Here is a 115,343-nt window from a genome sequence, read left to right on the forward strand (position 1 = left end):
TATCAGTGATTTTTATGGCGTGGATCCCCGTCACGGATCGAGCGGGGACTTTGTCGAGTTCATTCACAAAGCAAGGCAGCTGGGTATCAAAGTGATTATCGACCTCGTGGTTAATCATACATCCGATGAGCATTTATGGTTTCAGGATGCGAGATCCTCCAAGGATAGTCCCAAGCGTGACTGGTACGTATGGTCAGACAAGCGCCCGAAAAACTGGAACAAGGGTATGGTTTTTCCCGGCGTGCAAAAGGCCACCTGGACTTTGGACGAAAAAACCAACAGCTATTATTTTCACCGTTTCTACGAGTTCCAGCCTGATCTGAACACAGAAAATCCGGAGGTACGTGCCGAGATTGCGCGCATTATGGGATACTGGCTCGAACTCGGCATTGCAGGATTTCGCGTTGATGCGGTGCCTTTCATTCTGGAGTCGCAGTCGCCAGATGAAAAAACGCCTGTTATGCACTTCGAGTATCTCCAGGCGATGCGCCAGTTCTTGCAGTGGCGGCGCGGAGATGCTGTCCTGCTGGGAGAGGCCAATGTAAAGCCTGACGAGAGCAAGCAGTACTTTGGCGACGAGGGCGACGGAATCCACCTGATGTTCAATTTTTTTGTAAACCAATATACCTTCCTCGCGCTTGCTACCTCAGATACCGGTCCGCTGATCAAAGCATTGGAAGCAACCCGGGAAATTCCGGAAAGAAGTCAATGGGCACATTTCCTGCGAAATCACGACGAGCTGGATCTGGGAAGACTGACGGAGGAAGAACGTGCGACGGTTTTCGCCCGTTTTGGCCCGGGCAAAGAAATGCAACTGTACGATCGCGGGATCCGTAGGCGACTTTCGCCAATGCTCGGTAACCGGCAGCAAACCGAGCTGGCTTACAGCCTGATGTTTTCTCTCCCGGGAACTCCCGTGATCCGGTACGGAGATGAGATTGGAATGGGTGAAAACCTCGACCTGCCCGAGCGCGCAGCTGTGAGAACGCCAATGCAGTGGTCTGCGGAGAAACATGCCGGGTTTTCAAAGGCTGAAAAGCTCGTCAATCCGGTGGTTAGCGACGGCTATTACTCTTACGAACACACCAACGTAGAGCGACAGCGCCGCGACCCGGGCTCGCTGCTGAATTGGATGACGACATTGATCCGCCTGCGCAAAGAATGCCCCGAGATCGGCTTCGGAACTTGGGAGATCCTCGACACGGGCCACAAGGAGATACTCGGTATGAAATATACCTGGCGATCAAAAGTGCTTTTGGTCTGGCATAATTTTCACGCACAATCTTTGGAGCTGGTCGTGCCGGAGAAGCAAGCTGGTACAGGCAGGCTTGTTGATTTAATGCAAAATATTGAGAGTAAGCTGGATAGTAATGGTAATCACACCATTACGCTGGAAGCTTACGGGTATCGGTGGTTCCGGGCATTTACCGGATAATAAGTTTGTGGGAGGTTGGATCAATAGAATCTGATTTCCAATCTATTTTATTGATAAAGCAGCTGCTGAAAACGCTGGAAACCCGGTTTCAGGCATTTTCAGCAGCTTATACAACTCTCCGCAACAATTATGAATACCACTGATGTGATCCCTCTGGTCGCCAATCCGACCATTGAGGGCTATGAGCAAAATGCGCGGAAGTTACTGGCATCTTACCATCAACTGGATGATGAATCGATCAAGTATGTACAGAAGTACCACCCGAATGCGCATCAATTTAATGAAATCAATAGTCCGCTAGTCGAATTTACCCTTAAAGATGCGGAGCTGACGATTGCACGCGCGCACGGCTTTGCAGATTGTAGCTTCTTTAAGGAGCACATCATCCAAATCTGCGACGAAAGCTCGCTCACCTGTCGCTTTGAGCAAGCTGCCGACGCGATCGTAAATGGTGATCTGAACACGCTCATACGGCTGGTTTGCGACGATCCTGAATTGGTCCGCACCCGATCCACGCGCACTCACCATGCACTGCTGCTGCATTACCTGGCTGCTAACGGGGTCGAACAGTTCCGGCAAAAATCCGCACCGAATGCAACTGCTTTGGCCGAAATACTCCTTGAAGCAGGCAGTGAGGCCGACGCTCCGGCGGAAGTTTACGGGAGTAGCTGGCACACCACCCTCGACTTGCTCGTGTCCAGCGTACATCCTGCGCGTGCGGGGGTACAAGCTGCATTGATAGAGAAATTAGTTGACTATGGCGCTGCTGTAAACGGCTGCCGAAATGACTGCTCTCCCTTGCTTACTGCCATTTCTTTTCATTACCCGGCAGCTGCTGAAACGCTGGTCGGCCGGGGCGCACGTGTAGATACCATCGTTGCTGCTGCTGCAATGGGGCGGCTTGATCACCTATCGGAACTCTTGAAAAAGCAGGGAGAAGTAAAATCCAGGATGTCCATTGTGCGGGTACCCTGGGCCGATTGCAGCGGTAACCCTGATAAGCAGCTCGAACTGGCACTGGTGTGGGCTGCTATGCACAACAAGGCTGCGGTTGTGGAATTCCTGCTGGATTACGGCGTAAGCGCGGCTGCGACCGACTTCCGGCAATGGACTGCGCTGCATTGGGCTGCTTACTATGGGTATCCTGAGAGCTTTGAGATTTTGCTGAACAGGAAAGCGCCGCTCGAAGCCAGGAACGAGTTTGGCGGCACTGTGCTGGATCAGACGCTCTGGGCGACCGTTCACGAGGGGGTTGCCCCGCATCATTTATCTATTATCGAAAAATTAATCAGAGCAGGTGCGAGATTACATCCATGGTGGCTTTTCGCAAGTTTGACGCCGCCGCTTGATCACCGCATTGCAAAGCTGCTCGGCAACTATTTGTCGGCCTGAGTAACATTTCTCTGAATGTGAAATTTGTATTAAGTCGAGCTATGGATGCCTGAGAAGTCCTATATTGCCTTGTAAAAGGCTTTTCTCGACGTTATTTATTCAAAACACATGCTTTCTTCACTCGTCCGATTGGCGGGATTTTCGTGCCTGCTCGCATTCTTTTTCGGCTCAACTCCTGCCGCTATTGCCCAGCATACATTGGAATTTGTACAGGATGGAGTCAATAACAGCTACAACCCGCCTGTTCCGAAAGGTCCTACTTCCATTCCGCAAACGCTGTCATTTTTCTTGAACAGAAACGGCAATTCCGACGATGGGATTTACTTTCAGAAGCCGGCTAATGAGCTTACGCTGACGTTCAGTTTCGACGACCAGACTTACATCAATGTGCCTCAGCACGTCACCGGGCTCACCTTTGGCGCTGCATCAGGGGCCAGCAGCACACACATCAGGCAGGTACCGGTGGTAAACAGCAACTATTACTTCAGGGACACAACCCGCTCCATCTTCACTGCGCACCCGAACGGACCCGTAGGTCGGGGCGTGAATCTTTATGTCAATCCTGGTGTGCAAATATTTCTTTCAGCCAAACCTCTGATCACAGCCAAGTCGCCGCGCACGGATACAAGCAGATATTACTATGGAAAACTGCGCCTGCAGTTCAGCAGACCGGTGAGTAACCCGGTGCTTTCCATTGCCGGATTAGGCGCGACAACCAATTTCAGCAATCAGCGGCTGGGATTTGCAACAGAGCTTGAACTGCTCACACCTGATTTGACCGTGACCAAGATCTCGGGAAACAGGGAAATGGTCATTGACGATTCCAAAACCAAGATCCTGCACGATAAAAGCCCGATCACCGGCAACTGTGGTGGGGGAGCGGCCTGCGGCAGCGTACTTATAAAAGGATCCAATATCACCACCCTGATCTTTGGCGTCTATCTCCGGGCCGACGGGGGGCCGGGGGTATGGGGAACTGAGAAGGTGACCAACTCAGGCGATATGTGGCATATTACAGTTTCTCTTCCAGAACAGTAGCCTGCTCCCATTCGCTGCGGATTTTTGAGCGGTGCATTTCTCCCCATTTAACAAGTTCGGCGAGTACAGGTTGAAGTGTGTCGCTGTAAGGCGTGAGTTCGTACTCGATCACCACCGTCGGCTCGGTATATACGGTCCTTTTTACAAAACCATTCAATTCAAGTTCTTTGAGTTCATTAGAAAGTACTCTTGCCGAAATGCCGGTGATTGTTCTTTGAAGATCATTGAAGCGCTTATTGCCTTCTGTAAGGGCAATAATCACGTGCAGCTTCCACTTCCCGCCGATCACGTAAAGCGCGTCGCCGAGCGCGTTCAGCTTTCCGGTGCATTCAACTTTGGAAATCCGTTGTATCAATTTTGTTTCCATTTCTGCTAATCCACTAACCTTTGGTATACTACTTACATTTGGTTAGTAAAGGTAGCTATTTTTGTGCAAAACAAAATCACTTATGAAAACGAAGAAAATTATCACGATTGTTGTTACCGCACTCGCCGCCCTGATGGTTGTATTCAGCGGAATTATGAAGCTTACCGGCTCAAAAGAAGTATTAGATACGCTGGCCAAATTCGGGGTAGCGGATTATTACATTGCATTGGGTATGATGGAGCTTGTCTTCACAGCATTGTTCATTTACCCAAAAACCATGAAGATCGGCTTCATTTTGCTTACCTGTTACTTTGCGGGCGCGCTAGCTACCGAACTCTCGCACGGCACGCCATTCAATGCAGTCACTCCAATGGTACTGATTTGGGTATCAGCTTTTTTGAGGGACAAGTCTATATTCCTGCCGGCAGAAACAAAGCCTCTTATTTAGCAATAGACAGCGGTATTTACCGCGGTAAACGTGCGAAAATCCTGCTTATGGAAGTTGTTCGCCCTCGATTGAGGGAGAATAACTTCCAGTATTGAAGTTAACTTCTGCATCAAACTGTTAATATGTTGCCGGCTTCGCATTCAGCCTGGTGGCGCATTGGCCAAGTGATTCAATCTCCCAAAAAGAAACAACCCGGGCAAGCTTCTTCCCACTCGGGTGCAAACAGGAAGTGGTAGTTGACAGCCTGTCAGCCTCTCTTGAACAAGCCCGAAAGTGCGACCATGTTCTCTGTACTTTCAAATACTCAATCCTTAATTACCAACTCTGCAGCAACTGCCCTCACGCAGCCCACATCTGGTGAAGCAATGCGGTTAGCTCTTAATCTTTCCTCTGTAATTGAAGCTCCGTATGTAGGTTATATATTGCACAATGCATTGATTTTGAGTGGGATAATTGATTTTTAATACTGTTTTTTTTCATGAGGTTTTTACACTACGCTTCAAGTTCTATTACATATCTGCCAAGTACCTCTTAAAAAATCGCCCGGTGAATTGGTCTGTCAGGCACAGTTTACCGCACCTGAATCCCTGCCTTAGATGTGCCCGATTACGGAGGTAACGTATAGTAACGTGATTGAAAACGTATACAGCCAGCCTGGCACTTGTGCTTCTTTCTGGTACGATCTTTTTTGTATCAAAGTCAAATTATCACATTCATTAACAAACTATTCACTAAATATTAATTGTCATGAAAGCATTAAAAATGAACATATTAGGATTAGCTCTGTTTGGAACAACAGTTGCTTTTGCGCAAACAACTCCTGCAACGTCGACTACTTCGCCACAAACAGGTTCAGGTGCAGCAGGATCAAGTACACAACCCAGAACTGTTCCGGGAAGCACCGTACAGCCAGGCACATTGCCAGGTTCGTCGCAGCCGGGAAGTACCACCCAGTCGACAGGTACAGTACCCGGCAGCACTACCCAACCAGCCGGAACAAATCCACAGCGTACAACAATGCCGAGCAGCACCACGCCAGGTACAACACAGTCAACCGATAATGTACCGCGTACGACAACAGATCCTACCGGCGTTCCGGGAACAAGACCGTCAACAATGCCGGGCAGCACTACGCAGCCATCGAGCACCTTGCCAGGCAGCGCTACTCAGCCTTCAAGCACCTTGCCAGGCAGCGCTACTCAGCCATCAAGCACTATTCCCGGCAGCACTACTACTCCTGGAACCAATAATGTACCCCGTACCAACATCCCAGGCAGCACTACGTCGCCTTCGACCGTACCAGGTAGCACAACATCACCTTCGTCAACAGTGCCAGGAAGTACTACCACACCTTCGACTATCCCCGGTGGTGGCGGTACAGGCAGCTCTGTTCCAAGATAATCACGATAAATGTTAACATTAAAAACGGCCAGTCTGAACCTTCATGCTGGCCGCTTTTATCTTAACCTTACCGTTTCACACACTGCACACACATTGATCAAAATAATTGATAACCAAAATCTCGAAAGTTATGCCAAGTGTTAAAAATCAGGACAGTTCAGGTAAATTGGAAAAGGGTGTTATCCTGTCCGTTTCAGATGTGGAGGATGAAAATGACGCCATCCTGGCGGTAGAGAATTATCTGCGCGAGAAGCAAACGGAGCAATTTGAACTGGCAGTACCCGAAAGAAGTGAAAACGGAACGTACGAGATACGTCTGGGATAGTGTCAATTGAAATCGGGGGAAGTGGTGTTCTTCTGCGCTAACATCTGCTGAAATTCGCCGGCTGGCCTAAACCATCGGCCGGTTACAGGATTCCCGATCGCCACTGCAATCTCGTTTGATATTTCGACCAGTACTTTTCGGCTTTTTAGCAAATCCCAGCTGTCAACCTCGCAGATCTGCATACACCTGAATAAGAACCGGCCGAGCAGGGGAGTACCGGAAGGTTCGCCGCCCTCTCTGCCTGATAGTAGTACAGCCTTTCCGCCAAACGAATAGTTGACCCCTTTTACATTCAATTCAAGTTCCGCGGTGAGGTATAACTGCTCATGAATATAGATATGAACAGCTTTGATCGTGCCTATTCCCATAGGTGACAGGGTTGGTTAAGGAAGTTTTCTGCAACAAAAGTATGCCGGTTGATCCTGGTTCACAATTTGTTAATGAACGAGATGGGTTTCCCCCACCATTACGCAGTGTGCATACGTTTTACGTAAAAGGAGGTATAATCTTCTGTTTTACCTGAAATCGCTGTTACTTTTTTCGGAGCTACAATCTGCGGATAAATTCTCCACCAGAGGGGTCTTCTTTTGCCAGGTATTTACATGGAGCAATCCATGAACTGCAACCAAGTGCGTCGCTGAAAGGTCGGTTGGCTTGATTTTTTTCCTTAGTTGCGGAAGTCGAAAAGCCTCAATTCAAATCAATTAAGGAAATTATGGTGAAGATACTAAATACAATCCTGCTGTTCCTGCTTGTTCATGTCGGCCTCACTGCCCAGCCTACCACCCAGGCACAGGCAGCTTCCGCTGAAAAGAAAAAGATCGTTTTCATTACTGGTCCGGACAGCCACGGCAAGGGTGAGCACGAGCACAATGGAGGCGCCACACTTCTTGCAAAAGCTATCAACGACAGCCTTCCGCAGGCCACTGCCATCATTGCCAGGAACGGGTGGCCTTCTGATCCCGGCATTTTAGAAGACGCAGATGCGATCGTGATCTATTCCGATGGAGGCGATGCCAATCACATGGCGTATCTCCACGCCGAGCAGGTTAACAGGCTGACGAGCAAGGGTGTTGGTCTCGTATTCCTGCATTTCTCACTGGAGGTTCCAAAAGGCGCACCCGGAGATCAGTTCAGGAAGTGGATAGGAGGCTATTTTGAGACAAACTGGTCCGTTAATCCTGTCTGGGAAGCTGCATTCGCAAGCTATCCCGATCATCCTGTTGCAAATGGCGTGAAGCCATTTTCTATTGTGGACGAATGGTATTACCACATGCGTTTTGCGGAGGATACGAAAAACATCACGCCAATTTTGAAGGCGCTTCCGCCTGAGTCTACATTGAAACAGCCAGACGGTACGCACTCCAACAATAAATATGTCCGCGAAGCTGTATTGGAGCGAAAAGAAATGCAGACACTCGCATGGGCATTCAACAGACCCGACGGCGGCCGCGGATTTGGTTTCACAGGCGGACACATGCATAAAAATTGGCAAAATGATAACTTCCGTAAGCTGGTACTGAATGCAATTGCCTGGTCTGCCAAAATGGAGGTACCCGCCAATGGGATTCCTTCTGCAACTCCCACAGATATAGAGCTGAATGCATTAACAAAGCGGATCGAGTAACATCCGGCTTTTCGACATTCCTGACTCATTTTCAATCCAAATTTTCGTGAATTGACAAGAAAACTTGCTTCTTAATTTTAAGCAACTTTACTTTGTCTATCAGTTTAGTAGATTAATGTCAACCACCGGCATTTTCTGCGCAGTAGTTTATTGTTAATCCGGCCTCACTCCGGCCGGGCATTGTTCACATACCTACAAAAACATCATGAAAATTTTACAATCAGTTCTGCTGGCAGGTGGTTTGCTGGCAGCAGGCGGGCAGGTTTTGGCTCAGCAGTCTTCGAATGAAGTGGTAATTACCGGAGTCCGGTTTGCGTACCCGCTTGTCGAGAAATGGATCGGCGACTACAAGGCGGTCAATCCGCAGGCAAATATCCGCATTGAATCCAGGACGGTCACTGATCCTGAGAAATACGATCTTCTGATTGAAGCTTATGACCTGGGTAAAGCTGCCGAAGACCGGGAATATGTTTCGCTCGGCCGCTACGCATTGTTGCCCGTTGCCAATGCAAAGTCTGCTTTTGCAAAGGAATTTGCTGATAAGGGACTGACAGAAAAGACCTACAAGCAGGTATTCTTTCATGATATCTATGCTGAAAAAGACAAGTCGCTTCCCAACTACACGATCTACACGCGATTGCAAAAAGCTGGGGCGCCTCTCACTTTCGCAAAATACTTTGGCTATGAGCAGCAGCAGATTAAAGGCAAAAGCATAGCCGGCGCGGATGAACATCTGATTAAAGCACTCCTGAAAGATGATACCGGTATCAGCTATACCACAGTAGGACTGGCATTTGATGCACAAACAGGCAAACCCCTCGAAGGTTTAACGATTATCCCTGTCGACCTGGACGGGAATGGGAAAGTATCCAAAGAAGAAAAAGGGCTTGATAACCGTGATGCGGTGATCGCCTCCCTGGAAAACCAGAAAGTCAAAAATGTACCGAGCGAGTACATTCATTTCTCCATAGACAAAAGAAACAGCAATCCTGAGGCCAAAAAGTTCCTGCTTTGGGTAGCTGAGAACGCGGAAAAGGACCTGCACCAATTCGGGTATCTGAAAGGCGAAAGTGGCCGACTGCTCAGTGAAAAAGTGAAGCTGGAAAGCTTGCTTAGAAAATAGTCTTCCCTAAACTGTCATTTCGATATGTACTACAAACTTTTTAAGTCACTCCTGGTGGCAGGCTTCCTGCTGGCCACAGGTTTTGCTTTTGGCCAAAAAAAGCCGAATATAATTGTTATTCTCGCCGACGATCTGGGGTATGCGGACCTGGGCTGCTACGGAAGCGAGATCCCGACACCTAACCTGGATAAGCTGGCGCAGAATGGTGTAAGATTGACAAGCTTCTATAACACAGCGCGTTGCTGCCCCACCAGAGCGGCCCTGCTAACCGGCGTGTACAGCCACCAGGCAGGAATCGGTCACATGATGGACGATAAAGGCGCAGATCATCCCGCTTACCGCGGCCAGCTGAATGATAAGTCGGTTACCATTGCCGAGGTAATGAAAAGTGCAGGCTACTTCACCGCCATGACAGGCAAGTGGCACGTGGGTCAGCCACACGGTACTGTGCCCTGGAAACGCGGATTCGACAAGTCACTGAATGCGCCCGCGGGCGGCTTTTACTACGGCGACGGCAAGAATGCGAAAATATTCCTGAACGGAGAAGAGCTGGCCAACGATTCGGATCAACTACCTGCCAACTGGTATACTACTGATTTGTGGACAGACTTCGGATTGCGCTTTATTGACAATGCATTGGAAGAAAAAAAGCCTTTTCTGCTCTACCTGGCACACAATGCACCCCATTTTCCATTACAGGCACCGGAAGAAGATATCGCGAAGTTCAGGGGAAAATACCTGAAAGGCTGGGAGAAGCTGCGGCAGGAGCGCTACGAAAAGCAGATCCGGCTCGGTCTCATGGATCCTTCCTGGAAATTGCCACCTGCGAACCCGAACATTCCGCGGTGGGAAAGCCTGAGCGACGCGGATAAGAAGCGTTACGACGATATGATGGCGATTTACGCAGCAGTTATCTACCGGCTGGACAAAAGCATTGGCCACCTGGTTGCGGGCTTGAAGAAGCGTGGCGTGTTTGACGATACGGTAATCCTGTTTGTTTCGGATAATGGAGGCAATGCGGAGCCGGGTATGGAGGGCAGGTATGAGGGCGAAAAGCCCGGTGATTCACAGTCGACCGTGTTCCTGGGACAAGGATGGGCGGAGGCGGCTTGTACACCATTCTGGGCTTACAAGCATCACACCCACGAAGGCGGTATTTCCTCGCCGGGCATTATCTCGTGGCCGGCAGGTATTCCCGCTTCGCGCAACGGGAAGTTTGAAAAACAGCCTGCGCATATCATTGATATCATGGCGACATTGGTGGACCTGGGCGGGGCGACTTATCCGGCGGAGTTCAATGGGAAGAAAATCCTGCCGCTGGAAGGCGCAAGCTTGAAGCCTGCATTTACAGGCAAGCCGATCAACCGAAAAAAACCGATCTTCTGGGAGCACGAAGGTAACAGAGCGATCCGCGATGGTAAATGGAAGCTGGTTGCTGAAAAAACTGAAAAGTGGCAGTTGTATGATGTGGAGAAAGACCGCTCGGAGTTATATGATCAATTTGAAAAACAGCCTGAGACAGCTAAAAAGCTGGTCGCTAAATACGAAGAATGGTACAAGCGCGTAGGTGCAGAGGATTATGACAAGACATTCAAATGGTTTTATGACTACAATCGGGCGAAGCAGCAGGCAGTAACCGGAAATTGATGATCAATCCGTACCGTGGAGTTGCTCTGATCACCAGAAAGATCCGGGAGTTTACGAATCTTGCCAAAAACAGCAACTTCGCGATCACAATCGGCGAGCTTTCGGCTTTACTGAAAAAAGGGTACGAACCAGCGGCCGTACTTAATAACTAAGATTGGAATGGATAATTATCATTCGGCGTCACCAGGCAAGTAGCTGCTCGCTGACGCCGAATTTTTTTTTGTCTTTTTGAATGCGCATTTGGATATTCAGTTTCTTTATTTCATCTTTGTCTATCGAATTAGTAGATTTATAAAGAAGGAAGGGAGAGGTTAGGCTCTAAGATCTTCTGGCAACCTATGACTTTTTAAGGTGCCCCAACCTAATTCTATTGATAAATCTAAAATCCAGCCACCGGATTACGAGTGTATTGAATTGATTGAGTACAGGCTGCGCCGGTTTGCGCTGCTTCATCAATGATGTTTGCCTGTAATCATGTATTTGGCTGAGACTAAAACCAAATTAAAGCATTTGAAAGTATGAAAATCTATTGTGACAATGCCGCTACCACAGCGCTTGATCCCGAGGTAATCGACGCAATCATTCCGTACCTATCCGAGAACTACGGGAATCCATCTTCCACGCATTGGGCGGGCACAAAAGCCAAAGAAGGCGTCGACAGTGCACGCAGGACCGTGGCGGCGCTGCTCGGCGCTTCGCCTGCTGAGATCTACTTCACGTCGGGTGCAACCGAAGCGAATAACCTGGCACTGACCGGGACGATCCGCGCCTATGAAATCAGTCACGTAATTACCAGCAAAATAGAGCATAAGGCAGTTTTACAAACACTTGCCTGGCACGAGAAGGAGGGAGATATCGAGATCAGCTTTGTTCGTCTCGACGAGCGTGGCAATGTCGATCTGTATCATCTGGAAAACCTGCTGCGTGCCAACCCACGGACATTGATCAGCTTGATGCATGCCAACAATGAAATTGGCAACCTGACCGATATCCACGCGATCAGCATTCTTGCTCAACGTTATCATGCTGTATTCCACACCGACACCACTCAGACAATCGGCAAAATCCGGTTTGATCTGAGCCGCGAAAAGATCGATTTTCTCGTGGGTTCGGCGCATAAGTTTCACGGGCCAAAAGGCGCCGGATTTATTTATATCAACAAAAAACACAAGATAGCACCATTGATCCTGGGCGGCGGACAGGAGCGTGGCCAGCGCGGTGGTACCGAGAATGTGATCGGCATCGTAGGATTGGCGCGTGCGCTGGAAGTAGCTTACCGTGACCTGGATGAAAATCAGCAGCTCGTCGGTAAACTGAAACAGTACCTCATTTCAAAGCTCGCGATCAGCGGGATAGAAGGTATCTGTTACAATGGAGACAGCAAGTCGATTGAAAACAGCATTCCCAATGTACTAAATGCTTCATTCCCCTGTTTGCCTGCCGGCAGCATTGTAGAAAAGCTGAATGAGGCGGGCATTGCTGCTTCGGGCGGAAGTGCCTGTTCAAGCCAGGGTACTTCGCACGTGATCGCCGCGCTGCCTTGTCAGAAAAACAAGGAGAATGTGCGCTTCTCATTCAGTAAGCTCAACACCTTCGCCGAAGTGGATTACATCGTACAGGTTTTAACCGGCATTTACGAAGCGGCACCCGCATTTCACAAGGAATCCAGATTAGCCATCATCTAAATAAAAATCCAAATGAACGATACTTTTCTTTTAAGGATTAACTACCGCAATGCAGCGAGCTTGCACAAAATTACGTCAACAGTAGAATCGGTTGAAGGCGCGAAAATCAAGAGGCTGAAATTCCGGAGCAAGGGAAAGAGCTTTGTTGGTATTATCGCATTTGAAGTAGCAAGGCTCATCGACTTTGAGCGGATTATTATGCTCATCCGCCGCAATGGGGATATATCAGAGGTAGAAAGAGTATCCGATCTGACGCTTTGTGGTTGATATCAGAAAGTAATACCGAACTGAAAACCGGCTGTTAACGAAAACGGGTGACCATTTCCGAAACGAAAAGGCAGAGGTACCGCTACAAAATAGCCACTGTGTTTATTTTTCTTGACAATCTTATTCAAAACCGGCGTAAATCCGTACCTGCCCGAAGTTTCAAACGCGGCGCGGCCAGCAAAGGTCAGTCCCGGAGCAAGTGTTACCAGGACGCCCGGGTGAAAAAGGAAGTTGGCCATTCTGCTCGTCCCGTTTTCCGCGCGTACAAGCGGTACAAATTCCGCTGAAAAGCCGATGCGCGGACTTTTCCAAATGTTAATGCCCGTAGGCAGTCCAACCACATAGTAGTCTTTAAAGTTGGTAACCGTACCTTCTTCACTGAATGTGACAATCGGGTGCAGGATACCTACATAGCCCGCGATCCTCGGGTAAGTAACCGGCGGTGGTGTTTGGGGGAATGCGGCTGTAACAGCAGAGAGAACAGTAAACAGAAGTAAAAAGAGTCTCGGGAGTGACATTGGCTTTTTAAATTTTTAGACATTGATAAATATGTCTGCAATACTAAAAAGGCGCTGGCGGGAAAGATAGGACGTTTTTAACCTTTTGTATTTCCTTTACTTTTTAGCAAGAATTTCTTGTAAGCAGAGGGTGTTTTTCCGGTATGTTGTTTAAAAATCCGGTTGAAGTGGCTCTGATCGGAGAAGCCGGTCAGGTATGCAATCTCGGCCAGGCTGTTTTCAGAAGAAGCCAGGTACTCGATCGCTTTTTCAATACGCATTTTTCGGATGTAGTCGCCAAAAGACAGATTATCAAAGTAGCGTGAAAATTCCCTTGACAAGTAGGCGGGGTTTACATCCAGCTCTTCCGAAGCCGCTTTGAGCGTGAGATTCAAATTGGTATCCAGGTGATCCTGAATGAGGCTTTTCAGCTCTTTGGTCCACGCCGGTGTCTTGCCTTTCTTCTGGTCTTTATTTTCGAGGTAAGTATGATAGATTTGAAGTAAAAGGTGCTCGGCAGGACTTTGAGCGTGCTTTTCCTTTTGCAAATGGCTGGCCCAGCTGTACAATGCATCGTAGATAAACGTGGCTTTTTCCAGCAGCTCATGATCATCCGGTGTGTTATAAGCGAGTCCGGCAGATATCGCCCAAAGCCCGGAAGATTGCGGTGACTGGGTATGATCGTCAGTATCCGCACCGCGTACGATCGCCGCCATGCGCGCAAGTGCGGGATCTTTCAGTTGGTACTTTTTGATGAAATAATCAAAAGTACATTGGTCTTCATAATGCGTAAATTCCACACCTGCCACGTCAAACGGAGTCGCAGAAAGCGCTTCTGCCATTCTGATCACCTCATTTTCCGGTACATATATGATTTCAGCTTCGGGATCAATAAACCGTTTGATCAGCCACGGGCAGGCGAGGCGATCGATTTTGGGCTTTTCTCTGGTGATCCATTTCATTTAAGCTGCGTTCGTAGCGAGTACTTTGGGTTTTCGGTATTGGTGCAAATTAATCAGTAACACACTTCCAAGGATCACGACCAGGCCTGCAATCTGCATTAAACTAATGCTTTCTTTCGCGAAAAATATCCCTAGCAGAACAGCTACTACGGGATTCACGTATGCATAAGTGCTCACTTTGGTAGCGGGCTGCACTTTCAGCAGCCAAACATAGGCACTATAACCTGCAATTGAACCAAAAATAATCAGGTAAATCAAAGCGCCCCAGGCGCTTGCAGGTACTGTGGCGGGGTTGAAACCTTCAAGTTCTCCCGACAGGAAAATACCAGGTGTGAATGCAATGCCTGCCGCAAACATCTGCCAGGTTGAATTGACCGTCGCCGACGTAGAGCCCGAGTTGTATTTGGAATACAAAGATCCGCCAGCCCAGGCCATTGAACCGAGTACTACCAGGAACATCGCAAAGAGATCCCGTGAACTGTTGAGAGAGCTCATCGACGCCATTATTTTTTCGCTGAAAAGCAGGATAACACCCGCGAAGCCAATCAGTAGTCCAACTATGGTCGCTTTGTTGCTGAAATTCTGCGCCCATTTCGGCTGGTCCAGCAGGACAAACCAGAGTGGGGCAGAGGATACCATAATAGCTACCATGGCGCTGGGGAGGAACTGTTCCACCCATATCACGATCCCATTCCCGACGAAAAGCAGCAGTAAGCCGGTTACAATGGCGGGCTTGATTGCCTTGCGGGAAAACACCTTATCTCCCTGCACAATGCTCCACGTGAGCATAATCAACCCGGCTGCTACGAAGCGCACTGCTCCCAAAAAGAATGGCGGCAAGCCTGCAAGTGCCTTTTGAATAAAGAAATAGGTGGAGCCCCATACAATGTAAACTGTTGCATAAGCCAGTACAACCAGGGCGGTTGATGGAGTTCTGTCTGCCGTTTTCATGCGATTTTATTTTTCAGGAATGACTAATAGTTGTTCTTCTTTGACGGTTTCCAGGACGATCGTAGTGCGCGTTGAAATGATCTTCGGAATCTTGCTAAACGAGTTGCGCATCAGCTCCATCAGCGAAGCCGAGTCGAAAGTACGTACCTTGACGAGGTAGCAGTCATCGCCGGCAATGTGATGCACTTCCTGTACTTCCGGTATTTTGGCCAGTTCTTTGGCGGTCGCATTACTGCCCATTCCCTCTGCCGACTTGATGGAGATAAACGCGAGCAGGGTCTGGCGGAGTGCGGCGGGATCAATGCGGGTAGTGTATTGCCGGATCACGTTCCTTTGTTCCAGTTTCTTCACCCTCTCCAAAACCGCAGAAGGCGCCATTTCCAGCTCACGTGCCAGATCTGCATTGGTGATCCGCGCATTCTCCTGCATGAGGCGTAGTATATGCAGGTCCGTCTTGTCCAGTACCAATTCAATGTTGCTCATTCTGCAATATTACTATTTTTCTGAATAATATTCGAAATAGTACTTATTAAAAGGAATATCATACTGTTCCGATATGTGTTAAGCGATCTTGGTTTAGATCAGGATGAAGCTGTCGAAAGTTATTCAGCGCAGCAGACATGTTCCTGGCTTTCAATTTGGATGTGTCAGATACTTTGATTCTGAGAAGTACTTGCTAAGAACTTGAACAAACCAGCCGGAGAATAAATGCACGATTGCCGAAGAATAATCGCGACAGTGCCGGAGTTGAACGCGAAAACCGGAAGAGCCTAAATTGCTGGAAAACGTAACTTAAAAACAACTCATGAACGCAAGGTTTTTTACTTTGAAGAAGACGGCCACAGCGCTTTGCCTATTTCTGTCGATTTTTCTAATGGCATTTTCCTGCGACGACCACGTGGTGCCTGAGGAGCCTTCGGAACAGCCGGTGACGGCATTCAGTTCGGCAAGCGCGAGTCTAGCCTTTAATGTTGTCATTTATAACTACACATTTGGATCGCTGGGTACGGTACCTGTGGTGGAGCATGGAATTGTCAGGGTCAATGCAGACCTCACCAGTGCAGGTCTCCTTCCTACTGTGAATGACAAGAAAATAATGATGAGTGACGCTGCCGCCGTCAAAATTTTTGGTGTATTTGAAATCGTTACTCCTGAGCTAAAAAAAATCTTCTACAGGCCTTACGCTATCCTTGAGAATGGAAACGTAATTTATGGTAATGTAAATTCGATTATCTGCAATCCGTAAGTTGTATTTGGTACTGGACTAAGCCACGCCTCTCTGTGTGGCTTATTTTTTTTTGATTCACTACTTACTAAATTACGCCATGCTCATTCATGGCGATACGATTAGGCTCCTGAGAATCCCATTCTCTTTTTTTCTACTTCCGCTGTTTCTTTTTGCGTACAGTCAGGCCGAAACGGTTGTACACCACCAGGCTTTGCTTAGTTTGCTGGTCATTCACTTGCTGGTATATCCCGCCAGCAATGGTTACAATAGCTATATTGACAAAGATGAGGAAAGTGTCGGAGGCCTCGAAAAACCTCCGCTTCCTACCTCTGAGCTGTTCTATCTGACTGTTTTAATGGATTTAGTCGCGATCCTGATCGCCTTCTTTTCTATTAATGCATTTTTTGCTGGCTGTCTCCTGCTGTACATTGCAGCTTCCCGGGCGTACAGCTCACCTTTGATCAGGCTTAAAAAATATCCCATTGCCGGCTTTCTTACCGTGGTGTTTTTTCAGGGTGCATTTACCTACTACATGTCCATTGCCGGTATCTCCGGAAATGCTCTGGAACTGACGCGGGAAAACTGCTTTGTACTCCTAGGCTGCTCGTTCCAGATCGCCGGCGCTTATCCCCTGACGCAGATTTACCAGCATCAGCAAGACCTGAAAGACGGGGTAGTTACATTGAGCTACAAGCTCGGATACATAGGTACGTTCGCGTTTACAGCGGTGATGTTCCTGCTCTGTAACCTTTTTTATTACCTGTATTTTACAGCGCTGGAACTTGGAATGATTTTTTTCATGATACAGGTGTTTTTCGCCCCCATCGTAATCTACTTCGCGACCTGGTTTTACAAGGTGAAAAATGACCGTAGCCAGGCCAATTTCAGTAATACAATGCGTATGAACTGGATCGCGGCGATATGTATGAATAGTTGTTTCATCGTTTTAATTATCATTAACAGAATTCCCTTGAGTTATCTATCAGCAATTGAGACAGCCGTTCCCGATCATCGTTACTCCCAGGAAACCCTCACATCATTTTATTCCAGGTCAACCAATGATCTGACCGTCAAGCGCAAAATCAGGATTGTAGCCGGTAAAACCGGGATTGAGACGAGATACTCTGTCATTGGTGACTTTAACAAAGAGCCGGCAGAATTTGAATTCTTTAACAAAACCTGGGATTTGCTGCCCGAGCCCGGGCTTAGTCAGCGTATGCAGCTGTACCAGCAGCACGCCACCAGGCTTTCCAGAAAAGCCATTGATAAGATCAGGAATTTCGATACCATCAAGCCGAATATCACGCATTTGATTACGGTGACCTGCACCGGCCTTTTCGCCCCGGGACTTGACGTAGAGTTGGTGCGTGAGCTGGATCTGAATCCTTCGATACAGCGCAGCAGCGTCAATTTCATGGGCTGTAACGCAGCGATCATTGCATTGAAAAACGCCGATGCAATCTGCAAAAGCAACCCGGAAGCAACGGTACTTGTGGTTTGCACGGAACTGTGCACGATCCACTTTCAGAAACAATACAATGAAGATTATCTGCTGTCAAATTTGCTTTTCGGCGATGGCGCAGTAGCTGCGCTGGTTACCTCGCAGCCTTCCGGTGATTATGCGCACCAGGTGGAAATCGAGTCCTTCAATTCGATGATCCTGCACAATGGTTATGCAGATATGGCGTGGCGGCTGTCGGAAACCGGTTTTATTATGAACCTGACTTCCTATGTGCCCGACCTGATTAGTAAAAACATCAAGCCGATGCTGCAATCCATTGGTTTGAAAGTGGATAATTTCCAGCATTGGGCGGTACATCCCGGCGGGAAACGCATTGTGGACGATTTTGCGATTGCACTTGAACTCGACAAATGCCTGCTTGCCCCCACTTACGAGGTTTTGCGGGACTACGGGAATATGTCCTCACCAACGGTACTTTTTGTATTAAAGTCAGTTCTGGAAAAAGCCAGGCCGGAACATCAGGGTGACCGGATTTTCGCCGCCGCATTCGGTCCTGGCCTGAGCATTGAAACCATGCAGCTGCGGTATGTTTAGGTCACGAAGCCAGCGCAAGGAGCTGCTTGATGCGGATGATATCCCGCCCGCCGACCTTTTCCGTAACCTCAAAGAACTTGACTTTATAAATCACTGGCTTGGCGGGTACGATATTTCGTTTTCAGCATTAAAAAAGGTTTTGAAAAAAGACCGCGCGTATAAGCTCGCCGATATCGGCTGCGGGGGAGGGGATACCTTGAAGAGAATAGCGGCGTGGAACAAAAAAGCCGGTTATCAGCTGGAACTTTGCGGCATAGATATCAAGCCTGTCTGCATTGATTATGCGAAGCAAAATATCAGTAATCTGAACATAGACCTGATCTGCGACGATTACCGCAACCTGTTCAATCATATCGAAAGAGCGGATATCATTCACGCCTGCTTATTCTGTCACCACCTTACCAATAGTGAACTGGCGGACCTGGTGGCATTTGCATTGAAGCACAAGGTTATTTTGATTATCAACGACCTGGAAAGAAACGCATTAGCGCATTATTCGATCCGGTTGCTGACGCAGCTTTTTTCAAAATCCTACCTGGTGAAAAACGATGCGCCACTCTCGGTATTGCGAGGTTTCAAACGACGGGAATGGGTTTCCATTATCCGGGAAGCTGGCGCAGAGAACTATTCTGTGCGTAACAAATGGGCGTTTCGGCACGAGGTGACTGTTTATGGAAACACAGACTAAGCAATACGACTGCGCCATTATTGGCGGCGGGCTTTCGGGCCTGTGCCTTGCGATCCAACTGGCTGAGCAGGACCGGTCTGTTATTGTTTTTGAAAAAAGTCGCTACCCGTTCCATAAGGTTTGTGGCGAGTACATCTCCATGGAAAGCTACGGGTTCCTGCGCAAGCTGGGTTTCCCGTTTGAAAAGACTGATATCCCGATGATCAGCAAACTCGGGATCAGCTCGGAAAGCGGGTTTATGCTGAATCACGATCTGAAATCCGGAGGTTTCGGGATCAGCCGCTTTACGCTGGATCACGAGCTGAGCCTTGTGGCAAGGCAGCTCGGCGTAGTAATCCAGGAAGAATGCCGGGTAAATGACGTAAAGCAAGCCGGGCAGGCGTTTTTCCTGCAAACTACACAAGGTACCTTCAAGGCAAAAGTAGTTTGCGGCAGTTATGGAAAATATGCGCCTCAGTACATCAATGAGCCGAAAAGCGGAAATGCCAACAACTATATCGGAGTCAAGTACCACATCAAAACTGACTTCCCGGCCGACCGCATTGAGCTGCACAACTTCAAAGACGGTTACTGCGGAATCTCCAAGGTGGAAGGCGACAAATACTGTCTCTGCTACCTGACAACTTCCAAAAATCTGCACGCGAATGGGAAGGATATCAGACAAATGGAAGAAAATGTCCTTTTCAAAAATCCTTTTTTAAAAAGATATTTTCTCAACTCAGAGTTTCTGTACAAACAGCCGCTGGTAATCAGCAATGTCCATTTCAAGAAAAAGCAGACTGTTTCGAATGGGATTCTCCTGCTTGGCGATGCGGCGGGCACTATTACACCCCTTTGCGGCAATGGAATGAGCATGGGAATGCGGGCTTCTAAATTGCTGGCGGTCGAAATCTTCAAATATTTCCGCGAGCAGCAGTCACCCGAAGAGCTGGCCGCTAACTATCGGCGGGAATGGGACCGTGCATTCAAAAACCGCATTACAGCTGGCTATTACCTGCAAAATCTTTTTGGCAGAAGCATTACAACTGACCTGGCATTGCGTTTTCTGAGCAATGCGCCCGCATTGACCGACAAGCTTATCGGTTTAACTCACGGGCCAGCGTTTTAGAGGGTGCCGCCGAAAGCTTTCTTTCCAGTAATTTTTCAAATACAAAAACATTCAGGATCAGCATCAACATGCCGTAAAAAAGATCCTCAGCAGGTATGGTAAGGAATCGCGCGCCGATGTTCTCCGCGTCGTTGTACCATACAACAGGTTCGGTCAGTCCGGTACCTGTCAATATCCCGTTCACGATCACGAACGGGATGATCAGAAACATGTGCGAGTAATAGAACATACTCAGCCAGCGCGGCTTTTCTAAAAACGCCAGGAACAGCAGGAATGCAGCCAGCAGGATGGAAGTTGAAAAGGTGTAGGCGCGATCATGGAACAAAACAGCTGAGACCAATGCCAGGCTGATGAAAAACAATGTAATAAACCTCTCTGCCGGAACCTTGAAGCTTTCTCTGTGAAATTTCCTGAAAGAGTAATAGGAAAAAACACAGGCATACGGAATGCAGATAAAGAAGAGGATTTCTTCAATGGGAAGACCAACCAGGTAAATGCCTGTCAGGTATTTCGGTGTAAACCCCCAGACACCGGCCTGCGTAAAGAAGCTGTCCCAGATAACGAACGGGACAGCGCACATCAAAAGGGACGGCCAAAGGATATTCCAATGTTTGTGTAAGCCTATTTTGGGATGAAAAGAAGCCAGCAGCGGCACCGAAATGGAGGCGAGGTCGACCACCAGGTACAGGTAATTCATTTGGCAAGTGTTTTTTTGGCTTCGCGGAAATATTTGAGAGGTACCCACAGCATTCCAAAGCACTCACCTTCATGTTTGCCCAAATGCTTGTGATGCATCTTGTGGGCTCGCCTGATCGCCCGGAGATAAACCGAATCGGTATTCCGGAAAACTTTAAAGCGCTGGTGGATAAATACATCATGCACCAGAAAGTAGGTAAATCCGTACAACGTAATACCCAGTCCTATCCAGAAAAGGTAATTGAAACCCTGGTTCAGGCCAATTGCGAGACAGGTAATGCCCGGCGTAGCGAAAATCACAAAGAAGTAATCATTCTTTTCAAAGAAATCACCGTCGTCGCGCTGGTGATGATCGTGGTGCAGGAACCATAGGAATCCATGCATTAAGTACTTGTGCGCCAGCCAAGCGACACATTCCATGCCTATAAAAGCGGCGGCTACTATCAGCGAATTTGAGATCCAGATTGGCATATTTGTGTTGAGCTACCCGGGTCTGCCGGATTAGATTTTAAGTTTGATTTGTTCAACAACCGGAACGAGGCAGATCTTGAACCATTCGGTATAATTATCCGGATTTTGCGCCAGATCTGCTTGCAGTTCGCTCATTGCAATGTATTTGTATTCACTTACCTCATTGGTATTAATCAGGGGTTCTTCATCGGATACACCCCAGAAAACATGGTCCAGCTCGTTTTCAGTCAGTCCGTTTTCCAGCTGAACGCGGTATTGAAAAGTATAGAGAAAATTAAGATCGGCTGAAATGCCCATTTCCTCCCGCAATCGGCGGGAAGCAGCCCGGTTTGCAGATTCTTCCGGAAATGGGTGACTGCAGCAGGTATTTGACCACAATCCTTCCGAATGGTATTTGCCGAATGCGCGCCGCTGCAGCAACATTTCGCCTTTTGTATTAAATATAAAAACCGAAAAAGCGCGGTGCAGCATTCCTTTCTGGTGAGCTTCCAGCTTCGGCATCAGGCCAATTTCAACATCTTCTTCGTTGACCAGTATTACTTGATCTTCCATATTAAGTGGGTTATCAGGGTTTAGCGCAGTTTGTATGCTAAGGTTACAACGTCATAACAGGTCAAACTGGTGCCTTACCAGGGATCGAAACATCAATCCAAGTTTATCATAATCGGGAATCCGAATCCTGGCATTCATCACCTTTTCCGGCGGTGTAGCCTTGATCCGTAAAAACAGTTTTTTGTAATAATAGTAAGCCAGATACACCCCGCGGCGCGCTCCTCCCGGCAACCTTTTAATGCCGATCAGCGCCTCATCGAAATCCTGCTGTATTTCCTGCTGGATAATTTCTTTGTCCACGTGCGAAAAGTGATCAAAGTTAACTCCCGGGAAATAGGTGCGCCCCAAATCCTGGTAGTCCGCTTTCAGGTCCCGCAAAAAGTTAACCTTCTGAAAAGCAGCGCCGAGCTTCATTGCATAAGGTTTAAGCTCGTTGAAACTTTCTTTGTTCCCTTCTGTGAAAACGCGCAGGCACATCAGTCCGACCACCTCTGCCGAGCCGAGTACGTATTCATGAAATGTATCGCGCGTGTGATCTTTCTTTTGAAGGTCCATTTCCATGCTTTTAAGAAAAGTATCGATCAGCTCCCATTCGATCTGATAATTGTTGACTACATGCTGAAAGCTGTTCAGAATGGGGTTTATGCTGATTTTCTTTTCAATCGCATCCACAGTGGCCTTCCTGATTTCTGCCATCATGGCTTCCTTATCGTAGTCGTGGAAGCTGTCAACAATCTCGTCTGCGAGCCTTACAAAGCCGTAGATAGCGTAAATAGGAGCGCGGAGTGCGGGTTTGAGAAAATAGATTCCCAGTGAAAAGGAAGTACTGTATAGTTGGGTCGTCTTTTTGCTGCACGATGCCGATAGGTTGTCATAGAGCATTTTCATGGTGCGATTCAGTTAAGGGATTTGAGTAGTTCAGCAGCGGCAATCTGGCCGGAAATGATCGAAGGAGGTACTCCCGGCCCGGGAACAGTAAGCTGGCCTGCATAATAGAGGTTTGTTACTTTCGTACTTCTCATTTTTGGTTTGAAAATGGCGGTTTGCATCAGGGTATTGGCGAGTCCGTATGCATTGCCTTTGTAGGCGTTGTAGTCGCTTTTAAAGTCGGAGACAGAATAGCTTTTTTTAACAATAATATGGTCCCTGATCGCAACGCCGGCAAACTTTTCAAGCCTGTCCATTAGCAAGTTAAAATAACTTTCCCTCACTTCCTCGGGATCTGTCAGCCCAGTTGCAATAGGCATTAAAACGAATATGTTCTCTTTTCCTTCGGGTGCCACAGTAGGGTCTGTTCGGGAGGGGCAACAAACGTAGAACAGCGGATTCGAAGGCCACTTTTTGTCTGCATATATCTCAACAGCGTGTTGCTCGAAATCTTCATCGAAAAACAGGTTATGGTGTCTCAAACGGCCAATTTTCCGGTCTACGCCGAGATAGAACAGCAGGCAGGAGGGAGCGAATGTGCGGCTTTCCCAGTAGGAATCGGAGTACATTCTGTGCTGTGGCGCCAGCAGGGTCGACTCGATGTGCTGATAATCGGCGCTTCCTATTACACCGTCCACATTCCTGATAATTCCATTGGAACGGATCTGGCGAATGCGGTCGTCGGATATTTCCAGCTTTTCCACTGTTTGGCCCGTGCGAAATGAAACGCCGACACTTTCCGCCACTTTTCCAAAAGCCTCGGCCACCTTCGCAAAGCCGCCGATCGGATAGTATGTACCCTGTTTAAGACCTGAGAAATTCATCAGACTGTACAATGCAGGCGTATCCTTAGGCATTGCACCCAAAAACAAAACAGGGAACTCGATCAGCGCGAGCAATCTTGGGTCGCGGAAATACTGTCTTGCATGATCTGAGAAAGACTTGAACAGCTGGATCTTCAATGCTTTTTTCAGTAGCGAAAAGCTGAAAAACTCGGTAACTGAATGGCCGGGTTTGTAAACCATATCAAGCATTCCGACCTGGTACTTGAATTCCCCCTCGGCTATGAACTTTCGCAGTTTGGTAGCACTGCCGGTTTCTATGCTTTCGAAGAGCTCGCATATCTCATCGAAGTTTTCAGGAATATCCAAAACCTCACCCCCTCCGAAAATAACTGCAAACCCGGGATCAAGCTTTTTGAGCTCGTAAAAGTCCGCGGCTGATTTGCCGAATTGTTCGAAAAAACGCTCGTACACATCGGGCATCCAGTACCAGCTCGGGCCCATATCAAACACAAAGCCTTCTTCGGTGAAGCTGCGGGCGCGCCCGCCGATCGTTTCATTTTTTTCAAACACAGTCACTTTTGCGCCGTCTTTGGCCAAAACAGCCGCAGCGGCGAGGCCTGAGAAGCCCGAGCCGATCACCGCGATCTCGTGTGCGTGTCCATTCTTTTTAGGATCTGTGTTTTGCATCGTTGTTTATTATGTCAATCAATTTATCGATAGAGGCGATCTGTGTCACCGGGTATTTTGAAATGGCGTTCTGGATCCCCGGACTTCCGCCCGAAATGCAGATCCTGCAGGATTTGAAGTCGGAAGTAAGCTTTTCCACCAAGCCGGGAAGCTTTTCCTGGAATTGGTTATTAACTACAAATGAATAAATGTGTGTAGGCTGGCATTGTTGCACCACCTTGCTGAGGTCGTTGTAGGGTACCCGCGCACCCAGATATACTACGTTCTGGCCCGATTCCCGGATCAAATAATGGGCAAAAAGTAAACCTATCTCGTGATCTTCCTCCTCATTCAGAAACAGCAGCCATTTTTGGGCGGACTGTGCTGGTAGTGGCAGGGCGTTGATGGCGGCAAAAAGCTTCTGCCGGATCAGGTTTGACAAAAAGTGCTCCTGCGAGGGCAGCATATCATCTTTAATCCACATTAGCCCGGTGCGGACCAACAGCGGATATATCACCTTTTCGTATGTTTTTCGCATTCCCAGACTTTTCAGGGCCTGGTTAAAGGTTTCCTCAAAAAGGGCACCATCGAATGTCGATGCAGCAACGAGTGCCTGGTTTACGATCGCCTCAATCTGGGCATCTGCATGGGCAGAATCTGAAATGATCCGTTCAATTTCTTCGGCGATTTGCGTCTTGCTGAGCTGACTGATTTTGGAAATCTTCATTCCCTGGCCCAGCAGCGTGCACACGTTCAAAAGCTTTTTAAGCTGATCGTCATCGTAATACCTGATATTGGACTCGGTCCTTTCCGGCGAAAATAAGCCGTACCGCTGCTCCCATATCCGTATTGTGTGCGCTTTCATGCTGCTAATGCGTTCGAGGTCCTTGATAGAATACGATGACATTTTGTTTAACTTTTTTCAAAAATAGTTAAACAAAAACTTTTTCGTGATTTTTTCTAAAAAATAAGTGCCAGGATTTTATTGATATTAAAAATATCTTATATTTGATTTCTTAAATATCAACACTTATGAGAGCTCAGGAAATCTTTTGGTCGGCAAACATCAAGTTCTTACGTCTTCGTCAAAAACTCAGCCAGGAAGCGTTGGCTGAAAAGTTGGGTATCAGCAGAGTAAAATTGAATGCACACGAAAGTGGCAGAACTGCGAATCCCACCATCGATGACCTGATCAATTTTTCAGAATTTTTTAGAATGAGCATTGACAGTATCCTGAAAATGGACCTGGCCAGGTTATCGGAAAAGAAGCTGAAAGATCTGGAAGAAGGAAGCGAGCTGTTTATGAAAGGCGACCAGATCCGGGTACTGGCTATTACAGTAGATAAGGAAGAGCAGGAGAATATCGAGTATGTTCCGGTTCACGCCAAGGCTGGATACCGTTCTGGTTACAGCGATCCCGAGTTCCTGGCGACCTTGCCAAGATTTAACCTCCCGACTGTTCCCAAGAATGGTACGTTCCGGATGTTTCCTACGGTTGGGGATTCCATGCTGCCTGTACCGGAAGGAGCGGATATTATCACCAAGTATGTGCAGGACTGGACCACCGTAAAGCCTGAAACACCCTGCATTGTTATTTTAAGAGGTGACCAGGATTTTGTTTTCAAACAGGTTACTATCAATCCAGACGGTACTGTGCTGCTTCAATCTTTCAACAAACAATATTTCGCTTACACGGTACCGATTACCGATGTGATCGAACTTTGGGAATATTACAGCTTCCACAGCAAGGAACTGCCCGAACCGCAGTCGGATATGCAACAGCTCATGCGGATGTTGCAGGAAATGCAGAACGAGATCAAGGAGATCAAAGGCAGGACGGCATACAAATAATTGTATGAGAAAGCAGTTTCGGGGTGGTATATCTGTCTGGTGAATAGAAACGTTATCCCGGTATAGTTCAATTATCAAAAGGTAATTAAGAACGTGTTGTGAACGCATATCAGACGCTTTCAAGCTCATTTTAGAACAAATACCATCTACATGAGTTAATTTTTGTAGAATAAATGCAAGTTTAGCTGAGAAATAAATATGAGCTGTTCGCAATTTAGTTTTGGATCTATATACGTACTATATTGAGATAGTACAATTAATTGAATTTTGAGACCCCCGGAAATCGGAGAGTTACCCCAAAGTTCACTGCCGTGGTCACAAAAAGGATTACAGATCTTTAGAGGCGACATAATTTCGTCGAGTAATTAAAAAACTCGACTCAACATGTTCTCCAAACGTCTACTTCTCTCTCTTCTTGCCGCACTTGCATTAAATATAAGTCAAGCCAAGGCACAAAGTCCGACCGCTGCCGCTCACCGGTTTAACATCTTCGTTTTAGGAGACCTTACACTCTCGCCAAATGAAACGGAAGGGCCGATCGCGGTAGGAGGGAATTTAATTTCCAACCAATATCAGATCAGTTTCAACAAAGCCCATGGCGCATTCTTCGTTGATGGCGTTTCGATCGGGCTTGCAGTTCGGGGCGGTGTGAGGCTTAATAGCGGAACACTTCAGATCAATGGACAGAATTACCTGAAAATTGGTAATGGAACACCAAACAGCGGGTCGCTTAACAACCTGAAAGTTTGGTATAAGGACCGCAACAATGCAGAATCTACCATTCGCATCACGGATATCAATGGCGGCTGGGACAGCCAGCCCAACATGCAGCTGAATGCGAACGTGAACGATTTCAAGGCCGGAAAAAAAGTCGGTGAGGATTATAACCCGATTTTTGAAAACGTATTTGGAACAGAGAATGGAAAAATTGACATCGACGGTGCATTTACTACTCTGATCAAAAAATCAGGTCGTTTAAAAGAGCTGGCTGATAACCTTCCCATTCTGAACCAGAATGGCGGCGTGATCAGCGGCGCAGAAATGGGCCCTTACAATGATCCGTCTAAATTTGATCAAAACCCTAAAATCCGCGTAAACCCGAATGCGCTGAATGTGCTAACCGTCTCAGCAGCCGTTTGGAACAGCATCAATAACATTAATTTCGAAAACATTCCATCTGGTCCGCAGTTGGGTACCACCGATGAGCAGTATGCAGCGAATGGTGGCAAGTTCGGGTTGATCATCAATATCGTGGATTTCCCTACTTACTGCGCGAGCAGAGGCGGAAACAGCAGCATTAAATTTCCGAACGTAGGCGGATTGTCAGATCCACAGGGCAGTTATGTGATCTACAACTTCCCTGATGCAACGAAGACGCTTACAGTGACCGGCAGTGTAATTCACGGTACGATTTTCGCACCGCAGGCTGAGCTTACAAAAGGGAATAACGGTAACATCAACGGGCAGATCATCGCGAAAACTTTCGCTCACAATGGCGATGAGATCCATTTCTGGCCTTTTATTCCTACAATACCTGAGCCGGCGGTGAAAACGATCTCTGTTGAAGCAACTACGAAATGCTTCCAGAATGCACCTTACCTGGATTACACAGTTACACCTTCGAACTTTGATGCATCGGGCAAAACAGCCAAGATCGAGTGGATCAACAGCGAAGGTAAGATTGTGCAGGAAGACAGCGACAAGCCTTTGAGTGGCAGCATCCTGTTCCCCGGTGCGGCAGTTGACTTGGAAGGAAATGGAATTGCATGGCCAGGTTGGACAAGAAATGGTGAGAAATGGGAGGAAGTAGACGATCGTTTCGGATCAATGCGCAATGAAGGTTCGAAAATTCGTGTGACGGTTGATCCATGGACTGAGATCAGCATTAACTATCCTTCGTCGGTGGGTGCTTGCTACACCAGCCCTCCTCCAAGCACTACATTGCCTGTTAAGCTGGCGAGCTTCACTGCTGAGAACAAGGATTGCAACAATCAACTGAAATGGGTCGTATCGGAAGCATCTGATTTCTCTCACTTCGTAGTTCAGCGCTCAACAGATGCAAGAAATTTCAGTTCACTGGCGCGCATTGATTATAACCCGAACAAAAGTGAATACAGCTTTTCTGATTCACCTTATTCGAGCGAAACTGCGCCAGCAAAATATTATTACTATCGTTTGCAACAAGTGGATACCGATGAATCGTTTGAATATAGTGCGATCAGAAGTGTCGATTGCGGAACTTGCGACGCGAGGCTTGCAGTAAGCTTTTTCCCGAATCCAACTCAGGATGAAGTAAATGTAAAAAGCTTCTCTGCGGTGAAAAAACTGGAAATCGTGAGCTTGTCGGGTAAGTCGGTTTATACGGCAGCCCCGGCATCGAACCAGACAGAATTCAAAGTGAATGTTCAGAATCTTGCTCAGGGAATTTATATTGTGAATGTCGTGAATGCGGAAGGCAGACACACCACAAAGATCTTGAAGAAGTAAGAATTAGATTTTATAGCGTTATGTGAAACTTAAAAGTGCCCGCGTTTGCGGGCACTTTTTTTTGTTTGTTCAGACCAGCTTGCGGCCCTTCCACTGGTACTCTGGCTTCTGCGCGGCCAAGCCGAAAAAGCAGACGTAAAAAGGATAGATCAGCTGCGTCAATGGAATGAAGGCGATTGAGCGCGGCTGGCGCAGGAACTTCAATACGCTGCCCAGGAAAATAAGTTCAGGCACATTTTTCAAAGCCGCCAATGCAAGAAAGCTGCTTGTTGATATGGTGCCTGCTAACCAGAGCCCTGTTGCCAGGATAATGGAGAGGTTGGACAAAAAGACATAAATGGCGAGAATGAGCGGGGTTTTGGATTGATAGTGTTTCCATTTGCTCGCCCACCGTTTTCTCTGACGAAAGAAATCTGACCATCTCTTGTGCGGGGCAGTGGTAACGATCGCTTCGGGGTCTTTCAGGAAACGGACTGAGCCCGGAAATTGCGCGGCGATCTTGTGCATTAAAAATTCGTCGTCGCCCGAGGCAATGTGACGCACTCCTTCGTATCCGTTTACATCAAAAAACGCCTGTTTTTCGTACGCCAAATTGGCGCCGTTGCACATGGAAGGATATCCCGCCTCAATCGCACTTGCGCCGCTGCCGATCAGACTGGAAAATTCGACGATCTGCAAATGGTCCGCCAGGGTTTCGGGCCCGTGGAATGTAACAGGCGAGCTGATCAGCTTTGCATTGGTTAACGCGTAACAGGCAGCAATTGTACGTAGCCAGTTGGGACCAACCCGGCAGTCACCGTCGGTAGTGACGATCAGTTTTCCAATTGCAATGCCCATTGCCGTTTCGATCGCGCGTTTTTTGGGTGAAGTTGTCGCGGTGTCCGGCAGATCAATCAGCTGGATGTTGCAGTCATTTTTTGTGGCAAAATCACGAACAAGCGTGGCGGTCTGGTCAGTTGAATTGTCGTTCATAACCAAGACCTCAAACTGTGACAAGGCGAAAGTCTGTCGGGCAAGATCCCCCAGGAGAGACATTATGTTGTCAGCTTCGTTCCTAACAGGAATAATGACGGATATAGTGGGTAAAGTACCTGGAAGCTGACTTTTCGGTTGTTTGATTTTTGACCAAAAAATCAACAGCAAAACAGTAAAAACAGCGTAACTGCTGGTAAAAAGCCATATCAACGGAATGAGCCAGGATAGCAGATATTGTTCGATCATAAGTCGCAAGGTTTAAGCGCTCTGCCTCCATTTGTACTTCCAAATCAGATAAATGCCGATCAGGATCGGTCCGAGTACATTGACGATCCAGACCATGAATGTTGCCGCGATGATCTTTTCCGGCGGCGGGTTGTAAGATGCAAATACAACCAATGCAGTAAATTCCCGCAGACCCAAATCTCCCAGTACATTGATGGCAGGAATGAGCGTCTTAGCCAAAAAGATCAACGAAACACAGGCAGTCAGGTCGGACAATGCTACGGAAAGGTCGAACAGCGATAGCGCGAGTACAAACTGGCTCAGAAAAACACAGTAGCGCAGTGTACCGTACAAAGAGGCCCAGAGCAATTCGGACGCTGAATAAGCTCCTATGATCCTGAGATACGAATGTATTTTTTGGAAAAAAGGTCTGGCAGGGTGCCAGTCGGTAAGCTGTTTTCTGAACCAGACTAACAGAATGCTCAAAATGAAAATTGTCACAATGAGCCCGGTTACCATCGTCTTGGTAGGCTGCGGAATGAGCAGCTGATCTTTCAACAGAAACCAGCCCACAGCGCCTGCTGCCACGGACACACTGAACTGGATTCCATTCGAAACCAATGCAGCGCCGATAGCTTCCAGCCGCTTATCCGATTTCAGTGACGCAATCCTGCCGATAGTATCTCCCAGCTGAGCCGGCGCTGCAACTCCTACTGCGAGCCCGGTAAGTGTGCCGCGAAAGGCTTCGCGGAACGTAATTGGAAGTACTTTCTGCGCCAGCGTGCGCCATTTTAAACTTTCCAACGCCCAGTTGACAGGTACCAGGACCAGTATCAATGCAATCAAGCCCAGATTGGAGGTATTCCACGCATTACTTAGCACCTGACCCACGTCCCCGGCGCCTTTTTGCTCATTTTGGAAGGTCTTGTATATGTAGCTCAGGATGAGAAAAGTCACGATCAGCTTGACGCCCCAGAGGAGGTTTAAGCGGCTGGTTCTTTCTTTGGGAGGGGAGAGTTCGTTATCTTGCACCATGATAAAATTGCAGCAGCCCGAAGCTCCCGAGAAGATAATAATTGGTGTGGATCCCGGTACTCAGGTAATGGGTTACGGTGTGATTTCTGTCAAAAATCAGCAGATTACCCTCGTTCAGTACGGTGTGATTCATTTGAGCAAATATAGCACGCACGAGTTGAAGTTGAAGAAAATCTTTGAGCGCATTACCCAGCTGATCGAGGATTACCTGCCCGATGAAATGGCGATTGAAGATCCTTTTTATGGCAAAAACGCGCAGTCAATGCTGAAACTCGGTCGGGCCCAGGGCGTGGCGATGGCCGCGGCGCTCGCGCGGAACATACCTATCGTTGAATATTCGCCTAAGAAAGTAAAGCAGTCGGTTACCGGCAGCGGAAGCGCCTCCAAAGAACAGGTAGCTTACATGCTCGAAAAGATCCTGAAAATGGAGCTCAGTAGGGAGTTTATGGATGCTACCGACGGCATTGCGATCGCGATTTGCCACCAGTACCACGCCAATTCACCTGCTGCAGCCGCAAGCGGATCGTCAAAGAAGGCGAAAAAAGGCGGTTGGGGTGCATTTGTCAGTGAAAACCCCAGCCGCGTTAAATGATCAGTTATTTTGTCATTTTCAACGCCTTTTCCGTGTTTCCCGCTTTCAATCTGTACACGTAGATGCCATTTGGCAAACTGGATGCATTCACCGACGCGAAGTGCCAGCCCGGACCCAAATCGCCTTTGTGAAGCTGCATTATCTTTTGCCCCCGCAGATTAAACAAATCAAGCGCCACATCTGTCTGAGCGGGCAGGTAGAACGAAATGTCGGTAGAAGATCCGGCCGGATTCGGGTTATTCTGTAATAAGGTAATCTCGCTTAGCTTATCGAGCGTGACAGGTATAATTGCCGATCTTGACAAGCAACCTCCCTGATTTGAAATCAGCACGCGGTATTCGCCACTTTCCGACACCGTCAAAGCAGGGCCGGTTGCACCCGGAATATCTGCTCCATTCAGTTGCCACTGATAATTTTGATCCGCGCCTTCTGTGACTTTCAATACGGTTTTGAACATACCACTTTTTTCCGCTTTCACATCAATTGTGGCTGGCGGTTGTACCTGAAAACTTTTACTCTCGTTACTTTCAATGGCTGGATAATCAAAAATGGTTTTCAGGGCATAAGTGCCTTTTTCCATTGTCTCGGGTAATTGAAAACTGATCATCCCATTTTCCATCTGAGCAGGCATGCTTGTAATAGTACCCTTCTCCGTATCTCTGATCGCAATGGTAGCTTTCTTGGTTTTCGAAAAAGTAGAATTGGAAGTAATCGTAACGGCAACATTTTCACCAGTACAGTAACCTGTTTTAGGATCAAAGCGCTGGATTTTATTCTCCTCAAAGGTATGCAGTTCGCTGCCACCTGTGAGAATGAGCAATTTGTCGTTGAAGATTTCAATGTCAAAATTTTCGCGTAGCATCTCGAACCCGTCCGAATAAATATTCGCTTTTCCGTCCTTGTAACTGATCAGGCTCTGTTGGATGTTGCTGTTGTCCCAAAAGCTAAATGCGGCAGCCCAGAGGCGGTTATCTTTATCGAAAACAACCTTCCGGACAGATTGCGGGATTGACTGAATTTGTTCCCAATTATTGCTGGCTGGACTAAACTGCTTTATTCCAAATTCGCCATAGGCAGTTGCCACCTTATTTTGATCAAAAACCAACCCTGAAACAAGGTATGCCTCCGGAATGTATGAATGCTGGAACCAGTTGTTGTTGGAAAACTCCCAAACATTACCCTGGTCAGTAATAGCCCAAATCTGATCGTCGGGGTCGCTTGCTATCGCCATAATCCGACCCGTAGAGAAGGTGTTTCGTGTGTAGAAATACCAGCTTCCTTCATGAAAACGACCGATACCTTTGTCTCCGGTCACAAAAAAGATCCCGCTGTTTTCTGTAACCACCAACGGGCAGTTGGTGTTAGCATAAAATTTCTCAGGCTGATAATAGGTTTGGTAAGTATCTCCTGTTTTCACAACCAAATTATTGCCCTGATCCATCATGTAAACGGTGCCATTTTTCGCGACCCCGAAGTATAAGAGACCATTCGGACTCTTGCCATTTGTAGTCGATGATATATATGTAGCCCAGTCTTTCAGATTATCGGTTGCATAGTAGCCCGCTGAAATGGTTGCTACATATAGTTTGTCTGCAGTTTTTACAAACCTGTTTTTGAAAATAGATGTATACGCCGGGTCCTGCAAGTTGGTTGATATAACGCCCAAATAGTCAAAGCGCGATCCTGAAATCCGGTATTCACTTTCAGATCCTCCCATTCAGTGTACGATTTTGGAGCCCATTTCAATCTTGAACGAACATAATAGGATGCGTTCTCCTGCAAAACAGGTCGGTAAAGCATTTTCGTCGAATACCAGCTGTTGAGCGCATTAGACACGGTGGAGTCGCGGAGTACGATGTTACTGAACTTGTTGTCCGTTGCTACTTCCAGATAACCTGAAATCGGGCCGGGATGAAGGGTGCCTTTCATGAGCGTAGTAGTCAGCATGGGTGTGCTCGACATTTTCGTAACCTGATTACCTGAGCTGAATGTATTCGTCCAGGATTGTGAAAGGTTGTAAATGACCGACCAGTCACTCCAGATATTATTCTTCTGCACTCTCAGGCGGAGGTAAAACGGCTTGTACCACTCAAATTGGTGTAGAATTGAAAACGATTGCAGCGCGCCTGCGCGGGTTTCATACAAGCGGCTGAAACTCTCCCTTGCATTGAAGTCAGTGACTTCCACCTCGTAATGAGTAATGCCTGCAAACGCATAAAAATAGCCGGTGAGATTTCTGCCGCTCGTTATTTTGGCGTCGAAAAGGAGCGGAGGAAGAGAGTTGGAGGTAAATGGAACGATTGTGAAGCGCACAGGCTGCGACCATTCATTTGCTTTGACATCGTTTTCTGCCCGGTATCTTGCAAAATAACTGCCTTCGCTTTGTCCGCTTGACTGAAAATGGGATTGTCTGACCAGCGTATCTTCTGCGATCTGAGTAAATGATTGATCCCTGGCAATTTGAAAACGATAACGATCGGCGCGGAAGGCCGCTTTCCAAGAAAATGACGGGGTAGTTGTGGTTGCATTCGCATCTCGGTCGCGCAGTATAAGATCAGATGGAGCACTGGGCTGCTCTGTGAATGCGCCGAGTTTAAAAGACGGCTCTATTTTACCTTCCGCATAGTCACGCATCAGGTTCCGGCAGAGCGGATGAAAGCTGAGCACGCTGCGGCAATAAGACATAATTGATCCATTCACCGACTCGGTATAACCATCCTGACACTCGCTGGTAGCGCCTTCCAGATTGGTACAACGGTCAATGGGACCGCCCGGCCAAAAACAGCTGTGCGTATGCGGCGACCCCAGGGTGTGCCCGAGTTCATGGCTGAGCAGGTCAACATCTATATAAGCATTGTCGGGAGCAGGGAAATTAGAGGTACACATGCGGTAACCTCCATAAAACCATCCGCTGCGGCAAGAAAAGCCTACTACGGCATCGCGCTCTTCAAAACGGTTTGCTGTCCAGTAGTCGAGCACCTTTATGAAATAATCGAAATCATTGATAAATACATAAGGCTCCGGCTTGTCCCAGATGTGAATGTAGCTAACCGTCAGCTTCACGTTAATCTCGCGCTCAAAAATGTCTGAACCCGCCTGTACAAAGCGGTTTGCCTCCTTGATCAGCTTCTCTTTGTCCCCATTATAGATTTGAAAAGTGGCATAATTGATATCAATGCCCAGGCGATATTCCAGTCTCTCACCAGCCGAGGTCCGCGTGCGGGTTAGGTCCGTCAGAGATGCATATTTTTTGAGCCTCGCTTCGGAAAGTGAATCATTTGTTCCACAGGCTTGCGGAAGTTGCTGTGCCAGAAGGACTTCAGTTAAAAAAGAAAGCAAAATAATCAGCAGAAATTTGCCGGTAAAATATGGCTTCATAGGCGGGAACGAACAAAAAGGAACGGGTGAGTCTATGTATTAAATACCAGGTGATGACATCAGATAAGAGCAATAAGTTGCCTGCTTTTAATCTCAGCATTAAAAAATTTTAATGGTATTAAATCAATAAATGATGAAACGATTCAAACGATCGTTTGAATTTATCAAACGATCGTTTGAATTTTGTTTTCTGATCAGGTAAATTTGCAATGCTGTTGGCGAGCTGGACAACAAAAAACTTGCCGATCAACCAAAACAAATGGAATACAACGCTAAACAAATACAGATTATAGAGGTGGCCGAGCGGCTGTTTGCAAAGAAGGGGTTTGCGGGTACTTCGGTGAGAGATATTGCCCAGGAGGCGGACGTGAATGTGTCGATGATCTCCTACTACTTTGGCTCTAAGGAAAAGTTGATCGAAGCGCTGTTTCAACTCCGGATGAGCGAATCGCGGTCAAGGCTGGAAACGCTGATCACCAATGCGGAACTGGTTCCAATGCAGAAGATCAACTTGTTGATAGACAGTGTGATTGACCGACTTACGGGAAACCAGTGCTTTCACAACATCATGATGCGGGAAACCCTTTCTTCGGATCGGAATGCGACCATTTCAGAGCACATTATGAATCTGAAAATGCGGAATATCGAGCTTATGCAACAGCTGATCCGGGAAGGTCAGGCAGCTGGCGTTTTCCGCGACGATATTGACATGAGCCTCATGACAACAACTCTTTATGGGACAGTTAACTACGCGATTGCCTCTCAGGATTTTTATAAAAAGATCAACAACCTGGAACACATGGACCAGGCGGAATTTTTGAATTACCTCAAAGGCAAATTGAGCCAGCACCTAAAAAGTTTATTTAAATCGACAGTAACTAATGAACACCACCATCAAAATTAGGAGAATGATTTGGCTGGCGGCCGGCGTGTTTTGGCTAGCATCAAATAGCCAGGCATTTGCTCAGACTGCACGCACAATCACCCTGGAAGAGGCCATTGAAATGAGCCTGAAAAACAGCAAGCAGCTTAAATTAAGTCAGACCAATGTGGACCTTGCCGGCCTGAGCATCCGCCAGATCAAGGAAAATCAACTGCCAAGTCTGAGTATTTCGGGCTCTTACCTGCGGGTAAATACGCCGAACATCAACCTGAAATTCAGGCCAAGCACCAGCGACAGTACAGCGTCGGGATCAGCTACGCCGGAAGTACACCAGGTAATGTATGGAATGGCGAGTGCCGCATTGCCGCTGTTCTCGGGATTTAAGTTCAAATACGGGCTTCAATCTGCGCATTACCTCGAAGAAGCCGCCAAGCTGGATGCAGAAGGCGACCGGGAGGCAGTGATTCAGAACACGATCGCCGCATACAGTAACCTTTATAAAGCAAAAAAATCGGTCGATCTGGTTGCTGAGAACTTGCTGAGAGAACGTCAGCGGGTGGAGGAATTTACTAACCGCGAGAAAAACGGAATGCTGGCCAGAAATGACCTCATGAAAGCCAAATTGCAGGAATCCAATGTGGAGCTGACCCTGCTGGACGCCGAAAATGATCTTAAAGTAACCACGATCAATATGGACCTGCTGCTGGGCTTACCTGAAAATACGCCGCTGCTTGCGGATTCAGCCAGCTTTATTCAGTTGCAGGAAGAAGGTAATGTGGGAGATTGGGAACAAAAGGCTTTGACAAATCGAAAAGACATTGCGGCTAACAGCATTCGCCAGAAAGCGGCCAACATCGACATTAAGGGAGCCAAATCCGATTTTTATCCGAGTGTAGCTCTGACAGCCGGCTATGTCGCACTTAACATTCCGGGAGTAGCTGTGATACCCAATGCAGTCAATGCGGGGATTGGCATCAGGTACGATGTGGCTTCGCTCTGGAAATCCGGCTCGAAAATTGCCCAGGCCCGCACCCACGCTTACCAGCTGCGGACAAACGAAGAGATACTCCTCGACCGCATTCACCTGGAAGTCAACACTGCTTATTACAACTATGTTTTGAGCAAAAGAAAAATAGATGTGTATGCAAAAGCAGTAGAGCAGGCGAGTGAAAATTACCGGATTACAAAAAATAAATACGACAACAGCCTGGTAACCACCACCGAACTCCTCGACGCAGACGTAGCACAGGTTCAATCCCAAATCAACTACGAAGCTGCCAAAGCTGATGCGATAGTAGCATTCAAGCGCCTCGAACAAACGGCGGGAGTAATACAGTAGGAGGAGGAAAGGGAGGAAGGAGGAAAGGGAGGAAGGAAGTTATTGGGTCATTTGTTGTTTGGGGTTGTTCGACGTTGTCCAATATCTATTCACTCATTCACTAACTCGCTCATTCACTCATTTTAATATTCAGTCATTCAGTCATTCAATCATTCCCCGTTCCACGGCGGATCATTCACTCATTCAAAATTAAAATAATGGAAACCGAAGAAACCACACCAAAAAAGAAGAGCAACCGCTTTATTATTATTCTGGCAGTATTGATTATTGCCGGCGGTACCTGGGGATTTACCAAGTATAACCACGGATTGCACCATGAAGAAACCGATGACGCGCAGGTTGATGCGAACATCAGTCCGGTTATCCCGAGAATATCGGGATATGTGACAGAGATTAAGGTTAAAGACAATCAGGAAGTTAAAAAAGGCGATACGTTGATTGTACTCGATAACCGCGATCAGCTGATCAGACTGGAACAGGCGAAAGCTGCATTGGCCGGGTCGGAAGGTAGCCTGGTGGTAGCAAATGCAACAACGAGCGCATCTGCGGCAAGTGGCATTACTTACGAAGCCAATGTTTCTATCGTAGAGGCGCAGATTGAAGAAGCCAAAGTTAATGTTTGGAGAGCTAATCAGGATTATGCGCGCTATGAAAACCTGATCAAAGACCACTCCATCACGCAGCAGGAATTTGAGCAAGCTTCTGCAACCAAACAGAGAGCAGAACGTCAGCTTGCAGTACTTGTAGCACAGAAAAACGCAGCGGAACGGCAGGCGAGAGCTGCCGGCAAACAAACCAGCGCGACTTCCAGACAAACTGCGGTAGCCAATGCAAACATCAAAGCACGGCAGGCTGAGATCGCAACTGCCGAATTGAACCTTTCATACACTGTTATTACCGCGCCTACCGCCGGCCGGGTCTCAAAAGTGAATGCACAGGTCGGACAGTATCTGCAAGCTGGTCAGTCATTATTCAGCATTATTTCAACTGACGAACCCTGGGTTGTAGCCAACTTCAAGGAAACACAGCTGACTAAAATGAAGCTCGGACAGCGAGTGCTCGTGCATGTGGACGCTTATCCCGAGCATGAATTTGAAGCCAAAGTCGCTTCGTTCTCGCCGGCTACCGGCGCCCGCTTTGCCTTGCTTCCTCCTGATAATGCGAGTGGTAACTTCGTGAAGGTAGTGCAGCGTCTGCCGGTCCGCATTGAATTTGCAAAAGCTGACGACAAGCTGATTTCTCAACTGCGCCCGGGCATGAACGTGTTCGTGGACGTTGAGCTGGACTAAGGTATTTAATCGATAATCTTGAACATCAATCAGGATGGAATTACAGGAATCGCTCGTAGAATACGGGTATAGAAGGGTGATTATCACCATTACCGCGGTGCTGTGTGCACTCCTGGAAATCGTTGACACGACGATCGTCAACGTGGCCCTGAACGACATGCGTGGTAACCTCGGCGGTACATTGTCCGAAGTGAGCTGGGTAATTACCGCCTACGCAGTCGGTAATGTGATTATCGTACCGATGACAAGCTGGCTTTCGCAGCAGTTTGGCAGGAGGAACTACTTTGCAGCGTCCATTATCATCTTTACGGTCGCATCATTTCTCTGCGGTAATGCAAACAACATCTGGGAGCTGGTGTTTTTCAGGTTGATCCAGGGATTCGGCGGTGGCGCATTGCTGGTAACTGCACAAACACTGATCACAGAAAGCTATCCACCCGAGAAACGCGGCATTGCGCAGGCTATCTATGGTTTAGGTGTGATCGTGGGACCTACATTAGGTCCGCCGCTGGGAGGTTATATTGTTGATAATTACAGCTGGCCATACATTTTTTACATCAATATCCCGCTTGGTATCGTAGCAGCAATGCTGACGCTGCAATATGTGAGAAGTCCGCGCTATGCCGAGAAGAAAAGCAGCAGCGAAATAGACTGGTGGGGGATTATCTTCCTGGCAGTAGCAGTGGGTTCTTTGCAGTATGTTTTGGAAAAAGGGCAGGAGGAAGACTGGTTTAACGATGAGATTATCCTGATTTTATCCATTACCACTGTTTTCGCATTCTTCTTCTTCATCTGGCGCGAGCTTACCTATAAAAACCCGATCGTAAACCTGCGGGTGTTGTCGAATGGAAACCTGAGAGTGGGAACTATCCTGTCGTTCATTCTAGGATTTGGATTGTACGGATCTACGTTCATTATCCCGCTTTATACGCAGGCTACGCTGGGCTGGACAGCCACGCAATCCGGGATGCTGATGGTACCTGCGGCTGTCGTAACAGCGATGATGATGCCGGTAGTTGGACAGCTCTTGCAGCGCGGCGTAAAGCAGCAGTATCTTGTCGCGATCGGGATGATTTTCTTTTTCATATATAGTTATTGGGGATACCTGATCCTCACTCCGGATACCGGCTCAGATGCATTCTTCAATATGCTGATCGTTCGCGGGATCGGACTGGGATTATTGTTTGTTCCGATCACAACACTTGCATTGTCGACATTGAAAGGTCGTGAAATTGGCGAAGGCGCCGCTTTTACAGGAATGATGCGCCAGCTTGGCGGTTCATTCGGGGTGGCGGTGATCACCACCTTTATCGCCCGCCAGAATATGCTGCACCGGAATGATCTGGTGAGCAAGCTGGACATTAACAATCCGGCCGTGCAACAGCGGGTCGAAGGCTTGCAGCATTCGTTTATAGCCAAAGGAATGACATCCGATGTTGCCCTGAAAAGCGGCTATAAGATCCTTGATTTTACGGTATCAAAACAGGCGCAGGTAATGTCTTATATGGATGTTTTCCTATACCTGGGAGTTCTATTTCTGATCTGCGTTCCATTTGTACTCTGGACCAAAAGCGGCAAAGCAAAAGTGGACACATCAGCAGTGCATTAAATTTTAAGTGTAGTAGTATTATGGAAGAAGCTCTCCGGTTCCGGGGAGCTTCTCTTTTTTTTAAAGGTAGAAAAGGGAAGAAGGGGAGGATGGAGGAAGGATTCTGATGTGTCTATCAACCGTCTTACTTCCTCCCTTTCCTCCGTCCTCCATTCTCCCTTTAAATAATTGCCTGTACCTAAGAACATTTCTTTCAAAAATCATTGTTAAGTTGTAGAACCATTAAAGATCTGTAAAATGGAACAGGCGACAAAACTGAACGAGATGCAGCTGTTTATGCTACGAATGTTCGAGAAGCAGCTGAACGCAAAACAAGAGCAGGAAATTAAGCAGCTGCTTTCCGACTATTTTGCAAAGCAGATTGACGAGGAAATGGACCGGCTGTGGGAAGAAAAGGATTTATCACAACAGAAACTCGACGAAGCATTGAAATCTCACAAACGCACTGAATATCGAGCTTCTTGATCCTTGTAATCGACACCAACTGCCTTCTGGTCAGCATTCCCAGGCAATCTAACTCGCGCTGGCTCTTCGACGAAATGAAAAGTGGCAAATTCCAGTTTGGGATTACCAATGACATTTTGGAAGAATATGAGGAGGTACTAGGCAATTTTTATTCTCCTACGCTTGCGACGAATGTGATAGAACTTCTTCTTAACCTCCCAAACGGCATCCCGGTCACTCCCTATTACAAATGGAGCCTAATTAAAGATCAGGACGACAACAAGTTTGTAGATTGTGCTATTGCTTGTCAGGCAGATTACATCATCACGCACGATAGGCATTTCGGCGCATTGACTAAAATCGAGTTTCCAAAAGTTCATACCCTTAAAATGGAGGAATTAAAAGGGAAACTTTAAACCCTTCTTCCCGTTCCTCCATTCTTCCTTTCCTCCCGTTATTCCCTACTTTTACCCCCTCACTGAAAAAATACCGTGCATCAGAATTATTACTTTCTAAAACAACTCGCCGCCAGGCTTCATCAGGAACTGGCGGGAAAATACTTTATTGAAGCATTCAGTCAGGAAAAGGACGAGCTGATCCTCGTATTTGCAGCAAGCGATGAAGAGGAGACCCTATTAACCCCGTTTTTCATCAAAGCCACACTTACTTCCCGCTTTGCCTGCCTCAGCTTTCCCGATAAGTTCGATCGTGCCCGTAAGAATAGTGTCAATCTTTTTACTGATTTTAAATCAAAGAAAATAGATCACGTACGTGTTTTCAAAAATGAAAGAGCCTTTGAAATCCGGTTTGCAGAAGGGAATGCTCTGGTTTTCAAAATGTTTGGTAATCGATCGAACCTGATTTCATTTGATAGTTCAGGAAATGTAATGCAGCTTTTTAATAATAAGCTCGCCGCAGATAAAGCACTGAACATAAATGCACTGGACCGGCAAATAGACCAGTCTTTCCCTGCATACATCAGAAATGAACTGGATCACAAGCCTTTATTTCCAACCTTCGGGAAATTGGTTAATGCATATCTAACTGAGAAATCGAATGGGATTGAAGCACCCGAGTCACGCTGGGAAAGGATCCAGGATACGCTGCAACAACTCAATTCTTCTCAGTTCTTCTTGGTAAAAGTGGACGGAGAACCAGCGCTTTCGCTTCTTGAAACAGGCGAGCTGATCCAGCAATTTACCGACCCGATTGAAGCCCTGAATGCTTTTTACATTACCTATATCCGTCTGAGCGGACTGGAAAGGGAGAGGGCTGAATGGATCAGGGTACTCCGCAAACGCATTCAGCAGACGGATAACTATCTTGAAAATACATTCCAGAAGTTGGTAGAACTGGAAAGTGCGGTCAAGAATGATGAGATCGGGAATATTATCATGGCCAATCTGCACACGATCCCGGAACGCGCAGAGGTTGTGGAGCTTTTTGACTTTTACCGGGAAGCCCCGATTCGGATTAAACTCAAAAAGGAACTTTCAGCCCAAAAAAACGCTGAGAACTACTATCGAAAAGCTAAAAATGAAAAGATAGAAATTGGCCGGCTCAACGACAGCCTCGCATTCCGGGAGAAGGAGCGGGCCGAGTTGAGCGTGCATCTCGAAAATATAGTAGAGATCGATTCGTTGAGGGAGTTAAGGACTTATATCAAAACCAATCAACTCGATAGTAAGAAAACCGAGGTGCCCGTGAGTGAGTTGTTCAAACGCATTGAATTCATGGGTTACACTATTTTGGTCGGCCGGAATGCGAAGAACAATGATGTGCTGACCAAGCAATTTGCTTCAAAAGAAGATCTTTGGCTGCATGCAAAGGACGTAACCGGCTCGCATGTGGTTGTCAAAAACCAGCCTGGCAAAACTTTCCCGGCACCTGTGATTGAGCGTGCCGCTGAGCTGGCCGCATTCTATTCAAAGCGTAAAAATGACTCGCTTTGTCCCGTGATCTACACGCCGAAAAAGTATGTAAGAAAGCCAAAAGGGCTGCCGGAAGGGGCTGTGGTGATTGACAAGGAATCGGTGATTATGGTTGTTGCAAAAGGCGAATAACCGGCTTTGATATGTGTGATGATATGACGAACTTCGTGTGAAATTAGAGAACCGGAATTTATAGTGCAGAATGCTTGAAAATCGTCGATTTGTAATTATTGGATTTTTCTCATTAGTAGGTTTAATATACTTATTGCGGCTCTTCTACCTACAAGTCCTTGACGAAAGTTACTCCATCGAATCGTCGAGCAATTCCATCAAAAGAGTAATTGAAATTCCCTTTCGTGGCCAGATTTATGACCGTTACGGAAAGCTGATCGTGTACAATACCCCCGTTTACGACTTGCTGGTAACCCCTGCCAAAGCCAGAGTGGAGGATACATTGCGTTTTTGTCAGGTTTTAGGCATTGAAAGGCGCGATTTTGATAGCTTAATGGCGGCAGCAAGTGCGTACAGCCGCGTGAAGCCGTCGCTCTTTCTCAGGCAGCTTTCCAAGGAGGACTTTGCGTCTATTCAGGACGTTATGGTTGATTATGCGGGATTTGAATTTGCCAAAAGCTCATTAAGAACCTACACTGCGCCTACGCTGGCAAATACACTTGGCTATGTAAGTGAGATCACCAAATCTCAGCTGGAAAAGCAGGAGGAGCCTTACTATCGGCAGAGCGACTACATTGGGCAGAGCGGGATTGAGAAGATTTATGAAAATGAGCTACGCGGCAAACGAGGGACCAAGTTCGTCATGCAGAATGTGAATGGTGTGTACAAAGGTCCGTGGAAAAACGGGGAGCTGGACACCATGGCCGTGGCAGGAGAGAATCTTCATACCGGGATTGACCTTGAAGTACAACAATATGCTGATAGTTTGATGGTCAACAAAGTAGGCAGCGTAGTGGCTATTGAACCAAAAACAGGTCAGATCATCGCTATGGTATCCGCACCAACTTACGATCCCAACATCCTGGCAAGCAGGTATTTTTCCAAAAACTTCGCCGCACTGGCGCGAAATCCGTATAAACCGCTTTTTAACAGACCGGTTATGGCAAGCTACCGCCCGGGATCGACTTTCAAGCTGATCCAGGCACTGATCGGTTTGCAGGAAGGCGTGATCACGCCGGGAAGTGGGTTTACGCATGCAAATTGCCCGATGGGTTGTCATAATCACCCGGCTACCGGTACTGTGGCTCTTGGTGTAATGCATTCGTGCAACCCTTATTTCTACAATGTATTCCGCAGGCTGATTTACAAGAACAATATATCAAATACGTTTCGCGCCTCGGCAGTCGGGCTCGATGCCTGGCACGATGCGATCAGCAAGTTTGGGATCGGTCAGCGCCTGGGGATTGACCTTCCTAGCGAATACAAGGGAAACCTGCCCAATAAAAAGTACTATGACCGTTTCTACGGCGAGTACCGGTGGAAGTTCTCAAACATTTATTCTTTGAGTATCGGCGAAGGCGAATTACTCATTACTCCTTTGAAAATGGCGAATGTGGCAGCGATTATAGCAAACAGGGGCTACTTCTACACTCCTCACGTAATTCACGGCATTGGCGATAAAAAGTATGTAAAACCTGAATACCTTGTCCGCCACGATAGCGGTGTCGATCCGCACAACTTTGATCCTGTCATTGAAGGAATGGTCGGAGCGGTGGAAGGTGGTACCGCGCGGCGCTCACGCGTGGAGGGTATCACCATTGCGGGTAAAACGGGTACTTCCCAAAACAAGCGCGGCGACGATAGTTCTATTTTCATTGCATTCGCTCCGGTAGATGACCCCAAGATCGCAATCGCTGTTTTTGTGGAATATGCAGGAGCCGGTGGATCCGCTGCTGCGCCGATCGCTAACCTTGTTATTGAAAAATACCTGACAAGAAAAGTGACCAACAAGGCCCTGGAAGAGCGAATGCTCAAAGCAGATTTCATGAGCAAAGTGATACTGCCCGGTCAGAAAAAGCCGGTTCCGGTGGATACCACCAAGAAAAAGCCAGCGCCTGAAAAACCTTCTGCCCAAACTAAGCCCGTGGCAGTTAACCCTTAAATTTCTCCTGAAAGGGATTCACATATTCAAATACCTGACACATGCCTGAGAATAAACCCATCACCAAGAATGTAGACTGGATGGTAGTCCTGATTTACATTGCGTGCCTGCTGATCGGCTGGGTGAATATCTATGCGGCTGTCTATAATCCGGAAGTCAGGACCAGCATGTTCGATTTGTCAAACAATGCGGGAAAACAGCTGATGTGGATCGGTACTGCCGCTTTGCTGATCATCTGTATTTTGGTAATTGATTACAAATTTTACGAGACCTTCTCCTTCATTATCTACGCGGTTGTTATCGTTTTGTTGATACTGGTGCTCTTTGCAGGTTCTAATATTAACGGCTCACGCTCCTGGATCAAGATCGGGGCATTTTCATTGCAGCCCGCCGAATTTTCCAAGCTTGCAGTCAGCCTAGCTATCTCGAAGTACCTCAGCGACCCGGCGATCAGTCTTACCCGGAAACTGAAAGATTACTACCCGATCATGGGGATAATCGCATTACCTGCATTCCTGATCCTGTTATCGAATGAAACGGGCTCAATGCTGGTTTTTGCTTCATTCGCGATCGTGCTTTACCGCGAAGGAATGCCAGGCTTTATTCCGGCGATCGGGATGGTGATGGCGGCTCTGCTGATCATTACATTGCTTTTTGTGAAATGGTATATTGCCGCTGCAATTGTCGTCATAGCGGGTTTGGTGATCTGGCTGATGCCGGTGATGACCAGGCGCCGGGGCGGACTGTGGTTTACCATTGTAGTCGCATTGGTGATGATCGGGATCGTTTTTGGAGTGGATTTCTTTATGAACAATGTACTGCAAAAACACCAGCGGGGACGGATTATGGTACTGCTCGACCCCGACTCTGACCCGCGCGGTATCGGCTGGAATGTGATCCAGTCAAAAATCGCGATTGGTTCGGGTGGTTTTACAGGTAAAGGATTTTTGCAGGGAACCCAGACAAAGTTCGACTTTGTCCCTGAACAAAGCACCGACTTCATTTTCTGTACAGTAGGAGAGGAGCACGGTTTTGTAGGTACTGCCGTCGTAGTCTTTTTGTTCGTCTGCCTGATTTCCAGGCTCGTGGTATTGGCAGAGCGGCAACGCAGTCGTTTTGCGAGAGTGTACGGTTACTGCGTCGCCGGTATCATATTCTTTCACTTCCTGATTAACGTGGGAATGACAATCGGGCTAATGCCTGTAATTGGAATACCCCTGCCATTTTTCAGCTACGGAGGTTCCTCACTATGGTCATTCTCGATCTTGTTGTTTATTTTCTTAAAGATCGACGCGCAGAGGCCGTTTACGTTGTCGAGGGGTTAGGGGTTTAATTTTGAATGATTGAATTTGCAGTTAGTGAATGAGTGAGTTATTGAATGAGTGAATTTTGAGTTAGTGAATGAGTGAATAATGAATTATTGAGTGAGTGAATTAGTGAATTAGGGGGTTAACTATTCCCATCTTAACCACAAACACTAAAATTCGATAATCCCCATCATCATCAAGGATTGTAATTATTAAATATTAATCATTCAAAATTCATCCATTCAAAAATCACTCATTCACTCATTCAATCATTCAGTCATTCAAAATTCCCCTACAACTTCCCCGCCGCCAGGATCAACAACACCCATCCGGCGATTAATGCGAGGCCGCCGATTGGGGCTGTAGCGCCGAACTTGGTGATTCCTGTGAAACAGATCGCGTACAGAGAGCCTGAAAAAATGATTACGCCGATTGCGAATGCATTGCCTGACCAGCCGAGCAGCTTGATTGCATCGGTGCCTGCGCGCTGCATGAGCAGGCCGACCAGTACCATTGCAATGGCGTGATAAAACTGGTATTTGACGGCAGTTTCAAAAGTATCGGCCCGGCCGGAAGCTTCCAGCATTCCTTTTAAAGCATGAGCTCCGAAGGCGCCGAGCGCCACTGCCAAAGCCCCCAGGATACCACCTGCCTGTATCATGAATTTCATAGAAATGGGATATAATGAAAGGGGTAAAGTTAACCGGTGACGAAAGTGCAACCAACGGTTTATTTCAATTTTATTTATATTGCAGCTCAGGAAAACGCGGTTTTACCCAAATCCGTGGATCGCTTACAAGCTACTCAAATGACGTTAGAACGCTTTATCCAGCTCTGGACACACCGCTATCACAAATACTTTCACATTTTTGAAGCCCGTCTGAAAGGCTACCAGGCAAGGGGGCATTTTCAGTCAGTTAAGAGGAAGTTAAAACCTGGCCAGCAGCTGATCGCGATCATCCGCACGGAACACTTCGGCGATATCATTGCTGCAGAGCCCATATCCCGCTATGTGCGCTCTCTGCATCCTGATGCATACATTGTTTGGTTTGTAAAACCCGTATTTCAGGAGCTTGTTGCTGTGAACCCGCAGATCGATGAGGTTTTTCCTGAATTTTGCGTAACCCAGCGGCAGACTTTGCTGGCGGGCAATGTGTTTGACCAGGTGATTGAGCTGCAATTCAGCAATAATAACCATTGTCCCAAATGTCAGGTTTTCGTCGACAATCCGGTTGCAGTGCGAAGGGATATTACAATCTTCAACTATTTTGACTACGGTAACCTGCTGGAAGTTTTTGCGCAAACAGGTGACTTAATTCCGCCAGGAGCGACTTTTCCGGCTGATGATCAGCCGCGTCTCTATTTGCAGGACAAGCACAGAAGCAAGGTCGATAGTTTGGGTCTGGCCAGCCGGTATATTGTTTTGCATTGCCAATCTAACTACAAACCCAAAGACTGGCCGTCGGAGCGTTGGGATATGCTTGTCAACTGGCTGGCAGAAAACTACGACTATCAGATCGTCGAGGTTGGAATGGCGAGCAGCTTGACAGTCAAAACAAAGGCATACCGCAGCCTTTGCGGTCAATTGTCTATTCTGGAAACGGCAGAGGTAATCCGGCGGGCGGAATTTTTCATTGGGCTCGACAGCGGACCTTCCCATCTGGCCAATGCATCAGGTACATTCGGGATGATCCTGATGGGCGCTTTGAACAACTTTTTGAACTATAATCCTTATTCAGGTAAGTACGGCAGCGGCGAAAACGTGGTACTCGTGCGGCAGCCGGAGCTTCCCTGCTGCGATCTTACCTTTGAGTTCGTAAAAGGTAAAGTGCAGGAAGTGCTCAACAAAACATCAGCCGAAAGCAGGTTAGCGTGAGCCGAAAATGGCACTGCCCACACGCACCAGCGTGCTTCCCTCTTCCACTGCGATCAGGTAGTCGCCGCTCATTCCCATGGAAAGCTCGCGCATTTGAATCTGTTCATTGTTAAATTTTTTAAATGATTCAAACAGATTTTTAAGGCCCCGGAATTCCGTTCTTATTACTTCTTCGTTGTCAGTATTTGACGCCATTCCCATTAATCCTGCAATGCGGATGTTTTGCAGAGAAGTCAGTTCAGGTGCGGTCAGGATTTCCTCAGCTTCTTCGGGCGACAATCCAAACTTTGTTTCCTCGCTGGCTATGAAGATTTGGAGCAGACAATCAATAACGCGGTTGTTTTTGGCTGCTTCTTTATTTACTTCCTTCAATAATTTAAAACTATCTATCGAATGGATCAGCGAAACAAATGGGGCCATGTATTTTACCTTGTTACTCTGTAAATGCCCGATCATGTGCCATTCAATATCTTTTGGAAGCGCCTCATATTTGCCTGCCATCTCCTGCACCTTGTTCTCGCCAAACCTTTTACTGCCAGCCTCGTAAGCTTCCAGCAGGAGTGCTTCAGGCTTGGTTTTTGTGACTGCGATCAGCTTGGCTGCGGAACCGTTTTCCTGTTTTAATCCTTTTTCAATACGGGCAATGTTATCAGCAATTGAAGGCATGGGCAGAAGCTAAATTTTTGAATATTAATGTATTAAAGGTACAGATTGAAAGTTTGCAGCCAGAAATAAGATGTGGACATATTTCAAAATTGAAAAAAACATATTTCTTTTACCAACTAAATTCAAAATTAAACCTTCTGTATGGACTATAACCAGGAACAAAAGCAAGACAGAAAGACACTTTTATGGGCCGCTCTGGCCGTATTGCTGATCCTCAATTTAGTGCTCGTTTATTTCATTTACCACGAAAAACAGGAAAACCAGGCGAAGGATGAAATAATCACTGCCAAAACGGAAGAGGTATTATCGATTAAAACAAAGCTGGATTCCATTTCCGCGGAGCTGGATGTGAAAATTGCAGAGATCCAGAAGCTTGGCGGCAGTGTTGACTCGCTGGTTGCTTTGAAGGCGCAGCTTGAAAAAGACAAGCAGGAGCTTAGAAATGCAAGTACTTACTCCGCTTCAAACTATAACAAGAAGATCAGGGGTTACGAGTCGGTTCTGCTTGAAAAAGAGGGTGAAATCGCCCGGCTGCGGCAGGAATTGGGCATTGCCAATAACAAGAATGAGCAGCTCAGCCAACAGCTCACCGGCTTGGAAAGTGAAAAACAGCAGCTTGCTGACTCGGTTATCAACTATTCTACGCAGAACAGGGAGTTGAGCGAGAAAGTAAACCTGGCGTCGGCATTGAAAGCTGAGGCACTTACGGTGAATGCAGTTTCGGCAAAAGGAAAAGAACGGGAAGGTGGAAAATATAAGGCAAAACGCATTGACAAGCTGCGCATTAACTTCAAGCTGGCCGAAAATCCGATTGCAAAACAGAATGAAAAGGAGATTTATCTCCGCATTCTCGATCCTGATGGGGCTGTACTTTCCGATATGGCGACAGGCTCCGGTTCATTTATGCATAATGGGAAAGAGTTGATATATAGTTCTTCCCAGGTAGTATCCTTTAATAACACCAACCAGTCGGTCGATATCTTCTACGGGCGAGGCGGAATTCCATTGAAAGATGGGAAATACGCGATCGAGCTTTACAGCGAAGGCTTCAAAATAGGTCAGGGCGATTTCACTGTGAAGTAAGATCCGGTCTGTAACTTACAGTTGATCACTTGCAAGGTTTGGAATTTCAGTTTACAAACCCTATTTTTGCACCCTCATTTTGGCTTCAAACCAAAGTGAGGGTTTTTACTTTTATAAATACTAACAAATTACCGTATGTCTAAACAGTATGAAACGGTGTTCATTCTAACTCCCATTTTGTCTGAGGCCCAGGCAAAGGACGCCGTTGAAAAATTCACTACAATCCTTACCTCTAACGGAGCGTCGATTGTACATGAAGAGAACTGGGGATTGCGCAAGCTGGCCTACCCCATCCAAAAGAAAAACTCAGGTTTCTATCACGTAGTGGAGTACACTGCAAATGAAGGAAACGTGGTGGATGTTTTGGAAACAGAATTCCGTCGTGACGAGCGTATCCTGCGCTTTATGACTATCGTCCTTGATAAGCACTCAATTGCTTACAACGAGAAAAAACGCAAAGGACTGGTAGGTAAAAAGAGAGAAGAATCTACTGAATCTAAAACCGAAAACGCATAAGCTATGTCACTAGTTAACGAACCGGTTGAAAAGAACATTAACCGTAAGAAATATTGCCGCTTCAAAAAAGCTGGTATCAAATATATCGACTACAAGAATCCTGACTTTTTGTTGAAACTTGTAAACGAACAAGGTAAAATTTTGCCACGTCGTTTGACAGGAACAAGCCTGAAATATCAGCGCAAAGTATCCCAGGCTATTAAAAGAGCACGCCACTTGGCCCTTCTGCCATTTGTTGCTGACCAATTGAAATAATACAGTAAAGAGCTACAAACAATGGAAATCATACTTTTAACTGATATAGCAGGAGTAGGTTATAAGAACGATATCGTGACTGTGAAAGCAGGTTACGGTCGTAATTACCTTATTCCTCAGGGATTTGCGCTGCTGGCTAATACGTCTAACCGCAAAATCGTTACGGAAAACGTACGTCAGGCTGCTCACAAGGCAGAGAAATTGAAAAAAGATGCAGAAGATATCGCATCGGCAATTGGCGATATGACAATTGACATTAAAACTGTAGTAGGGGAAAGCGGACGTATTTTCGGCCGTGTTACCAATACGCAGGTTGCAGATATCCTGAAAGCAAAAGGATTTGATATCGACCGTAAGAAAATCACTGTTGACGATGTAAAGTCAATCGGTACATATTCTGCAACTATCGATCTTCATAAAGAAGTAAAACACAAAGTCGCGTTGAATGTAATTGCAGCGGAAGACTAGGTTGAGCTTTAAGGTAAAATACAAAAAGGCAGCTTTGAGGGCTGCCTTTTTGTATTTTATTACTTCGGCCGTCAGCTGTCGGCAATCGGCACTTTTTTCTTCGACTGAGACATCATTATTAGCTATCAGCTAAAAGACCTTTTTTAGCGGTAAGCCAGAAAGCCGAAAGCCGATTGCCGAAAGCCGATGTTCCTAAACCGCCGATGTTCCTAAACTGCCGAAGTTCCTAAACTGCCGGAATCCTCAACACTTGTCCGGGATATATCTTATCTGGGTGAGTCAGCATTGGTTTGTTGGCTTCGAATATGATGGGGTATTTCATCATGTCGCCGTAAGCTTTCTGTGCGATTTTTGAGAGCGTATCGCCTTTTTCAACAGTGTGGTAAGAAGCCTCAGGAGCCGGTGTTGCTACTTTCAGGCGGTTATCTACTACCTGAACTCCCTCCACATTGCCCACTGCCAACGCGATTTTCTCGGCATCTTCCTGGTTTGCTACTTCCCCTTCCAAAGTCACAGTGTCACCGGAGGTTTTTACAGTCAGACTTTTATAAGAAAGTCCAAGCGATTTAACGTGACCGAGTAATGCACTTGCGCGCAGCGGTTCAACTTCCGTGGCGGGAGCAGCAGCATCTTCCTTTTTAAATACCTTTTCTCCTGATCCTTTGAGAAATGAAAATAGGCCCATGTTTTTGAGTTTATAAGTGAGTAACGATTAATGCAGAGAGATGTCTCTAACCTTATTCTAATTTCACGAGCAATTATTATACCAACTGCATTGCCAGATCAAATGGCGGCTGCATTTGTTTTAAGCCTCAACTTCGTACTTTTGCAATCACCACTACCAGCACCGACCCTGTTACCCCTGCTCAATGAACCGTCCTGATTCGCTTGAAAGATTTAAGAATGAAGAGTTTGATATTTGCATCATCGGAGCAGGGGCAAGTGGCGCAGGTTGTGCGCTTGATGCAGTATTACGGGGCTATAAGGTTGCATTGATAGACAAAAAGGATTTCGCTTCCGAAACTTCATCCCGCTCCACCAAATTGATCCACGGTGGTGTGCGTTACCTGGAACAAGCATTCAAAAAACTGGACTTTGCACAGCTCAAACAAGTTCGTCACGGACTGGAAGAGCGACATATTGTGCTGAAAAACGCCCCGCACCTGGCACGTCCGCTCGCATTGATGACGCCCGTAAGTTCCTGGTTTGAAGGTTTGTATTTTAAAATCGGCTTGCAGCTTTATGATGCATTCGCAACCAATGATACACTTCCGAAAAGCAAGTGGCTAAGTAAAAAAGAGGTTTTGGCAAAAATCCCCACACTCGACCCCAGGAAGCTGCACAGCGGCGTGCTCTATTATGATGGCCAGCTGGACGATGCGCGTTACTGCCTCGCCATTGTGCAGTCTGCTTCCGAGAAGGGTGCAGCTGTGGCTAATTATATGGAAGTAGACGGATTTGTAAAAAGCGGCACAGGTAAGATCAATACTGTGAATGCAGTTGATACCAGGTCGGGGAATAAGTATGCCATCAAAGCAAAACTGGTTATTAATTGCACGGGCCCGTTTGCGGATCATATCAGGTTGCTGGCTAATCCTGCACTGCCGGAGAGGCTCCGACCGAGTAAGGGAGTGCACATAGTACTGCCTGCCAAAACCCTGAACAGTGAGTATGCAATGCTGATTCCGAAAACCTCCGACGGGCGCGTTGTTTTTGCAATCCCGTTTGAAGGCGCTACGATGATCGGCACCACCGACACAGAGTACAGCAGGGTGTCGGAAGAGCCGATACTGAACGAAAATGAAAAACAATACCTGGCCGACACATTAAACCCTTATCTCGCCCGGCCGATACAGCTGGATGAGCTGCGGGCAGGATTTGGCGGTTTACGACCGCTGCTCTCAGCTGATCCGGAGAAATCCACCAAGAGTCTCGTTCGTGATCATGAAATTGAACTGGATGAGAAAACAGGCTTGCTGAGTCTGCTGGGTGGTAAATGGACCACTTACCGGTTAATGGCGAAAGACACTATCGACGAGGCAGATGCTATTTTCTCGCAAAAAAAACCTTGTACAACGGATACACATGTTCTGGCAGGCGGAGCGGGTTTTGATACGAATTCCTGGAAGAAGTTAGCAGCAGATTATGCCCTATCTGAGGAAGTATCCAGGCACCTTGTTTCTAAATACGGGAGCCGTGCAGATCAGGTAGCGTCGATTGCACGGGACAATGCGGCGCTTTTTGGTAAACTTAGCCCGGAATACCCTTACCTGAAGGCAGAGGTTGTTTATGCAGTGAGGAATGAAATGGCGATAACGCCCCGCGACTTCCTCGCAAGGCGCATCAGACTGGAAATTACCGATTGGAAAGAAACATTAAACGTGCTGCCGGTTGTCGCCGGCCTGATGGCACGGGAATTGGGGTGGACAGAGGAGCAAGAGAAAAAAGAGCTGGCAGAATATGCCGCCTTGATACAAAAATTTATCGCCGGTGCACAGCTAGCTTAGTGCAGTCAGCAACATCGTTATTTTTAGAATGTACATTAAGCAATCAGCCTGCATTTCACCTCAACGCACTTTCGATAATGCTTTTCTGGAAGGCAATGTAGCAACTTACAAGGGTATCCGATATCAGGCGATTGAACCCGAATACAACGATCTGATACCAGCCGGACTACTCCGGAGAATGGGAAAAGCGATCAGAATGGGTGTGGGAGCAGGGCTGCCTTTGATCAGGGAAACGCCGGTTGACGGGATTATTCTGGGAACTGCAAATGGCGGACTGGAAGACTGTCTCAAATTCCTCAACCAGATCGTCGATTACAATGAAGGGACACTTACCCCAACAAATTTTGTACAAAGTACCCCCAATGCAGTAGCAGGTAACCTGGCGCTCATGAGCAAAATCACGGGCTACAATACCACGCACGTCCACAATGGTCTGGCATTTGAAGCTGCATTGCTCGATGCCTGGATGCTTTTACAAGAGGGGAGGGCGGAAAGGTTGCTGGTAGGTACGGTCGAGGAAATATCCGATTATAATCACAATATTGACTCGCTGGGCGGCTCTTTTAAAAAAGGAGATTTTACGTCTGATGAATTATTCACTTCCAATACACCGGGCTCGGTGAATGGGGAGGGCGCAGTGATGTTTGTGATAGAAGAGAAAAAATCTGCTGAAAGTGTGGCCCGGATCGTTGATGTCGACCAAACCAGCTACCTTCCTGAAAGTGGGCTACACGATCGCATTCAATCTTTTTTAGCAAAAAACGGATTAACACCCGAAGATATCGATTCGCTGTTTATTGGAATTAGCGGAGACAGTCGCACGGACTATCTTTATACCAGCATGCGCGAAAAGTTGTTCAGCAAGAGTAATTGTTATTCTTACAAAAACTTTGTAGGCGATTATCCGACCGCGTCTGCCTTTGCAACCTGGCTTGGTGTACAAATGTTGGCCGGGAAGAAGCTTCCCGACCAATGCAAATATGCTTTCTCAGAAGAAAAGGAGCCCCGCAATATCTTGATCTACAACCAATTTAAAGGTTTACAACACGGGTTGATCCTGCTAGGTGCTAGCTAGTCCCGCAGCTCTTTCCTTCATTCTGATCACCTTCGCCAACGTGGGAAGGATCGTGTCGTGTTTTTTGACAAATGGATTAGACTGGTCCCACACGTAACCTGCCAACACGGAGCAGATCTGGTGTTTGATATCGTCTTCAATTTCACTGGCAAATACAATGGTTTGAAAATCGCCGCTATACCAGCCTGTTACATAGCTTCTGAAAACATCAATACCTTTTTGTACCACACGCTCGTAGTCATTTTTCCAGTCTACTTTTTCGCCTTGTAAATGCCGGTCAGTCATTTTCGCTGAGAGCAATCCTGAGGCAGTTGCAAATGTGACGCCGGATGAAAATATCGGGTCCAGAAACTCGGTACTATTTCCTGAAAGCACAAAACCTTCACCAAACATCGATTTCACCCCGACGGAGTAGCCTAATATGTGGCGCGGTTCAAATTTGAAATCGGAATCCTGAAACCTTCCTTTCAGGTCTTCGAAGTTGCGGATGAAATCTTTGTACTTCTCTCCGCCGTTTTCTGCAAGCTCCATTACCTTTTCTTTGTCGCTCACAATCCCCACCGAAGTAGATCCGTCGGAGAATGGAATCGCCCAGATCCACGACTTATTGTTATCAAATGAATGGACAAAAATGTTGTTACTCGCCTTTTCAGACCGGTTTTTGTCTTCCAAATGCGAGAAAATAGCTCCTCGCGGCGTGAAAGCCGAAGGTTTGCTCAGGTCGAACAAACGTGGCAAAACCCGTCCGTATCCACTCGAATCGATGATAAACCTGCATTGGATCGTATGTAAGTTGCCTTCCGCATCCTTGTAGTCCAATACCTGCTTGTCTGCGCTGCATTCTACGTTGAGTACCTCGCATTCAAAATTCACGTCTACACCTTTCGCGCGGGTTGCTTCGGCCAGCGTGCTGTCGAAGTCGGCGCGCTTTACTTGCCAGGTCCAGGTCCAGCCTTTTGTAAATTGTTCGGAAAAAAAGAACTCGCAGCGCTTTTCTCCGCGCATGAATGCGGCGCCTGTTTTCTTTTGAAAATGCCGCTCGCTCACCGCATCAAGCAGCCCCGACTCGTCGAGATGCTCCATACAGCAAGGAAGCAGGCTTTCGCCTATTTGAAATCGGGGGAACTTCTCTTTTTCAAGGATTGTGACATCGTAGCCTTTTTTCTTTAAGTACGAAGCGGCTACCGTTCCGGCCGGGCCGGCTCCTATGACTACCACATCAACTGTTTGCATGATCACGCATTTTTTACTTTTTGAATGAGTTTTTCTTTATCTACAAATGGAAAACAGGTTATAAATGCACTTACAGTAACTCCCAGTATCCCGTGCAGCGAGATATTCTGGCCTGTCAGGTGCAGGTTCGGTATTTTGGTTTTTGTGTTGATTTGTGTTTTAGCTGGTGAAACGGAATCTTTCATGATACCGTACATAGAGCCGTCTTTGTTGCCGATATAGTCGCGGAATGTGAGCGGTGTGGCACTGTGCACTGCTTTGATCTTGCTTTTTATCCCTGGAAAAACGGATTCTATTTTGTTAACTACCTGCTCTTCTTTTTGCTTTTTAAAGGCGATGTATTCTTCGTCCCGCTGTCCAGGCTCGGCGATTGTACTGAATGTTTCCTGCCACTTTGCAGTTTCGGAAGCTCTCATATAACACATAATCGACATCGAATCCGCGTATTCGCCGGTCTTGGAAATATAGGGTGTGCAGATAAAGCTTGTTTGCGGCCAGTTCTCTTGTTCGTAGTCGACCGTATCCCAAACATTATCGGTGTCGTGAAAGTAAATATTGTGATTGAGGTATTTAAATGATTTTTCGTGAAAGGTAACGTGGACCAGAAATGTGGATACTGTATTTTCAAGTCCCTGGATCCGGTTTTTGTACATATTCAGGAATCGCTCTTCGCCGAAAATATCGATAGTTACCGCAGGATGTACATTGGAAATGAACTGCTTACCCTTCACTACCTCGCCATTTTCAAGGACCACTTCCTTCACCAGACCATTATCGTGATAATTGGCCGAAACCGCCTTCTTATATTTCATCACCAGTCCGCCGTGCTGCCTGATCGCGCGGTTTAGCTGAATGGCGATCTGCGAGCCGCCGTCGACGAATTTGTAAGCACCAGACAAATAGCTCTTCATGATCAGAGCATGTACATAGAACGGCGTTTTATGTCGGGATCCGGCATAGAGCAGGTTAGAGCCGGCCAGTACGTTCCTCAGTCTGACATTATCTGTTAAAGAAGCAATGTAATCGTGCGCATTGATAGTCAGCATTTCGCTTTCCATGTAATAGCCTTCGGTGGAAGTTTCCAGATTATAAAGCGGGAATTTGCTGCATACTTCAAGGATTTTTTCACAGTAGCGGTTAATCGCCTCCGCTTCGTCAGGAAAGTAGGAGATCAGCTTGGCAGCAAATGCTTCAAAACCTTGTGCATAAGCGTATTCTGCGCCATCTTCAAACCTGATCACGTCGAATTCTTCATCCATTCGCTTCATTTTCAGCTGGTCGAAAATGCCGAAGTATTTGAAGAACTGGTAGAGATTTTCGCCCTTGTCCAGGCTGCCTACATAATGCACGCCAGTGTCGAAAATGCTCTTACCTCGACTATAAACCTGCAAATGCCCGCCGATCTGGTGGTTTTTTTCCAGCACGATCACACTGTAATTTTCCATTGCGAGAATGAGCGCGCAAGCCAGGCCACCCAGCCCGCTTCCGACAATTACGAAATCGTATTCTTTTTCAAATGGTGCAGATTGCATTTTACAGCCTGAAAAATGTTTGATTGAAGGATTTGTTATTAGAAAGTGTTCTCCGCTTTCCGGAGGATGAAAAGGACATTGGAAGTTTTTTTCGAATGCTCTTTCAGCTCATATTGAAGATGATGCTGCTGCGCGAAATCGATGATATCCTGCGACGAGAAGAAGTGGAAGTCTTCTTCCTTTTTATTGAATGAAAAGACACGGGTCGACAAAGCTTCGGTTTTTTTCGTGTTCTCAAAACGGCCGCCTAAATCTGTGATACCATCGCGAATAAACAGGATACCGCCCGGGTTCAATGCATTGGCGCACCGGTCGAGTAGTTTGCGTTGCTTTTCCTTCGACAGATAATGCAGTACATCGTTCAGGAAAATTACGTCCTGGGTTTCCGGATCGGCTTCCATTACATCCATTTGTTCGAAATGCAGCTGGCTGGTTTTGCGGTAGCTGTTTTGGGCGATCTGGATCTTTTCTTCATCATAGTCAACTCCCCTGATCGACCTTTCCGCATTCTTATAATGCAGGTAAAAAGAAAGGTACCCGTATCCGCAACCCAGGTCCAGGATCTTCTTCCGCGTGCCGATCAGCTCGTTGTAGCCGGCGAAATTGCGGCTTTCAAGTCCCCATTTAATTTTGAAATACCATTCCAAAACCGGCCCCTTGAAAACGTAATTAGTGAAGATTTTGTGTTTCAGGTAACTGGTATCCTCCATCTCATCCTTGTAAGCAGCAAACTGCGTTTTGAAATACGCAGATACATTCTTGGTTGTGTCGCGGAGCTGTCCGCGCAGCAATGGATCTGACTGCGGAATCCGTGGCAGTACACGTACGTTCAGCGCGCCCGGCCGGATCAAAAAGTCATTTTTGGGCAGTACATCGTGTGCGCCGTGGATGAGAATGGGCTGTATGTCAAGATTGAGCTGCGCTGCGAGGTGGAATGCGCCTTTGTGAAAACGGGCAATCTCGCCGTCTTCGGAGCGGGTCCCTTCCGGGAATATCAGTAAAGAATAGCCTTCTGCCACCAATGCCCTCACCTTTTCAATATTCTGCTCGGCTCCATCGTCGGTGTACACATAACCGGCATAGCGGATAATGGGACCAAAAAAGGGAGATTTGTACACCCAGCCTTTGACCATCAGGACGATTTTCGGGTGCAGCATAATTGCGAGCAGAATGTCGAGGAATGAGGTATGATTGGCGATAAAAATGACAGGCTTCTCCATTTGAAGATTTTCCAGTCCAGAAAATCGTTTCTTAACATGCGGGCCGGAGTAGATCACCGTTTTGGCAAACCATGACAAAGAACTGTTGATCATCGCTCGTTTCCTGCTTTTTGAAACCGGCAAAATCAGGATCGTGAGCAGTTTGGAATGCAGGAAAAGACAGCCGGCAAGAAAGTAAGTAAAGCTGGAAATACTGATCAGAAATGGCAGCATTGTCACCGGTGCTTTCTTTTTGGCTATTCTGTTTTGAACAAAAAAATCAAAAAGGACAGGCTGGAAAGCAAATGAGATAAACAGAATGCAAACTATACCCAACACACTGATGACCGCAATCGAGTGAATCGCGGGGTGCTCTGCGAAGATCAGCACGCCGGTCCCCACAATGGTAGTAGTAGCCGAAAGGATGATCGCCGATTGGTAGGAGTGCAGGGTATCTTTTTTGTATTTGTACCTGCTTAACAGTCCGTCGGTTACGAAAATGCTGAAATCATCGCCGAGGCCGAAAATGAATGTGGTGACAATTACATTGACGAAGTTGAACTTGATCCCCAGAATCGCCGCAATGCCCAGGATCCATATCCAGCTGATCACCATCGGTAAAAAGGAGAGTAATGTCAGCTCGATTCTTCCGTAGACCACCAGGAGTGTGAGAAAAACAATGGAAGCTGATATCAGGAGCAGGTAATTGAAATCGTCTTTGACCATCGACAGCATTTCTCCCGCCATTTCACCGCGGTCAAACAAGGCTGCCTGCGGAATCTGGCGCAGCTCACTTTTAACTGCATCCAGATTGCGCTGCGGTACTACCACCGTGGAAATATAGGTGGTCTTGCCAGCTCTTTTTTCCACCAGGTTATCAATCCCCAGCTCTGCAAAAAGGGTATCCTGCGAAACGGAATGTTCGTACTGGCCGGCAATCCAATTTTTGAAATCGTTAAATGCGAATGCATTGAAGCCTTTTTTTGCGCCGGCTTTGTCCATCACATCGAATGCACTTTCCTTCCTCCCCAAGTTCCAGTACTCGTGCCACTGTCTGGTTCGCTGAAACTGAATATCACGCGGTACCAGCAGCGAGCCCGGGCTGGCAAAGCTGGTAATGCTACCCTCTTGGCGGAGAAAGGCGAGTTTCTGATAGATTTCGAAACTAATGCGCGCTGCGACCTGCTGGTTTGCGTCCGAAGCGAAAACGTAGATTCTTTTTTGCGTTTTCGGGTCAATGCCGGTCAGTGACTGCTCTCGCGAGGAAAGATCTTCATTTTGCAGGCTAAGGTTATCAAAGCCACTGTCAAACTCTGTGAACTGTGCGAAGTATAAAAAGACGAAAGTCAATGCAGTAATTGTCGCCAGCAGCCCTAAACGCCATTTCGCCGGAATAGCAGGCAAGTGCACTGACTGCTGCTCTGCCGGCAGCTTCTTGTAATCAAAGCGGGCGGATTCGAGAATAACCGGCAATGCAATTAATGTAAAGAGCGCAGCCCCGACCAGTCCGAGGGATGAAAAGAGGCCGAAATCCTGTAAAACAGTAGAGTTGACAAAGTGCAACGCGCTGAATGCCATTACTGTCGTAAAGCTGCCGGTTAATAATGGCGCGCTTACCTCTTTGACAGAGGTAGCTATGGAGCCAGTGTGACGCAGGTGCGTAAAGAAGTGAAAAGCATAATCGAGCAGGATACCGAAGATTACAGCGCCTGTCGCCAGCGAAATGCCTGATACCTCGGGCCGCACGTAACCGATGATCCCTAATGCAAACAACGCGCCGAACAAACCCGGCAACAGCATGAAAACTGGCGTGAGCAGCTTTTTGTAATACAGGATCAAGAGCAGCAAAATGCAGCCCAATGCGATGAATGAAGTATAATAGGTGTCTTGTTTGACCTGGATCGTATTCCGGGCGGAGATTTCGAATGTGCCGAAGTAGCTCAGCTGGTTGTACTTGTAGCGCCTGTTCCACTTTTCCCTGATCTCCTCCGTCAGCTCAAAGAGTTCAACGTTCTTTTCTGAATTACCTGAGTCGTAAGCTGTTGAAGCAAAAACAAGAATGCTTTTCCGGTTTGCAGAAAACATGATCCCGTCTTCGATCAGCAGGTTACCTGCATTATTGTTTGCATTTAGTTCAACAAAATATTTGGTGGTAATCCCGAGCGGATCGTTGAGGATAAACCTTTTCAGGAAAGAACCTCCCGGTGTAAGCAACTGATTGTAAGTTGCTGCCACCGCCGCACGGATCGAGTCGGGCTTCAATCTAAGCTCGATATGATCGTAATACGTCGAGTCTATCAGCTCTGGGAAGTGGGTATACACATATTGATACAGATCCTCCTGTACGTTGGGGCGCTCGATCTGGATGTTGCGGATATATCCTTTGGTGTACCTGGTCAGCGAATCGGAGAGCTCTTCTGCGATCAGCCGGGCTGTTTCGGTGTCGGTATCAGCCGGTACCTCAATGGAGAACACGATCTGGTTAATGATGTTCTTGCTTTCAACCAGCCGGTTGAATTCTTCGAAACTTTTACCTTTCGGTAATGCAGCAAAAATGCTTTCGGTGACGCGCAGCCGGAAGATGCCTGAAAACAGAAAACAGGAAAGTAGTATTAAGCTGAAATAGAATGCTGTTTTGTGACCGGAAAGGAATTTATTTAGTCTTAAAAGTAAATCTCCGATCATCGGCAGGGAAAGCGTGAGTGTCAGACAAAAATAGTGAATTGTACAATTCCGGCAACTTCCCGCAAGCCGCAGCGGCTGACTGAGTGGTTTGCCAAAGCCGCAAAAAAAGGTTTATTTTACACAATATTCAATTACTCTATCTTTAAATGAATCGTATTTCATTAGCTCAGATTGAGCAATATGCTTTTGAAAAAAAGGAATTTATTCTCTCTGACGACAGTCTTAATCAAGTATCGAAATCTTTTGCTTTCCTAACGAATTTCTCCAAAGATAAAATTATATACGGCATCAATACAGGGTTTGGGCCAATGGCGCAGTACCGGATTGAGACCGACAAGCTTAGCAACCTGCAATACAATCTGATCCGCAGCCATTCCAGCGGTATCGGGAAGCCGCTTACGGAGGTTTACGCGCGGAGTGTGATGGTGGCGCGTCTTAACTCATTTTTACAGGCGAATTCTGGCGTAAGCACCGCGGTAATTCGGCAGCTGGTGGCTTTTCTGAACAATGGTATTGTCCCCGAGATATTCGAGCACGGAAGTGTAGGCGCCAGCGGCGACCTGGTGCAATTGTCGCATTTGGGCTTGAACCTGATCGGTGAAGGCTTTGTGTATGACAATGGTGTCCGGAAGCAAACCGCCGAGGTACTCGCCGAGAAAGAAATTGCGCCTTTGCAAATGGAGTTGCGTGACGGACTTGGGCTGATCAATGGAACTTCCTGCATGACGGGAATGGCAGCGATCAACCTGATTTACGCGAAAAGGCTTTTGCAATGGGCTATTGCGGCTTCTTCCATGCTCAATGAAGTGATCGAAGCGTTTGATGATTCGTTTTCGAAAGAGCTCAATGCAGTTAAACATCACAAAGGGCAGCAGCTCATTGCGCAGCAAATGCGCGATTTCGTTGCGGGCAGCAAAATGATCCGCAGCCGGGAAGAGCTTTTCAAAGATGATACCGCCATGCAGCGTAAGGAATTTGAAAGGAAAATACAGGAATACTACTCCATTCGCTGCGTACCGCAGATATTGGGACCTATCCTGGACACAATCCATTACGCGCAGGAAGTAGTTGAAAATGAGCTTAACTCAACCAACGACAACCCGATCGTAAGTCCGGATGATGACAATGTATTTCACGGAGGTAATTTCCACGGAGATTACATCTCGCTCGAAATGGATAAGGTCAAGATTGTGCTGACGAAACTGTCGATGTTGATGGAAAGGCAGCTCAACTTCCTGATGAACAGTAAGCTGAATGGGAAATTCCCGCCGTTTTTGAATGCAGGTACCTGGGGATTGAACTTCGGGTTTCAGGGGGTACAGTTTACAGCTACGTCCACTACCGCCGAAAATCAGGCACTATCGAGCTCTGTGTATGTACATAGTATCCCAAATAATAATGATAATCAGGATATTGTGAGTATGGGTACCAACAGTGCCGTGATTGCAAAGCAGGTGCTGGAAAACTCTTTTCAGGTAATGTCCATTCATATTATGGCCATTTGCCAGGCGATCGATCTGCTGGAACCGGATGAGAAAGAACGGCTTTCGCCGAATGCAAAGTCTGTTTATAACCAGATCCGCCAGTATGCTCATTTTGTAAAAGAAGATCTGCCGCAGTCAGAAAGTATAGCAGCAGTTTTTGAATATATCAAAGAAACCCCTTTTAAGTTATGAGCTGTGCTTTGGTGACAGGAGCTTCCAGGGGACTTGGAAGGGCGATTGCGGTGCAATTGGCGAAAGACCACGGTTTGCACATTCTCGTGAACTATGCCTCCAATGAGGCTGCTGCGAAGGAAACGCTTGCCGAAATAGAAGAAAACGGCGGCAGCGGTGAGCTGATGCAGTTTAATGTGCAGACAAAAGCAGAGGTGGATACAGCCCTGAATGCCTGGAAGGAAAAGAACGAAGACAAAACGATCAGTGTTCTGGTCAACAATGCTGGCATTACCCGCGACGGTTTGTTCATGTGGATGCCGGAGCAGGATTGGGACGATGTTCTGAATATTTCCACGAAAGGTTTATTCAATGTAACCCAGAATGCAATCCAGCAGATGTTACGGAAACGATCGGGCAGGATTGTCAATATCGCCTCGGTTTCCGGGATGAAAGGGGTAGCCGGACAAACTAATTATTCGGCTGCGAAAGGCGCTGTTATTTCGGCTACGAAGGCTTTGGCACAGGAAGTCGCGAAGCGAAAAATCACGGTTAATGCAGTTGCACCCGGTTTTATCACCAGCGATATGACAAAAGATTTAAATGAGGCTGAATTGAAACAAATGATCCCGATGAACCGTTTTGGTACGGCTGCCGAAGTAGCGCACCTGGTCAGTTTCCTTGTTTCTGACAAAGCTGCCTATATCACCGGCGAGGTCATTAACATCAACGGAGGAATTTATTCTTAACAAATGAGTCGCAGAGTTGTTATCACCGGAATTGGAATTTACTCCTGCCTCGGCCAGAATCTGGAAGAGGTAACTAAATCGCTTTACGCCGCGAAAAGTGGGATTGTATTTGATCAGGTCAGGAAAGATTTTGGCTTCCGCTCGGCACTCACGGGCATGGTAGAAGAACCTGAGCTGAAAAACTATCTTTCAAGAAGACAACGCCTGGGAATGCACCAGCCTGCTATATATGCTTACATGGCGACCCGCGAGGCGCTCGAATTTTCAGGGCTGGATATTGATTTTCTTGATAAAACAGAAACCGGCATTATCTACGGAAATGATAGTACTGCGGCGTCGGTCGTGGAGGCAGTGGACAAAGCCAAAGAAAAGCGCGATACCACATTGATCGGCAGCGGCGCCATTTTCCAGAATATGAATAGTACCGTGAATATGAACCTTTCGACGATTTTCAAGCTGAAGGGGATCAACTTCACACTCAGTGCGGCTTGCGCCTCGGGTTCGCATTCTATCGGAATGGGTTACCTCATGATTACGCAGGGATTGCAGGAACGCATAATCTGCGGAGGCGCACAGGAAATCAATGCGGCTGCAATGGCGAGCTTTGATGGATTGGGTACATTCTCAGTCCGCGAATCGGAGCCTGCCCGGGCTTCGCGACCTTTTGACAGGGACCGCGACGGACTTATCCCGAGCGGCGGCGCAGCCACGGTAATTCTTGAATCTTATGAGTCAGCTGTCAACCGCGGCGCACCTATCCTCGGCGAGCTGATTGGCTACGGGTTTTCTTCCAATGGAGATCATATTTCCAATCCCAGCATTGACGGGCAAATCCGGTCACTGCAAATGGCTTTAAAGCAAGCTGGTATCACAACAGAGCAGGTTGATTATATCAATGCACACGCTACTTCCACGCCAGTTGGCGACGGCAGCGAGGCACGCGCGATCTTTGAGGTTTTTGGCGGTAATGTGCCTGTAAGCTCTACCAAATCCATGACTGGCCACGAATGCTGGATGGCGGGATCAAGCGAGATTGTGTACTCGCTGCTGATGATGCAAAACGGTTTTATCGCCCCGAACATCAACTTTGAGAACCCGGATGAAGATTCTCAAAAAATCAATGTGATCGCTGAAACCAGGGAGCAGAACATCGATTGTTTCCTCTCTAATTCATTTGGTTTTGGCGGGACGAACTCTACGCTGATCATCAGGAAAATCTAACTATCGCGATTTTGCGGCGTTAAATACTTCGTAAACGGCGGCTCCTTAATGCCTGAATTTTCGTAATTTTGTTCTCCTCCAAATCTCTGAAAGCGCCTTCTCGGACAGACATCGTTCTCTTTGCGCTGGCCTTCGGATGGATTTAAAAGTGTAATGGATTTTCAAACTATCAGTGAGAATAAATTAATTTTACTGCTATGCATGCTAACGAAGTAAAAATGAGCTGGGAAGAAGTAGTCGAAGAAACCCGGGATTTTTTGTCAACGGAATTTGAGGTGGACAGGAGTGAGATTATCCCTGAAAACAGCCTCAAAGATACATTGGACCTGGATAGTCTCGACTATGTAGATCTTGTAGTGCTGATTGAAGAAAATCTGAATGTAAAGCTGACCGGGGAAGACTTCAAGGAGATCGTGACCTTTGGCGATTTTTATAGATTAGTCCGCAAGAAACTCGCTTTGTAAATGAGCCGTTGGGACGGTAAGACCAAAGGATCTTTAACGGGGTACAAGATTTTTCTATTTTTTATCAAATCCCTGGGGCTGAACTTTGCTTACCTGTTGCTGCGAATAGTTACGTTTTACTACTATTTGTTTGCGGCCAAGCCCAGACGTGCGCTTCTGGATTTTTATCAAAATACACTTCACGTTTCTTCGCAGGCTGCCAGGAAGCTGGTCCGTGAGAACTTCTATATTTTCGGGCAGACACTGGTAGACCGCGCTGCTTTTCTGCTTGGCAAGAACGAGCGATTCACCCACATTTTTGAAAATGAACAATACCTGATCGATATCCGTGAAATGGGTAGAGGGGGGATATTGCTTAGTGCTCACCTTGGTAACTGGGAAACGGCAGGTAACTTGCTCAAAGGCAGGATCACACCCAGGATTAACATTGTAATGCTCGATGCCGAGGTAGAGAGCATCAAACAATATATGGACCTTTCGACGGGCGGTTCGAGATTTAATGTAATTGCGATCAAAGACGACCTTTCGCACGTTATATCGATCCGGAACGCATTGGTGAATAACGAATTTGTAGCAATTCATTCAGACCGCTACCTGGAAGGTGCAAAGTATATAGAAATGGATTTTTTGGGTAAAAAAGCAAGATTTCCGATCGGTCCGTTTATTATCGCTTCCAAATTCAATGCACCTGTCACTTTTGTATTTGCGGCAAAAAATGGCAAATACAGTTACCATTTGAGTGCAACAGCACCGATCACTGAAAAATTGAAGCCAGAGGCGATTGCGCAGCTTTATGTAACTGAGCTGGAACGGAAGGTGCGCCAGTACCCGGAACAATGGTTTAATTACTTCAACTTCTTCGCTGAATGATCGTTTCGAAAGAGAGTGTGACAGGTTACATCCCGCATCGCGCACCGTTTATCATGGTCGACAATCTGGTTCATGTTACCAATGAAATATTTGAAACAGACTTCTTCATTGATAGCGAGAATATGCTGGTAGAAGACGGTTTCTTCCAGGCAAGCGGACTGATCGAAAACATAGCGCAAACATGCGCTCTTTCATTCGGGTATCTCGGCAGCCAGGAGGGCGGGAAGCCTAAAATCGGCTTTATCGGGGCTGTCAGCAAGGTGGAAGTTTTTGAGCTGCCGCCTGTTTTTGCCACTATTCAAACACGCGTTTCACCCCTGCACCAGCTCGGAAATATTTACCTCGTCAAAGGTGAAAGTTTCCTGGAAGGACGTATATTGCTGGGTTGTGAGATGAAGATTGTAGTTGCAGAATAACCCCTAAATAGTAAAGAATGATTGCTTCGGAAATCGAAATAGACATCAGGTTCAGCGAAACCGACGCAATGGGCGTAGTTTGGCACGGTAACTACCTCAAATTCTTCGAAGACGGAAGAGAGGCATTTGGAAAGACCTACGGATTGGAATATCTGACCATTTTTGACAAAGGCTATTTCACCCCGATCGTAAAATCTGAGATAGATCATAAAGCGCCGGTTTACTATGGACAAGTCATAAAAGTAGTAACCAGGTACGTGCCTGCGAAGTCGGCTAAGATTCAGTTTGAATACGAAGTGATCAATTTAACGACAGGTGAATTGTGTGCGATAGGTAAAACAATGCAGGTTTTTTTGGACAAGGAAACACGTACGCTGGAATTGATCACCCCTCCGTTCTACCAGGAATGGAAAGCAAAAAACCAGGTTTAGCCGGTTTTTAAAAACAGTAACATCAGAATGACTTATATCGGTGCTGAGGTAATTATTACTCCTCTGGGCGACACGACGGAGCAAAATTGGAGCGCATTAACGGAAAACAGGTCGGGTATCTCTTTGGTAGAAGGCGCGGGTTTTTCAGGTGAAAGTGTCTATTTAGCCAAAATGCTTTCCCTTTCAGCCGAGCGCAAATTTGAACAGCTTGTGATCGACAGTTTAGCTGCGATCGCGGGCAAAATTGATATCGCAATCCTTTCTTCCGCCCGTACCATTGTTGTTTTAAGTTCGACAAAGGGGGCACTGGATGTCAATGTAAAAGATCAGTTCGTTCCGGTACTGGATGCATTGAAGGCCCGCTTCGGATTAGTTCATCAGCCCATTGTTGTTTCAAATGCGTGCATTTCGGGTGTACTGGCGATCAATGCAGCGAGCAATTTGATCAAAGCAAACCTGTACGATCACGCAGTTGTAATCGGCTGCGACGTGCTCTCGGATTTTGTGGTAAATGGATTTCAGTCGCTCTTCGCAGCCAGTGATAAGCCCTGTGTGCCTTTTGACGCGGCCCGGAACGGTATCACGCTCGGAGAGGGTTGCAGTGCGGTGATACTTTCAAATTCAGCTACTATTTTCAATGAAGCTCCATTGAAGCTTCTGACAGGCGCAAGCGCCAACGATGCCAATCACATATCCGGGCCGTCGCGTACTGGGGAAGGTTTATACCGGAGTGTTACGAAGACGCTGGCGAACAATCAGGTGCAGCCCGGCGAGATTGACTTCATTTCTGCGCACGGTACTGCAACGGTTTTTAATGATGAAATGGAATCCATTGCATTCGACAGATTGCAGATGAGCGATATACCTTTAAATAGTTTCAAAGGCTACTTTGGGCACACATTGGGTGCAGCCGGCGTTATTGAAACTGCGGCCTCCATTCAGATGATCAGAAATGGAGTACTGGTCAAAAGTCTGGGCTTTCGCGACGCGGGTACTTCGAAGCCGCTCAATGTGGTTTCCGCAAATGAAAAAAAAGAAATTAGAACAATACTGAAAACTGCGTCGGGCTTTGGCGGCGGAAATGCCTCTTTGATCATCCGAAAAATATGAAGCGTATCACAGCATATTGCCGGTTAAAAGAGGATTATTGTACGGTAAATGGAGTTGAGGTCGCGCGCCGCGATGCAGACTCGCCGGATTCCTGGTTTAAGCAGATTTACAAAGAGCATGGATTCGTTTACCCGAAATTTTACAAAATGGACTCGCTTTCACAAGCGGGATACCTCGCTTCCGAGCTGATCAAACGCGCTGATCCAGGCTTTGCGACGAGGTACGGCGATGATGAAATTGCATTGGTTTTTGCAAACAGTGCGTCCAGTGCGGACACTGACCTGCGTTTTATCAAGTCTTACGAGGGAAGTGACTCGCCAAGTCCGTCCCTTTTCGTTTACACTTTGCCCAATATCATCCTGGGCGAAATAGCGATTTTGAACAAATGGTACGGCGAAAATATGTTTGCTGTTTTGTCTAAATTCGCCCCTGAATTTTATCTGAATTACTTGCAAGTCATGGAAGTAACCGGCGCGAAAGCTGCGCTCTGCGGGTGGCTGGAAGTCCTGGAAGGTAAGACTGACGTACTGCTCTTTCTTGTAGAGGAAGGCGGGCCGGACACTCGGGAACTGAATGCAGAAAACCTGTTAGACCTATATATTTAGAAAATCTCCAACAAACTGATATTAATCTCAACTTTTTATAAGGCAATGGACACGCTCAAAGAAGACCTTAAAAAACAAATCATAGAACAACTTAATCTCGAAGATATTACCCCTGCCGACATTGCCGACGACAGCCTGCTTTTCAACGACGAGGGACTCGGGCTGGATTCTATCGACGCCCTAGAACTAATCGTGCTGCTCGAAAAATACCACGGCATTCAGGTTACCAAGCCTGAGGAGGGTAAAGAGGCTTTTAAATCTGTCAATACCATGGCGGAATACATCCGCAAACGTCAAAGCTGATTACATAATCAATGGGAGTTCGGATCACGGGTGTCGGAGTTGTTTCTGCAATTGGATTAACGGTTGAAGAAAACCTGCGCGCACTGAAAGAAGGGAAAACGGGAATCAGCAAAATGGCATTTCTGAAAGAAGGTTCTGAATTGCTGGTGGGAGAGGCCAAGGTATCAAACGACGACCTGAAAGACGAACTGCACATTGGTACCAGGTACATATCCCGCACTTCACTGCTGGGGCTGCTCGCGGCGCGTGAGGCTTGGGGGCAAAACAGGTTGTCACAAACATTGCGAACAGGTATCATATCGGCTACTTCGGTTGGTGGAATGGACCGGAGTGAGCATTTTTACAAAGATTATCTCGCCAAAGAAAGCGCCGATTTCCGGCTACTCAGAACGCACGATAGCGGATCGACAACAGAAAGGATTGCGGCTGAACTGGGCATTAAAGATTACGTAAATACCTTATCAACCGCTTGCTCATCAGGCGCTAACGCGATCATGCTAGGTGCCAGGCTGATCCTGCAAAACAAATTGGACAGAGTGCTCGTGGGCGGGTCTGATGCATTAACCAGCTTCACAATTAATGGTTTCCGGTCTTTGATGATTTATGACGATCAATGGTGCCGGCCTTTCGATGAATCGCGCAGCGGACTTAACCTGGGCGAAGGAGCTGGTTTTTTATTATTGGAGAATGAAAAGAGCATTGCATTTTCGGGAAACCCGACGATCGCTTATTTGAGCGGCTGGGCAAACGCAGCCGATGCCTATCACCAGACTGCCTCCTCGCCGGAGGGAAAAGGCGCTACACTGGCTATCTCAAACGCATTGAAGAAGTCAGGGTTGGCCGCCTCTGAGATCACGTATGTAAATGCGCACGGTACCGGCACCAAAAACAACGACTTGTCTGAATCTGCGGCATTGAAGAACGTTTTCGAAGACCAAATTCCTGCATTCAGCTCGACGAAAGCATTTACAGGTCACACGCTTGCCGCTGCCGGCGCGATTGAAGCTGTATTTTCTATCTTATCAATCCAGAATAATCTTATTTATCCAAACCTGAACTTCAAAACAAGCATTGAAGAAACTGGGTTGGAACCCGTAACTGCATTGCAGACTGATAGGGAAGTCCATGCAGTGTTGTCCAATTCGTTTGGTTTTGGCGGTAATAATTCATCTTTGGTTTTTTCCGATCGTGCTTAATATGGACAAAAGAGTGCATTATATCTCCGCCGCTTCCACGATTTCGCATCAGCCTACGTTCGGGAATGCCGGCTTTTCGGGTTCAATTAGTGCATTGCAAGCTGATACGTCTTTGATAACCCCGGATTTTAAAGCATATATCGACGCCGGCTTGCTTCGCAGAATGAGCAAAATCCTGCGCATGTCGGTGGCTTGCGCAAAGGATTGTATCGCGCAGGCGCACATTGAACAACCGGACGCGATCATAGTCGGAACCGGGTTGGGCTGCTTGCAGGATACTGAAAAATTCCTGAATACCTCACTAACTGTGGAGGGACTGCTGCCACCCACCTCTTTCATTCAATCGACACATAATACAATGGCCGGACAGATTTCGCTGAGCATCAGCAATCACGGCTACAATATGACCCACACACAGAATACGCTCTCTTTCGAGCACGCATTGCTGGACGGGATACTGCTTTTGAATGATGGGGAAAGTGATATCTTGGTTGGTGCGGCGGATGAATACATTGATATATTGTCAGAAATTGGGCGCGAGCTAAACCTGCGCCCTGCCCGGCAACTTACTTCCGCGGCATCATTTTTTATCATTTCCAACCAGCCTAAAAGCGACACCGTTGCCTGCGTGAAAGATTGCTGGCCTGTTGCATTCCCGGAAAGTATTGCATCGGCAATCGACGATTTTCTTCACAGAAATGAGTTGAAACTGGCTGACATGGATTGCGTTTTTTATGCGGCATTTACGCAGGAACAAGGAGGCGAGCTGGCAGAATTATTTACAACCGCAGGCATCAGTGCACAGAAGTGCATTGATTACCTGGCATTCTCAGGTGTTTACCCCACAGCTTCTGCATTTGCAATGCATTATGCGGCGGATCTGATGAAAGCGGATAAGACAGTCAGGAATGCGCTGATCGTGAACGGTTTAAGGAGTGGAAATCTGGGATTAACATTGATACAATCAGTTGAAGCATAACATCGTCACATTCACATCCATTACCATATTTGCATTGAGCGGGATCATCTTTTGGGAGACCGGCTTTGCATGGATAATTTTTGCTGCGATTGTTGTCGCATACCTTGCTATCACAGCTTACGGATCTTTTAAAATTCAGTCCAATTACTTCTTTAAGTCTGTTAACAAAGGAAAGAAAAAGGCAATTTCACTGACGTTTGACGATGGCCCGGATCCTGATACAACACCTCGCATTCTGGAAGTTTTAAGAGAAAAAAATGTCAAAGCTGCTTTCTTCGTCATTGGTAAAAAAGCAGAAAAATATCCCGAACTCCTCCGTCAAATTGAAAGCGAGGGGCATATTATCGGAAACCACACTTACAGCCACAGCTACTTTCTCGGTTTTTTTCCCAAAACAAAACTGAAACACGATATTGAAAAATGCAGCGACGCGATCGTAGCGGCGATAGGGAAGTCACCGACTTTTTTCAGGCCGCCATTTGGTGTAACAAACCCTATTTACGGGAATGTGCTGAAAGAGCTGCACCTGCATTCAATCGGCTGGTCGCTCAGGAGCCTCGATACGCGGGCTTCTAATAAGTACCAGATTATCAACAAGATCATTGCCAAAATAAATGCAAGAGATATCGTTTTGCTGCACGACAACCTGCGCGTTACAGCCGATTCAGTGGAAGATGTGATCGAGCATTGCCTTCAAAAAGGGATCAAGATCATACCTCTTCCTCAACTCATTGAAAAAGAAGCTTATGAATAACATTAAGTTCGTTTTGTGTCTGTGCTGCATTCTTTTTTCGCAGATTTTACAAGCGCAAACTTTCAAGCCGGTAGCGGATCGGGAAAAGGTTCTGGCAGATTTGCGAAAAACGTCACAGGCTACTACTTCCATTCAGGCTTCTTTTACGGAAGAAAAATTCTTGGCTGTCTTGAAAGAGCCAGAACGTTCATCTGGGTCCTTTTACTTTCAGCAGAAAGACAAAATGCGCTGGGAACAAAAAAGTCCTTCTAAGTATGTGATATTGATTAACGGCGAAAAACTGCGGATCCAGGAAGGCGGAAAAGAAAAGAATGTGGGTCAGGCCGGGAGAATGGCGTCCCAGATCAAAGAATTGATGATAGGACTGGTGAATGGGGATTTTCAGCAAAATAAAGCGTTTTCCATCGCTTGCCTGGGCAATGATGAACAGTACCAGATCGTGCTGACCCCGGTTAACCGGCGGCTGAAAAATATCTATTCGAAGATCACAATGGTTTTCTCCAAAAGCTCTCTTCGGCTGAAAGAGCTGGCTTTTTTCGAAAAAGGAGGTGATAAAAGCGTCATGAAATTTCAGGCGGAGAAATTTAATCAGCCGATTGACGATAGCCTCTTCCACAATTTATAAGTATACTTGAACAGGATGCAGCAGGGTATCTACCATATCGGGGCGATTGAACAAGAAGATGGGGCATTGACAGCTCCTGTGACTATCAATCCGGAGCACGCACTTTTCAGCGGGCATTTTCCTGGCTCACCGGTGCTGCCAGGTGTGATCCAGCTGGACATAGTGAGAGACGCACTGGCGCAGCATACAGGCAAGCCACTGAAATTAAAAACGGTCAGGACCTGTAAATTCCTGGAAGTACTCAATCCGTCGGTGCATTCAGCATTAACGGTTACAATTAAATACAAAGAGCAGGATATGCTGGATATTACCGCTTCCGGGGAAAGTGGAGGTTCAGTTTTTTTCAAGCTGCAAGCAACATTCATCTGAGTTATTTACTCTCTTTTTTGACTCAACGGACATAAAGAAATTTTTTATCAGTCCCGTAAATTAAAATGACTCTTTCGGAGATCAAGTGCTGCATTATCATTCCTACTTACAATAATCAGAACACATTGCGGAGGGTTATTGATTCTGTGCTTCCCTATGCGGACGGGCAGACGGTGATCGTGGTCAACGATGGTTCTACAGATGATACCAAGTATATTCTGTCTTCTTACGGTGTAAAGCTGCGTGTACTGAATAATTTCAAAAATTTCGGAAAAGGTTATTCGCTCAGGCGCGCATTTCAGGAGGCTCTTTTGCTGGGTTACGAAAACGCAATTACACTGGATTCTGACGGTCAGCATCTTGCGAGCGACATACCTGCTTTCATCGAAGCCGCGCACCGGAATCCTGGGGCATTGATCATGGGGTCCAGGAATATGGAGCAGGAGGGAGTGCCAGGTAAAAGCTCATTTGGCAATAAGTTCTCGAACTTCTGGTTCAAGTTCGAAACCGGTATCAGCCTTCCCGACACGCAAACTGGATTCCGATTATACCCTTTGGAGCCGCTTAAATCAATGAAGCTCTTCACGAGGAAATTTGAAACAGAGATAGAGGTGATCGTGAAAATGGCCTGGCGCAACGTTCCGATTGTTCCCATTAACATACAGGTTATTTACGATAAAAATGAGCGCGTTACGCATTTCCGGCCGTTTCGCGACTTCACCCGCATCAGCATTCTGAATACCTGGCTGGTGATACTGACCCTGCTCTATTATCTTCCCAAAAGGCTGATCCTGCAAGTCAGGCAAAAAGGTTTGTGGAACCTGATCAAGCAGGAAGCTGTAAAGCCCGGCGAATCTAATTTGGATAAAGCCAGGTCAATCGGTTTTGGCTTTTTTATGGGGATTGTGCCCGTCTGGGGATTTCAGCTGCTGATCGGGATCCCGCTTTCGATCTTCTTTCGGATGAACAAAGTACTTTTTCTCACAGCCGCCCATATCAGTATCCCACCGTTTATTCCATTCATCATTTTTGCGAGTTACCAGTTTGGCGGATTGTTCTACGAGACAGGCGTACAAATCAGTTCTTTCGAAAATCTGACGCTCGAATCCATTCATCTTAACTTTGTACAGTACTTTCTCGGCGGAACACTGCTCGCGGTGGCCGTCGGACTGGCCGGTTTTCTCATCAGCCTGCTTCTTCTCGCTATCTTCCGTCCGGCCGGCTCAAAGGCACTGGAGGCTAATTAGTTAGCTACTTTTTCGCTTGAAATGCTTCCATATCCGGTGCATTCCGGTGCTGCTATGCTCATTATATTTTTATAAAATCTATAAGAATTAACCAAAAAGCGGATTTTTGGATTTTGTTATGAGGTCTCATTCTCTATATTTACGGAATTGTAAACATTTTAACAATAAATTGGATATAGCATGAGTGTCATTACCTATTTAGTACCGGCTCTCGGTCTTGTTGGCCTGCTGGTTATGTTCTTCAAAAGAGGCTGGGTTGTCCGACAGGATGGTGGAAGTCCTGAAATGAAAGAGATAGCAGATGCCATTGCAGATGGCGCCCTTGCCTTCCTGAAAGCCGAATGGCGTGTACTCATCGTCTTTGGAATTATAGTTGCAATACTGCTGGGCTACTCAGGTACCCTCGTTGAAAATTCAAGTGCATTTATTGGAATATCGTTTGTAATCGGCGCTTTTGTGTCTGCATTCGCAGGTTACATCGGGATGAATATTGCCACAAAATCGAATGTGCGTACTACGCAGGCCGCCCGTACCAGTTTGGCAAAAGCGCTGGAAGTTTCATTTACCGGCGGTTCGGTAATGGGGATCGGCGTAGCGAGCCTTGCTGTAATAGGGCTGGGTGGACTGTTTATCATTTTATATTCGGCATTTGTGGGCGACAGTACTGACGTGAATGGACTGGCAATGGAAAAAGTACTTGAAGTACTGGCCGGTTTTTCACTTGGTGCAGAATCGATTGCGCTATTTGCCCGTGTAGGCGGAGGTATCTACACCAAAGCAGCCGACGTAGGTGCTGACCTCGTAGGCAAGGTAGAGGCAGGGATACCGGAAGACGATCCGAGGAACCCAGCCACCATTGCAGATAACGTAGGTGACAACGTGGGAGACGTGGCTGGAATGGGCGCCGATTTGTTTGGATCATACGTGGCTACAATCCTCGCGACCATGGTTTTAGGTCGTGAGATCATAGCTACTTCGACTGATAATTTTGGTGGTATCGCCCCGATATTGCTTCCAATGGTAATTGCAGGAATGGGGTTGATTGCCTCTATCATCGGGATGTTGCTTGTGCGGATTGCCGACGATAATGGCAATGTACAAGCCGCGCTGAACCGCGGAAACTGGGGCTCAATTATCCTGGTATTGATTGTAAGTTATCCTTTGACAATGTGGATGCTTCCAGAAGGTACGCTCACGATCAGAGGCGTTGATTTTACCGCAATGGACGTTTACTGGGCAATTTTGCTGGGTTCTATCGTGGGCGCGATCATGTCGATGGTTACGGAATATTACACAGCAATGGGCAAGCGGCCGGTGCAATCGATTGTAAATCAATCTTCAACCGGTCACGCAACCAACATCATCGGTGGTCTTTCGGTGGGAATGGAATCAACGGTAATCCCAACACTTGTGTTAGCTGCGGGGATTTTCATTAGTTATGAATTTGCGGGTTTATATGGAGTAGCTATTGCTGCGGCAGGTATGATGGCGACTACCGCCATGCAGCTCGCCATTGATGCATTTGGCCCGATTGCCGATAATGCGGGAGGTATCGCTGAAATGGCGCATTTGCCTGAGGAAGTACGCGGACGTACAGATATTCTCGACGCGGTAGGTAACACCACCGCCGCAACCGGAAAAGGCTTTGCGATCGCCTCGGCTGCATTGACTTCACTGGCGCTTTTCGCCGCATTTTGCGGTGTAGCAGGCATTAACTCTATTGATATTTACAAGGCCAATGTGCTCGCAGGACTTTTCGTTGGAGCGATGATACCATTTATTTTCTCGTCTTTGGCCATTGCAGCGGTAGGTCGCGCGGCTATGAAAATGGTGGAAGAGGTGCGTCGCCAGTTTCGTGAGATTCCGGGGATTATGGAAGGTACAGCCAAGCCGGAATACGACAAATGCGTGGCTATTTCAACGCAGGCATCGATCCGCGAAATGGTAGCCCCTGGTTTGATCGCACTGATTGTGCCTGTTCTGGTGGGATTCCTTTTCGGGCCGGAGGTACTTGGCGGTACACTGGCGGGCGTAACTGTGTCCGGTGTATTAATGGGTATTTTCCAAAACAATGCGGGCGGTGCCTGGGACAATGCGAAGAAGTCTTTTGAAAAAGGCGCGGTGATTAACGGACAGACTTATTACAAGAAATCGGAACCGCATAAAGCAGCTGTGACAGGCGATACGGTAGGGGACCCATTCAAGGATACATCCGGCCCTTCGATGAACATTCTTATCAAGCTGATGTCGATCGTTTCCCTGGTAATCGCCCCGCACATCGCAGTGGAACGTGCAGATCTGCAAGGAATGGATGTAAAAGCTAAAACCGAGAAAGTAGCTTTATTAGAAGCAAAGAAGGCAGTCGCTCCGACTGCGGTGGTTCTTGCGGTTGACGCGAAGGACATTAAATAAAGAAAGGCTAAGTTTCTAATGCATTTAAGGCAAACCCGGCCAATTGGTGGCTGGGTTTATTTGTTTCGGAGTTCAGCCGGATTTAGTTAATTTTATATCAAATCTGAAACAAGCAGTTATGTTGCCGAAGCCGATAATCAAGAAAATTCTGACATCAAGTAAACCTCAGCTGGCGCAGTGGGGAGTTTGCCAGATAGGCATCTTCGGTTCTTCTCAAAGAAACCAGATGACAGCTGACAGTGACATTGATATCTTGGTGGATTTTGAGCCAGATAAAGAGACTTATCTGAACTTTATAGCCACGTGTAGTTTTCTTGAAGCTGCTTTCAAAAATATCAAGGTTGATATAGTTTCGAAAAAAGGTCTAAGTCCTTTTATAGGACCGCATATCCTTAAAGAGGTGGAGTATGTCTAAGGATCACATTGAGTATCTCAGGCACATCTTAATGGAATGCGAGTATATCACCTCGGTAATTACACCGGACATTCGTAAAGAGGACTTCCTCACAGACGAAACCTTAAAAAGAGCTGTTGTGAGAAGTTTAGAAATCATCGGAGAGGCGACAAAGAAGATACCTGTTGATGTGAAATTGAAGTGGGGAAAGGTTGCGTGGAAGAATATGGCAGGAATGCGTGACCGGCTTATTCACGATTATATGGGTGTCAATTACTTGATTGTATGGGATGTTGCATTCAACCTGATTCCGGAAATCAAATTACAGGTAACAAACATAATCGCTGCCAAGCAATAATCCCCCGGAATGATTTTTGCTCTGCTCCGTTGACCCCACATGGGGACATTCATTTGAACAAACAGAAATCATGAAAAAGGTATTTGTATTAGCCGCTTTAATCGCATTCTCATCCGCTGCTTACGCACAAGATGCAGAGACTAAAACAGAGCAAGCTGTCGACAAGACTAAATCTGCCGGAAGAAAAGCAGGCAAGGAAATTAAGAAAGATGCCAAAGTCGTTGGTGAAAAAACCAAAGACGGCGCTGAATACGTTGGTGATAAGACAAAGGAAGGTGCTGAGTACGTGGGAGACGGCGTAGAAAAAGGCGCTAAAAAAGCGAAACGCGGCACTGAAAAAGCCTACAACGCAACCAAAGACGAAGCGAAAGAAATTAAGAGTGATATCAAAAAGAAAACAGACGATAAATAAGTCTGGAAGGAAAATGCCCGCCAGGTGGTTGATCAACCATTTGGCGGGCATTTCTTTTTCCTACGTGGGGTTAAGATAGCTTACCTTTCAGGTAATTGATAGTCGGCTTATACGCGTCAGCAGTCGCTACCGGGTCGTATTTCGCATTACTTGGATTAGCAAAAGCATGTACCGCATCGTACATTTTGATGGTAACTTTTTTGCCGGCAGTTTTCATATCTTCTTCAAATTTACTCACCATAGCAGGATTGATACCTTGATCCTGGCTGCCGAAAATTCCGAGTACATCCGTATTGAGTTTCTTCAATTTTTCAACATCTGTTTCCGGGCGGCCGTAGTACATGACGCAGCCCACCACCTGTTTACCTCCTTCGATCGCATTTTGCAGCGAAAGCATTCCGCCAAAACACCATCCGATACTGGCAACCTTTGCGTCTTTACCTGCATAAGAAAGTCCGCCCTTTGTGATTGCGGCCAACCGTTCAGCCGAAGCAGATTGCATTAACTTCCCTGCTTCTTCACGGGTAGTTCCCACCTTTCCGTCATACATATCCAGCGCCAGTACATTGACGTCCCCCAAATCCTTGTGCAATTTGGCTGCTTCCTCTTTGATGTGGTCGTTCAATCCCCACCATTCCTGATAAACAAATAGCCACTTATTTGATTTTTTAGGTGATTTCAGCAAAAAGCCGCTTGCTGTTTTTCCGTCCGGCGTCGGGAATGAAATAGTTTCGCCAGCTCCCTGGTAAGTAAAAGCTGCGGGATTTTCGTGGAGCATCTGAAAAGCAGGATCTGCTGCGAGTGCAGACATATCATTGCCCGGAATGGAAACAGTGTGACAAACGGGAATAGAACCTGATTTTTCCGCAGGTTGGGGCAGAAAAGTTTTCAGCATAAAGAAGGTTAGTAACAAGAAGATTGTTCTCATAGGTTAAGAGCGGTTGGTTGGTTCATTTGGTTTAAATATAACAAAAATACTGCGCCGTGCTCAGCTGCAATATTGTACTATACGTAGATGCTGGGCTATTGGATGCGCCTGATATTCATCATTGACGAAAAGATTGCACTTATAGAAAGACCGGAACTTAATCCCGCTTTCGACCCGTTAAAAGATTGGTATTAAAGATGGTCATGGAAAAGAAGCGATATTTTTATATAATCCTGATTTTGGGCTCACTGGCAACAGTCAGCCCATTCTCAATTGATATGTACCTGCCAGGTTTTCCAAGGATAGCTGCGGATCTGGCTACTACGATTGACAGGGTACAACTTTCCCTGACCAGCTATCTGATCGGGATCTGTTTGGGACAAATTCTATATGGTCCCCTGCTGGACCGTTTTGGCCGTAAAAAGCCCCTCTACGTGGGCTTGGGTTTGTACGTCATCGCGTCCATCGGTTGTGCGCTCACATCTTCGGTTGATGCCTTGATCGCGATGCGGTTCTTCCAGGCAATGGGCGGCTGCGTAGGTCTGGTTGCTTCGCAAGCTTTGGTAAGTGACCTTTTTGCACCTCAGAAAAGGGCGGAAGTCTTTTCAATGATTACACTTGTGATAGCCGTATCCCCAATGATCGCACCGACAATTGGCGGATATGTTACGTCCACCATTGCATGGCAATGGATTTTCGTGATCCTGGCGGGCATTGTGAGTGCGATGATGCTGGCTATTTACTTTTTTCTGCCTACCGGGCGGGATGCTGATCCCTCGGTATCGTTGCAGCCCCGCGCAGTGATGAAAGGTTTCGGGATTGTCTTGAGTCAGCCGCAATTCCTTTTGTACACGCTGGCGGGTGGCTTGGCTACCGCTGCACCTTTCGCTTACATTGCTGGTTCGTCGGATGTTTTCATGAATATCTACAACGTTTCCGAGCAGCAGTACGGCTGGATATTCGCGTTCCTCGCTTTTGCAATGATCGGTTCCACGCAGCTGAACCACATACTTTTGAAGAAATACACAAGTGAACAGATCATTAAGACCACCCTCGTTGGCCAAAGCCTGGTGGGAATGGTTCTGATCGTGGGCGTGTACAACAGCTGGTTCAGCCTGCTTCCATTGATCGGAATGATGTTCCTTTTCCTTTGCGGACAGGGGTTAACGGGACCTAATGCATCTGCATTGTCGCTTGCTCCTTTTCACAAACATACTGGCAGCGCATCGGCTTTAATGGGCAGCTGGCGAATGGGAGCGGGAGCGATCATTTCCGCACTGGTCAGTCTTTTTCATAATAATACGGCTGTTCCAATGGTCGGAATGATGGCGTTTTGTTCGGTAGCCGGGCTGGCTATTCTGTTCACAGGCAACATCGTGGTGAGGCACCAGGCAAGCCGCAGAAGTGTAGAAGACGAGGTGTCTGTGCTGCTCTGATAGCGTCAAGGCAGGTTTCTCACTGCATTGAAAAGCATATCGATAAAAGCCTGCCGGTCGATATCATAAGCAACGATGGTGTTAGGTTGGCGGTGAAGTACATTGTAAAAATCCACCACAGTTGCGCCGCGGGTTAGTTCCCCCTTTGTTTCAACATCCACATAGCAAGCTTTCGTCTTGAATATTCCGGGACTGAGGAGCCAAGCAATGGCGCAAGGATCGTGCAATGCAGCTCCTCCTTCCAGTTCCGTTCTTTGCTCCCGGTAAAATTTTGAGAAAAACTCCATTAAGTCTGCCGCTACTTCACCTGACTTGTTTTTAAAGGTCCGGAACAGCTCAATATCACGCTGAAATACCAGTGCTTTGTGCGTTACATCCAGGCCGCACATCGTAATGGGCACGCCGGCACGGAACACAATTGCCGCAGCTTCCGGATCGACGTACATATTGAATTCGGCCAGCGGCGTCATATTGCCCCTGAAAATACCTCCGCCCATCAGCGAAATCCGCTCAATTTTATCTTTCAAATGTGGGTAACTTTCCAGGAACGTGGCGATGTTTGTAAGCGGCCCCGTGGCTACAATGGTGACCTTTTTCGTGCTTTCCTCTAAGATTCCTGCTATACCTTCTGCCGCTCGAAGCGTTTCCGGCAGGGTATCAATGCGAGGTAACAAAGGTCCGTGCAGTCCGCTTTCGCCATGAACTTCATCGGCTATCACCAGCTCACAGCATAGCGGCTTTTCGGCGCCCCGAAATACAGGTACACTTGCACCTATTACAGAAAGGATTTTGAGTGTATTTGCAAAAGTCTTGTCCTGGGTCTGGTTTCCGGCAGATACGGTCACTGCTTTCACATCCAGCTGCCCGCTTCCGAAAGCAAGCATCAACATGAGCGCATCGTCGTGCCCGGGATCACAATCAATAATGACAGGTACCTTCTCCATAGCTGAAAGAGAGACTATTATTTCCTGGAAATCGATTTCTTGTCCACTAAAATTCCCAGACCAAAATGTTTGGGATAATTGTATAAAGTCTGTCCGGTTTGTTTGGCAATGTCCTTCACTGCCTGCCTTACTGCCGGGAAACTTTCGGTATCATGGAATATCGTACAATCGCTGTGTTGCGCTGCCCAGAGCCCGCATTCAAAAGTTTCTTTGTAGTTATGCACGATGTCGACGTGAGCCAGGTTGTAGTGGCTCTGGTCTGTCTTAATCCAGTCGCGGTAATCAGATTTAACGAGCTGGATATTGGGGTAGGGCGCCAGCCGTGCACTTGTATCGCGAAAATGTTCGCTTTTATTGGCAGTATGTTCGTCACCTTCAAAGGTATCCACGCCTGTTACCGACTTGAAGAAGTTGGAAAACACAACCGCCGAATACCCGAATTCCACCCCAAATTCAATGCAACGGTCATTACCGAGGTGGAACTGTTCAATGATATCCCCGATGATCAGTTCAAGGCCCTCCCAGGCTGAAACGACTTCCAGCGTTTTCGCCGGTCGACGCAGGTTTTTTGGTTTAAATGGTTTGATATCGAGAATGAAATTTTCCCTGATGTAGGTCCTTAGTCCCATATAGATGAATCGTTGATGCGCGCAAATTAGTCCGCAATGGCCGGGTTTCATAGTAGCACGGCAAAATCTTGCCGTCAGAATGTTTGTTAAAGTGCCCTCTCGCAAGCTGTAAGGTGCCAGAAATACGGATTGTATTTGTTTCTAAAATATTGTACGGGCAGTATAGTGCAGGATAGTTGTGAAGTGTAAAATGTTCATTATTGTATAAATAAGTGTACAATTTTGCGTTAATTAGAGCAGCGACGGATTGTACAAGCAGTTTCCTGAACCTCGTACCATGACATTTAATACAAGAATAACCTGCACCATACTATTGTTATGGGGCGCATTGGTTTTTAAATCCTGCAATAATACGTCGCTCAACCAGGCAACTGAGGAAAAGCTTCCTGAGCAGGTCAGCTATAACTTCGATATCCGTCCCATTCTTTCCGATAAATGCCTGGCTTGTCACGGTCCCGACGCAAACAAGCGCGAAGCCGGCTTGCGTCTTGACGATCCGGCTGCTGCATTCAAAGCATTAAAAGACAACCCCAAGGCCCACGCGATTGTAGCAGGAAAGCCCGAGCTGTCCGAAGCTTACCTGCGCATTACAACCACAGATACCTCCCTGCGCATGCCGCCACCAGCTTCTAACCTCAAATTGTCGCAGCGGGAAGTAGACCTGATAGAAAGGTGGATCAGGCAGGGAGCGAAATACGAAAAACACTGGGCGTTTGTAGCGCCCCGCAAAATTGCAGTGCCGGAGGTAGATCATGAAGATTGGCCTAAAAACGAGATCGACTATTTTATTCTTGAAAAACAGGAACAAAAAGGATTGCAGCCAAACGAAGAAGCTGACAAAGAGCGACTGCTGAAACGCCTCAGCCTAGATTTGACCGGCCTGCCGCCTACATTAAAAATGATGGATGACTTTCTGGCTGATAACAGCCCGAATGCATACGAGAAAATGGTTGATCAGCTCCTGAAAAACCCTGCTTACGGCGAGAAAATGGCGATTCACTGGCTCGATCTAGCACGTTATGCTGATTCGCACGGATACCAGGACGATGGTTACCGCACGCAGTGGCCGTGGCGCGACTGGGTGATCCATGCATTTAATAAAAACATGCATTACAATGATTTTGTAACCTGGCAGCTAGCCGGCGACCTGCTTCCAAATTCCGGGAAGGAGCAGCTTCTGGCAACAGGTTTTAACAGAAATCATAAGATAACTGAAGAAGGCGGTGTGATACCGGAAGAGTATCGCATTATGTACGTAACCGACCGCAATGATCTTTTTGGAAAAGGGTTACTCGGCGTCACACTGGAATGCGCGCATTGCCACGATCACAAATACGACCCGTTTTCGCAAAAGGAATATTACCAGATGTTTGCGTTCTTCAACAATGTGAATGAGGTAGGTATCGAGTCGGTAATCGGCGGGCCGGAAACTTATGCCAAAAAACCTTTAATGGAGATCAGCGACGAGGATGTGAAGAGTATTCTCAGCTTTGTAAACAAACCCGACACCAACCGCCTTATCGTCTCGGTAATGGGTGATCTGGACTCAACGAGGAAAACTTACATCCTGAAAAGAGGCGTTTACGACGCGCCAGGTGACGAAGTGCAGCCAGGTACGCCCAGCTCAATCCTGCCTTTTGATAAAAAATATCCTAAAAACAGGCTTGGACTTTCACAATGGTTGTTTGACAAGCGAAATCCATTGACTTCCCGCGTTTACGTCAACATTCTTTGGCAGGAGTTATTTGGCAAAGGCATTGTCAAAACTTCCGGCGACTTTGGAATGCAGGGAGAACTGCCCTCGCATCCTGCATTACTCGACTGGCTTGCGGTTGATTTTATGGAGCATAACTGGGATATCAAGCGGCTTGTCAAGCAAATGGTTACTTCGGCTACTTACAGGCAATCGGCTGTTGTCCCAAAAGAAAAGCTGGCTGTCGATCCCGATAATATACTTCTGGCACGCGGGCCCCGGTACCGCATTCACGCAGAATTTATAAAAGACCTGGTACTAGCGAGCAGCGGGCTTTTGAACAAAACAATAGGAGGGCCAAGCGTAAAACCCTACCAGCCAGCCGGATTGTGGGAAGGTGCTACTTCCGGGCGTGGATTGTTGTCGGTGTACAACCAGGATCACGGCGCAAGTCTGTACCGACGTGGCATGTACACGCTGATCAAAAGGACAGTCCCGCCGCCCACAATGAGCATTTTTGATGCGAGCAACCGGGATTTGTGTGAAGTAAAACGACTGAAAACCAACACACCATTGCAGGCGCTGGTCATGATGAACGACCCGGCAGTACTCGAAGCCTCCCGCGTGCTTTCTGCCAAACTGTTACAGGAAAGAACGGACGCTAAAGATAAAATCACCAAAGCTTTCAGGCTGATCGTCTGCCGCAAGCCTTCCGAAAAAGAGCTCGCTGTTCTGACAGGATATTACGAGAAAGAACTAAAAACGATCAGTCCTACCGCAGCAGAAAAAATGATCGCGATCGGGGAATATCCATTGACGAGAAATGTAGACAAAAAAGCGCTCGCCTCACTCATGAGGGTTGTATCAACGATTTACAATTTGGAGGAGACGATAACGAAAAGCTAAGGGAGCAGTCGGCTCTCGGCTTTCGGCAGTCGGCTTTTTGGGGTTTTTGAGCAAAGAAATTGAAAACAAAAGCTGATAGCCGATGGCCGACAGCCGATAGTCAAAAAACATGGACAAAGAAATCATTGAACACGGGTTCAACTTCAATCGCCGGCGGTTTTTATCTACGATGAGTCTCGGCATTGGGAGTGTGGCGCTTGGGTCGCTGTTGATGCCAGATCTGCTGAAAGGAGGAGGATTAGAGGAGGAGGGACTTGCGCCGGGCATTCCGCATTTCGCGCCGAAAGCCAAGCGGGTTATTTATATGTTCCAAAACGGTGCGCCCTCGCAGCAGGAGCTTTTCGACTATAAGCCGAAGCTCCGTAAAATGCTCGGGCAGGAAATTCCACCTTCGGTACGCGGCAGTCAGCGACTTACCGGTATGACGGCCAATCAGGCTTCATTTCCGTTGGTCGGTTCTTTCGTGGATTTCAAGCAATATGGTCAGTCACAAGCCTGGGTAAGTGACTTGCTGCCTTATACTTCCAAGATTGTGGACGATATCTGCATTGTGAAGTCCATGTACACGGAAGCAATCAACCACGATCCTGCACTGACCTTTTTACAAACCGGCTCGCAGCAGGGAAACCGGCCGAGTATGGGCTCCTGGCTGAGTTATGGTCTTGGTAATGAGAATAAAAACCTGCCCAACTTCACTGTTCTGCTTTCTCGCGGGGTCGGTAACGGACAAGGGGTTTATTCCAAATTGTGGTCAAACGGGTTTCTGGATTCGGTACACCAGGGTGTGCAGTTCAGCAAAGGCGAAGACCCTGTTTTGTACCTGCGAGATCCCGAGGGAATGGACCGGAAAGAGCGCCGCGAAATGCTCGATAACCTCTCACAGCTGAACGAATTATCCTACCAGGAATTTGGCGACCCGGAAATCACAGCCAAGATCAAGCAGTATGAGATGGCTTACCGCATGCAGACTGCAGTGCCGGAGGTAATGGATCTCTCCAAAGAATCGGACGACATCATCAAGCTGTACGGACCAGAATGTCTGGTGCCGGGTACCTACGCTGCCAATTGCCTGCTGGCGCGGAAGCTGTCCGAAAACGGCGTACGTTTCGTTCAGCTCTATCACCAGGGCTGGGACCAGCACGGCAATCTGCCTTATGAAATTACCAAGCAGGCAATGGACGTAGACCAGGCCTCAGCTGCATTGGTAACCGACCTGAAACAGAGGGGATTGTTGGATGAAACACTGGTGATCTGGGGTGGAGAATTTGGCCGCACCAGCTACACGCAGGGAAAGTTGACGGCAGATAATTACGGTCGTGATCACCATCCCCGCTGCTTTACAATATGGATGGCAGGCGGCGGGATCAAGCCCGGAATGGTATATGGAGAAACAGACGAGCTCGGGTACAACATTGCCAAAGATCCGGTGCATGTTCATGATTTTCAGGCTACTGTGCTGCACCAGCTGGGCTTGAACCACGAAAAGCTCGTATTCAAACACCTTGGCAGGAGATACCGGCTTACGGATGTTTCGGGTAAAGTAGTCCGTGATATAATCAGCTGACCTGCGCAGTTAAATTCTTATTTGATCAAATTCTTGGTGAGACTTTAATGTATTTAAGATTCAGGTTTTTTGCGGAACAAGTACTTGTTGCTGCCAATATTTTCATTCTGTTCTTACTGGTTTTTGAAAGCAAGCTGGTGGTTCCTGCCTGGCTGCAAACGATCGGAAGAATGCACCCGCTGATCCTGCATTTCCCGATTGTGATCCTGCTGATTGCAATGCTGCTCGAATTTTTCAGGTTCAAGCCTGAGTATGCGACCAATCAGTTTTACAAAAATTTCCTTCAAAACCTGCTGCTGATCGGCTCCCTTTTCGCTGCTATTACAGTGATAATGGGGATTTTCCTGTCAAAAGAGGAAGGATATGCCGGAGAAGTGCTGACCCTCCATAAATGGACAGGTGCAGGTATTTTCTTCATTGCTTCGATTATCTATTTTGTCCGGAACTCAGGTTGGTACAAAGCACCAGTCGCCAGGGCCGGCGCCTTTGTAACTATAATTGCATTGGTACTTACCGGGCATTACGGCGCAGCACTGACGCACGGGAGCAATTTCATTTGGGAGCCGGTATCCAGCCAAAATGAAATGGGCGCCGTATCTCTGGACGAAGCCGTGGTATACACGAATGTGATCCAGCCGATCCTGGAACAGAAATGCACAAGCTGCCACAATCCCGATAAACTCAAAGGAGAATTGATCCTCACAGATCCGGCCTCCATCTTGAAAGGAGGTAAGTCAGGCAAGCTGATCGTGCCCGGCAATGCGGCTATGAGCTTGTTATTGCAAAGAGTGCATTTGCCGATGGAAGAAAAAAAGCACATGCCGCCGTCGGGAAAAGCACAGCTTACCTTGCAGGAGATTTCCCTGCTCACTTTGTGGGTGAACCAAAAGGCAGATTTTAACAAGAAGGTGGTTGATCTTGCCGCATCGGACTCATTGCGGCTCCTGGCTACTGCCTATCTTAAACCTGCCCAGGCAGAAGAACAATTCAGTTTTGCTGCGGCGGATGAAGATGAGATTGCCAAGCTGAATTCAGATTACCGGACCATTCTGCCGCTCGCCCGCGAATCGCCGGCACTTGCTGTGAACATTTACAATGCGGCAAGTTATAGTTCCAAACAGCTTGATGAACTGAGCAAGATCAGGCAGCAGATTGTGTCATTGAACCTCAACAAAATGCCGGTGAAAGATGCTGACCTGAAAAGCATAGCGCAATTCGAAAATCTGCGAAAGCTGGATCTCAACTTTACCGAGGTAACTGCCGCTGGACTCAAAGAACTTTCTTCATTAAAATACCTGCAAAGTCTGACACTCTCGGGTACCAAGGTCAATCTGGCTGATTTGAAGGGTTTGTTGCCTGCATTGAAGAGTCTGAAAACAGTAACAGTCTGGGATACCAGGTTGTCTGCTGCTGACGTGGCCGTTTTGCAAGAAGAAATCAGGAACGTAGAAATCATTGGCGGCTTCAAGGACGATGGCAAAAATCCATTGAGGTTGAACCCGCCCCAGGTCAAGAACAGCGCGATGATTTTCGCCAAAACTGCACCCCTGGAATTGAAACACCCGATCAAAGGAGTGGATATCCGCTTTACAATGGACGGAACCGAGCCGGACAGCATCACTTCCCCGCTTTTTGACAATAAAACAATCCTTACTTCCAGCGCAACCGTCAAAGCCAGGGCTTACAAAAATGGCTGGTACGGAAGCGAGCTGGCCACATTCGATTTCTTTAAGAGCGCCTATAATCCCGACAGTGTGAACCTGTTGCAACCACTCAACCGCGTACATCAGGCCGAAGGTGCAAAGACGTTTTTCGATAAAAAGCTCGGTGTGATAGGCGCGAATAATCCCGCCTGGGCTAATAACTGGGCCGGTGTGCGGAATAATGATATGGTACTGATGTCCGAATTCAGGAAGCCGGTCGCATTATCTTCGGTGGGACTGCATTATATGATCGAGGAGGCGACAGGCATATTCCCGCCGCAACTCGTGGAGGTGTGGGGAGGTAACAGCCGTGACAATCTGAAACTGATCTCAACCTTTAAAGCGCCGCTTCCTTCGAAAGGCGATAAGGCTTGTCTGAAAATGGTGGAGGGGCGATTCAAACCTCAAAGTGTTTCTTTCGTGAAAGTTGTGGTGAAACCAGTTGAGAAAATCCCGGAGTGGCACGGCTCAAAAGGCAACCGCGCATTGCTGCTCGTCGACGAAATGTTCTTTAACTAAGATCACCCTTTTTCTATGCGGCGCCACATTTCGGCGCACGCGCGTGCATTGTGGTAAGGACATTTCCAGAAGTTGATCTTGTCGCCTTTCACGGGAGTGCCGTCTTCTTTCACCGTCATGTGCCACTCGCCGCGCTCCTGGTCGATGAACTTGCCTGTTACATAATCCCAGCTTTTTTCAGCTTTGTCCCTGAATTGTTTTTCGCCGGTAAGCTGATATGCGTTGTAAAAACCCACGAGCTGCTCTGCGCCTACCCACCAGCTGCGGTCTGTCTGGGTGTGTTTTGTCGCCGGATCGTACTCATAGTTCAGTGCGCCGTCGGGGCTCAATCCTTTACTCGCAACCCGCGCCATTTGAATCGACTTCTGTTTCATTCTGGCGATCAGCTGTTTGTCATGCAGGATTTCGGCAGTTTCGAAAAGCAGCCAGGAAGCTTCAATGTCATGCCCGTACGAAACAATATTATCTTTCGCTTTCCATTCTTCATCGAAGAACAGCTGCATGGTGTTGGTTTGCGGATTTACAATGTGCGTGATGATCGCATCCAGCATATTCGTGGTCTGTTTTTTCAGCTGCTGGTCCGGCCACACTGTGTACAGGTTTGTATAAGCTTCCACGAGGTGCAAATGCGTGTTCATGCTTTTAACCCACGGACTTTTACTTAATATATAATCATCGGTGTCTGACCAGTCTCTCGCAAAAGCTTCGCGGTAGCCGCCGTTTTTCGGGTCAAATGCATGTTTTTCGATAATATGAAAAAGCGATATCGCCTGTTCCAATGCAGGTTTATGGTGGGTTACCCTATAATATTCACTTAACCCATACATGGCGAATGCATTCCCGTATATCTGCTTTTTTGTCTCTTTGGGAGCGCCGTCGGCCGTGGTGGACCAGAACACACCTCCGTGCTCCGGATCGATGAAGTTTTTGGAAAGTTGCTGGTAAGCGCGGTCGGCGAGGGTCAGGTACCGGGCTTCTTTAAAAAGGCGGTGTGCCAACGAGAATGTCCACAGAATGCGGCCCGTCAGCACTACCGATCTTTCGGCGTCTTTTACTGGCTGGTTATCGTAAGTTACCCTGCCATAAAACCCTCCTCTCTCCGGATCCGGGCCGTATTTTTCCCAATAATCAAGAATTGCGATCAGCTCTTTTTTAAATGCCCCGGCAGTAAATGCAGCCATAGTTTGTCAACTTTTTAAGAAAAAGTGGCAAGCTGGTTGTTCATACTTGTGATGCGCGTTGTAGGATTCGCTAGCTTGGTGTTTCCACACTTGTGACAAAGAAAAAGCCTGGCAAAACTGCCAGGCTCCTGCTATGTATATACGGGTTGCTAATCGCCCTGATTTTCCTCCTGGGCTTCGTGGTTGTCGCCACCGAGACTGTAATAGTTATTTTCCTCGTCTTCCCGACCGATTTCCTCGTCTTCGTCATCAAATTCAGAGCCAGGTACGTCAAGGTCTTCCCCGGTAAGATCGTCTTCAAAAGTTTTCTCATTCCAGTCATCTGCATCCAGCTCGGCCGGGCGCTTCATACGGGTGATATCCTCGGGGTCAATATCTGCTTCGATTAGCCCTTTTCTGAAAATATCCTCTTCGGAAGGATAGTTGCCCGGAAGGTCGTCATCATATACTTCATCGTCATCTTCATCAAATGGAATCATAGCTTTTGAGGTTAAAAAGATTATTGGTTGTTGATTTAAAAGTTTACGTGACCTGCTGATTTATGGACCAAAGGTGTTAAAAAAAATTATTCCAAATTACATGACAGGGCAGAAAAATAAATCTTGGAGAAAGTAGCTAGTCTTTGCTCTGATGCTTTTAAATGCATCTCCAATGGTTTACCTGTGATAAATTAAATCAAATTCAATTCAAACGTTACATGCAAAGTAAGTTATTTAAATCGGCGGGCCTGTTTCTGGGATTGGCCGGAGCATCGGCACTTTTTGCCTACAAAAGTACTACCGGCGCCCTCTCACCTGAAAGCAGCAAATTCGAGCCTGTGGATGCCAAGGAAATCAAATTACCGGCCGGATTCTCTGCCAAAATACTGGCCGCCGATCTCGGCCCGACCCGGCACATGGTAGTCGGTAAGAATGGGGATATGTACGTGAAGCTTTCCAAGCTGAAAGACGGCAAAGGCATTTACCTGCTCAGGGACTCGGACAACGACGGTAAGATCGACGAGCAAAAGTTGTTCGGAGATTACCCGGGAACCGGTATAGCCATCAAGAACGGTTATCTGTACAGTTCTTCCAACAAAGGTGTGTACCGCTACAAGCTGAACGACAAAGAGGAGGTTATCGATTTCGACAAGCCCGAGCTGATCGTCGACGGGCTGGTTGACAAAGGCCGCGACAATGCGAAGCCGATCACGCTCGACAATAAAGGGAACCTGTATGTTACCGTGGGTTCTTACAGCGACAATTGCAGGGAAACCGGGTCAGGTAAAGGAATGTCGCCCTGCACAATCCTTGACTCAGCCGGCGGCGTGTGGAAGTTCAGCGCGGATAAACTGAACCAGAAGTTTTCAGATGGTACCCGCTTTGCTACCGGTGTAAAGAATGCAGTCGGCATCGATTGGGACAACAAAACTGACGCATTGTACGTAACGGTGCATGGTCGCGGTAAATTCGACGATATGTATCCGCAGTATTACACGCCGAAACAAAGCGCAGAGTTGCCGGCCGAGACGCTCTACCGTTTGAAAGAGGGTGACGATGCAGGCTGGCCCTACATTTACTACGATCATTTTCAAAACAAAAAAATGCTCGCGCCTGAATATGGTGGGGATGGAAAGAAAACTGCGGGCGAGAAGGCGATTAATCCGCTGGTAGGTTTTCCGGCTCACCTGGGACCCAATGCATTGTTGTTCTACTCGGGGAAAATGTTTCCGGCCAGATATAAAAACGGTGCGTTTATCGCATTTCACAGTCAGTCGGCTGAGCTGAAAAAGGGGTACCTCGTCGCATTCGTGCCTTTTGTGAATGGAAAGCCGGGTAAGTGGGAGATTTTTGCAGATAATTTCGCAGGTGTGGATCTGGCAAAGCCGACTGGGCCGATACAGCACCGCCCGTGCGGACTAGCCCAGGGACCAGACGGCGCACTGTACGTAACCGATGATTTGAATGGGACAATTTTCAAAATCGCTTACGCCAAGTAAGAATTGACTAGAAAAAAAGACCTGGCAGTTTCAAAATTGCCAGGTCTTTTTTGTTATCTAAAAATCGGTGTCCGGCTTTTCCAGTTCCATTTCCTTGATCCAGATGTTGCGGTAGTACACATCGTGTCCTTCCGACTGCAACTTCAAGCCGCCCGGTTTGTCGGTAATCCCTTTACCGCCGTCATTTCCACCATCAATGCCAGAATTGGGTCCGCCCCAAACCTGTGAGATTTTCTGGTTTGAATGGACCTTTTTACCATTGAAATAGACGGTAACCATCGGCTGTTCTACCAGCTTCCCATCCTTAAAGCGAGCGGCACGGAACAGAATGTCGTAAGCATTCCATTTTCCAATCCCATTGTAAGCATAATAAGGTGATTTCGACTCGTTGATCACGGCGGCCATTCCGTGCGAAGTAGTATCGCCGTCAAGCACCTGGATCTCGTACCTGTTTTGCAGGTAAACCCCGCTGTTGCCTCCGGGTTTGGTAATCAGGAATTCTACGTGAGCGCGGAAATCTTTGAACTGTTTTTTAGTAACAATGTCGGCAGCACCGTATAAGCCGCCAGCGGATGCAGGATCGTTGCAGTTGATGACGGTACCCTGGTCTACCGGGTCATTTACGACAGTCCATTTGATAGGCGGCTTTGCAGCGAAGCGGGGTCCTTCCCAGTAAATCCATTTATCGTCGAGCATTTTGCGGCTCCCGTCCATGTACACTTCCGCTCCCTTTGGAGCTTTCACGCCTACGCCAACCTGCGCGAATGCAGTCATACAGGTTCCGAAGACACCTGCGGCAGTGGCCAGGGCGATCATTTTAATGGGGTAAAAAGTGCTTTGCATTGTTTGAGCTAAGTTGGTTTTAAGGCTGGAAATATAAGTCGAAGGGCAAATTGAAATACTGTTATCGGGCAAAAGTTTTGTTTTATGTAGAATAAATACCACGAAGATCAGTGGTAAAGTGCAGATTACAGCGTAGTCGACGCTTTTTAAAACAGGACGTTGTAAACGCACGCTGGCACGGATTTTACTAACACGTGTCATTCTTATTACACATTCTATATGCTGAGTACTTTTTGAACTTTTACACACCAATTAATTATGGATTCTATACAGCAAAATAAGAGCATCAATACTGTCACGGGAGTATTTGCCACGAGGGAAGACGCAGAAAATGCCTATCAGACATTGCTGCGGTTAGGATACAATGCAGGCGAGATCACATTGATCATGTCGGAAGATACATTTGACCGATTGTACGAACATAAGAGTAACTATTTTTACCAAAGTAACACCACGAAAAAGAAGCTACAGGTAACCAGGACCTCGGAAGCACTGGATGTGATGGGAAGATTTGTGGCGATTCCGGGGCTGGCCCTTGTAGTGGCAGGAGATATGGCAAATGGCGGCGCCAGGGCACTGGCCAGCTCTGTGTTGTCGGATAAATATGCAGAGTATTTTCAAAATCGCCTGATCGACGGTGAAATCCTGATTGATTTCGGACTGCATACCAGCCGGGAGAAAAACCTGATCCTGCACAAATGGGAGGATTTTGGAGGATATCCGTTAATCCGCAGAATCAACAATGCAGCCTGATCTTGCATTAGTTCAAAGAAAACGCCGACGGGAAATTTCCGTCGGCGTTTTCTTTTAGAGTTTCTCCTCAAAAAGCTTTAATATCCTTTTGTACTCGTCCGTCCAGGAGGAAGCTTCTGTAAAACCATGATCTTCCATCGGGTAGGAGGCGAGCTCCCAATTGTCTTTCCCCAATTCAATGAGCCGCTGTGACAGCCGCACCACATCCTGGTAATGTACATTCACATCTACCATCCCGTGACATATCAGTAAGTGGTTTTTCAACCCTGCCGCATGATAAATGGGAGAGCTCTTTCGATAAGCCAGACTGTCCGCTTGTGGTTCGTTGAGGATATTGGCAGTATAAGGGTGATTGTAAGAGGCCCAGTCGGTTACCGGTCGCAATGCAGCGCCAGCTTTGAATACATCCGGCGTAGTAAAAAGTCCCATTAACGTGATAAAGCCGCCGTACGATCCGCCGTAAATTCCTATTCTTTTTGGATCAATTCCGTACTTTTTAACCAACCAGGCAGCTCCGTCGTTATTGTCTGTAAGATCTTTACCGCCCATGAAGCGGTAAATGCCCGTCCGCCAGTCGCGGCCGTAACCCGAGCTTGCGCGGTAATCCATATCAAGTACGGTGTAGCCTTTGTCCGTCAACAGGTTGTGAAACATATATTCCCGGAAATACTGGCTCCACCATTTATGCGCATTTTGCAGGTAACCCGCGCCGTGCACAAATATCACTGCTTTCCCGTTTGATTTGGCAGGCTCATAAACGCGCGCATAAATCGGCTTTCCATCTGTTGCGGTGATCGTTACAATTTTGGCCTCACGCCAGGGATACGACAAAAATTCTTTTGAAACTGACCTGGTAATCCGCTCCGGTTCGCGGGGCTTTGAACCGACTTTCGGGTTGTCCATTACATACAGCTCCCAGGGTACATTGCTGCTGGAATAGCGGATTGCTATTTTCGTCTCGTCCGGTGAAAGCGTGGCTTCGTGGGCGCCGGCATTGTGCGTGAGCCTCGTGCGGGCACCGCCTGTTGCAGCTACTCGAAACAAATGCTGCTCACCCGGGTGGATCTCATTTGTAATAATGTAAAAGCTCTTTTTATCCTTTGACAAAGTCACATTCTGCACCTCGAAATTGCCGGAAGTAATCACTGTTTTTTTACCTGTACTTACATTGACAGCATACAAATGTGAATAGCCCGCTTCTTCACTTTGGAAATAAACTGTTTCCTGATTGAGCCAGCCGATCTCACCCGCGCTCATCGGATACCCGCCTATGCCAGGCCCGCCAATCCAGGCTTCATCACGCTGCCTGTCGAGCAGTTTCAATGAGAGCGAATCTGCATTGAAACGCATAATCCAGCGGTCTTTGCCGTCGAGTGAGCGGATTACAACTACTGCATTGTTCCCCGTCTCAGACCAGAATGGACCATGAATGATCACATCGCGCTCCTTGTTTTTCCAGGCAGTATCCAGTTTGGGATAGTCTTTGAGATAATCAGGTTTGTCGTGAATGCCGGGAACGTCCTTCACGCTGACTTTGCGCGCAGTATCTTTTTTTACATCATACACCCAAAACTCATAAGAAGAGGCCGGCGCTCCCACCTTGGTTCTGCTTGCGATATCATCAGTAAAGCCCGACTCAGTTACATAATTGGGAACGATGGTCTGTTTTGCTGATTTATCAGGCTGGGTTAATCTGTAAGTAATAAAGCGGGAATCGGGACTTACTGTTTGGTTTAAAATTGACTTTTCATTCAGGTAAATCTCCTTCGGCAATGTCGGTTTTTCAGCATCCGAGATTTTCTTGCCTGCATCTTTTTTCTCTTTGCGTTCTTTCAGAACCTCAAACATCGACAACTGATCTTCTTTCAAAAACTTTTCCTGTTCGCCAGGTTTAGGGTCCGGCTTTTTATTGCCGGGTTTGAAATCCGTCAACTGAGCCAGCAAACCCGATTCAAGTGAAACCGAGTAGAGGTTATTGCCTCTCTCAAAAATTACGCTCTTTTCATCACCACTGAATACCGGATTGCTTTCCCTCTCAACGGTTTTGGTAAGAGTTCGAATGCGGAAATTCTTGTAATCAATCAGGTGAATGTCGCCATTCTTTTCATAGAGGCGGATTGTCCGGTTCTTGTTATACGTTCCGTTTCTGCCCGCAAGTATCTTCCGCTGCTGAATGTTAACTTTGCTGATTGCTTTGCTGGCGAGCGAATAGCCGTAGAGCGAGTCGGACATGTTTTTATCCGGGTTCCAGTTGAAGTAAATGGTTTGCGAATCGTCAGCCCAGGTAATATCCGAAGGCGAAGTCCCGATCCAGCTCTTAGGATCCCGCATGATCTTCTCGACTGTGAGCGGTGAGAGGGTTTGGGAGAAAGCAGTGCCGGTGACTGCGATCTGGCAAATCAATGCAAATCGTAAAATAATTTTCATTTATTAAAATTGGGTAACAGCGTGGCTACTGTTGCTTGGGGGTTTCGTGGTAAGGAATTGCTTTAATGAGCCGGATGTTGTTGTATTCCTCAATGACCACAGTATCTTCTTCCGGGACTATGCCGCGTTTGATCCAGTTGCTAACGGTTTGTGTATTAGGGATATTGAATCTTTTACAGTACTCGGCAATGGTAATCCAATCCTGTAATTGATACCTCACCCCATTTTTTGAAAGGTAATCTTGCGCCTCGTCGATCGCTTTCCTGCTTTCGGAAAGTAATGAGTCGATGTCTTCCCGGACTTTTGTTGTTGCTGTCATATCTATCTTCTCTTTTCCAATTCTTTTAAAACCTGTAATAGTTTGGCAATTACATCCAGGATCTCGTCGATCTTTTCGCGTGAGAGCGCATCCTGATTGTCTCTTAAATACTGGAATACTGGCGAAGCGCTGCCAGGCGCATTCTTAGATTAAATTCGTTCACAAGTGTGTGTTTAGCTGTTCAATATACAGAATGTTACGGAACGTAACAACTTAATTTGCGCCCCTAAGTTGGTATTAAAATGCTATTTTTGGAACAATCAGCCTCAATTGTAATGAAAATCTTCTTTCATTTTTCTTTGTTTTTACTCGTTTTCGCTGCGTGCCAAAAGCACAGTAACACTCCCGAAAAAGGTGTCTCATTTGAACTAAACCAATACCGCAAGCAGCACATTGATAGCATTCGCTACGACATTACGTTGGACATTCCGGACGGGAAAGGCGGCCGGATCAATGGGGAGGAGACAATTACATTCGAGCTCAAATCGCTCGATTCTGCACTTGTACTGGATTTCAGTACTGACAGCAGCCACATTCTGGCAGTTAAAAGTGCAGGCAAAAATCTGGAATATCAATTTGCTAATGAGCATATTGTCATTCAGCCGAAACATCTGAACAAAGGAAAGAACAGCATCCAAATCTCCTTTGTGGCTGGGGACCTTTCGCTGAACCGGAGCGAAGATTACCTCTATACCCTGTTTGTCCCCGACCGCGCATCGACCTGCTTCCCGCTTTTCGACCAGCCTAACTTGAAGGCGAGGTACACGCTCACATTGAAAACGCCTGCTGACTGGGAGGCTGTGTCCAATGGTGCGCTAAGTTCAAAAACGGAGGAAAAAGATAAGAAAATCTATCATTTCGCAGAGACGAAGCCGGTCAGTTCGTATTTGTTTGCATTTGCGGCGGGTAAGTTTTTCAAAGCTACAAAAACAGTGGACGGGCGGGAAATGACGATGTATTACCGCGAGACAGACACTGTAAAAGTGAATCGCAACCGTGATGAAGTGTTTGCATTGCACGCGAAATCCCTCGCCTGGCTGGAAAAGTATACCGGCATTCCATACCCGTTCGGCAAGTTTGATTTTGCATTGATACCTTCATTTCAATACGGCGGAATGGAGCATCCGGGTTCGGTTTTCTACAATGAGTCTGCTTTGTTCCTCGATGAAAATCCTTCTGTTAACCGGCTAATGGCGAGAGCAAGTGTGATCGCGCACGAATCTGCACACATGTGGTTCGGGGATCTGGTGACGATGGATTGGTTTAATGACGTCTGGCTGAAAGAGGTATTCGCCAATTTTATGGCTGCCAAGATCGTCCAGCCCAGCTTTCCGGAGATCAACCATGAGCTTCGTTTCTTGCTTGCGCATTATCCGGGCGCTTACGAAGTCGACCGCACAGCGGGTACAAACCCGATTTTGCAGCAACTCGGCAACCTGAAAAATGCGGGAACTTTGTACGGCGCCATCATCTATCTGAAAGCACCGATTGTGATGCGAAAGCTAGAAAAAATCATTGGTCCTGACTTGATGCAGGAAAGTTCGCGCGAGTATCTCAAAACATTTTCATTCAGCAATGCGCGCTGGGACGATCTGATCACGATCATCGACCGTAAAACGCCGGACGATATTGTAACATGGAGTAATGTGTGGGTAAAAACCGCGGGTATGCCGGCGTATACGATCGGCGAGGCGAACTATAAGGCTGTTTTAAAGCAGGTTAAGGATTCAGTTTCGGGCAGAGTTTGGGACCAACCGCTCAAAACGCAGGAGCGCGATACTCAGGATGGAAGGCTCGTTTTTCCAAATGGCGATGGAGTCGGTTACGGCTATTTTGAAATGGATAGTTTAAGTAAAAATTACTTTTTCACACACTATAATGAACCTGATTCGATTTTCGACGAGCCAGTTTTCAAAGGTGCAATGCTGGTAAATGTTTGGGAAGGTTTTTTGAGAGAGCGTAAGTCGAATGCGGAAAATCTGCTTAAAAACTTGTTTGAAACATTACCGAAAGAATCAAATCCGCTGCTGATAGATTATATGCTGGGGATACAGCAGACTACCTGGTGGAATTTCCTAAATGCGAGTCAACGCGCTTCACACCAGCAAAATCTGGAAAAGCTACTCTGGCGTCTGTTGAATGAAACGAAAGATAAGGGTGTGAAAACTTCGTATTTCAGATCTTTCAAAAATCTGGCTGCAACTCCCGACGGACTTGCAAAATTGGGATCACTGTGGAATGGTAAGCTTGTTGTGAAAGACCTGGTACTGTCAGAAGACGACAAGATTTCCCTTGCTTACGAACTCGCATTGAAACAGCCGGAAGTGGCCGCAGAAGTATTAAATGAGCAAATAGCGAACACAAAAAATCCTGATCGAAAAGCCAGAATGCAGTTTGTAATACCTGCACTCAATCCTGACGAGAAGGTGCGTGATGAATTTTTTGAATCTTTGAAAAAGGAAAGCAGCCGCGAAAAGGAAGCATGGGTTATCGAGGCGCTTGGCTATCTGCATCATCCTTTGCGCGCCCGAAGTTCGGTGAAGTACCTCCGTCCGTCGCTTGATCTTTTACAGGAAATTCAGCTAACCGGCGACATTTTCTTCCCAACGCGCTGGCTGCACAGTACCTTTTCCGGGCATTCATCACCGGAAGCCGCGGCTGTTGTGAATGCGTTTTTAAAGGCTAACCCGAACTATCCTGGCTTTTTGAAGAATAAAGTTTTGCAGGAAACGGATATGTTGCAGCGAGCGGTAATGAGGTGACTTTTTATGCCACGAATGCACGAATGGACACGAAAGCAACTCGGTTTTTTTAGAAACTAAATACTAATTGGAAGTCTATGTGAGTATTTCCAATCCGATGTAGACGGGTTGATATACAAGTAATCCGTGTATACTTCGAAAGTCTGTTCGAATTGAAAATACCCTGAGATCGTGACGGTGGTTAATATTGGCGTTTCACCGGTAGTTCCGATCAGAAAGCTTGCAATTTCTTGCATTTCTTCAAAATTCAGCTTTCGCGGACTCGCGATCAATTCTGAAATCCAGTAAAAACTTGCCCTCCATTCAAGAACACCTGTATCAGTCACATTTTCTATCTGGGAGATTATTACCGCTGCTTCGTCGATTAGTTTGATATCGCGGCGAGATAAAAGATGTTCAACGTGATGTTCTAATATCGAAAAACAGTACTCCTTCTTTGGACAACTGCAATCACAGGCAAATTGAAGGAGTGCGGGTAAATATTGATTTGAATGCAGAATCAGATCCTCATCTTGTTCAGTTAAGTAAAGGTCTAAATCATATGCCCACAGTTGTAGTTGTTCAATTGTAGGGTTTATCGTATCCAAACATCGATAAGTTTCCATATGCATTCACTTAGCCAGTCTTAAATAATATTGATCAGCAAAATACGCTACGCCAATTTTAGTTGGTCTTTCATTTATCCTGCGGCGAATATTTCACAAAATCAATCCCCACACCATTAGGATCAGTGACTGCAAAGTGCCGGTCGCCCCAAGGTTCGTCGCGGAGGTCGATCTGGATCTTTATTCCTTTGTCTTTCAAGTCTTTGTAAAGTGAATCCAAGTCTTCCACCTCTATTGTGAAATAGGTTCCTTGTCCCTGAAAAGCCTTGTGAAAAAGCGGCTGCTGTGATGGGTGGTCGGGTAGGAGGAAGCTGATCTCGGATTCTTTGCCGGGTGTATGCAGCAGCAGGTAAAACTCGTTTTCGAAGGTAATACCGAAGCCGAGTTGTTTCGTGTAAAACTCCTTCGTTTCGGCCATTTTTGAAGTGATAATTCCAGCGTTCAGCTTCATCTTTCTGGTAGTTTTAGTTTTTGAACTGGTTTGAGAAAATGCATTTGTCCCAAGTATTAGCAGGACAAGCAAAATACGTAATCGTTTCATTTCCCGAGTATTTAGGTGAATGTTACGATACAAAGTTGCGTCAATCTGTATTCCGAAGATTGTAAAAATCGGACAAATTACCTGCCGAATGCACGGCCGGGGGTGACTCCGTAAAAGTTTTTGAATTCCTTGATAAAATGCGCCTGGTCGTAATAGCCGGAGTCGAAAAACAGCTTGTTTTCGCGCAGGCTTTGTTGTGAAGGTTTGGCCCGGAGGATATTTTGAAACCGTACTACCTTGCTGAAAGTCTTGGCGGTATCGCCGATGTAAAACTGAAAAACCCGCCGTAACTGCCGACTGCTCAATCCGGTATCCAGGTCTTTCTCCACATTCAGCACACCGGAATTTCGAAGGATCAGATCAAGTGCCCGATAGAAGCGGGGATCGTCAGCGAATGTAGTTTTGGACATAATTTGCAGAAAGTAACGGTCGAATGCAGCTTGCAGCTCGCTTATCTTCATTTCACCACTGAAATTATTGGAAATAAAACCGGCCACCTCAGGCAAAACTGCTGACAGCACCTCGTACCTGTTACTCAGCTCCGAAGCATCCACCTTGAACATCTGTGGGAACATCGTCGGGAGAAAGCGGATTCCAACGTAATGAAACTCGTCTTCGAGCGGAAATTCTGTGTACTTTTTACAAAATCCCATCACGAAATTTTCAGTCGGATCATTCAGCTCGAAGAAGATATCAATGCAGCCGTCGGCCACTACGCGATACTGAAATGGCTCCGCCAGTGCTTCCGTCGTTTTCAGCGACCAATAGCAGTAAATGCAGCTTTGCAGCTCAGGATACGGCAAAAATTCCTGGTAGGTCACACGTTCAGCCGACTGTCGCACAGTAGGCTGAACGGGCGTATAGAGCTGGCGTATATTTGGAATTGCATTCAAACGGATCCTGTTTTTTCAGCACGTTTTTTGATCACACTCAGGATATTGTTCTGAATATCCTGCATGATCCATTTTGCCCACCAGCTTGCGTAGAAGTTGAAGGTAGTATTGAGTTTGAAATGGCTGTACAAATGCAGCCGATAACTGTTTTCAGCCAATTTTTCGAGCTCGTAAGTGCCGTTCAGTACATCAAAATAGTCGCCGCCAATTACCACATGTTCGTCCAGGGTTGTTGAAGGGATTTCGTGAGGGTCGGCTTTAATCTCAAATACCATTTTGGATTGATGCCGGTATTCTGAGACTGTCTCGTGAAAAATCAAACCTCCTGTGAAAATTGCTTCTCTGTATGCGCCGATACCCTCATAGTTAAGTTCTGCTTTAACCGGCCTGGGGAAGCCGAGGGACCTGTTCAGCCAACCGGTATCCTCATGCTCGGCAATCGTACCCACGCGGGTAACCAACGGCCAGATCGCCGACGCAGGCGCAGCTATATCAATGTGTGTATCAGCTTTGTAAGTGCCCGGTATCTTGCCAATCAATGCTTCGACAGGAGCTAGAATAATGGGCAACAGTACAACCAACGATATACTTAGCTTGGCATCTTGTTCCTTTATTTTTTTGAGCAAGTACCTACCTGTAAGTCCGCCGAGGGAGCTGGCGATCATGAAGAGCGGCAAGATCATCACCCAGCATGCCCAGCCTTCCAGCTTCCAGAACAATGTTACAATTACAAAAGCAGACAGCGGTAGCCAGGGAATCAAAATAGCATCCCGTTTACTCGCGGCATATTTTTCCCCACGGAAATAGACTGTCAGAAAGCCCATTCCAAAAGGCATGCATAACAGAAATGAAAGCGTCATCACCGCGAATAGTTCCTGCCACCAGTTCATACGGAAAACCCAGTAGAACACTAATGCGAACAGCAATCCAACGGTGCTCCCAATCAAGGCACTTTTTTGTTTCATTTTGATTTTTCCGACAGGTATTATTTTTTAACCGCCTGAACATAAACAAAATATCACTCATCGACAACACCGGACTTGCAGCCGGTTACGTGAAAGAACTGAAAACAGAGTATGCTGGATAGTACAATTTGGGTAATGTTTGAGACTATAATCCATTTACTCTTATATTGTAACCAGTTTTAACCTGAAAATTAACATACTATGAAAAAATCTCTATTTACCGTCTTTCTCACAATAATCTCTGTGTTGGTTCTAAATGCACAAGCTTTGCAGGGAACTTTAAAGCACGGGTCAAAAGAAGAGGAGGTTTATCTCACGATTAGAAATAATTCTTCGACAAAGATCGCAGGGAACATCACGAAATTGCAGTTTACGCTCAGAATGTATCTGCAATCCTCGAGAGAAAAAAATGTATTCGGTTCTACAAGTTTAATATTCTTCCTGCGCCGGGTACTGGTACCTATACCAGCTTTGACTTCGTGAGCTTTTTAAGCAATTATCTCAATTGTACATGGACCGGCTCACAACCGATTGACCTGGATCCTGGTGAAGAATTAGATCTTATTGGATTCGAGCTTTGGGCAAAGCCAACTTCCTATGAGCTAGACTCCCCCAACCGATACCTAGGCTTAGTTTGGGAAGACCCAATGTACAGCTACGATCGTGATTGGCTGATTGAAGTAGATGGAGTAAGTTTTACAGAAGGAAACAACAGATTCTATAGTACTACACCTTCCACGACTGTGGAGAATTATTCTGACGCTTCATACTTGAGCTTCAAGACTTTTACATTGGAAAGTATGCCTGTAAAGCTTGCTACATTCGAAGGAACTGCGGAAGGACATGCTGTTAATCTGAAATGGACGACTACCGAAGAGGCTAACAGCGACTATTTCGAGGTTCAGCACAGTAGCGATGGTAAGAGTTGGAACGCAGTCGGCCAGATTCGCTCTGCAGGCGAAAGCAAGATTGAAAACAAGTATTTTTTCAATCACAAAGCGTCGCTCGGTATGAATTACTACCGACTTAAAATGGTAGACTTTGACAATACCTTTGCTTTTTCCAAAATCATAAGTGTTCAAGCAGATGGACTTGCGGCCGTTTTTCCAAATCCTGTGGTTAACTACATTCATATTAATGAAAAAGTAATCAAGAATATGAAGACTGTCAGGATTTACGATCTTTCCGGTAAGCAGATTTACAAAACGGATAAGGTAGTTAACCCCATCATTAATACGAAATCAATGCAGCCTGGTGTTTTCATTGTTGAACTCGAAGATGTGAGTGGAGCTGTTACAAGGCAAAAGCTGTTAAAGAACTGAATGAAGAATTTGGAGTTTACGTGTATGTAGTCGAGTACAGGTCAATATGGAATGGAAAATTAATAAATGAATAACAAAAACAGAGCCGCTCCCCCGAGCGGCTCTGTTTTTGTTATTGCGCCAATTTAATCACCAGTAATTCCGGGCGCATTGTAACGATTACTTCATTTCCATCTTCAAATCCCAGCCGCCTGAGCCACTCGCCGCAAAGACGGATTTCGGGTGTGCCTTTGTAGCCGTAAGTGCGCTGCCGGTACTTCTTTTGGATGGTCAGGATTCTGTCTTGGTTTTGCTTAGAATCTTTCTTCTTGTCGGTTGGTCGCATTTTCTTTTTGGTTTAAATTGTAAAGCCAGGTAGTGCTGCGACCAACCAAGATAACCTTGAAAGTACAGGACTTTCACCTGTTCTCTACCTGGCAAATCGTTTAAACTTTCTATTCTCATCGGATGTAAATTGATTAGTCGCACTTGTAATTTGCGAGTATTTACATTTCAACAAAACCCGATTTACTATTCAATTCTCCAATGGAGTGAATCAATGAACAAGCGGTCTATTTAGATTATTTAACTGTAATTGCACTAAATGGAAAAAGGTCAATGCACTAAAAAACAAATGCCATCCACTTGCCGTCGGTTTCAACCGACGGTCCTAGATAAAAAAACAGCTAAGCTGCTCCGGGAAGCAGCTTAGCTGTTTTGTTTTTGAATGCGAGTACTGCGAGAGTACTAAAAAAATTGTAATTAATTACTTCAGCATAATCTTCTGCGGCGCACCAAACAGCATTTCGCCTACGCCAGAAGTTTTTACTCCAATCCGGGCGTATACATAATCCCGGCCCGCAAGCGCCGGTGACAGCGTGGCAGTCAATGTAATTGGTTTGGTTAGATCCGTGATGTTCGCGGCTACTTCCTGCACATTGCCCGCATTGTTGTTTGGGTCAACAATGGTAGTTGTGCCTACATAAAGATTGACTCGTTCCAATGTCCGAGAGTTATCAACCTGTTTGAGGTTAAATGTGGCAGATACCCTGCCTTCGCCTTTGGAATAATCATCGTTTTGGAATACAAAATAAGGTTTCACCGGTACATCCAGCTCCTTCGTACCCCGCAGCTCCACGTCGATCGTATCCGTATTATCAACCCACGGACCATTGCCGCGGAGCCTCACCAACTTGTAGTTACCGTCAAAAAGGGAGGCTGAAAAAGTGCCGTCCTGATTAACATAAACGGGGATTTTGGTAAAAAGCTGGTACCCGCGCTGCCAGATTTCCAGCTGAACTCCATTGGAGCGGACACCCACCGGCGCACCTTCATACACGATCCGGCCTTTCAGCACAGATTTTGGCTCGGCCCGGTTATCTTTCTCGCAAGAGGCAAAAGCCGCCAGTGAAAACAAGCCCAGCAATAATGGTTTGAAGAAATTATTAGTCGTTTTCATAAGATCAATGGAATGGGTTCCTGACAATTTTCGGGTTGTTATCAATCACGATCTGTTCAATGGACGAATAGTAATTGCCCATCTGGAAGAAACGCGGTGCACGGAAACGAGGCGCCACCAGCTTATCAAACACATACTTGTTATGCGTCGGGTGGCCCGGACGTACTACACGGTAGGGATAAAGTGCGTAAATCACTGCGTCGGGATTGGATGCATTTCCGTTCCAGACTTCGTGTGCAATGCGCCAGCGGATCAGGTCCCACACGCGGTGATCTTCAAAGGCAAGCTCTACCCGCCGCTCATTTTGCAGCCGCGCCAGCGTCAGCGTTTTCAGACTGTTTGCACCAAAACCCGCTCTTTCTCTTACCAGATTGACGTATTTCAAAGCGTCAGCAGTTTTGCCCAATTCCAATGCAGCCTCACTCGCATTCAGATAAATTTCGCCTAAACGAAAACGAACCCACCACATATCGCTACGGATACCCCGCGTGCTCGACATCGCTGTCTGGTCCACATACTTGCGCAGATAAAAACCGGAGTTAGTAACTTCTGTTTGTGACCGTTGCGGACCCGATGAGCCTGTAAGTAAGCCACCGTCTTCATAGTTTGAGCCGAGGGTATTGGATTCCACATTCTGGAAGCTGTTTGATGCCTGGTTCCAGACTTTCACACCGGCCTGGATCTGCACCGGAGTGCCGCGGAAGGAAGTGCCGGGGTAGATAACCGTTCCGTAAAGACGCGCATCTTTGTTGGCAAAAACATCCTGCAAATTGTCATAGTAGATGTAATCCGTGTTGGCAGCATTGCGCGTTTTCAGCTCTCCCGAGGTACCGTCGAGGTACTCGTAATCTTCAACCAGGTTGAGCGACGGTGTAATGGAGGAAGACGAAAGGTTGTCTTCGCGCACATTCCGGGCAATGTTATCGTATGTGAAACTGTGCCTTTTGTCTTTACTTACCAAATAGTCCTGGGCAAGTATGATCTCCGGATTGGCCGACTTCTTGGTAATCGCGTCATAGAAGTTCTCGCCCAGGTTCGGATTTGTTTTGTAAAGCTGGTACTTCCCGCTATTGATAATCTCTTCCGAAGCAGCGAGCGATTTGGCATAATAATCATTGGCGCGCGCTGCCGGAATTCCCACTTCGCGGCCGGGTGTCATGATCGGCGAGGCCATTAAATTGTTGTACTTCGCCAGCGAGCCCGCGTACAACATCGCGCGGCTTTTCAGCGCCATTGCGGTGAATTTGTTAGCCCGCGTATTGCTGCCGTCATTCCCGAGCTGGTCTTTCACAGCGTCCAGTTCACTGGCGATGAAGTCGTACACTTCTTCCTCGGTATTGCGGGGCTGTTGCAGGTAGGACGGATTTCCATTGAAATCGTAAATAAGCTGCTTTGTCACGAGTGGCACGCCGCCCATTCTTTTCACCAACTCAAAATAAACGAATGCACGCAAAAACCGGAATTCCGCTGAGAACTGCGCCTTTTGTCCCGCATTCAATGAGGTACCGTAGGTTTCAAGATTCTCAATGGCGAGGTTAATATCACGGATCAGGCCGTAGTCCCAAAGCCGCCAGCGCTCAAAAGGGTAGGAGACGATGTTGTTCCGCCCGTCGTCGTTGTTGGACCACATTGCCTCGTCGTAAGCAGCAAACTCTGCCCAGCCAGTGGTGAGCGAGGTATGTGCAGGCAGACGATCGTAGTAGTTGGCAAGCAGTCCGGTGATCATTTTGGTATCGTTCCATACCTGCTCTTCCAGAATAATGTTCTGTGGCTTTCTGTCCAGCCACTCTTCCGCGCATCCCGACGTGATCAGGACAATGAGGACGAGGATATATCTTGAAAATCGTTGCATAGCAAGTTTGAATTAAAAATTGATAGTAAAACCAGCATTGAACAGTCGCTGCTGCGGATACACAAGCGCATTACCTGACGAAATCTCAGGATCGATCTCATATTTCTTCACATTGTCGATCGAGAACAGGTTGCTCGCATTCACATAAACCCGCAAACCGTTGCTGCCGATTCTCTTGAAGACTTTCGGGTCAAAGCTGTATCCGAGCTCGATGTTGCGGAGACGGATATAGCGCACATTGGTGATCCAGAAATCGCTTTTGCGGAAGTTGACGTGGCTTGAATTGTCTTTTCTGATCGCAGGGTAAGTGCCCGGGATCCATTCGCTGTTCGGGTCAAAAGGATCGGCGCGGTGCCAGCGGTCTTCCAGCATGAAATGCGGCGAGGTACCATTGTTCTGATAAGGGATTTTCAACTCCCAGTTGCGCTGAAAGCTTTGCAATGATGCACCGGCAAAGTCAAAGAACAGCGAAAATCCTTTGTAAGCCACGCTGCCGTTCAATGCAAAGCTCATGTACGGATTCGCTCCCTCCGCAAAGCCGATCGGCCGCTCGTCGAGGTTATTGATGATACCGTCCCCATTCACATCTTTATAAATGAAATCGCCCGGCAGCTGAGTGCGGTTTCCCTGCTCGTCGTTGTTGATCGGGTGACTTTCAATCTGCTCCTGCGACTGGAACTGGCCGACAACCTGGTAGCCCCAGTTGATATTTCCCCAGCGGTCTACAAACGAATCGCGGTACTCATTGTAAGAGTTACCAAAACGTGGTTTGTAAAAATCAAGATCGCGACGGCGCGATAATGTCGCATTGGCACTGATCGTGTAGTCAACCTGTCCGAAATTGCTTTTGTAGGTCAGCACACCTTCGAGGCCGCGGTGTGTATCACTGTTCAGGTTTTCATTGGGCAAAGTGTAACCTACCTCCGAGGGAAGCAGTACATCGTAGCGCGCTGCAGGAAGTCCGTCTCTTTTTCTTTCAAAAATATCAAACTGTCCATTCAACTTGCCACCGAGCAGACCGAAGTCGATCCCCACGTTGGTTGAAATGTTGGTGATCCAGGAAAGTGTAGTGACCGGCAGACCGCGCGGCCTCACACCGATGTTATATTGTCCATTGAAAATCGCACTTCCCTGCAAGAAGTTGTAGCCCGGCAGGTAGCTGAATGGTGCAACAATAAAAGGCTCGTTGGCCACGGTTGCATTCCTGTCACTACCTGTGCGGCCGTAAGAAGCGCGGATTTTAAGACTGCTGAATACATTTTCAAGTTTCCCTTTGAAAAAATTCTCCTCCGAAATCCGCCAGCCTGCCGAAACCCCCGGGAAGAAACCGAAACGTTTGCCCGGAGCATACAGAAACGATCCGTCGTAGCGGCCCACAGCTTCCAGGAGGTACTTTTGCTTGTAGTTATAGTTAACCCGGCCAATGTACCCCGCCCGCGCCTCGGTATTCCATTCATCGATCAGCAGATCCTGGTTGGCAAATGACATCAGCGGAATGTAATTATTCGGAGGTACCGTGTGTACGACCAGGTAGGTATTTACATTGTCCGACTGCTCGTAAGCCGCAACCGCCGAGAGCTCATGGTCTCCGAAAGTTTTGTTATAATTGAGTTGAAGCTGCGCAAAGCGGTCTACAATATTGCGTTTCCGCCGCTCGCGCCAGGGATTCTGGTTACCGCCTCCTGCTACAACGTTGTAGGAATCAGTTGCCTGATCGTAGTTATAAGCGTCATAAGTGTACTCAAACCCGTCGAAATCGAAGTTGTGGAACTGGTAGGAATAGGTACCCTTGACTTTGAGGCCGAATGCAAAATCATATTCTGCAAAAAAGTTGCCTTTCACCACGCGCGTGATCTCGTCAATGTAGCCGGTGATCTCTTTTTTGTAGGTCGCGGGATTGACATTTACGTTGTGGGTCTGGTTAATGTACTTAGGATTATCATTTGCATAGGGACGCTCCGTCGGCCACATTGTAAAAATGCTCAGGAATGGATTGAAGTAATCGTCCAACCCCGGCACACCCACCTGGAAACGGTCCTCGATGCGCGCACTGATCTGCGCGCCTACTTTCAGCTTCTTGGTCACATAGGATTCCACATTCGCCTGGATGTTAGTCCTTTTGAAGTTGTAATCACGGATCAATGCATCCTGGTTCAGGTGCCCCACCGAAAGGAAGTAGCTGATCTTCTCGGTACCGCCGGAAACATTTGCATTCAAGGAGTATTGCGGAACATTCGGCCGCATTACCATTTTGTAATAATCAAAACTTTGGTAACCCTTTTCAGTACCTACCCGCCATTTTTCAAGTTCTTCGGGCGTAATGGTAGGGGTACGTCCCTGGTTTACATCCGATTCCACAAGGCCGCGCATGTGCTGGTAAGCATTGGCAGGCTTCGGGTAACGGGTAAAGTTTTGTAAACCATAATATGCATTGATATTGATCTTCGCCGGTCCGTCGCCTGCTTTTCCGCGTTTGGTTGTCACCAGTACCACACCGTTTGCAGCGCGTAACCCGTAAACTGCGGCGGAGGCATCTTTCAGAATGGAGACACTCTCTATATCATTCTGACCCAGGTTGTTGAAGTTGGCCACATCAGAAGGAACGCCGTCAATTACGAAAAGCGGCGTACCCATGTTCCGGATCTGAATAGTAGTGGCAGCACCGGGGCGTGCATCCGCTTTTCTGGCCGTGATACCCTGCACGCGGCCAACCAGCGCATCGGAAGTACCAATGGAAGGAGTCCGGATCAGGTCTTTGGCTTGTATATTACTTACCGCACCAGTCAACGCCGCCGTCGACTGTGTTCCGTAACCTACTACAACCACTTCGGTAAGTTCTTCACTGCTAGGTAACAATGTGACATTGAAGGCAGTTTGGTTGCCTATTGCCACATCCTGTGAAGTGTAGCCGATGAATGAAAACGTGAGCGTTTGGGCGGCATCATCTACGACAAGGCTGAAATTCCCATCGGTACCCGTGGTGGTTCCTTTGCTTGTTCCCTTGATGATCACACTTACGCCGGGCAGCGGATTTTTGTTTTCGTCGATTACCTTGCCCGTCACGGTTTTGTCGATGCGCTGATGGAGGTGCGGCAGTCCAGATTCGTCGCTCGGACTGGTGCTGGCAATACTCTGGAAATGCAGTGCTCCTGTTACCGCTAAGGCACAAAGGGTACTGCGAAGTCCCAGACAGGGATTTCGTCTAATTAGGTTCATAGAATTGATTTTAAGATAGGTGAGTACTTGACTGCTTTTACATGGTTCTGCCTGTTGTTTTCCCTGAATACTAAGTTTTTAAAGACATTTTTGGGCATAGAAGATCTGCCTGCTGATTTGGTTTGATCAGCCTGAATAGCACCATAACATGCGGTCAGCGAAACAAAATCGCTGAGACAAGCTAACGGAGCAGCATACACGTTGAATGAGGAAGTCTAGGAATTTTCCATAGGCAAATTTGCTGTTAATTGATCTACGTTCTTTTTCACAAGTCAATAATTACCGTCGAAAGTATTTGACTTTCACAATACAATTTTAAAGTAAAATAATGCTAAAAATGTGGAGAGATTTGATTAGTACTAACTGTATTTTGATGTGTTTTATGGTTAATCAGGCAAATAATAGAAATATATCGCCAGAGTGGGGAACACGTCAGGATCAGATCTTATGCTTTTGAAGGCATTTTGTAGCCGTTATGATAGTCTTTGTCAATCAGTTTGTTCGCTGCCGCATTATTGAAGTTTCCCTTGTCCGCATTCCATTCCAGTTTGGCTCCTATCCGGTAAGCGATATTGCCCATCTGAGATAGTATGGCCACTTCTGCTCCGACTTCGATCGGCGCATTCAGGTCTCCCATTGTCCTGGATCGGATCACGTCAACGAAGTTTTTTGCGTGCAGGTCCAGCCCGTTATCAGAAGCTTTTTGAAAGGGGACAGCCTCCATTTTCTGACCTTGCGGGACTACTTCCCAGCCGCCTCTGTCGAGAATGAGCGTTCCGTTCCCTCCCATAAAAGCGATCCCGTGTTCGCGTCCGTAAATGCCTGCGCCAAACCCGATCGCATGTTCCCACTGGATATTGAAGCCATCAAATTCGTAAATAGTTGTAAGCGAATCAGGCGCATCAACTCCAAAATTAAGTACCATATTACCCGCTGCCGAGACACGCTTCGGCGCGCCCGCTTTCATTCCTAGCAGTGCATAATCGAGCAAATGCACACCCCAGTCGGTCATAATGCCGCCGGCATAATCCCAGTACCAGCGGAACTTACCGTGAAACCGGTTGGCATTAAACGGCCGCTTCGGAGCAGGTCCGAGCCACATCTGGTAGTCAACTCCTGCCGGGGCCTGACTGTCGGGGATGTTGGACAGGAGTGTTCCGTAATTGAAGTAGCCCCATACCTTCACAAGTCCGATCTTGCCGAGCTTACCCGAATGTACAAACTGGATTGCGTCACGGAAATGTTTCTGGCTGCGCTGCCATTGCCCCACCTGTACCACGCGGTTATATCGCTTTTGCGCAGCCACCATACTCCGGCATTCAGCGATCGAATTTCCGATCGGCTTTTCTACATATACATCCTTCCCGGCCTCACAGGCTTCTGCCATCATCAGGCAATGCCAGTGATCGGGCGTACCAATTACCACTGCGTCGATGCTTTTGTCATCGAGCAATTGACGGTAATCCCCATAGATTTTCACGTTTGTGCCTTTCGCTGCCAGCTCAGCGGCACGTTTGTCCAATACGTTTTTGTCAACGTCACATAATGCCACGCATTCCACGCCCGGATTTTTCAAAACAGCATTCAGATCCGCCCAACCCATTCCATTGATCCCGATCGCTGCAACGCGGATGGTATCGGCAGGGGAGGCCAGGAGAGGTGTAAATGAGAAAGCAGACGAAAGTCCGGCCTGCGCGGCCAATGCGGATGCTGAGCGAATGAAGGTCCTTCGGGAAGTGGTCATCTCAATTCATCGGTGTAGTGAAATATTATCAATATAAAGGATAATAATGCTATTCAGCTACTGATGTGAAAAGGATGCTGGCGAGTCCGCGCCAATGTTTAATGCAAAAGCAGACCGGGATAAAACCAATGGAGTGGCTCCGATTATCCCGGTCTGCTTTGCTATTTTTTAGCAACCTGTCCGACCGGCCGCAGATTTTTGCCGGGACGTTGCTGCAAATCATCTCCCAGATCCTCACGCGCAGCCTCCGCGATTTTTTCCAGCTCGGCTACGATCCCCGGATTTTGTTCCTGCACATCATAACGCTCACCCGGGTCGCGCGCCAGGTTATATAATGCACGTGCAATGGCGTGATCTTCCGGAGCAGGACCAGGCTGACCGTTTTTTCCGGGCAGCAAACCTTCGTAAGTACGTCCCGGATGTGCAAATACCAGTTTCCAGTCACCTTTCCGCACAGCTTCCAGGCTGTTTTTGCGGTAGTAATAGAGAAAATCCTCCCGCGGCGTTTTGGTCTCATCGCCTTTCAGCAGATCAGTAAAGTCGATGCCATCGATCCGCTCTTTTGGCAGTTTCGCGCCGGTCAGCCTCGCAAGTGTTGGCAGTATATCAATAGTGGATAAAAGCTTGTTCGAAACCCTGCCGGCAGGTACCACGCCCGGCCAGCGCATAATGCAAGGTTCACGCTGCCCGCCTTCAAACGAGGTGCCTTTCCCTTCCCGGAAACCGCCCGATGAGCCGGCATGGTCGCCGTAGTTGAGCCACGGACCATTGTCGCTCGTGAAGATCACCAATGTATTCTCATCCAGACCCTGTGCTTTCAATTCTTTCATAATCTCACCCACAGACCAGTCGAGTTCCATCAGTACATCCCCGAATATGCCTCGCTCACTCTTGCCTCTGAACTTGGCCGAAGCAGCGAGCGGCACGTGCGGCAGCGGGTGCGGCACGTACAGGAAGAAAGGTTTGTTCTTATTTTTCTTGATAAATGAAACAGCGCGGTCGGTGATCGCCGGAGTCAGCTCGCTTGCATCATCCAGGTTTTTGATCTCTTTTCCAGGCTTGTTTCCATCAATCCAGTGCAAAGGCGGGTACTTGGCTTTTTCCTGCCACGGGTGCAGCGGCCACATATCATGCGAGTAAGGTACCCCGTAATATTCGTCGAAACCCTGCTGCAAAGGCAGAAACTCCTGCTCACTGCCCAAATGCCATTTACCGAAGATCCCGGTCGCATAACCCTGCGCTTTCAGCAGCTCAGCAATTGTTTCTTCTTTCGGGTTTAAACCGATCGGCTGGGCCGGTCCGAGTGCACCGTAAATGCCTACGCGGTTGGGATAGCAGCCGGTGAGCAAAGCTGCACGCGACGCACTGCACACGGCCTGCGCCGCCATGAAGTTCGTGAAGCGTGTTCCCTCGGCAGCCATTTTGTCGAGATTGGGCGTTTTGTAGCCCAATGCGCCATTTACCGACAAATCGCCGTAGCCGAGATCGTCGATAAAGAACAGGACAATATTAGGTGTTTTTGCAGCCGGTTTTTGAGATTGAAAACCCAACAAAACGCACGCGGCTAATGCAACAAACAGCACAGAAAATAATTTTGTCATAATAAATTAAGGTTAATACAACGGGCTTACCAGTTTGGGTTTTGTGTCAGGTTGGGGTTCAAATCCCGTTCTTTCTGAGGGATTGGCCAAAGATAGTGACGGCTCGCATCAAAAACACGGTTGGAAGAAGCGGCTTGTACAGTCACCAGCTTGCCTGTATTATCCGGATATGTGATCCCGTAAACAGGGCCGGTCATTACCTGCTCGGCGGTTTTCCAGCGGCGGATATCAAACAAATGCTGCCCTTCAAATGCGAGCTCCACGGTGCGTTCGCGCCTTACTATCTCCCGCAATGCAGCCTGGTTTGTGGCAGATATTGCAGGCTGTTTTACGTCGCTGCGGCCATTGCGCACGAGGTTGATCGCATTCACAACGCTCGCATCAATCTGGCCCAGCTCGATCCTGGCTTCGGCATAAGTCAGTAAAATTTCAGCATAGCGCAGCAGGATAATATTGATACCTCCATTGGCCGGGTTGGCAAAATCCTCCGCATTGAAATACTTCTTGATATTGAAACCTGTCGTGGAAGCAATGTAGGTACTTCCAATCGCGTCGGCAGTGCCGCTGGTCGGGCGGGGCTGGAAAGTAATGCCGCTCGGAAGCGCGTCGCCTTCGAGGAATACAGAGAATTTAAGGCGGGGATCGCGGTTCAGGTAAGGCTTGGCCGGATCGTAGCCGCTGCCTGCGTCCGTGATCTTTTTACCGGAAATGGTTTCATAAGTATCCACCAGAGCTTTTGTAGGTACTACCGAGCTGCCGCCATTCTTCTGGCTGTAAGGCGCCAGGTAAGCAAACACATTGATAGGATACACATCTTTCAGATGCTGCTTGTCAAAAATCACTTCATTATTGTTCTCAGCGGCATAGGTAAAGAGTTTTTCATACGAATCGTACAAGCTGTAAACCCCCAGCCTGATCACCTGATCGGCTGCCGCAGCCGCTTTTTCATAATGCCCGGCATATAAATGCGCACGCGCCAGCAACCCCCAAGCCGCGCCTTTTGTCGCTCTTCCCTTGTCTGCTGCCCCGTAAGTAGCAGGCAGCAATGCAGCTGCTTCGGTCAGTTCTTTTTCGACAAATGTCCAGATCTCTTCCACAGGTGCATTCTTCAATGTGCGGCCCTCGTCGATCGTGAGCGACGAAGTCACCAACGGAACTGAGCCAAACAAGCCGGCCAGCTTGATATACTGATAAGCCCGCAACACTTTCGCTTCACCTTTAAACTGGTTGATCAGCGCTGTGTTCCCGGTGGGTATCTTGTCGACATTTTCAAGAAAGTAATTCACCGAACGGATCCCGCGGTACGCATTTCTCCATTCACCATATATCTTCGAACTGGTTGCATCATAGCTGCCCTGTTCAATGTACGCATCGATATTGAAGCTTTGGTTGATGTGTGCAATGTCGGTCACGCCGTCCCAGGAAACGACATTAATGCTGTCCAGATCGGTATAAAGCGAGTTGACAGCCAGCCGCGCATCGCCTTCTGTTTTCCAGAAAAGGTCTTCCGAAAGCCGGTCATTCGGCACTGTTTCCAACAGGTTGGAGTCGCAGGAAGAAAGGCTTAATGCAAGCGCCGTAATTCCTGAAAATATGAGGTATTTAATGGTATTTGTTTTCATGATCAATGCTTTTGAATGCGGGTCAGAGTTGCAGGTTTAAGCCGAATGTGTACAATGCAGTTTGCGGGAAATACATGGCGCGGCCCGATGGTACCTCAGGATCAAGGTTCCATTCATTCAGCTTGGAGAATGTAAGCAGGTTGGTCGCAGAAGTATACACGCGGATCTTGCTCAGGCGCAGCTTGCCCGCAATATCGGCCGGGATAGTATAAGCCAGCTGCACGTTTTTGAGGCGCAGGTACGATCCGTCAATCACCAGCCGGTCGGAGGTAGCCACATTACGCAGGTCGAATTTCACCGGGCGGGGAAACCGGGCACCGGGGTTTTCGGGAGTCCAGTAGTTGTTGGTGTAAATTTCATGCGTAAATCCTTCCTGGTTACCCATTTCAGCCAATGCACCCGCAAGGCGCGCATCTACTTTTGCAGCTCCCTGAAAAAGGATTCTCAGGTCAAAGCCTTTGTAGGAAAAATCGGTGTTTAAGCCGAAGGTGTACTTCGGGAAAGAGTTGCCGATTACCGTCATGTCATCCGCATTGATTTTTCCGTCACCGTTCCTGTCTACATATTTCACGTCGCCGGGCTTGGTGTTCGCTGCGTAGGTCGCCTTGTATTCAGCGATCTCCTGCGCGGACTGGAACAGTCCGTCAGTCTCATAACCCCAGAGTGTATTGATCGGTAAACCTTTCGCAATGATGTACCTCGGGTCAATGTCGGAGCCGGTTATGTAAGGTCCTGTGCCTTTCAGGTCGGTAACTTTGTTTTCATTAATGCTCAAATTGGCACCCAGGCTGTATCGGAAACTGGAAGTACTCTGGCCGCCGCGGTAATTAGCACTGAATTCCCAGCCTTTGTTTTCGACGGACCCTGCATTCTGGGGCGGCGCTTTCAATCCGATGGTGGCAGGAATATCCAGGTTGAGCAGAATGTCGTCGGTCAGCTTACGGTAATAATCAGCTGTAAAAGTCAGTCTTCTGTTGAGAAATGCAGCGTCAATTCCCAGGTCAAGCTGAGTAGTCGATTCCCAGCCGAGGTTTGTATTGGCGAGTGTAGTAGGTCGGTAACCCTGGGCCGGCGTTCCGCCGAATGTGTATCCGTAAGCAGTCAATGCGGAATAGTAGCTGTAAAGGTCCACCGACTGATTTCCCGTAATACCCCAGGAGCCGCGCAGTTTCAAATCGTTGACCGCCTTTTCCAAACCACCCCAGAAAGCTTCTTTCGAGATCCGCCAGCCGGCAGAGAAGGAAGGGAAGAAGCTGTACTGCTTGTTACCCGTGAATTTGGATGAACCGTCGTAGCGGCCATTTGCCTCAAACAGGTATTTTTCTTGATAATCATAATTAACCCTCCCGAAAAACGACCTTAAACCGTATGCTGCGTCGTTTCCACCATTACTTTTCGTTCCGTCGTTGGCGCCCTGGCCGATTGAACCAATGTCATTATTGTAAAAACGCTCCCGGTACGCGGAGAGGAAAGCCTGCGTGTTGCCGATCTGGG

106 protein-coding genes and 1 riboswitch (2 of these 107 only partly in view) are annotated in these 115,343 nt (G+C 47.2%); of the genes, 64 read left to right on the forward strand and 42 right to left on the reverse strand.

What is annotated here, in order from left to right; all coding sequences use genetic code 11:
• From Q369_RS0122845 to Q369_RS0122860, 3 genes are all read left to right on the forward strand, one after another.
• Positions 1 to 1,435, forward strand: partial view of an alpha-amylase family protein gene (locus Q369_RS0122845; protein WP_229206927.1) — the 3' portion only. 197 nt of this gene lie to the left of the window's left edge; 1,435 of the gene's 1,632 nt are visible here — the last part of the coding sequence; its start codon lies beyond the left edge, outside the window; its stop codon occupies positions 1,433 to 1,435.
• A gap of 129 nt (positions 1,436 to 1,564) precedes the next feature.
• A complete protein-coding gene (locus Q369_RS0122855; RefSeq protein WP_031530047.1) occupies positions 1,565 to 2,827 on the forward strand; it encodes an ankyrin repeat domain-containing protein in 1,263 nt (420 codons plus the stop codon).
• A gap of 108 nt (positions 2,828 to 2,935) precedes the next feature.
• On the forward strand, positions 2,936 to 3,865 hold the full coding sequence (locus Q369_RS0122860) for a hypothetical protein (protein ID WP_229206928.1): 930 nt from the start codon (positions 2,936 to 2,938) through the stop codon (positions 3,863 to 3,865).
• Here Q369_RS0122860 and Q369_RS0122865 read toward each other — a convergent pair.
• A complete protein-coding gene (locus Q369_RS0122865) occupies positions 3,840 to 4,232 on the reverse strand; it encodes a winged helix-turn-helix transcriptional regulator (RefSeq protein ID WP_031530049.1) in 393 nt (130 codons plus the stop codon). The genes Q369_RS0122860 and Q369_RS0122865 overlap by 26 nt on opposite strands.
• An 82-nt stretch (positions 4,233 to 4,314) precedes the next feature.
• On the opposite strand from Q369_RS0122865, the gene Q369_RS0122870 reads away from it, so the two are divergent.
• The 3 genes from Q369_RS0122870 (at position 4,315) to Q369_RS0122880 (ending at position 6,406) form a co-directional block, all read left to right on the forward strand.
• A complete protein-coding gene (locus Q369_RS0122870) occupies positions 4,315 to 4,680 on the forward strand; it encodes a DoxX family protein (protein ID WP_031530050.1) in 366 nt (121 codons plus the stop codon).
• A 747-nt stretch (positions 4,681 to 5,427) separates the two neighbouring features.
• Positions 5,428 to 6,081 carry a hypothetical protein gene (locus Q369_RS29155; protein ID WP_157488286.1) on the forward strand — a complete coding sequence of 218 codons (654 nt, stop codon included), beginning with the start codon at positions 5,428 to 5,430 and terminating at the stop codon, positions 6,079 to 6,081.
• Positions 6,082 to 6,211: 130 nt separating this feature from the next.
• Positions 6,212 to 6,406, forward strand: coding sequence for a hypothetical protein (locus Q369_RS0122880; RefSeq protein WP_031530052.1), 195 nt, complete (start codon positions 6,212 to 6,214; stop codon positions 6,404 to 6,406).
• A gap of 2 nt (positions 6,407 to 6,408) precedes the next feature.
• Here the strand turns inward: Q369_RS0122880 and Q369_RS0122885 are convergent, their stop codons facing one another.
• Positions 6,409 to 6,774 carry a hypothetical protein gene (locus Q369_RS0122885; RefSeq protein WP_031530053.1) on the reverse strand — a complete coding sequence of 122 codons (366 nt, stop codon included), beginning with the start codon at positions 6,772 to 6,774 and terminating at the stop codon, positions 6,409 to 6,411.
• Positions 6,775 to 7,121: 347 nt separating this feature from the next.
• Here Q369_RS0122885 and Q369_RS0122890 point away from each other — a divergent pair, with 347 nt between their 5' ends.
• From Q369_RS0122890 to Q369_RS0122915, 6 genes are all read left to right on the forward strand, one after another.
• Positions 7,122 to 8,033, forward strand: a complete 912-nt coding sequence (locus tag Q369_RS0122890; RefSeq protein WP_031530054.1) for a ThuA domain-containing protein — start codon at positions 7,122 to 7,124, stop codon at positions 8,031 to 8,033.
• A 205-nt stretch (positions 8,034 to 8,238) separates the two neighbouring features.
• Positions 8,239 to 9,156: a type 2 periplasmic-binding domain-containing protein gene (locus Q369_RS0122895; protein WP_031530055.1), complete on the forward strand. Its 918-nt coding sequence runs from the start codon at positions 8,239 to 8,241 to the stop codon at positions 9,154 to 9,156.
• A gap of 24 nt (positions 9,157 to 9,180) precedes the next feature.
• Positions 9,181 to 10,803 carry an arylsulfatase gene (locus Q369_RS0122900; protein ID WP_031530056.1) on the forward strand — a complete coding sequence of 541 codons (1,623 nt, stop codon included), beginning with the start codon at positions 9,181 to 9,183 and terminating at the stop codon, positions 10,801 to 10,803.
• Positions 10,803 to 10,955: a hypothetical protein gene (locus Q369_RS29160; RefSeq protein ID WP_157488287.1), complete on the forward strand. Its 153-nt coding sequence runs from the start codon at positions 10,803 to 10,805 to the stop codon at positions 10,953 to 10,955. The genes Q369_RS0122900 and Q369_RS29160 overlap by 1 nt, the downstream gene beginning before the upstream one ends.
• A gap of 134 nt (positions 10,956 to 11,089) precedes the next feature.
• Positions 11,090 to 11,183, forward strand: a riboswitch (SAM riboswitch).
• Between the two features lie 138 nt (positions 11,184 to 11,321).
• Entirely contained in the window at positions 11,322 to 12,488 is a 1,167-nt protein-coding gene (locus Q369_RS0122910) for a cysteine desulfurase family protein (RefSeq protein ID WP_035333773.1), read from the forward strand.
• Positions 12,489 to 12,500: 12 nt separating this feature from the next.
• A complete protein-coding gene (locus Q369_RS0122915) occupies positions 12,501 to 12,755 on the forward strand; it encodes a hypothetical protein (RefSeq protein ID WP_031530058.1) in 255 nt (84 codons plus the stop codon).
• Between the two features lie 2 nt (positions 12,756 to 12,757).
• On the opposite strand, the gene Q369_RS0122920 is transcribed toward Q369_RS0122915, so the two are convergent.
• The 4 genes from Q369_RS0122920 to Q369_RS0122935 form a co-directional block, all read right to left on the reverse strand.
• Positions 12,758 to 13,273 (reverse strand): hypothetical protein, encoded by a 516-nt coding sequence (locus Q369_RS0122920; protein ID WP_031530059.1) that lies wholly within the window; start codon positions 13,271 to 13,273, stop codon positions 12,758 to 12,760.
• Positions 13,274 to 13,350: 77 nt separating this feature from the next.
• Positions 13,351 to 14,214, reverse strand: a complete 864-nt coding sequence (locus Q369_RS29165) for a chromate resistance protein ChrB domain-containing protein (protein WP_031530060.1) — start codon at positions 14,212 to 14,214, stop codon at positions 13,351 to 13,353.
• A complete protein-coding gene (locus tag Q369_RS29170) occupies positions 14,215 to 15,165 on the reverse strand; it encodes an EamA family transporter (RefSeq protein ID WP_031530061.1) in 951 nt (316 codons plus the stop codon). It lies immediately after the preceding gene.
• Positions 15,166 to 15,171: 6 nt separating this feature from the next.
• Positions 15,172 to 15,648: an Lrp/AsnC family transcriptional regulator gene (locus Q369_RS0122935; protein ID WP_031530062.1), complete on the reverse strand. Its 477-nt coding sequence runs from the start codon at positions 15,646 to 15,648 to the stop codon at positions 15,172 to 15,174.
• Between the two features lie 322 nt (positions 15,649 to 15,970).
• Here Q369_RS0122935 and Q369_RS0122940 point away from each other — a divergent pair, with 322 nt between their 5' ends.
• From Q369_RS0122940 to Q369_RS0122955, 4 genes are all read left to right on the forward strand, one after another.
• Entirely contained in the window at positions 15,971 to 16,411 is a 441-nt protein-coding gene (locus Q369_RS0122940) for a hypothetical protein (protein WP_157488288.1), read from the forward strand.
• A 79-nt stretch (positions 16,412 to 16,490) separates the two neighbouring features.
• Positions 16,491 to 18,449 carry a UbiA family prenyltransferase gene (locus Q369_RS0122945; RefSeq protein ID WP_031530064.1) on the forward strand — a complete coding sequence of 653 codons (1,959 nt, stop codon included), beginning with the start codon at positions 16,491 to 16,493 and terminating at the stop codon, positions 18,447 to 18,449.
• A complete protein-coding gene (locus Q369_RS0122950; RefSeq protein ID WP_031530065.1) occupies positions 18,442 to 19,137 on the forward strand; it encodes a methyltransferase domain-containing protein in 696 nt (231 codons plus the stop codon). The genes Q369_RS0122945 and Q369_RS0122950 overlap by 8 nt, the downstream gene beginning before the upstream one ends.
• Positions 19,121 to 20,245: an NAD(P)/FAD-dependent oxidoreductase gene (locus Q369_RS0122955; protein WP_031530066.1), complete on the forward strand. Its 1,125-nt coding sequence runs from the start codon at positions 19,121 to 19,123 to the stop codon at positions 20,243 to 20,245. Before Q369_RS0122950 ends, Q369_RS0122955 begins: the two co-directional genes overlap by 17 nt.
• Here the strand turns inward: Q369_RS0122955 and Q369_RS0122960 are convergent.
• Genes Q369_RS0122960 through Q369_RS0122985 form a run of 6 tightly spaced genes read right to left on the reverse strand, consistent with a single transcriptional unit; the run spans position 20,214 to position 25,249 of the window.
• A complete protein-coding gene (locus Q369_RS0122960; RefSeq protein WP_031530067.1) occupies positions 20,214 to 20,942 on the reverse strand; it encodes a lycopene cyclase domain-containing protein in 729 nt (242 codons plus the stop codon). The two genes, Q369_RS0122955 and Q369_RS0122960, sit on opposite strands and share 32 nt — an antisense overlap.
• Positions 20,939 to 21,412 carry a sterol desaturase family protein gene (locus Q369_RS0122965; RefSeq protein ID WP_031530068.1) on the reverse strand — a complete coding sequence of 158 codons (474 nt, stop codon included), beginning with the start codon at positions 21,410 to 21,412 and terminating at the stop codon, positions 20,939 to 20,941. The genes Q369_RS0122960 and Q369_RS0122965 overlap by 4 nt, the downstream gene beginning before the upstream one ends.
• Positions 21,413 to 21,442: 30 nt before the next feature.
• Positions 21,443 to 21,964: an isopentenyl-diphosphate Delta-isomerase gene (gene idi, locus Q369_RS0122970; RefSeq protein WP_031530069.1), complete on the reverse strand. Its 522-nt coding sequence runs from the start codon at positions 21,962 to 21,964 to the stop codon at positions 21,443 to 21,445.
• Positions 21,965 to 22,015: 51 nt separating this feature from the next.
• A complete protein-coding gene (locus tag Q369_RS0122975; RefSeq protein WP_031530070.1) occupies positions 22,016 to 22,852 on the reverse strand; it encodes a phytoene/squalene synthase family protein in 837 nt (278 codons plus the stop codon).
• Between the two features lie 8 nt (positions 22,853 to 22,860).
• A complete protein-coding gene (gene crtID, locus Q369_RS0122980) occupies positions 22,861 to 24,363 on the reverse strand; it encodes a bifunctional phytoene desaturase/3,4-desaturase (RefSeq protein ID WP_031530071.1) in 1,503 nt (500 codons plus the stop codon).
• Positions 24,344 to 25,249 carry a MerR family transcriptional regulator gene (locus Q369_RS0122985; protein ID WP_031530072.1) on the reverse strand — a complete coding sequence of 302 codons (906 nt, stop codon included), beginning with the start codon at positions 25,247 to 25,249 and terminating at the stop codon, positions 24,344 to 24,346. The genes crtID and Q369_RS0122985 overlap by 20 nt, the downstream gene beginning before the upstream one ends.
• 125 nt (positions 25,250 to 25,374) lie before the next feature.
• Between Q369_RS0122985 and Q369_RS0122990 the strand changes: the two genes are divergently transcribed.
• Together Q369_RS0122990 and Q369_RS0122995 are read left to right on the forward strand one after the other, a co-directional pair.
• The gene (locus tag Q369_RS0122990; RefSeq protein ID WP_031530073.1) at positions 25,375 to 26,193 is read left to right on the forward strand and encodes an XRE family transcriptional regulator; all 819 of its coding nucleotides are present in this window, start codon (positions 25,375 to 25,377) and stop codon (positions 26,191 to 26,193) included.
• Between the two features lie 384 nt (positions 26,194 to 26,577).
• Positions 26,578 to 28,680, forward strand: a complete 2,103-nt coding sequence (locus tag Q369_RS0122995) for a choice-of-anchor A family protein (protein WP_031530074.1) — start codon at positions 26,578 to 26,580, stop codon at positions 28,678 to 28,680.
• Between the two features lie 69 nt (positions 28,681 to 28,749).
• On the opposite strand, the gene Q369_RS0123000 is transcribed toward Q369_RS0122995, so the two are convergent.
• Together Q369_RS0123000 and Q369_RS0123005 are read right to left on the reverse strand one after the other, a co-directional pair.
• Complete coding sequence (locus Q369_RS0123000; RefSeq protein ID WP_031530075.1) at positions 28,750 to 29,901, reverse strand: glycosyltransferase family 2 protein; 1,152 nt, start codon at positions 29,899 to 29,901, stop codon at positions 28,750 to 28,752.
• A gap of 12 nt (positions 29,902 to 29,913) precedes the next feature.
• Positions 29,914 to 30,915, reverse strand: a complete 1,002-nt coding sequence (locus Q369_RS0123005; protein ID WP_031530076.1) for a lysylphosphatidylglycerol synthase transmembrane domain-containing protein — start codon at positions 30,913 to 30,915, stop codon at positions 29,914 to 29,916.
• Between Q369_RS0123005 and ruvC the strand changes: the two genes are divergently transcribed.
• On the forward strand, positions 30,914 to 31,507 hold the full coding sequence (gene ruvC, locus Q369_RS0123010; protein ID WP_031530077.1) for a crossover junction endodeoxyribonuclease RuvC: 594 nt from the start codon (positions 30,914 to 30,916) through the stop codon (positions 31,505 to 31,507). The two genes, Q369_RS0123005 and ruvC, sit on opposite strands and share 2 nt — an antisense overlap.
• Positions 31,508 to 31,511: 4 nt before the next feature.
• On the opposite strand, the gene Q369_RS0123015 is transcribed toward ruvC, so the two are convergent.
• Positions 31,512 to 33,224: a T9SS type A sorting domain-containing protein gene (locus Q369_RS0123015; protein ID WP_084165830.1), complete on the reverse strand. Its 1,713-nt coding sequence runs from the start codon at positions 33,222 to 33,224 to the stop codon at positions 31,512 to 31,514.
• On the reverse strand, positions 33,107 to 34,885 hold the full coding sequence (locus Q369_RS0123020) for a M12 family metallo-peptidase (RefSeq protein ID WP_031530079.1): 1,779 nt from the start codon (positions 34,883 to 34,885) through the stop codon (positions 33,107 to 33,109). Before Q369_RS0123020 ends, Q369_RS0123015 begins: the two co-directional genes overlap by 118 nt.
• 259 nt (positions 34,886 to 35,144) lie before the next feature.
• On the opposite strand from Q369_RS0123020, the gene Q369_RS0123025 reads away from it, so the two are divergent.
• The 9 genes from Q369_RS0123025 to rodA all read left to right on the forward strand — a co-directional run bounded on the left by Q369_RS0123025 (position 35,145) and on the right by rodA (position 45,818).
• Positions 35,145 to 35,789 carry a TetR/AcrR family transcriptional regulator gene (locus Q369_RS0123025; protein WP_031530080.1) on the forward strand — a complete coding sequence of 215 codons (645 nt, stop codon included), beginning with the start codon at positions 35,145 to 35,147 and terminating at the stop codon, positions 35,787 to 35,789.
• Complete coding sequence (locus Q369_RS0123030; RefSeq protein WP_031530081.1) at positions 35,767 to 37,107, forward strand: TolC family protein; 1,341 nt, start codon at positions 35,767 to 35,769, stop codon at positions 37,105 to 37,107. The genes Q369_RS0123025 and Q369_RS0123030 overlap by 23 nt, the downstream gene beginning before the upstream one ends.
• Before the next feature lie 197 nt (positions 37,108 to 37,304).
• Positions 37,305 to 38,396, forward strand: coding sequence for an HlyD family secretion protein (locus Q369_RS0123035; RefSeq protein WP_031530082.1), 1,092 nt, complete (start codon positions 37,305 to 37,307; stop codon positions 38,394 to 38,396).
• Positions 38,397 to 38,430: 34 nt separating this feature from the next.
• The gene (locus Q369_RS0123040; RefSeq protein WP_031530083.1) at positions 38,431 to 40,005 is read left to right on the forward strand and encodes a DHA2 family efflux MFS transporter permease subunit; all 1,575 of its coding nucleotides are present in this window, start codon (positions 38,431 to 38,433) and stop codon (positions 40,003 to 40,005) included.
• Between the two features lie 237 nt (positions 40,006 to 40,242).
• Positions 40,243 to 40,470: a DUF8507 family protein gene (locus Q369_RS0123050; RefSeq protein ID WP_031530084.1), complete on the forward strand. Its 228-nt coding sequence runs from the start codon at positions 40,243 to 40,245 to the stop codon at positions 40,468 to 40,470.
• On the forward strand, positions 40,467 to 40,865 hold the full coding sequence (locus Q369_RS0123055) for a putative toxin-antitoxin system toxin component, PIN family (RefSeq protein WP_035333774.1): 399 nt from the start codon (positions 40,467 to 40,469) through the stop codon (positions 40,863 to 40,865). Before Q369_RS0123050 ends, Q369_RS0123055 begins: the two co-directional genes overlap by 4 nt.
• Positions 40,866 to 40,940: 75 nt before the next feature.
• Positions 40,941 to 42,512, forward strand: a complete 1,572-nt coding sequence (locus Q369_RS0123060) for an NFACT RNA binding domain-containing protein (protein ID WP_031530086.1) — start codon at positions 40,941 to 40,943, stop codon at positions 42,510 to 42,512.
• 70 nt (positions 42,513 to 42,582) lie between these two features.
• Positions 42,583 to 44,493 carry a penicillin-binding protein 2 gene (gene mrdA / locus Q369_RS0123065; protein ID WP_031530087.1) on the forward strand — a complete coding sequence of 637 codons (1,911 nt, stop codon included), beginning with the start codon at positions 42,583 to 42,585 and terminating at the stop codon, positions 44,491 to 44,493.
• A gap of 41 nt (positions 44,494 to 44,534) precedes the next feature.
• Positions 44,535 to 45,818: a rod shape-determining protein RodA gene (gene rodA / locus Q369_RS0123070; RefSeq protein WP_031530088.1), complete on the forward strand. Its 1,284-nt coding sequence runs from the start codon at positions 44,535 to 44,537 to the stop codon at positions 45,816 to 45,818.
• Positions 45,819 to 46,092: 274 nt separating this feature from the next.
• On the opposite strand, the gene Q369_RS0123075 is transcribed toward rodA, so the two are convergent.
• Entirely contained in the window at positions 46,093 to 46,470 is a 378-nt protein-coding gene (locus Q369_RS0123075) for a DUF423 domain-containing protein (RefSeq protein WP_031530089.1), read from the reverse strand.
• Between the two features lie 138 nt (positions 46,471 to 46,608).
• On the opposite strand from Q369_RS0123075, the gene Q369_RS0123080 reads away from it, so the two are divergent.
• Complete coding sequence (locus Q369_RS0123080; protein WP_031530090.1) at positions 46,609 to 47,676, forward strand: glycosyltransferase family 9 protein; 1,068 nt, start codon at positions 46,609 to 46,611, stop codon at positions 47,674 to 47,676.
• Here Q369_RS0123080 and Q369_RS0123085 read toward each other — a convergent pair.
• Positions 47,668 to 48,342: a YggS family pyridoxal phosphate-dependent enzyme gene (locus Q369_RS0123085; RefSeq protein ID WP_031530091.1), complete on the reverse strand. Its 675-nt coding sequence runs from the start codon at positions 48,340 to 48,342 to the stop codon at positions 47,668 to 47,670. The two genes, Q369_RS0123080 and Q369_RS0123085, sit on opposite strands and share 9 nt — an antisense overlap.
• A 141-nt stretch (positions 48,343 to 48,483) precedes the next feature.
• Between Q369_RS0123085 and Q369_RS0123090 the strand changes: the two genes are divergently transcribed.
• The 4 genes from Q369_RS0123090 (at position 48,484) to rplI (ending at position 50,664) form a co-directional block, all read left to right on the forward strand.
• Positions 48,484 to 49,425 (forward strand): DUF8428 domain-containing protein, encoded by a 942-nt coding sequence (locus Q369_RS0123090; protein WP_031530092.1) that lies wholly within the window; start codon positions 48,484 to 48,486, stop codon positions 49,423 to 49,425.
• 135 nt (positions 49,426 to 49,560) lie between these two features.
• The gene (rpsF, locus tag Q369_RS0123095) at positions 49,561 to 49,941 is read left to right on the forward strand and encodes a 30S ribosomal protein S6 (RefSeq protein ID WP_031530093.1); all 381 of its coding nucleotides are present in this window, start codon (positions 49,561 to 49,563) and stop codon (positions 49,939 to 49,941) included.
• Between the two features lie 3 nt (positions 49,942 to 49,944).
• Entirely contained in the window at positions 49,945 to 50,196 is a 252-nt protein-coding gene (gene rpsR, locus Q369_RS0123100) for a 30S ribosomal protein S18 (protein WP_015811483.1), read from the forward strand.
• 21 nt (positions 50,197 to 50,217) lie between these two features.
• Positions 50,218 to 50,664 carry a 50S ribosomal protein L9 gene (rplI, locus tag Q369_RS0123105; RefSeq protein WP_031530094.1) on the forward strand — a complete coding sequence of 149 codons (447 nt, stop codon included), beginning with the start codon at positions 50,218 to 50,220 and terminating at the stop codon, positions 50,662 to 50,664.
• Between the two features lie 226 nt (positions 50,665 to 50,890).
• On the opposite strand, the gene lysM is transcribed toward rplI, so the two are convergent.
• Positions 50,891 to 51,349 (reverse strand): peptidoglycan-binding protein LysM, encoded by a 459-nt coding sequence (gene lysM / locus Q369_RS0123110; protein WP_031530095.1) that lies wholly within the window; start codon positions 51,347 to 51,349, stop codon positions 50,891 to 50,893.
• 184 nt (positions 51,350 to 51,533) lie between these two features.
• On the opposite strand from lysM, the gene Q369_RS0123115 reads away from it, so the two are divergent.
• A complete protein-coding gene (locus Q369_RS0123115; protein ID WP_031530096.1) occupies positions 51,534 to 53,171 on the forward strand; it encodes a glycerol-3-phosphate dehydrogenase/oxidase in 1,638 nt (545 codons plus the stop codon).
• Between the two features lie 28 nt (positions 53,172 to 53,199).
• Positions 53,200 to 54,246, forward strand: coding sequence for a beta-ketoacyl synthase chain length factor (locus tag Q369_RS0123120; RefSeq protein WP_031530097.1), 1,047 nt, complete (start codon positions 53,200 to 53,202; stop codon positions 54,244 to 54,246).
• On the opposite strand, the gene Q369_RS0123125 is transcribed toward Q369_RS0123120, so the two are convergent.
• The 3 genes from Q369_RS0123125 to Q369_RS0123135 are packed head-to-tail and all read right to left on the reverse strand — an operon-like array spanning position 54,232 to position 60,895.
• Entirely contained in the window at positions 54,232 to 55,479 is a 1,248-nt protein-coding gene (locus Q369_RS0123125; RefSeq protein WP_031530098.1) for an NAD(P)/FAD-dependent oxidoreductase, read from the reverse strand. The two genes, Q369_RS0123120 and Q369_RS0123125, sit on opposite strands and share 15 nt — an antisense overlap.
• A 2-nt stretch (positions 55,480 to 55,481) precedes the next feature.
• Positions 55,482 to 57,011: a phytoene desaturase family protein gene (locus tag Q369_RS0123130; RefSeq protein WP_031530099.1), complete on the reverse strand. Its 1,530-nt coding sequence runs from the start codon at positions 57,009 to 57,011 to the stop codon at positions 55,482 to 55,484.
• A 38-nt stretch (positions 57,012 to 57,049) separates the two neighbouring features.
• Positions 57,050 to 60,895 (reverse strand): trifunctional MMPL family transporter/lysophospholipid acyltransferase/class I SAM-dependent methyltransferase, encoded by a 3,846-nt coding sequence (locus Q369_RS0123135; RefSeq protein WP_031530100.1) that lies wholly within the window; start codon positions 60,893 to 60,895, stop codon positions 57,050 to 57,052.
• A 146-nt stretch (positions 60,896 to 61,041) separates the two neighbouring features.
• On the opposite strand from Q369_RS0123135, the gene flxA reads away from it, so the two are divergent.
• From flxA to Q369_RS0123235, 20 genes are all read left to right on the forward strand, one after another.
• Positions 61,042 to 62,571 (forward strand): flexirubin biosynthesis tyrosine ammonia-lyase FlxA, encoded by a 1,530-nt coding sequence (gene flxA / locus Q369_RS0123140; RefSeq protein WP_031530101.1) that lies wholly within the window; start codon positions 61,042 to 61,044, stop codon positions 62,569 to 62,571.
• Positions 62,568 to 63,299, forward strand: a complete 732-nt coding sequence (gene flxB / locus Q369_RS0123145) for a flexirubin biosynthesis SDR family reductase FlxB (RefSeq protein ID WP_031530102.1) — start codon at positions 62,568 to 62,570, stop codon at positions 63,297 to 63,299. Before flxA ends, flxB begins: the two co-directional genes overlap by 4 nt.
• 3 nt (positions 63,300 to 63,302) lie before the next feature.
• Positions 63,303 to 64,520 (forward strand): beta-ketoacyl-[acyl-carrier-protein] synthase family protein, encoded by a 1,218-nt coding sequence (locus Q369_RS0123150; RefSeq protein ID WP_031530103.1) that lies wholly within the window; start codon positions 63,303 to 63,305, stop codon positions 64,518 to 64,520.
• A 197-nt stretch (positions 64,521 to 64,717) separates the two neighbouring features.
• Positions 64,718 to 64,984 carry an acyl carrier protein gene (locus Q369_RS0123155; protein WP_084165831.1) on the forward strand — a complete coding sequence of 89 codons (267 nt, stop codon included), beginning with the start codon at positions 64,718 to 64,720 and terminating at the stop codon, positions 64,982 to 64,984.
• Complete coding sequence (locus Q369_RS0123160; RefSeq protein WP_031530105.1) at positions 64,985 to 65,854, forward strand: lysophospholipid acyltransferase family protein; 870 nt, start codon at positions 64,985 to 64,987, stop codon at positions 65,852 to 65,854. It abuts the gene before it with no gap.
• On the forward strand, positions 65,851 to 66,270 hold the full coding sequence (locus tag Q369_RS0123165; RefSeq protein WP_031530106.1) for a hotdog family protein: 420 nt from the start codon (positions 65,851 to 65,853) through the stop codon (positions 66,268 to 66,270). The genes Q369_RS0123160 and Q369_RS0123165 overlap by 4 nt, the downstream gene beginning before the upstream one ends.
• Before the next feature lie 17 nt (positions 66,271 to 66,287).
• A complete protein-coding gene (locus Q369_RS0123170) occupies positions 66,288 to 66,701 on the forward strand; it encodes an acyl-CoA thioesterase (RefSeq protein WP_031530107.1) in 414 nt (137 codons plus the stop codon).
• Positions 66,702 to 66,728: 27 nt separating this feature from the next.
• A complete protein-coding gene (locus tag Q369_RS0123175; protein WP_031530108.1) occupies positions 66,729 to 67,811 on the forward strand; it encodes a beta-ketoacyl synthase N-terminal-like domain-containing protein in 1,083 nt (360 codons plus the stop codon).
• On the forward strand, positions 67,808 to 68,416 hold the full coding sequence (locus Q369_RS0123180; protein WP_031530109.1) for a hypothetical protein: 609 nt from the start codon (positions 67,808 to 67,810) through the stop codon (positions 68,414 to 68,416). The genes Q369_RS0123175 and Q369_RS0123180 overlap by 4 nt, the downstream gene beginning before the upstream one ends.
• Positions 68,417 to 68,461: 45 nt before the next feature.
• Positions 68,462 to 68,719 carry a phosphopantetheine-binding protein gene (locus Q369_RS0123185; protein WP_031530110.1) on the forward strand — a complete coding sequence of 86 codons (258 nt, stop codon included), beginning with the start codon at positions 68,462 to 68,464 and terminating at the stop codon, positions 68,717 to 68,719.
• 11 nt (positions 68,720 to 68,730) lie between these two features.
• The gene (locus tag Q369_RS0123190) at positions 68,731 to 69,915 is read left to right on the forward strand and encodes a beta-ketoacyl-[acyl-carrier-protein] synthase family protein (RefSeq protein WP_031530111.1); all 1,185 of its coding nucleotides are present in this window, start codon (positions 68,731 to 68,733) and stop codon (positions 69,913 to 69,915) included.
• Between the two features lies 1 nt (position 69,916).
• Complete coding sequence (locus Q369_RS28560; protein ID WP_031530112.1) at positions 69,917 to 70,894, forward strand: beta-ketoacyl synthase chain length factor; 978 nt, start codon at positions 69,917 to 69,919, stop codon at positions 70,892 to 70,894.
• Complete coding sequence (locus tag Q369_RS0123200; protein ID WP_031530113.1) at positions 70,884 to 71,648, forward strand: polysaccharide deacetylase family protein; 765 nt, start codon at positions 70,884 to 70,886, stop codon at positions 71,646 to 71,648. The genes Q369_RS28560 and Q369_RS0123200 overlap by 11 nt, the downstream gene beginning before the upstream one ends.
• Positions 71,641 to 72,273: a flexirubin biosynthesis/transport protein LolA2 gene (gene lolA2, locus Q369_RS0123205; protein ID WP_031530114.1), complete on the forward strand. Its 633-nt coding sequence runs from the start codon at positions 71,641 to 71,643 to the stop codon at positions 72,271 to 72,273. The genes Q369_RS0123200 and lolA2 overlap by 8 nt, the downstream gene beginning before the upstream one ends.
• A 15-nt stretch (positions 72,274 to 72,288) precedes the next feature.
• On the forward strand, positions 72,289 to 72,642 hold the full coding sequence (locus Q369_RS0123210) for an ApeI family dehydratase (RefSeq protein WP_031530115.1): 354 nt from the start codon (positions 72,289 to 72,291) through the stop codon (positions 72,640 to 72,642).
• A gap of 65 nt (positions 72,643 to 72,707) precedes the next feature.
• The gene (locus tag Q369_RS0123215) at positions 72,708 to 73,889 is read left to right on the forward strand and encodes a DUF2062 domain-containing protein (protein WP_035333775.1); all 1,182 of its coding nucleotides are present in this window, start codon (positions 72,708 to 72,710) and stop codon (positions 73,887 to 73,889) included.
• 180 nt (positions 73,890 to 74,069) lie between these two features.
• Positions 74,070 to 76,301 carry a sodium-translocating pyrophosphatase gene (locus tag Q369_RS0123220; RefSeq protein WP_051664241.1) on the forward strand — a complete coding sequence of 744 codons (2,232 nt, stop codon included), beginning with the start codon at positions 74,070 to 74,072 and terminating at the stop codon, positions 76,299 to 76,301.
• Positions 76,302 to 76,347: 46 nt separating this feature from the next.
• Complete coding sequence (locus Q369_RS0123225; protein WP_229206929.1) at positions 76,348 to 76,716, forward strand: nucleotidyltransferase family protein; 369 nt, start codon at positions 76,348 to 76,350, stop codon at positions 76,714 to 76,716.
• Positions 76,709 to 77,053: a HepT-like ribonuclease domain-containing protein gene (locus Q369_RS0123230; RefSeq protein ID WP_031530119.1), complete on the forward strand. Its 345-nt coding sequence runs from the start codon at positions 76,709 to 76,711 to the stop codon at positions 77,051 to 77,053. The genes Q369_RS0123225 and Q369_RS0123230 overlap by 8 nt, the downstream gene beginning before the upstream one ends.
• 70 nt (positions 77,054 to 77,123) lie before the next feature.
• Positions 77,124 to 77,465, forward strand: coding sequence for a hypothetical protein (locus Q369_RS0123235; protein ID WP_031530120.1), 342 nt, complete (start codon positions 77,124 to 77,126; stop codon positions 77,463 to 77,465).
• 70 nt (positions 77,466 to 77,535) lie between these two features.
• On the opposite strand, the gene Q369_RS0123240 is transcribed toward Q369_RS0123235, so the two are convergent.
• Complete coding sequence (locus Q369_RS0123240) at positions 77,536 to 78,393, reverse strand: dienelactone hydrolase family protein (RefSeq protein WP_031530121.1); 858 nt, start codon at positions 78,391 to 78,393, stop codon at positions 77,536 to 77,538.
• 203 nt (positions 78,394 to 78,596) lie between these two features.
• Here Q369_RS0123240 and Q369_RS0123250 point away from each other — a divergent pair, with 203 nt between their 5' ends.
• A complete protein-coding gene (locus Q369_RS0123250) occupies positions 78,597 to 79,829 on the forward strand; it encodes a multidrug effflux MFS transporter (RefSeq protein WP_031530122.1) in 1,233 nt (410 codons plus the stop codon).
• A 5-nt stretch (positions 79,830 to 79,834) separates the two neighbouring features.
• Here Q369_RS0123250 and Q369_RS0123255 read toward each other — a convergent pair whose 3' ends face one another.
• Together Q369_RS0123255 and Q369_RS0123260 are read right to left on the reverse strand one after the other, a co-directional pair.
• Positions 79,835 to 80,773, reverse strand: a complete 939-nt coding sequence (locus Q369_RS0123255) for a nucleoside hydrolase (protein WP_031530123.1) — start codon at positions 80,771 to 80,773, stop codon at positions 79,835 to 79,837.
• Positions 80,774 to 80,790: 17 nt separating this feature from the next.
• A complete protein-coding gene (locus Q369_RS0123260) occupies positions 80,791 to 81,402 on the reverse strand; it encodes a class I SAM-dependent methyltransferase (protein ID WP_031530124.1) in 612 nt (203 codons plus the stop codon).
• 277 nt (positions 81,403 to 81,679) lie between these two features.
• Here Q369_RS0123260 and Q369_RS0123265 point away from each other — a divergent pair, with 277 nt between their 5' ends.
• From Q369_RS0123265 to Q369_RS0123275, 3 genes are all read left to right on the forward strand, one after another.
• On the forward strand, positions 81,680 to 84,001 hold the full coding sequence (locus Q369_RS0123265) for a PSD1 and planctomycete cytochrome C domain-containing protein (RefSeq protein ID WP_031530125.1): 2,322 nt from the start codon (positions 81,680 to 81,682) through the stop codon (positions 83,999 to 84,001).
• Between the two features lie 109 nt (positions 84,002 to 84,110).
• On the forward strand, positions 84,111 to 85,565 hold the full coding sequence (locus Q369_RS0123270; protein WP_031530126.1) for a DUF1501 domain-containing protein: 1,455 nt from the start codon (positions 84,111 to 84,113) through the stop codon (positions 85,563 to 85,565).
• Between the two features lie 47 nt (positions 85,566 to 85,612).
• The gene (locus Q369_RS0123275) at positions 85,613 to 87,787 is read left to right on the forward strand and encodes a c-type cytochrome domain-containing protein (protein WP_031530127.1); all 2,175 of its coding nucleotides are present in this window, start codon (positions 85,613 to 85,615) and stop codon (positions 87,785 to 87,787) included.
• Between the two features lie 2 nt (positions 87,788 to 87,789).
• On the opposite strand, the gene Q369_RS0123280 is transcribed toward Q369_RS0123275, so the two are convergent.
• Both Q369_RS0123280 and Q369_RS0123285 read right to left on the reverse strand, forming a co-directional pair.
• Positions 87,790 to 88,968: an AGE family epimerase/isomerase gene (locus Q369_RS0123280; RefSeq protein ID WP_031530128.1), complete on the reverse strand. Its 1,179-nt coding sequence runs from the start codon at positions 88,966 to 88,968 to the stop codon at positions 87,790 to 87,792.
• Positions 88,969 to 89,117: 149 nt separating this feature from the next.
• Complete coding sequence (locus Q369_RS0123285) at positions 89,118 to 89,447, reverse strand: hypothetical protein (protein WP_031530129.1); 330 nt, start codon at positions 89,445 to 89,447, stop codon at positions 89,118 to 89,120.
• 218 nt (positions 89,448 to 89,665) lie between these two features.
• Here Q369_RS0123285 and Q369_RS0123290 point away from each other — a divergent pair, with 218 nt between their 5' ends.
• Complete coding sequence (locus Q369_RS0123290) at positions 89,666 to 90,946, forward strand: PQQ-dependent sugar dehydrogenase (RefSeq protein WP_031530130.1); 1,281 nt, start codon at positions 89,666 to 89,668, stop codon at positions 90,944 to 90,946.
• Between the two features lie 57 nt (positions 90,947 to 91,003).
• Here Q369_RS0123290 and Q369_RS0123295 read toward each other — a convergent pair whose 3' ends face one another.
• Positions 91,004 to 91,762 carry a 3-keto-disaccharide hydrolase gene (locus Q369_RS0123295; protein ID WP_051664278.1) on the reverse strand — a complete coding sequence of 253 codons (759 nt, stop codon included), beginning with the start codon at positions 91,760 to 91,762 and terminating at the stop codon, positions 91,004 to 91,006.
• Between the two features lie 285 nt (positions 91,763 to 92,047).
• Between Q369_RS0123295 and Q369_RS0123300 the strand changes: the two genes are divergently transcribed.
• On the forward strand, positions 92,048 to 92,542 hold the full coding sequence (locus tag Q369_RS0123300) for a hypothetical protein (RefSeq protein WP_031530132.1): 495 nt from the start codon (positions 92,048 to 92,050) through the stop codon (positions 92,540 to 92,542).
• Between the two features lie 54 nt (positions 92,543 to 92,596).
• Here Q369_RS0123300 and Q369_RS0123305 read toward each other — a convergent pair whose 3' ends face one another.
• Positions 92,597 to 94,969 (reverse strand): S9 family peptidase, encoded by a 2,373-nt coding sequence (locus tag Q369_RS0123305; protein WP_031530133.1) that lies wholly within the window; start codon positions 94,967 to 94,969, stop codon positions 92,597 to 92,599.
• Between the two features lie 25 nt (positions 94,970 to 94,994).
• The gene (locus tag Q369_RS0123310; protein WP_031530134.1) at positions 94,995 to 95,288 is read right to left on the reverse strand and encodes a hypothetical protein; all 294 of its coding nucleotides are present in this window, start codon (positions 95,286 to 95,288) and stop codon (positions 94,995 to 94,997) included.
• Between the two features lie 275 nt (positions 95,289 to 95,563).
• On the opposite strand from Q369_RS0123310, the gene Q369_RS0123315 reads away from it, so the two are divergent.
• Complete coding sequence (locus Q369_RS0123315) at positions 95,564 to 98,050, forward strand: M1 family metallopeptidase (protein ID WP_031530135.1); 2,487 nt, start codon at positions 95,564 to 95,566, stop codon at positions 98,048 to 98,050.
• Positions 98,051 to 98,106: 56 nt separating this feature from the next.
• Here the strand turns inward: Q369_RS0123315 and Q369_RS0123320 are convergent, their stop codons facing one another.
• The 4 genes from Q369_RS0123320 to Q369_RS0123335 form a co-directional block, all read right to left on the reverse strand.
• The gene (locus tag Q369_RS0123320) at positions 98,107 to 98,655 is read right to left on the reverse strand and encodes a hypothetical protein (RefSeq protein ID WP_035333776.1); all 549 of its coding nucleotides are present in this window, start codon (positions 98,653 to 98,655) and stop codon (positions 98,107 to 98,109) included.
• Between the two features lie 70 nt (positions 98,656 to 98,725).
• The gene (locus Q369_RS0123325; protein ID WP_031530137.1) at positions 98,726 to 99,106 is read right to left on the reverse strand and encodes a VOC family protein; all 381 of its coding nucleotides are present in this window, start codon (positions 99,104 to 99,106) and stop codon (positions 98,726 to 98,728) included.
• A 167-nt stretch (positions 99,107 to 99,273) separates the two neighbouring features.
• Entirely contained in the window at positions 99,274 to 100,089 is an 816-nt protein-coding gene (locus Q369_RS0123330; RefSeq protein ID WP_031530138.1) for an AraC family transcriptional regulator, read from the reverse strand.
• Positions 100,086 to 101,054, reverse strand: a complete 969-nt coding sequence (locus Q369_RS0123335) for an SRPBCC family protein (RefSeq protein ID WP_031530139.1) — start codon at positions 101,052 to 101,054, stop codon at positions 100,086 to 100,088. Before Q369_RS0123335 ends, Q369_RS0123330 begins: the two co-directional genes overlap by 4 nt.
• Before the next feature lie 201 nt (positions 101,055 to 101,255).
• Between Q369_RS0123335 and Q369_RS0123340 the strand changes: the two genes are divergently transcribed.
• Together Q369_RS0123340 and Q369_RS28565 are read left to right on the forward strand one after the other, a co-directional pair.
• On the forward strand, positions 101,256 to 101,537 hold the full coding sequence (locus tag Q369_RS0123340; RefSeq protein ID WP_031530140.1) for a hypothetical protein: 282 nt from the start codon (positions 101,256 to 101,258) through the stop codon (positions 101,535 to 101,537).
• Positions 101,534 to 102,376 (forward strand): T9SS type A sorting domain-containing protein, encoded by an 843-nt coding sequence (locus Q369_RS28565; RefSeq protein WP_051664242.1) that lies wholly within the window; start codon positions 101,534 to 101,536, stop codon positions 102,374 to 102,376. Before Q369_RS0123340 ends, Q369_RS28565 begins: the two co-directional genes overlap by 4 nt.
• A gap of 112 nt (positions 102,377 to 102,488) precedes the next feature.
• On the opposite strand, the gene Q369_RS28050 is transcribed toward Q369_RS28565, so the two are convergent.
• The 8 genes from Q369_RS28050 to Q369_RS0123385 form a co-directional block, all read right to left on the reverse strand.
• Positions 102,489 to 102,701, reverse strand: a complete 213-nt coding sequence (locus Q369_RS28050) for a SymE family type I addiction module toxin (protein ID WP_035333777.1) — start codon at positions 102,699 to 102,701, stop codon at positions 102,489 to 102,491.
• Between the two features lie 420 nt (positions 102,702 to 103,121).
• Positions 103,122 to 103,814, reverse strand: a complete 693-nt coding sequence (locus Q369_RS0123355) for a DUF3823 domain-containing protein (RefSeq protein WP_031530142.1) — start codon at positions 103,812 to 103,814, stop codon at positions 103,122 to 103,124.
• A gap of 4 nt (positions 103,815 to 103,818) precedes the next feature.
• Positions 103,819 to 105,666, reverse strand: coding sequence for a RagB/SusD family nutrient uptake outer membrane protein (locus Q369_RS0123360; RefSeq protein ID WP_031530143.1), 1,848 nt, complete (start codon positions 105,664 to 105,666; stop codon positions 103,819 to 103,821).
• 12 nt (positions 105,667 to 105,678) lie between these two features.
• Positions 105,679 to 108,882 carry a SusC/RagA family TonB-linked outer membrane protein gene (locus tag Q369_RS0123365; RefSeq protein WP_084165832.1) on the reverse strand — a complete coding sequence of 1,068 codons (3,204 nt, stop codon included), beginning with the start codon at positions 108,880 to 108,882 and terminating at the stop codon, positions 105,679 to 105,681.
• Between the two features lie 445 nt (positions 108,883 to 109,327).
• A complete protein-coding gene (locus Q369_RS0123370; protein WP_031530145.1) occupies positions 109,328 to 110,626 on the reverse strand; it encodes a Gfo/Idh/MocA family protein in 1,299 nt (432 codons plus the stop codon).
• Positions 110,627 to 110,787: 161 nt separating this feature from the next.
• Positions 110,788 to 112,227 (reverse strand): sulfatase family protein, encoded by a 1,440-nt coding sequence (locus Q369_RS0123375; RefSeq protein ID WP_031530146.1) that lies wholly within the window; start codon positions 112,225 to 112,227, stop codon positions 110,788 to 110,790.
• A 26-nt stretch (positions 112,228 to 112,253) separates the two neighbouring features.
• On the reverse strand, positions 112,254 to 113,849 hold the full coding sequence (locus tag Q369_RS0123380) for a RagB/SusD family nutrient uptake outer membrane protein (RefSeq protein ID WP_031530147.1): 1,596 nt from the start codon (positions 113,847 to 113,849) through the stop codon (positions 112,254 to 112,256).
• Between the two features lie 22 nt (positions 113,850 to 113,871).
• On the reverse strand, positions 113,872 to 115,343 hold the 3' portion of the coding sequence (locus Q369_RS0123385) for a SusC/RagA family TonB-linked outer membrane protein (protein ID WP_031530148.1). The gene runs 1,624 nt beyond the window's last position; only the last 1,472 of its 3,096 coding nucleotides appear in the window; its start codon lies off the right edge, out of view; its stop codon occupies positions 113,872 to 113,874.

The organism is Dyadobacter crusticola DSM 16708 (assembly GCF_000701505.1).
GTDB classification, from domain to species: domain Bacteria; phylum Bacteroidota; class Bacteroidia; order Cytophagales; family Spirosomataceae; genus Dyadobacter; species Dyadobacter crusticola.

Coding starts and splice junctions, on each gene's coding strand:
- rplI (WP_031530094.1), top strand. CDS start 50,218: ATGGAAATCATACTTTTAACTGATATAGCAGGAGTAGGTTATAAGAAC.
- Q369_RS0122955 (WP_031530066.1), top strand. CDS start 19,121: ATGGAAACACAGACTAAGCAATACGACTGCGCCATTATTGGCGGCGGG.
- Q369_RS28050 (WP_035333777.1), bottom strand. CDS start 102,701: ATGCGACCAACCGACAAGAAGAAAGATTCTAAGCAAAACCAAGACAGA.
- lolA2 (WP_031530114.1), top strand. CDS start 71,641: ATGAATAACATTAAGTTCGTTTTGTGTCTGTGCTGCATTCTTTTTTCG.
- idi (WP_031530069.1), bottom strand. CDS start 21,964: ATGGAAGATCAAGTAATACTGGTCAACGAAGAAGATGTTGAAATTGGC.
- Q369_RS29155 (WP_157488286.1), top strand. CDS start 5,428: ATGAAAGCATTAAAAATGAACATATTAGGATTAGCTCTGTTTGGAACA.
- Q369_RS0123335 (WP_031530139.1), bottom strand. CDS start 101,054: ATGAAACAAAAAAGTGCCTTGATTGGGAGCACCGTTGGATTGCTGTTC.
- Q369_RS0123290 (WP_031530130.1), top strand. CDS start 89,666: ATGCAAAGTAAGTTATTTAAATCGGCGGGCCTGTTTCTGGGATTGGCC.
- Q369_RS0123230 (WP_031530119.1), top strand. CDS start 76,709: ATGTCTAAGGATCACATTGAGTATCTCAGGCACATCTTAATGGAATGC.
- Q369_RS0122885 (WP_031530053.1), bottom strand. CDS start 6,774: ATGGGAATAGGCACGATCAAAGCTGTTCATATCTATATTCATGAGCAG.
- Q369_RS0123320 (WP_035333776.1), bottom strand. CDS start 98,655: ATGGAAACTTATCGATGTTTGGATACGATAAACCCTACAATTGAACAA.
- Q369_RS0123150 (WP_031530103.1), top strand. CDS start 63,303: ATGAGTCGCAGAGTTGTTATCACCGGAATTGGAATTTACTCCTGCCTC.
- Q369_RS0122985 (WP_031530072.1), bottom strand. CDS start 25,249: ATGTCATCGTATTCTATCAAGGACCTCGAACGCATTAGCAGCATGAAA.
- Q369_RS29170 (WP_031530061.1), bottom strand. CDS start 15,165: ATGAAAACGGCAGACAGAACTCCATCAACCGCCCTGGTTGTACTGGCT.
- Q369_RS0123215 (WP_035333775.1), top strand. CDS start 72,708: ATGACTCTTTCGGAGATCAAGTGCTGCATTATCATTCCTACTTACAAT.
- Q369_RS0123170 (WP_031530107.1), top strand. CDS start 66,288: ATGATTGCTTCGGAAATCGAAATAGACATCAGGTTCAGCGAAACCGAC.
- Q369_RS0122940 (WP_157488288.1), top strand. CDS start 15,971: ATGAACGCAAGGTTTTTTACTTTGAAGAAGACGGCCACAGCGCTTTGC.
- Q369_RS0123210 (WP_031530115.1), top strand. CDS start 72,289: ATGCAGCAGGGTATCTACCATATCGGGGCGATTGAACAAGAAGATGGG.
- Q369_RS0122900 (WP_031530056.1), top strand. CDS start 9,181: ATGTACTACAAACTTTTTAAGTCACTCCTGGTGGCAGGCTTCCTGCTG.
- Q369_RS0122990 (WP_031530073.1), top strand. CDS start 25,375: ATGAGAGCTCAGGAAATCTTTTGGTCGGCAAACATCAAGTTCTTACGT.
- Q369_RS0123075 (WP_031530089.1), bottom strand. CDS start 46,470: ATGAAATTCATGATACAGGCAGGTGGTATCCTGGGGGCTTTGGCAGTG.
- Q369_RS0123080 (WP_031530090.1), top strand. CDS start 46,609: ATGACGTTAGAACGCTTTATCCAGCTCTGGACACACCGCTATCACAAA.
- rpsF (WP_031530093.1), top strand. CDS start 49,561: ATGTCTAAACAGTATGAAACGGTGTTCATTCTAACTCCCATTTTGTCT.
- Q369_RS0123155 (WP_084165831.1), top strand. CDS start 64,718: ATGCATGCTAACGAAGTAAAAATGAGCTGGGAAGAAGTAGTCGAAGAA.
- Q369_RS0123355 (WP_031530142.1), bottom strand. CDS start 103,814: ATGAAAACGACTAATAATTTCTTCAAACCATTATTGCTGGGCTTGTTT.
- Q369_RS0123175 (WP_031530108.1), top strand. CDS start 66,729: ATGACTTATATCGGTGCTGAGGTAATTATTACTCCTCTGGGCGACACG.
- Q369_RS0123050 (WP_031530084.1), top strand. CDS start 40,243: ATGGAACAGGCGACAAAACTGAACGAGATGCAGCTGTTTATGCTACGA.
- lysM (WP_031530095.1), bottom strand. CDS start 51,349: ATGGGCCTATTTTCATTTCTCAAAGGATCAGGAGAAAAGGTATTTAAA.
- Q369_RS0123270 (WP_031530126.1), top strand. CDS start 84,111: ATGGACAAAGAAATCATTGAACACGGGTTCAACTTCAATCGCCGGCGG.
- Q369_RS0122915 (WP_031530058.1), top strand. CDS start 12,501: ATGAACGATACTTTTCTTTTAAGGATTAACTACCGCAATGCAGCGAGC.
- Q369_RS0123360 (WP_031530143.1), bottom strand. CDS start 105,666: ATGCAACGATTTTCAAGATATATCCTCGTCCTCATTGTCCTGATCACG.
- Q369_RS0123365 (WP_084165832.1), bottom strand. CDS start 108,882: ATGAACCTAATTAGACGAAATCCCTGTCTGGGACTTCGCAGTACCCTT.
- Q369_RS0123255 (WP_031530123.1), bottom strand. CDS start 80,773: ATGGAGAAGGTACCTGTCATTATTGATTGTGATCCCGGGCACGACGAT.
- Q369_RS0123190 (WP_031530111.1), top strand. CDS start 68,731: ATGGGAGTTCGGATCACGGGTGTCGGAGTTGTTTCTGCAATTGGATTA.
- Q369_RS0122880 (WP_031530052.1), top strand. CDS start 6,212: ATGCCAAGTGTTAAAAATCAGGACAGTTCAGGTAAATTGGAAAAGGGT.
- Q369_RS0123000 (WP_031530075.1), bottom strand. CDS start 29,901: ATGATCGAACAATATCTGCTATCCTGGCTCATTCCGTTGATATGGCTT.
- Q369_RS0123305 (WP_031530133.1), bottom strand. CDS start 94,969: ATGAAAATTATTTTACGATTTGCATTGATTTGCCAGATCGCAGTCACC.
- Q369_RS0123300 (WP_031530132.1), top strand. CDS start 92,048: ATGGATTCTATACAGCAAAATAAGAGCATCAATACTGTCACGGGAGTA.
- Q369_RS0122995 (WP_031530074.1), top strand. CDS start 26,578: ATGTTCTCCAAACGTCTACTTCTCTCTCTTCTTGCCGCACTTGCATTA.
- rpsR (WP_015811483.1), top strand. CDS start 49,945: ATGTCACTAGTTAACGAACCGGTTGAAAAGAACATTAACCGTAAGAAA.
- Q369_RS0122870 (WP_031530050.1), top strand. CDS start 4,315: ATGAAAACGAAGAAAATTATCACGATTGTTGTTACCGCACTCGCCGCC.
- flxA (WP_031530101.1), top strand. CDS start 61,042: ATGAATCGTATTTCATTAGCTCAGATTGAGCAATATGCTTTTGAAAAA.
- Q369_RS0122950 (WP_031530065.1), top strand. CDS start 18,442: ATGTTTAGGTCACGAAGCCAGCGCAAGGAGCTGCTTGATGCGGATGAT.
- Q369_RS0123035 (WP_031530082.1), top strand. CDS start 37,305: ATGGAAACCGAAGAAACCACACCAAAAAAGAAGAGCAACCGCTTTATT.
- Q369_RS0122960 (WP_031530067.1), bottom strand. CDS start 20,942: ATGAATTACCTGTACCTGGTGGTCGACCTCGCCTCCATTTCGGTGCCG.
- rodA (WP_031530088.1), top strand. CDS start 44,535: ATGCCTGAGAATAAACCCATCACCAAGAATGTAGACTGGATGGTAGTC.
- Q369_RS0123185 (WP_031530110.1), top strand. CDS start 68,462: ATGGACACGCTCAAAGAAGACCTTAAAAAACAAATCATAGAACAACTT.
- Q369_RS0123380 (WP_031530147.1), bottom strand. CDS start 113,849: ATGAAAACAAATACCATTAAATACCTCATATTTTCAGGAATTACGGCG.
- Q369_RS29165 (WP_031530060.1), bottom strand. CDS start 14,214: ATGAAATGGATCACCAGAGAAAAGCCCAAAATCGATCGCCTCGCCTGC.
- Q369_RS0123250 (WP_031530122.1), top strand. CDS start 78,597: ATGGAAAAGAAGCGATATTTTTATATAATCCTGATTTTGGGCTCACTG.
- Q369_RS0123120 (WP_031530097.1), top strand. CDS start 53,200: ATGTACATTAAGCAATCAGCCTGCATTTCACCTCAACGCACTTTCGAT.
- Q369_RS28560 (WP_031530112.1), top strand. CDS start 69,917: ATGGACAAAAGAGTGCATTATATCTCCGCCGCTTCCACGATTTCGCAT.
- Q369_RS0123090 (WP_031530092.1), top strand. CDS start 48,484: ATGGACTATAACCAGGAACAAAAGCAAGACAGAAAGACACTTTTATGG.
- Q369_RS0123040 (WP_031530083.1), top strand. CDS start 38,431: ATGGAATTACAGGAATCGCTCGTAGAATACGGGTATAGAAGGGTGATT.
- Q369_RS0123315 (WP_031530135.1), top strand. CDS start 95,564: ATGAAAATCTTCTTTCATTTTTCTTTGTTTTTACTCGTTTTCGCTGCG.
- Q369_RS0123030 (WP_031530081.1), top strand. CDS start 35,767: ATGAACACCACCATCAAAATTAGGAGAATGATTTGGCTGGCGGCCGGC.
- Q369_RS0123005 (WP_031530076.1), bottom strand. CDS start 30,915: ATGGTGCAAGATAACGAACTCTCCCCTCCCAAAGAAAGAACCAGCCGC.
- Q369_RS0123285 (WP_031530129.1), bottom strand. CDS start 89,447: ATGATTCCATTTGATGAAGATGACGATGAAGTATATGATGACGACCTT.
- Q369_RS0122935 (WP_031530062.1), bottom strand. CDS start 15,648: ATGAGCAACATTGAATTGGTACTGGACAAGACGGACCTGCATATACTA.
- Q369_RS0123180 (WP_031530109.1), top strand. CDS start 67,808: ATGAAGCGTATCACAGCATATTGCCGGTTAAAAGAGGATTATTGTACG.
- Q369_RS0123115 (WP_031530096.1), top strand. CDS start 51,534: ATGAACCGTCCTGATTCGCTTGAAAGATTTAAGAATGAAGAGTTTGAT.
- Q369_RS0123020 (WP_031530079.1), bottom strand. CDS start 34,885: ATGAAGCCATATTTTACCGGCAAATTTCTGCTGATTATTTTGCTTTCT.
- Q369_RS0122975 (WP_031530070.1), bottom strand. CDS start 22,852: ATGAAAATGCTCTATGACAACCTATCGGCATCGTGCAGCAAAAAGACG.
- Q369_RS0123130 (WP_031530099.1), bottom strand. CDS start 57,011: ATGCAATCTGCACCATTTGAAAAAGAATACGATTTCGTAATTGTCGGA.
- Q369_RS0122920 (WP_031530059.1), bottom strand. CDS start 13,273: ATGTCACTCCCGAGACTCTTTTTACTTCTGTTTACTGTTCTCTCTGCT.
- Q369_RS0123125 (WP_031530098.1), bottom strand. CDS start 55,479: ATGCAAACAGTTGATGTGGTAGTCATAGGAGCCGGCCCGGCCGGAACG.
- Q369_RS0123295 (WP_051664278.1), bottom strand. CDS start 91,762: ATGATCGCCCTGGCCACTGCCGCAGGTGTCTTCGGAACCTGTATGACT.
- Q369_RS0122865 (WP_031530049.1), bottom strand. CDS start 4,232: ATGGAAACAAAATTGATACAACGGATTTCCAAAGTTGAATGCACCGGA.
- Q369_RS0123375 (WP_031530146.1), bottom strand. CDS start 112,227: ATGACAAAATTATTTTCTGTGCTGTTTGTTGCATTAGCCGCGTGCGTT.
- flxB (WP_031530102.1), top strand. CDS start 62,568: ATGAGCTGTGCTTTGGTGACAGGAGCTTCCAGGGGACTTGGAAGGGCG.
- Q369_RS0122945 (WP_031530064.1), top strand. CDS start 16,491: ATGCTCATTCATGGCGATACGATTAGGCTCCTGAGAATCCCATTCTCT.
- Q369_RS0123265 (WP_031530125.1), top strand. CDS start 81,680: ATGACATTTAATACAAGAATAACCTGCACCATACTATTGTTATGGGGC.
- Q369_RS0123275 (WP_031530127.1), top strand. CDS start 85,613: ATGTATTTAAGATTCAGGTTTTTTGCGGAACAAGTACTTGTTGCTGCC.
- Q369_RS0123025 (WP_031530080.1), top strand. CDS start 35,145: ATGGAATACAACGCTAAACAAATACAGATTATAGAGGTGGCCGAGCGG.
- crtID (WP_031530071.1), bottom strand. CDS start 24,363: ATGCAAAACACAGATCCTAAAAAGAATGGACACGCACACGAGATCGCG.
- Q369_RS0123325 (WP_031530137.1), bottom strand. CDS start 99,106: ATGAAGCTGAACGCTGGAATTATCACTTCAAAAATGGCCGAAACGAAG.
- Q369_RS0123165 (WP_031530106.1), top strand. CDS start 65,851: ATGATCGTTTCGAAAGAGAGTGTGACAGGTTACATCCCGCATCGCGCA.
- Q369_RS0123235 (WP_031530120.1), top strand. CDS start 77,124: ATGAAAAAGGTATTTGTATTAGCCGCTTTAATCGCATTCTCATCCGCT.
- Q369_RS29160 (WP_157488287.1), top strand. CDS start 10,803: ATGATCAATCCGTACCGTGGAGTTGCTCTGATCACCAGAAAGATCCGG.
- Q369_RS0123340 (WP_031530140.1), top strand. CDS start 101,256: ATGAAAAAATCTCTATTTACCGTCTTTCTCACAATAATCTCTGTGTTG.
- Q369_RS0123240 (WP_031530121.1), bottom strand. CDS start 78,393: ATGAGAACAATCTTCTTGTTACTAACCTTCTTTATGCTGAAAACTTTT.
- Q369_RS0122910 (WP_035333773.1), top strand. CDS start 11,322: ATGAAAATCTATTGTGACAATGCCGCTACCACAGCGCTTGATCCCGAG.
- Q369_RS0122965 (WP_031530068.1), bottom strand. CDS start 21,412: ATGCCAATCTGGATCTCAAATTCGCTGATAGTAGCCGCCGCTTTTATA.
- Q369_RS0122860 (WP_229206928.1), top strand. CDS start 2,936: ATGCTTTCTTCACTCGTCCGATTGGCGGGATTTTCGTGCCTGCTCGCA.
- Q369_RS0123160 (WP_031530105.1), top strand. CDS start 64,985: ATGAGCCGTTGGGACGGTAAGACCAAAGGATCTTTAACGGGGTACAAG.
- Q369_RS0123220 (WP_051664241.1), top strand. CDS start 74,070: ATGAGTGTCATTACCTATTTAGTACCGGCTCTCGGTCTTGTTGGCCTG.
- Q369_RS0123310 (WP_031530134.1), bottom strand. CDS start 95,288: ATGACAGCAACAACAAAAGTCCGGGAAGACATCGACTCATTACTTTCC.
- Q369_RS0122890 (WP_031530054.1), top strand. CDS start 7,122: ATGGTGAAGATACTAAATACAATCCTGCTGTTCCTGCTTGTTCATGTC.
- Q369_RS0122855 (WP_031530047.1), top strand. CDS start 1,565: ATGAATACCACTGATGTGATCCCTCTGGTCGCCAATCCGACCATTGAG.
- Q369_RS0123085 (WP_031530091.1), bottom strand. CDS start 48,342: ATGCCTTCAATTGCTGATAACATTGCCCGTATTGAAAAAGGATTAAAA.
- ruvC (WP_031530077.1), top strand. CDS start 30,914: ATGATAAAATTGCAGCAGCCCGAAGCTCCCGAGAAGATAATAATTGGT.
- mrdA (WP_031530087.1), top strand. CDS start 42,583: ATGCTTGAAAATCGTCGATTTGTAATTATTGGATTTTTCTCATTAGTA.
- Q369_RS0123260 (WP_031530124.1), bottom strand. CDS start 81,402: ATGGGACTAAGGACCTACATCAGGGAAAATTTCATTCTCGATATCAAA.
- Q369_RS0123370 (WP_031530145.1), bottom strand. CDS start 110,626: ATGACCACTTCCCGAAGGACCTTCATTCGCTCAGCATCCGCATTGGCC.
- Q369_RS0122895 (WP_031530055.1), top strand. CDS start 8,239: ATGAAAATTTTACAATCAGTTCTGCTGGCAGGTGGTTTGCTGGCAGCA.
- Q369_RS0123280 (WP_031530128.1), bottom strand. CDS start 88,968: ATGGCTGCATTTACTGCCGGGGCATTTAAAAAAGAGCTGATCGCAATT.
- Q369_RS0123135 (WP_031530100.1), bottom strand. CDS start 60,895: ATGATCGGAGATTTACTTTTAAGACTAAATAAATTCCTTTCCGGTCAC.
- Q369_RS0123015 (WP_084165830.1), bottom strand. CDS start 33,224: ATGGGAGGATCTGAAAGTGAATACCGGATTTCAGGATCGCGCTTTGAC.